This window comes from Subtercola sp. PAMC28395 (genome assembly GCF_018889995.1).
GTDB lineage: Bacteria > Actinomycetota > Actinomycetes > Actinomycetales > Microbacteriaceae > Subtercola.
Genome location: NZ_CP076547.1, coordinates 2,290,024 through 2,404,532, shown reverse-complemented (window position 1 = coordinate 2,404,532; position 114,509 = coordinate 2,290,024). Strand labels below are relative to the sequence as shown.

General features: G+C 64.0%; 110 protein-coding genes and 1 tRNA gene (2 of these 111 only partly in view). 56 read left to right on the top strand and 55 right to left on the bottom strand.

Annotated elements, in window-relative coordinates; translation table 11 throughout:
* The 3 genes in view from KPL76_RS11125 to tkt are tightly spaced (at most 54 nt apart) and all read right to left on the bottom strand, a layout consistent with a single transcriptional unit that may run on beyond the window.
* Positions 1-813 carry the 5' portion of a glucose-6-phosphate isomerase gene (locus KPL76_RS11125; RefSeq protein WP_216333410.1) on the bottom strand. Its footprint begins 798 nt before the window's first position, so 813 of the gene's 1,611 nt are visible here — the first part of the coding sequence; it begins with the start codon at positions 811-813; its stop codon lies beyond the left edge, outside the window.
* Entirely contained in the window at positions 810-1,946 is a 1,137-nt protein-coding gene (gene tal / locus KPL76_RS11120; RefSeq protein ID WP_216333408.1) for a transaldolase, read from the bottom strand. Before tal ends, KPL76_RS11125 begins: the two co-directional genes overlap by 4 nt.
* A gap of 54 nt (positions 1,947-2,000) precedes the next feature.
* Positions 2,001-4,100 (bottom strand): transketolase, encoded by a 2,100-nt coding sequence (gene tkt, locus KPL76_RS11115; protein WP_216333406.1) that lies wholly within the window; start codon positions 4,098-4,100, stop codon positions 2,001-2,003.
* Positions 4,101-4,290: 190 nt separating this feature from the next.
* Between tkt and KPL76_RS11110 the strand changes: the two genes are divergently transcribed.
* Positions 4,291-5,211 (top strand): heme o synthase, encoded by a 921-nt coding sequence (locus tag KPL76_RS11110; protein WP_216333404.1) that lies wholly within the window; start codon positions 4,291-4,293, stop codon positions 5,209-5,211.
* Between the two features lie 139 nt (positions 5,212-5,350).
* Entirely contained in the window at positions 5,351-6,283 is a 933-nt protein-coding gene (locus KPL76_RS11105; protein WP_216333402.1) for an endonuclease domain-containing protein, read from the top strand.
* 70 nt (positions 6,284-6,353) lie between these two features.
* On the opposite strand, the gene KPL76_RS11100 is transcribed toward KPL76_RS11105, so the two are convergent.
* Complete coding sequence (locus KPL76_RS11100; RefSeq protein ID WP_216333400.1) at positions 6,354-7,334, bottom strand: heme A synthase; 981 nt, start codon at positions 7,332-7,334, stop codon at positions 6,354-6,356.
* A gap of 348 nt (positions 7,335-7,682) precedes the next feature.
* Between KPL76_RS11100 and sufB the strand changes: the two genes are divergently transcribed.
* The 6 genes from sufB to KPL76_RS11070 all read left to right on the top strand — a co-directional run bounded on the left by sufB (position 7,683) and on the right by KPL76_RS11070 (position 13,711).
* Entirely contained in the window at positions 7,683-9,101 is a 1,419-nt protein-coding gene (gene sufB, locus KPL76_RS11095) for a Fe-S cluster assembly protein SufB (RefSeq protein ID WP_205108850.1), read from the top strand.
* Complete coding sequence (sufD, locus tag KPL76_RS11090) at positions 9,101-10,387, top strand: Fe-S cluster assembly protein SufD (RefSeq protein WP_216333399.1); 1,287 nt, start codon at positions 9,101-9,103, stop codon at positions 10,385-10,387. The genes sufB and sufD overlap by 1 nt, the downstream gene beginning before the upstream one ends.
* A complete protein-coding gene (locus KPL76_RS11085) occupies positions 10,387-10,764 on the top strand; it encodes a non-heme iron oxygenase ferredoxin subunit (RefSeq protein WP_216333396.1) in 378 nt (125 codons plus the stop codon). The genes sufD and KPL76_RS11085 overlap by 1 nt, the downstream gene beginning before the upstream one ends.
* A 2-nt stretch (positions 10,765-10,766) precedes the next feature.
* Entirely contained in the window at positions 10,767-11,585 is an 819-nt protein-coding gene (sufC, locus tag KPL76_RS11080; RefSeq protein ID WP_216333394.1) for a Fe-S cluster assembly ATPase SufC, read from the top strand.
* 26 nt (positions 11,586-11,611) lie between these two features.
* On the top strand, positions 11,612-11,941 hold the full coding sequence (locus KPL76_RS11075; protein ID WP_216333392.1) for a metal-sulfur cluster assembly factor: 330 nt from the start codon (positions 11,612-11,614) through the stop codon (positions 11,939-11,941).
* 171 nt (positions 11,942-12,112) lie between these two features.
* The gene (locus tag KPL76_RS11070) at positions 12,113-13,711 is read left to right on the top strand and encodes an ABC-F family ATP-binding cassette domain-containing protein (protein ID WP_216333390.1); all 1,599 of its coding nucleotides are present in this window, start codon (positions 12,113-12,115) and stop codon (positions 13,709-13,711) included.
* Between the two features lie 38 nt (positions 13,712-13,749).
* Here the strand turns inward: KPL76_RS11070 and KPL76_RS11065 are convergent, their stop codons facing one another.
* From KPL76_RS11065 to KPL76_RS11055, 3 genes are read right to left on the bottom strand one after another with little or no spacing between them, the layout of a single operon-like run.
* Complete coding sequence (locus KPL76_RS11065) at positions 13,750-14,925, bottom strand: SURF1 family protein (protein ID WP_216333388.1); 1,176 nt, start codon at positions 14,923-14,925, stop codon at positions 13,750-13,752.
* Positions 14,922-15,143 (bottom strand): hypothetical protein, encoded by a 222-nt coding sequence (locus KPL76_RS11060; RefSeq protein WP_371733896.1) that lies wholly within the window; start codon positions 15,141-15,143, stop codon positions 14,922-14,924. The genes KPL76_RS11065 and KPL76_RS11060 overlap by 4 nt, the downstream gene beginning before the upstream one ends.
* A gap of 5 nt (positions 15,144-15,148) precedes the next feature.
* Positions 15,149-15,463: a DUF3099 domain-containing protein gene (locus KPL76_RS11055; protein ID WP_216333384.1), complete on the bottom strand. Its 315-nt coding sequence runs from the start codon at positions 15,461-15,463 to the stop codon at positions 15,149-15,151.
* Positions 15,464-15,576: 113 nt separating this feature from the next.
* Here KPL76_RS11055 and fabG point away from each other — a divergent pair, with 113 nt between their 5' ends.
* Positions 15,577-16,299 (top strand): 3-oxoacyl-ACP reductase FabG, encoded by a 723-nt coding sequence (gene fabG, locus KPL76_RS11050; protein WP_216333382.1) that lies wholly within the window; start codon positions 15,577-15,579, stop codon positions 16,297-16,299.
* 16 nt (positions 16,300-16,315) lie between these two features.
* Here fabG and serB read toward each other — a convergent pair whose 3' ends face one another.
* Positions 16,316-17,050 carry a phosphoserine phosphatase SerB gene (gene serB, locus KPL76_RS11045; RefSeq protein WP_216333380.1) on the bottom strand — a complete coding sequence of 245 codons (735 nt, stop codon included), beginning with the start codon at positions 17,048-17,050 and terminating at the stop codon, positions 16,316-16,318.
* Positions 17,047-18,291: a glucose-1-phosphate adenylyltransferase gene (locus KPL76_RS11040; RefSeq protein ID WP_216333378.1), complete on the bottom strand. Its 1,245-nt coding sequence runs from the start codon at positions 18,289-18,291 to the stop codon at positions 17,047-17,049. Before KPL76_RS11040 ends, serB begins: the two co-directional genes overlap by 4 nt.
* Before the next feature lie 87 nt (positions 18,292-18,378).
* Between KPL76_RS11040 and glgA the strand changes: the two genes are divergently transcribed.
* The 4 genes from glgA (at position 18,379) to KPL76_RS11020 (ending at position 21,198) form a co-directional block, all read left to right on the top strand.
* On the top strand, positions 18,379-19,560 hold the full coding sequence (gene glgA, locus KPL76_RS11035) for a glycogen synthase (RefSeq protein WP_216336399.1): 1,182 nt from the start codon (positions 18,379-18,381) through the stop codon (positions 19,558-19,560).
* A 36-nt stretch (positions 19,561-19,596) separates the two neighbouring features.
* Positions 19,597-20,382 (top strand): ABC transporter ATP-binding protein, encoded by a 786-nt coding sequence (locus KPL76_RS11030; protein WP_216333375.1) that lies wholly within the window; start codon positions 19,597-19,599, stop codon positions 20,380-20,382.
* 97 nt (positions 20,383-20,479) lie between these two features.
* Positions 20,480-20,731 (top strand): type B 50S ribosomal protein L31, encoded by a 252-nt coding sequence (locus KPL76_RS11025; RefSeq protein ID WP_188679140.1) that lies wholly within the window; start codon positions 20,480-20,482, stop codon positions 20,729-20,731.
* A 125-nt stretch (positions 20,732-20,856) separates the two neighbouring features.
* Positions 20,857-21,198 carry a hypothetical protein gene (locus KPL76_RS11020; protein WP_216333373.1) on the top strand — a complete coding sequence of 114 codons (342 nt, stop codon included), beginning with the start codon at positions 20,857-20,859 and terminating at the stop codon, positions 21,196-21,198.
* On the opposite strand, the gene KPL76_RS11015 is transcribed toward KPL76_RS11020, so the two are convergent.
* Entirely contained in the window at positions 21,138-22,010 is an 873-nt protein-coding gene (locus KPL76_RS11015) for an exonuclease domain-containing protein (RefSeq protein WP_371733895.1), read from the bottom strand. The two genes, KPL76_RS11020 and KPL76_RS11015, sit on opposite strands and share 61 nt — an antisense overlap.
* A gap of 105 nt (positions 22,011-22,115) precedes the next feature.
* The gene (gene treS / locus KPL76_RS11010) at positions 22,116-23,837 is read right to left on the bottom strand and encodes a maltose alpha-D-glucosyltransferase (RefSeq protein WP_216333371.1); all 1,722 of its coding nucleotides are present in this window, start codon (positions 23,835-23,837) and stop codon (positions 22,116-22,118) included.
* A 183-nt stretch (positions 23,838-24,020) separates the two neighbouring features.
* On the opposite strand from treS, the gene KPL76_RS11005 reads away from it, so the two are divergent.
* Both KPL76_RS11005 and KPL76_RS11000 read left to right on the top strand, forming a co-directional pair.
* On the top strand, positions 24,021-25,004 hold the full coding sequence (locus KPL76_RS11005; protein WP_216333354.1) for an alpha/beta fold hydrolase: 984 nt from the start codon (positions 24,021-24,023) through the stop codon (positions 25,002-25,004).
* Positions 25,001-26,110 carry a glycosyltransferase family 1 protein gene (locus KPL76_RS11000; protein ID WP_216333352.1) on the top strand — a complete coding sequence of 370 codons (1,110 nt, stop codon included), beginning with the start codon at positions 25,001-25,003 and terminating at the stop codon, positions 26,108-26,110. Before KPL76_RS11005 ends, KPL76_RS11000 begins: the two co-directional genes overlap by 4 nt.
* Here the strand turns inward: KPL76_RS11000 and KPL76_RS10995 are convergent.
* Positions 26,037-26,660, bottom strand: coding sequence for a histidine phosphatase family protein (locus KPL76_RS10995; RefSeq protein ID WP_216333350.1), 624 nt, complete (start codon positions 26,658-26,660; stop codon positions 26,037-26,039). The genes KPL76_RS11000 and KPL76_RS10995 overlap by 74 nt on opposite strands.
* 166 nt (positions 26,661-26,826) lie before the next feature.
* A complete protein-coding gene (locus KPL76_RS10990; protein WP_216333348.1) occupies positions 26,827-27,741 on the bottom strand; it encodes a Sir2 family NAD-dependent protein deacetylase in 915 nt (304 codons plus the stop codon).
* 90 nt (positions 27,742-27,831) lie between these two features.
* Between KPL76_RS10990 and KPL76_RS10985 the strand changes: the two genes are divergently transcribed.
* Positions 27,832-28,629, top strand: coding sequence for an RNA methyltransferase (locus tag KPL76_RS10985; protein ID WP_216333339.1), 798 nt, complete (start codon positions 27,832-27,834; stop codon positions 28,627-28,629).
* Positions 28,630-28,757: 128 nt separating this feature from the next.
* Here KPL76_RS10985 and KPL76_RS10980 read toward each other — a convergent pair whose 3' ends face one another.
* Both KPL76_RS10980 and KPL76_RS10975 read right to left on the bottom strand, forming a co-directional pair.
* A complete protein-coding gene (locus KPL76_RS10980) occupies positions 28,758-29,585 on the bottom strand; it encodes an SGNH/GDSL hydrolase family protein (RefSeq protein WP_216333337.1) in 828 nt (275 codons plus the stop codon).
* 164 nt (positions 29,586-29,749) lie between these two features.
* Positions 29,750-31,426 carry a DNA-3-methyladenine glycosylase 2 gene (locus tag KPL76_RS10975; RefSeq protein ID WP_256438713.1) on the bottom strand — a complete coding sequence of 559 codons (1,677 nt, stop codon included), beginning with the start codon at positions 31,424-31,426 and terminating at the stop codon, positions 29,750-29,752.
* A gap of 96 nt (positions 31,427-31,522) precedes the next feature.
* On the opposite strand from KPL76_RS10975, the gene KPL76_RS10970 reads away from it, so the two are divergent.
* Both KPL76_RS10970 and KPL76_RS10965 read left to right on the top strand, forming a co-directional pair.
* Positions 31,523-33,346, top strand: coding sequence for a DEAD/DEAH box helicase (locus KPL76_RS10970; RefSeq protein ID WP_216333335.1), 1,824 nt, complete (start codon positions 31,523-31,525; stop codon positions 33,344-33,346).
* A gap of 82 nt (positions 33,347-33,428) precedes the next feature.
* Positions 33,429-34,406 (top strand): aldo/keto reductase, encoded by a 978-nt coding sequence (locus KPL76_RS10965; RefSeq protein WP_216333333.1) that lies wholly within the window; start codon positions 33,429-33,431, stop codon positions 34,404-34,406.
* Between the two features lie 20 nt (positions 34,407-34,426).
* Here the strand turns inward: KPL76_RS10965 and KPL76_RS10960 are convergent, their stop codons facing one another.
* From KPL76_RS10960 to KPL76_RS10950, 3 genes are all read right to left on the bottom strand, one after another.
* Positions 34,427-34,885, bottom strand: coding sequence for a nitroreductase family deazaflavin-dependent oxidoreductase (locus KPL76_RS10960; RefSeq protein WP_216333331.1), 459 nt, complete (start codon positions 34,883-34,885; stop codon positions 34,427-34,429).
* Between the two features lie 175 nt (positions 34,886-35,060).
* Entirely contained in the window at positions 35,061-35,264 is a 204-nt protein-coding gene (locus KPL76_RS10955) for a cold-shock protein (RefSeq protein ID WP_104243768.1), read from the bottom strand.
* 249 nt (positions 35,265-35,513) lie between these two features.
* Positions 35,514-35,598, bottom strand: a tRNA-Leu gene (locus tag KPL76_RS10950).
* 110 nt (positions 35,599-35,708) lie between these two features.
* Between KPL76_RS10950 and KPL76_RS10945 the strand changes: the two genes are divergently transcribed.
* From KPL76_RS10945 to mshC, 3 genes are all read left to right on the top strand, one after another.
* Positions 35,709-37,019, top strand: a complete 1,311-nt coding sequence (locus tag KPL76_RS10945; RefSeq protein WP_216333329.1) for a M20/M25/M40 family metallo-hydrolase — start codon at positions 35,709-35,711, stop codon at positions 37,017-37,019.
* A 144-nt stretch (positions 37,020-37,163) separates the two neighbouring features.
* Entirely contained in the window at positions 37,164-38,018 is an 855-nt protein-coding gene (locus KPL76_RS10940; protein ID WP_216333327.1) for an undecaprenyl-diphosphate phosphatase, read from the top strand.
* A 30-nt stretch (positions 38,019-38,048) separates the two neighbouring features.
* Positions 38,049-39,320 carry a cysteine--1-D-myo-inosityl 2-amino-2-deoxy-alpha-D-glucopyranoside ligase gene (gene mshC, locus KPL76_RS10935; protein WP_216333325.1) on the top strand — a complete coding sequence of 424 codons (1,272 nt, stop codon included), beginning with the start codon at positions 38,049-38,051 and terminating at the stop codon, positions 39,318-39,320.
* A 59-nt stretch (positions 39,321-39,379) separates the two neighbouring features.
* Here mshC and KPL76_RS10930 read toward each other — a convergent pair whose 3' ends face one another.
* The gene (locus KPL76_RS10930) at positions 39,380-40,336 is read right to left on the bottom strand and encodes a PAC2 family protein (protein WP_253202013.1); all 957 of its coding nucleotides are present in this window, start codon (positions 40,334-40,336) and stop codon (positions 39,380-39,382) included.
* A gap of 117 nt (positions 40,337-40,453) precedes the next feature.
* On the opposite strand from KPL76_RS10930, the gene KPL76_RS10925 reads away from it, so the two are divergent.
* The 10 genes from KPL76_RS10925 (at position 40,454) to lnt (ending at position 51,019) form a co-directional block, all read left to right on the top strand.
* Complete coding sequence (locus KPL76_RS10925) at positions 40,454-41,197, top strand: HAD family phosphatase (protein WP_216333323.1); 744 nt, start codon at positions 40,454-40,456, stop codon at positions 41,195-41,197.
* The gene (locus KPL76_RS10920) at positions 41,194-42,264 is read left to right on the top strand and encodes a tRNA (adenine-N1)-methyltransferase (RefSeq protein WP_216333321.1); all 1,071 of its coding nucleotides are present in this window, start codon (positions 41,194-41,196) and stop codon (positions 42,262-42,264) included. Before KPL76_RS10925 ends, KPL76_RS10920 begins: the two co-directional genes overlap by 4 nt.
* 36 nt (positions 42,265-42,300) lie before the next feature.
* A complete protein-coding gene (locus tag KPL76_RS10915; RefSeq protein WP_216333319.1) occupies positions 42,301-43,296 on the top strand; it encodes an FKBP-type peptidyl-prolyl cis-trans isomerase in 996 nt (331 codons plus the stop codon).
* A gap of 104 nt (positions 43,297-43,400) precedes the next feature.
* Positions 43,401-44,444 carry a YafY family protein gene (locus KPL76_RS10910; protein ID WP_216333317.1) on the top strand — a complete coding sequence of 348 codons (1,044 nt, stop codon included), beginning with the start codon at positions 43,401-43,403 and terminating at the stop codon, positions 44,442-44,444.
* The gene (locus KPL76_RS10905) at positions 44,425-45,426 is read left to right on the top strand and encodes a YafY family protein (protein ID WP_216333315.1); all 1,002 of its coding nucleotides are present in this window, start codon (positions 44,425-44,427) and stop codon (positions 45,424-45,426) included. The genes KPL76_RS10910 and KPL76_RS10905 overlap by 20 nt, the downstream gene beginning before the upstream one ends.
* 35 nt (positions 45,427-45,461) lie before the next feature.
* Positions 45,462-45,809: a hypothetical protein gene (locus KPL76_RS10900; RefSeq protein ID WP_216333313.1), complete on the top strand. Its 348-nt coding sequence runs from the start codon at positions 45,462-45,464 to the stop codon at positions 45,807-45,809.
* Positions 45,799-46,071 (top strand): Sec-independent protein translocase subunit TatA, encoded by a 273-nt coding sequence (gene tatA, locus KPL76_RS10895; protein ID WP_216333311.1) that lies wholly within the window; start codon positions 45,799-45,801, stop codon positions 46,069-46,071. Before KPL76_RS10900 ends, tatA begins: the two co-directional genes overlap by 11 nt.
* Before the next feature lie 20 nt (positions 46,072-46,091).
* Positions 46,092-46,904, top strand: coding sequence for a twin-arginine translocase subunit TatC (tatC, locus tag KPL76_RS10890; RefSeq protein WP_371733894.1), 813 nt, complete (start codon positions 46,092-46,094; stop codon positions 46,902-46,904).
* Complete coding sequence (locus KPL76_RS10885; protein ID WP_216333309.1) at positions 46,904-49,378, top strand: RNA helicase; 2,475 nt, start codon at positions 46,904-46,906, stop codon at positions 49,376-49,378. The genes tatC and KPL76_RS10885 overlap by 1 nt, the downstream gene beginning before the upstream one ends.
* A 9-nt stretch (positions 49,379-49,387) precedes the next feature.
* Positions 49,388-51,019 carry an apolipoprotein N-acyltransferase gene (gene lnt, locus KPL76_RS10880; protein WP_216333307.1) on the top strand — a complete coding sequence of 544 codons (1,632 nt, stop codon included), beginning with the start codon at positions 49,388-49,390 and terminating at the stop codon, positions 51,017-51,019.
* A 71-nt stretch (positions 51,020-51,090) separates the two neighbouring features.
* Here lnt and KPL76_RS10875 read toward each other — a convergent pair whose 3' ends face one another.
* The 4 genes from KPL76_RS10875 to KPL76_RS10860 form a co-directional block, all read right to left on the bottom strand.
* A complete protein-coding gene (locus tag KPL76_RS10875) occupies positions 51,091-51,456 on the bottom strand; it encodes an RNA polymerase-binding protein RbpA (protein ID WP_205108933.1) in 366 nt (121 codons plus the stop codon).
* A 122-nt stretch (positions 51,457-51,578) separates the two neighbouring features.
* Positions 51,579-52,367 carry a glycerophosphodiester phosphodiesterase family protein gene (locus tag KPL76_RS10870; protein ID WP_216336389.1) on the bottom strand — a complete coding sequence of 263 codons (789 nt, stop codon included), beginning with the start codon at positions 52,365-52,367 and terminating at the stop codon, positions 51,579-51,581.
* Positions 52,339-53,253, bottom strand: a complete 915-nt coding sequence (locus KPL76_RS10865) for an SPFH domain-containing protein (protein WP_216333305.1) — start codon at positions 53,251-53,253, stop codon at positions 52,339-52,341. Before KPL76_RS10865 ends, KPL76_RS10870 begins: the two co-directional genes overlap by 29 nt.
* Entirely contained in the window at positions 53,250-53,756 is a 507-nt protein-coding gene (locus tag KPL76_RS10860) for an NfeD family protein (RefSeq protein WP_216333302.1), read from the bottom strand. The genes KPL76_RS10865 and KPL76_RS10860 overlap by 4 nt, the downstream gene beginning before the upstream one ends.
* Before the next feature lie 120 nt (positions 53,757-53,876).
* Here KPL76_RS10860 and KPL76_RS10855 point away from each other — a divergent pair, with 120 nt between their 5' ends.
* Entirely contained in the window at positions 53,877-54,647 is a 771-nt protein-coding gene (locus KPL76_RS10855) for an SDR family oxidoreductase (RefSeq protein WP_216333300.1), read from the top strand.
* 75 nt (positions 54,648-54,722) lie between these two features.
* Positions 54,723-55,178 carry an NUDIX hydrolase gene (locus KPL76_RS10850; RefSeq protein WP_216333298.1) on the top strand — a complete coding sequence of 152 codons (456 nt, stop codon included), beginning with the start codon at positions 54,723-54,725 and terminating at the stop codon, positions 55,176-55,178.
* Positions 55,179-55,267: 89 nt separating this feature from the next.
* Here KPL76_RS10850 and KPL76_RS10845 read toward each other — a convergent pair whose 3' ends face one another.
* Both KPL76_RS10845 and KPL76_RS10840 read right to left on the bottom strand, forming a co-directional pair.
* Positions 55,268-55,855 carry an HdeD family acid-resistance protein gene (locus tag KPL76_RS10845; RefSeq protein ID WP_216333295.1) on the bottom strand — a complete coding sequence of 196 codons (588 nt, stop codon included), beginning with the start codon at positions 55,853-55,855 and terminating at the stop codon, positions 55,268-55,270.
* Positions 55,856-55,953: 98 nt separating this feature from the next.
* On the bottom strand, positions 55,954-56,232 hold the full coding sequence (locus tag KPL76_RS10840; protein ID WP_216333293.1) for a GlsB/YeaQ/YmgE family stress response membrane protein: 279 nt from the start codon (positions 56,230-56,232) through the stop codon (positions 55,954-55,956).
* Positions 56,233-56,378: 146 nt separating this feature from the next.
* Between KPL76_RS10840 and KPL76_RS10835 the strand changes: the two genes are divergently transcribed.
* Positions 56,379-57,050 (top strand): response regulator transcription factor, encoded by a 672-nt coding sequence (locus tag KPL76_RS10835; protein ID WP_216333291.1) that lies wholly within the window; start codon positions 56,379-56,381, stop codon positions 57,048-57,050.
* 49 nt (positions 57,051-57,099) lie between these two features.
* A complete protein-coding gene (locus KPL76_RS10830; RefSeq protein ID WP_216333289.1) occupies positions 57,100-57,978 on the top strand; it encodes an Fpg/Nei family DNA glycosylase in 879 nt (292 codons plus the stop codon).
* A gap of 120 nt (positions 57,979-58,098) precedes the next feature.
* Here KPL76_RS10830 and KPL76_RS10825 read toward each other — a convergent pair whose 3' ends face one another.
* A complete protein-coding gene (locus KPL76_RS10825; RefSeq protein WP_216333287.1) occupies positions 58,099-58,560 on the bottom strand; it encodes a hypothetical protein in 462 nt (153 codons plus the stop codon).
* A gap of 277 nt (positions 58,561-58,837) precedes the next feature.
* On the opposite strand from KPL76_RS10825, the gene KPL76_RS10820 reads away from it, so the two are divergent.
* From KPL76_RS10820 to KPL76_RS10810, 3 genes are all read left to right on the top strand, one after another.
* Positions 58,838-59,179, top strand: coding sequence for a putative quinol monooxygenase (locus tag KPL76_RS10820; RefSeq protein ID WP_216333285.1), 342 nt, complete (start codon positions 58,838-58,840; stop codon positions 59,177-59,179).
* A 170-nt stretch (positions 59,180-59,349) separates the two neighbouring features.
* Complete coding sequence (locus KPL76_RS10815) at positions 59,350-59,892, top strand: RNA polymerase sigma factor (RefSeq protein WP_216333283.1); 543 nt, start codon at positions 59,350-59,352, stop codon at positions 59,890-59,892.
* A gap of 40 nt (positions 59,893-59,932) precedes the next feature.
* Positions 59,933-60,685 carry a hypothetical protein gene (locus KPL76_RS10810; protein WP_216333281.1) on the top strand — a complete coding sequence of 251 codons (753 nt, stop codon included), beginning with the start codon at positions 59,933-59,935 and terminating at the stop codon, positions 60,683-60,685.
* 76 nt (positions 60,686-60,761) lie between these two features.
* Here the strand turns inward: KPL76_RS10810 and KPL76_RS10805 are convergent, their stop codons facing one another.
* From KPL76_RS10805 to KPL76_RS10795, 3 genes are read right to left on the bottom strand one after another with little or no spacing between them, the layout of a single operon-like run.
* Positions 60,762-61,103, bottom strand: coding sequence for a toxin-antitoxin system YwqK family antitoxin (locus KPL76_RS10805; protein ID WP_216333279.1), 342 nt, complete (start codon positions 61,101-61,103; stop codon positions 60,762-60,764).
* A 4-nt stretch (positions 61,104-61,107) separates the two neighbouring features.
* Positions 61,108-61,755 (bottom strand): dihydrofolate reductase family protein, encoded by a 648-nt coding sequence (locus KPL76_RS10800; RefSeq protein WP_216333276.1) that lies wholly within the window; start codon positions 61,753-61,755, stop codon positions 61,108-61,110.
* Between the two features lie 27 nt (positions 61,756-61,782).
* Positions 61,783-62,172, bottom strand: a complete 390-nt coding sequence (locus tag KPL76_RS10795; RefSeq protein ID WP_216333274.1) for a VOC family protein — start codon at positions 62,170-62,172, stop codon at positions 61,783-61,785.
* Between the two features lie 287 nt (positions 62,173-62,459).
* On the opposite strand from KPL76_RS10795, the gene KPL76_RS10790 reads away from it, so the two are divergent.
* Positions 62,460-62,762, top strand: a complete 303-nt coding sequence (locus KPL76_RS10790) for an ATP-dependent DNA ligase (protein WP_216333272.1) — start codon at positions 62,460-62,462, stop codon at positions 62,760-62,762.
* Positions 62,763-62,859: 97 nt separating this feature from the next.
* Here KPL76_RS10790 and KPL76_RS10785 read toward each other — a convergent pair whose 3' ends face one another.
* Positions 62,860-63,201 (bottom strand): hypothetical protein, encoded by a 342-nt coding sequence (locus tag KPL76_RS10785; RefSeq protein WP_216333270.1) that lies wholly within the window; start codon positions 63,199-63,201, stop codon positions 62,860-62,862.
* A 261-nt stretch (positions 63,202-63,462) separates the two neighbouring features.
* Here KPL76_RS10785 and KPL76_RS10780 point away from each other — a divergent pair, with 261 nt between their 5' ends.
* The 5 genes from KPL76_RS10780 (at position 63,463) to KPL76_RS10760 (ending at position 69,410) form a co-directional block, all read left to right on the top strand.
* Complete coding sequence (locus KPL76_RS10780) at positions 63,463-65,346, top strand: amylosucrase (RefSeq protein ID WP_253202011.1); 1,884 nt, start codon at positions 63,463-63,465, stop codon at positions 65,344-65,346.
* A 164-nt stretch (positions 65,347-65,510) separates the two neighbouring features.
* Positions 65,511-65,915, top strand: a complete 405-nt coding sequence (locus KPL76_RS10775; RefSeq protein ID WP_216333266.1) for a pyridoxamine 5'-phosphate oxidase family protein — start codon at positions 65,511-65,513, stop codon at positions 65,913-65,915.
* An 18-nt stretch (positions 65,916-65,933) separates the two neighbouring features.
* Entirely contained in the window at positions 65,934-67,838 is a 1,905-nt protein-coding gene (locus tag KPL76_RS10770; protein WP_216333264.1) for a heavy metal translocating P-type ATPase, read from the top strand.
* Between the two features lie 68 nt (positions 67,839-67,906).
* Complete coding sequence (locus tag KPL76_RS10765) at positions 67,907-68,455, top strand: universal stress protein (protein ID WP_216333262.1); 549 nt, start codon at positions 67,907-67,909, stop codon at positions 68,453-68,455.
* A gap of 85 nt (positions 68,456-68,540) precedes the next feature.
* On the top strand, positions 68,541-69,410 hold the full coding sequence (locus KPL76_RS10760) for a universal stress protein (RefSeq protein WP_216333260.1): 870 nt from the start codon (positions 68,541-68,543) through the stop codon (positions 69,408-69,410).
* On the opposite strand, the gene KPL76_RS10755 is transcribed toward KPL76_RS10760, so the two are convergent.
* The 7 genes from KPL76_RS10755 to KPL76_RS10725 all read right to left on the bottom strand — a co-directional run bounded on the left by KPL76_RS10755 (position 69,393) and on the right by KPL76_RS10725 (position 79,388).
* Entirely contained in the window at positions 69,393-70,250 is an 858-nt protein-coding gene (locus KPL76_RS10755) for a universal stress protein (protein ID WP_216333258.1), read from the bottom strand. The genes KPL76_RS10760 and KPL76_RS10755 overlap by 18 nt on opposite strands.
* 114 nt (positions 70,251-70,364) lie before the next feature.
* Positions 70,365-71,006: a response regulator transcription factor gene (locus KPL76_RS10750; protein ID WP_216333250.1), complete on the bottom strand. Its 642-nt coding sequence runs from the start codon at positions 71,004-71,006 to the stop codon at positions 70,365-70,367.
* Complete coding sequence (locus tag KPL76_RS10745) at positions 71,003-72,667, bottom strand: GAF domain-containing protein (RefSeq protein WP_216333248.1); 1,665 nt, start codon at positions 72,665-72,667, stop codon at positions 71,003-71,005. Before KPL76_RS10745 ends, KPL76_RS10750 begins: the two co-directional genes overlap by 4 nt.
* Positions 72,668-72,736: 69 nt before the next feature.
* Positions 72,737-76,180 carry a thiol reductant ABC exporter subunit CydC gene (gene cydC / locus KPL76_RS10740; RefSeq protein ID WP_216333246.1) on the bottom strand — a complete coding sequence of 1,148 codons (3,444 nt, stop codon included), beginning with the start codon at positions 76,178-76,180 and terminating at the stop codon, positions 72,737-72,739.
* Positions 76,177-77,205: a cytochrome d ubiquinol oxidase subunit II gene (gene cydB / locus KPL76_RS10735; protein ID WP_216333230.1), complete on the bottom strand. Its 1,029-nt coding sequence runs from the start codon at positions 77,203-77,205 to the stop codon at positions 76,177-76,179. Before cydB ends, cydC begins: the two co-directional genes overlap by 4 nt.
* Positions 77,206-77,223: 18 nt before the next feature.
* On the bottom strand, positions 77,224-78,813 hold the full coding sequence (locus KPL76_RS10730) for a cytochrome ubiquinol oxidase subunit I (RefSeq protein WP_216333228.1): 1,590 nt from the start codon (positions 78,811-78,813) through the stop codon (positions 77,224-77,226).
* 137 nt (positions 78,814-78,950) lie between these two features.
* On the bottom strand, positions 78,951-79,388 hold the full coding sequence (locus KPL76_RS10725; RefSeq protein ID WP_216333226.1) for a pyridoxamine 5'-phosphate oxidase family protein: 438 nt from the start codon (positions 79,386-79,388) through the stop codon (positions 78,951-78,953).
* Between the two features lie 209 nt (positions 79,389-79,597).
* On the opposite strand from KPL76_RS10725, the gene KPL76_RS10720 reads away from it, so the two are divergent.
* Positions 79,598-79,990 (top strand): hypothetical protein, encoded by a 393-nt coding sequence (locus KPL76_RS10720; RefSeq protein ID WP_216333224.1) that lies wholly within the window; start codon positions 79,598-79,600, stop codon positions 79,988-79,990.
* Here the strand turns inward: KPL76_RS10720 and KPL76_RS10715 are convergent.
* Complete coding sequence (locus KPL76_RS10715; protein ID WP_216333223.1) at positions 79,962-81,590, bottom strand: MFS transporter; 1,629 nt, start codon at positions 81,588-81,590, stop codon at positions 79,962-79,964. The genes KPL76_RS10720 and KPL76_RS10715 overlap by 29 nt on opposite strands.
* A gap of 103 nt (positions 81,591-81,693) precedes the next feature.
* Positions 81,694-82,986, bottom strand: a complete 1,293-nt coding sequence (locus KPL76_RS10710) for a dienelactone hydrolase family protein (RefSeq protein WP_216333221.1) — start codon at positions 82,984-82,986, stop codon at positions 81,694-81,696.
* Positions 82,987-83,100: 114 nt separating this feature from the next.
* On the opposite strand from KPL76_RS10710, the gene cls reads away from it, so the two are divergent.
* Complete coding sequence (cls, locus tag KPL76_RS10705) at positions 83,101-84,573, top strand: cardiolipin synthase (RefSeq protein WP_216333219.1); 1,473 nt, start codon at positions 83,101-83,103, stop codon at positions 84,571-84,573.
* A gap of 44 nt (positions 84,574-84,617) precedes the next feature.
* On the opposite strand, the gene glgX is transcribed toward cls, so the two are convergent.
* A complete protein-coding gene (gene glgX / locus KPL76_RS10700) occupies positions 84,618-86,672 on the bottom strand; it encodes a glycogen debranching protein GlgX (protein ID WP_216333217.1) in 2,055 nt (684 codons plus the stop codon).
* A 226-nt stretch (positions 86,673-86,898) separates the two neighbouring features.
* On the opposite strand from glgX, the gene KPL76_RS10695 reads away from it, so the two are divergent.
* From KPL76_RS10695 to KPL76_RS10675, 5 genes are all read left to right on the top strand, one after another.
* A complete protein-coding gene (locus KPL76_RS10695) occupies positions 86,899-87,930 on the top strand; it encodes an acyl-CoA dehydrogenase (protein WP_216333215.1) in 1,032 nt (343 codons plus the stop codon).
* The gene (locus KPL76_RS10690; protein ID WP_216333212.1) at positions 87,924-89,306 is read left to right on the top strand and encodes a PIG-L family deacetylase; all 1,383 of its coding nucleotides are present in this window, start codon (positions 87,924-87,926) and stop codon (positions 89,304-89,306) included. Before KPL76_RS10695 ends, KPL76_RS10690 begins: the two co-directional genes overlap by 7 nt.
* Positions 89,303-90,046 (top strand): glycosyltransferase, encoded by a 744-nt coding sequence (locus KPL76_RS10685; RefSeq protein WP_216333209.1) that lies wholly within the window; start codon positions 89,303-89,305, stop codon positions 90,044-90,046. Before KPL76_RS10690 ends, KPL76_RS10685 begins: the two co-directional genes overlap by 4 nt.
* 86 nt (positions 90,047-90,132) lie before the next feature.
* Positions 90,133-91,938, top strand: coding sequence for a glycoside hydrolase family 15 protein (locus KPL76_RS10680; protein WP_216336387.1), 1,806 nt, complete (start codon positions 90,133-90,135; stop codon positions 91,936-91,938).
* 137 nt (positions 91,939-92,075) lie between these two features.
* Complete coding sequence (locus tag KPL76_RS10675) at positions 92,076-92,621, top strand: Dps family protein (RefSeq protein WP_216333208.1); 546 nt, start codon at positions 92,076-92,078, stop codon at positions 92,619-92,621.
* Between the two features lie 384 nt (positions 92,622-93,005).
* Here the strand turns inward: KPL76_RS10675 and dhaM are convergent, their stop codons facing one another.
* From dhaM to trpD, 4 genes are all read right to left on the bottom strand, one after another.
* A complete protein-coding gene (gene dhaM, locus KPL76_RS14895; RefSeq protein WP_305803664.1) occupies positions 93,006-93,737 on the bottom strand; it encodes a dihydroxyacetone kinase phosphoryl donor subunit DhaM in 732 nt (243 codons plus the stop codon).
* A gap of 1 nt (position 93,738) precedes the next feature.
* Positions 93,739-94,404: a dihydroxyacetone kinase subunit DhaL gene (gene dhaL, locus KPL76_RS10665; protein ID WP_216333207.1), complete on the bottom strand. Its 666-nt coding sequence runs from the start codon at positions 94,402-94,404 to the stop codon at positions 93,739-93,741.
* Positions 94,405-94,411: 7 nt separating this feature from the next.
* Entirely contained in the window at positions 94,412-95,413 is a 1,002-nt protein-coding gene (gene dhaK / locus KPL76_RS10660; RefSeq protein ID WP_216333206.1) for a dihydroxyacetone kinase subunit DhaK, read from the bottom strand.
* 166 nt (positions 95,414-95,579) lie between these two features.
* The gene (gene trpD, locus KPL76_RS10655) at positions 95,580-96,632 is read right to left on the bottom strand and encodes an anthranilate phosphoribosyltransferase (protein ID WP_216333204.1); all 1,053 of its coding nucleotides are present in this window, start codon (positions 96,630-96,632) and stop codon (positions 95,580-95,582) included.
* A 103-nt stretch (positions 96,633-96,735) separates the two neighbouring features.
* Between trpD and KPL76_RS10650 the strand changes: the two genes are divergently transcribed.
* The 4 genes from KPL76_RS10650 to KPL76_RS10635 all read left to right on the top strand — a co-directional run bounded on the left by KPL76_RS10650 (position 96,736) and on the right by KPL76_RS10635 (position 101,026).
* Positions 96,736-97,365 (top strand): heme-copper oxidase subunit III, encoded by a 630-nt coding sequence (locus KPL76_RS10650; protein WP_256438712.1) that lies wholly within the window; start codon positions 96,736-96,738, stop codon positions 97,363-97,365.
* 69 nt (positions 97,366-97,434) lie between these two features.
* Positions 97,435-98,229: a c-type cytochrome gene (locus KPL76_RS10645; protein WP_216333202.1), complete on the top strand. Its 795-nt coding sequence runs from the start codon at positions 97,435-97,437 to the stop codon at positions 98,227-98,229.
* Positions 98,230-98,297: 68 nt separating this feature from the next.
* Entirely contained in the window at positions 98,298-99,392 is a 1,095-nt protein-coding gene (locus KPL76_RS10640; RefSeq protein WP_216333200.1) for a ubiquinol-cytochrome c reductase iron-sulfur subunit, read from the top strand.
* On the top strand, positions 99,389-101,026 hold the full coding sequence (locus KPL76_RS10635) for a ubiquinol-cytochrome c reductase cytochrome b subunit (protein ID WP_205109050.1): 1,638 nt from the start codon (positions 99,389-99,391) through the stop codon (positions 101,024-101,026). The genes KPL76_RS10640 and KPL76_RS10635 overlap by 4 nt, the downstream gene beginning before the upstream one ends.
* A gap of 275 nt (positions 101,027-101,301) precedes the next feature.
* Here the strand turns inward: KPL76_RS10635 and istB are convergent, their stop codons facing one another.
* The 7 genes from istB to KPL76_RS10600 form a co-directional block, all read right to left on the bottom strand.
* On the bottom strand, positions 101,302-102,084 hold the full coding sequence (istB, locus tag KPL76_RS10630; protein WP_216333198.1) for an IS21-like element helper ATPase IstB: 783 nt from the start codon (positions 102,082-102,084) through the stop codon (positions 101,302-101,304).
* Positions 102,084-103,307 (bottom strand): IS21 family transposase, encoded by a 1,224-nt coding sequence (gene istA, locus KPL76_RS10625; RefSeq protein ID WP_216333196.1) that lies wholly within the window; start codon positions 103,305-103,307, stop codon positions 102,084-102,086. The genes istB and istA overlap by 1 nt, the downstream gene beginning before the upstream one ends.
* Positions 103,308-103,793: 486 nt before the next feature.
* Positions 103,794-104,210, bottom strand: a complete 417-nt coding sequence (locus tag KPL76_RS10620) for a cytochrome c oxidase subunit 4 (protein ID WP_205109053.1) — start codon at positions 104,208-104,210, stop codon at positions 103,794-103,796.
* 1 nt (position 104,211) lies between these two features.
* Positions 104,212-105,921 (bottom strand): cytochrome c oxidase subunit I, encoded by a 1,710-nt coding sequence (ctaD, locus tag KPL76_RS10615; RefSeq protein WP_216333193.1) that lies wholly within the window; start codon positions 105,919-105,921, stop codon positions 104,212-104,214.
* 9 nt (positions 105,922-105,930) lie between these two features.
* Entirely contained in the window at positions 105,931-106,794 is an 864-nt protein-coding gene (gene coxB / locus KPL76_RS10610) for a cytochrome c oxidase subunit II (protein ID WP_253202009.1), read from the bottom strand.
* Positions 106,795-107,045: 251 nt separating this feature from the next.
* Positions 107,046-107,420 carry an iron-sulfur cluster assembly accessory protein gene (locus KPL76_RS10605; RefSeq protein ID WP_205109059.1) on the bottom strand — a complete coding sequence of 125 codons (375 nt, stop codon included), beginning with the start codon at positions 107,418-107,420 and terminating at the stop codon, positions 107,046-107,048.
* A 168-nt stretch (positions 107,421-107,588) separates the two neighbouring features.
* Positions 107,589-108,983, bottom strand: a complete 1,395-nt coding sequence (locus KPL76_RS10600; protein ID WP_253202242.1) for a dipeptidase — start codon at positions 108,981-108,983, stop codon at positions 107,589-107,591.
* A gap of 101 nt (positions 108,984-109,084) precedes the next feature.
* Between KPL76_RS10600 and KPL76_RS10595 the strand changes: the two genes are divergently transcribed.
* Positions 109,085-109,651, top strand: coding sequence for a DUF3043 domain-containing protein (locus tag KPL76_RS10595; RefSeq protein WP_216333187.1), 567 nt, complete (start codon positions 109,085-109,087; stop codon positions 109,649-109,651).
* Positions 109,652-109,799: 148 nt separating this feature from the next.
* Here the strand turns inward: KPL76_RS10595 and KPL76_RS10590 are convergent, their stop codons facing one another.
* From KPL76_RS10590 to dnaE, 4 genes are all read right to left on the bottom strand, one after another.
* Positions 109,800-110,852: a quinone-dependent dihydroorotate dehydrogenase gene (locus KPL76_RS10590; RefSeq protein ID WP_216336384.1), complete on the bottom strand. Its 1,053-nt coding sequence runs from the start codon at positions 110,850-110,852 to the stop codon at positions 109,800-109,802.
* Between the two features lie 12 nt (positions 110,853-110,864).
* Positions 110,865-111,338 carry a transcriptional regulator NrdR gene (nrdR, locus tag KPL76_RS10585; protein WP_205109065.1) on the bottom strand — a complete coding sequence of 158 codons (474 nt, stop codon included), beginning with the start codon at positions 111,336-111,338 and terminating at the stop codon, positions 110,865-110,867.
* 12 nt (positions 111,339-111,350) lie between these two features.
* A complete protein-coding gene (gene hisD / locus KPL76_RS10580) occupies positions 111,351-112,658 on the bottom strand; it encodes a histidinol dehydrogenase (protein WP_216333185.1) in 1,308 nt (435 codons plus the stop codon).
* A gap of 69 nt (positions 112,659-112,727) precedes the next feature.
* Positions 112,728-114,509, bottom strand: the 3' portion of a protein-coding gene (gene dnaE / locus KPL76_RS10575; RefSeq protein WP_216333176.1) for a DNA polymerase III subunit alpha. 1,686 nt of this gene lie beyond the right edge of the window; 1,782 of the gene's 3,468 nt are visible here — the last part of the coding sequence; its start codon lies off the right edge, out of view; its stop codon occupies positions 112,728-112,730.

Sequence of the window (114,509 nt, the reverse complement as noted above, 5' to 3'; positions counted from 1 at the left end):
TTGTTCGGCCCAGTCGGCGAACCCCACGATGTGTGTTCCGTCGGCGACGATACCCAATTTGTTCTTCAGCGGAACCGTACCGGCGATCGCCGCGCCCAGAATGAGCCCGGGGTTGTCGGAGTCATCGTTGGCGAGGTACAACTCGATCGCCTCGGCTTCGTCGAGGAGCTCACCGATATCGGCACCGGCAAGACCGGAGGGCACCAGACCGAACGCCGTCAGCGCAGAGTACCGGCCACCCACATTCGGGTCCGCGGTGAAGAACCGGTAGCCGGCCTCTTTCGCAGCGGCCTCGAGCGGCGAGCCCGGGTCGGTGACGATGATGATGCGGTCTTTGGGGTCGATCCCGATTTCCCGGAAGGCCTTCTCGTACGTGCGACGTTGGCTGTCGGTCTCGACAGTGGAACCGGACTTCGATGAGACCACCAGGGCACTCGTCGCCAGCCTGTCGGCAAGGGCCGAGGCGACCTGGCCCGGAGCGGTGGAGTCGAGCACCGTGAGCTCGACTCCGGCCGTACGGGTGATGACCTCAGGTGCGAGGGATGATCCACCCATGCCCGCGAGCACGACGTGGTCGACTCCCTGAGCCCGAAGGTCGTCGCGAAGTTGCGCGATCTCGGCCACGAGCGGGCGTGAGATCGAAACCGCCTCTGTCCAGCCGAGCCGCTTACTCGCCTCAGCCTCGGCTTCAGCACCCCAGAGCGCAGGGTCCTGGCTCGTGATGCTCGACGCGACGAGATCGCCGACGAGAATCGGCACCTGGGTCTCGACGGCCTCCTTCACGAGGCCGCTGACGTGGATCCGAACGCTCACTTCGAGGTCTCGGAGGTGGCCGCATCCAGAGCCGTCTGAACGGTCTCGAGCAGTTCGTTCCACGAGACGATGAACTTCTCGACGCCCTCTTTCTCAAGCAGCTCAGTGACCTCTGCGTACGAGATGCCCTGGGCCGCAACAGCGTCGAGAACCTTGTTCGCGGCGGCGTAGCTGCCTGAGATGGTGTCGCCGGCGATGACCCCGTGATCGAAGGTCGCGTCGAGCGTCTTCTCTGGCATGGTGTTCACAACCTCAGGAGCGGCGAGCTCGACGACATACGTCGTGTCGAGAACGGCAGGGTCCTTGACACCCGTCGAGGCCCACAGTGGACGCTGCTTGTTGGCGCCGGCAGCGAGGAGCACCTTCGCGCGCTCGGTGGTGAAGGCCTGCTCGTACACTTCATAGGCGAGCTGGGCGTTCGCGACGCCGGCCTTGCTCTTCAGCGCGAGGGCTTCGTCGGTTCCGATGGCAACGAGTCGCTTGTCGATCTCGAGGTCGACGCGCGAGACGAAGAACGACGCCACGGAGTGGATCTTCGACAGGTCGATGCCCGCAGCCTGGGCCTTCTCGAGGCCGGACAGGTACGCGTTGATGACGTCGCGGTAGCGCTCGAGGCTGAAGATCAGCGTGACATTGACGCTGATGCCCGCCGCGATGGTCGCCGTGATGGCTTCGAGGCCTTCGATGGTCGCGGGGATCTTGATCAGCACGTTCTCTTTGTCGACCTTGTCGAACAGCTCTTTTGCCTGCTTGATGCTGGCGGCAGCATCATTGGCGAAGCCGGGCTCCACCTCGATCGAGACGCGGCCGTCGAAGCCGGCCGTCGCGTCGTAGATCGGGCGGAAGATGTCGCAGCCCTGTGCCACATCGGCCGTGGTGATCTCGAACACCGCGTCGGTGACGTTGAATCCCTTGGCAGCGAGCTCGCGGACCTGCTCGTCGTAGGCCTCACCCTTGGCGAGTGCTGAAGCGAAGATCGAGGGGTTCGTCGTCACTCCGACGACGTTCTTCTCTGCGATCAGCTTCTGCAGGTTGTCGGTGCGCAGTCGCTCACGCGAGAGGTCGTCGAGCCAGATGCTCACGCCGACGGCGGAGAGCTGGGCGGTGGGTGAAGCGGTCTGTGTGTCAGTCATGTCTTGTCTCCTTGAATGAAAGAAATCAGTGAAAAGGTGCCCGGATGACCGGAGCTAGGCCTGGAGCGAAGCGAGTGAGGTCTTGGCCGCTTCGATCGCTGCGCCAGTCGTCATGCCGAACTCACGGAACAGCGTCTTGTAGTCGGCTGACGCACCGAAGTGCTCGATCGACACGCTCTTGCCGTGGTCACCGACGTAACCGCGCCAGGTGAGCGACAGCCCCGCTTCGATGGAGACGCGCGCCTTGACAGCAGAGGGAAGAACCGACTCGCGGTACTCGGCGGTCTGCTCTTCGAACCACTCCAGGCACGGGGCAGAGACGACGCGGGCGTTGATTCCGTCGGCCTTCAACAGTTCCCGGGCCTCGACAGCGATCTGCACCTCGGAGCCCGTGGCAATGAAGATGACGTCGGGCGTGCCATTCGGAGCCTCAGCGAGCACGTAGGCGCCCTTCGCCACGTTCTTCGCCGACGCGAAGACCTCGCCGCTGGCGTCGCCCTCACCCCGCTCGAACGTGGGAATGTTCTGGCGGGTCAGCGCGATGCCTGCCGGGCCATTACGACGCGAGAGGATCGTCTTCCACGCCCAGGAGACCTCGTTGGGGTCGCCGGGGCGCACAACGTCGAGCCCGGGGATCGCACGCAGGGTCGAGAGCTGCTCGATCGGCTGGTGGGTCGGCCCGTCTTCGCCGAGGGCGACAGAGTCATGCGTCCACACGAAGATCGACGGCGACTTCATCAGCGCGGCCAGTCGAACGGCCGGGCGCATGTAGTCGGAGAAGATGAGGAACGTGCCACCGAAGGGGCGCGTGTTGCCGTGCAGCACGATCCCGTTCAGAATCGCACCCATCGCGTGCTCACGGATTCCGAAGTGCAGCACCCGGCCGTAGGGGTTTCCCGTCCACTCGTGGGTCGAGTGCTCGGCAGGTACGAATGACCCGCCACCGTCGATCGTCGTGTTGTTCGACTCGGCCAGGTCGGCAGAGCCGCCCCAGAACTCCGGCATGACGCCAGCGATCGCGTTGATGACCTTGCCGGAGGCGGCACGGGTCGAGACCTCTTTGCCTGCTTCGAAGACCGGCAGGACTTCGTCGAAGCCCTCGGGCAGATCGCCCAGGAGAACCCGGTCGAGCAGAGTCTTCTTCTCGGGGTTCGCTGTGGCCCAGGCGTCAAAGCCCACGCGCCATTCGTCGTGAGCGTCTTTTCCGCGTGTGAGAGCCTCGCGTGTGTGCTCGATGACCTCGTCAGAAACGGCGAAGGTCTCTTCGGGGTCGAAACCCAGAACCTCTTTGAGGCCCTTCAGTTCATCGGCACCGAGTGCCGAACCGTGGATCTTGCCCGTGTTCTGCTTCTTCGGGCTCGGCCAGCCGATGATGGTCTTCAAGATGATGAGGCTGGGCTTGCTCGTTTCGGCCTTTGCAGCCTCGATCGCGTCGTGCAGTGCCGCAACGTCTTCGACGTACAGGCCCGTCTTCTTCCAGTCGACGACCTGCACGTGCCAGTGCAGTGCCTCGAAGCGGGCCTTGACGTCTTCGGTGAAGGCGATGTTCGTGTCGTCTTCGATCGAGATCTGGTTGCTGTCGTAGAAGGCGATCAGGTTTCCGAGCTGCTGGTGACCGGCGAGGGACGATGCCTCGTTGGTGATGCCCTCTTCCATGTCACCGTCGCCAGCGATGGTGTAGATGAAGTGGTCGAAGGGGCTGGCGCCGGCCGCAGCATCCGGGTCGAACAGGCCACGCTCGAAACGCGAGGCGTACGCGAAGCCGACGGCAGAGGCGAGACCCTGGCCAAGCGGACCTGTGGTGATCTCGACGCCGTCGGTGTGGCCGTACTCGGGGTGACCCGGTGTGAGCGAACCCCAGGTGCGCAGCTTCTTCAGGTCGTCGAGCTCGAGGCCGTAGCCACCGAGGTAGAGCTGAATGTAGAGGGTCAGCGAGCTGTGACCGACCGAGAGGATGAAACGGTCGCGGCCGATCCACTCGTTGTCACTCGGGTCGCGGCGCATCTCCTTCTGAAACAGCAGGTAGGCCAGCGGTGCGAGGCTGATAGCGGTACCAGGATGACCGTTGCCGACTTTTTCTACTGCATCTGCAGCGAGTACTTTCGCTGTGCTTACAGCTTTGTCGTCAAGAGAATCCCATTGAAGTGTCGCCACGAGGTATATAGCCCTTCTTAAGTTGCCTGTGCGGTGGGGGAAAAGACTCCCGGGCAACATTGGGCCGCAGGTGATTCCCACCTCGCATACAAGTATAGAGATCGGCGGGGTGCCCGAACCCGCCGATGACCGACTTCTACAGGCCGTAAAGTAGAGTGGAGTGCGTATGTCGCAAGCAGTAAGAGGAGCAATGGACGTAGCTGTAGAGGGGCGGATCTCGCATCCGCGAATCAGCGCAGGCCAGAAGGCCAGAGCCTACGTCTCATTGACGAAACCTCGTGTCATGGAGCTCCTGCTCGTGACCACAGCGCCGGCGATGATCCTGGCTGCGGGTGGCATCCCGAATCTCTGGCTCGTTGTCGCCACCCTGATCGGCGGGGCCCTGTCTGCGGGCAGTGCCGGAGCCTTCAACTGCTACGTCGACCGCGACATCGACCGCGTGATGGAGCGCACCAAGGGTCGGCCGTTGGTGACAGGGGAGTTGTCCGACCGCGAGGCGCTCGTGTTCGCGTGGGTTCTGGCCATCGGTTCGACGCTCTGGTTCGGTCTTCTCGTCAACTGGCTGGCGGCGCTGCTTTCGGTGATAGCGATCGTGCTGTACGCGGTGGTCTACACGATCATCCTGAAGCGCAACACCTCGCAGAACATCATCTGGGGCGGTACTGCAGGCTGCATGCCCGTGCTCATCGGCTGGGCGGCCGTGACGAACTCGCTCGACTGGCCGGCCTGGATTCTCTTCGGCGTCATCTTCTTGTGGACGCCTCCCCACTACTGGCCCCTTTCGATGCGCTACAGCGAGGACTACAAGGCAGTAGGTGTGCCGATGCTCGGGGTCACGCGCGGCCGGGCCGTCGTGGGCCTGCAGACCATCCTCTACGCGTGGGCGACCGTGGCGTGCTCGCTGCTGCTGATCCCGGTTGCGCCGATGGGCATCGTCTACTCGGTGGCCGCCGTCGCGTCGGGCGGCTGGTTCATCTACGAGACCCACCGCCTCTACGGTGCCGCGATCCGTCACCAGACAGTGCAGCCGATGCGCGTCTTCCACGCCTCCATCACGTACCTCACCATCCTCTTCCTGGCCGTCGCCGTAGACCCCCTTCTCCCCTTCTGACCCACCCCCACCCGCACCTCGTCGACTTTCCCCTTCGCGCAAGAATTTCCGTGATTTCCTGCACGAAGAGGCAAATGGATGCCCGGCCTGCCTGTGGATAACGTGAGCAGGCAGCGGAGGTAGTGGGCAGTGTGTGCGGATGACCCATCTTCCTGCGCCACTCAGCTCCCGCCCATTCAGCGTCGCCGAGGCCGAATCACTCGGACTCAGCCGCCACACCCTCCGTCGACGGAGTCTGGCTGCGCCGTACCGCGGCATTCGCGTTCCCATCGCGCCTCCCGACGAAGAAGCGACTGAACTCGACGCGGTTCACAATGCCTGCGCCGCATACGTCCCCCGCCTGCGTGCGGGGGAGCGGTTTTGGGGCCCGACGAGCGCAATCCTCTGGGGATGCCCTCTCCCTCACAGGCTCGTCGATGAAAAGATCCACACGGCGATCCGTCCTCCACTCAATTCCACACGTGAAAGTCATGTGGTTGGGCACCAATCAAGGCTCGGAGCACACCTGCCGCCGAGCTTTCGCCATGGACTCCCTGTCGCCGATCCGTTGACGACCTGGCTCACCCTGGCAGCCCGGTTGTGGGTGCACGATCTCGTTGCCGTCGCCGACTACCTCGCCTACGAGCCGCCACCGTCACACCCCGTGCCTGGTCGACCGTTCGTCACACGGGAGGATTTTGCATCGGGCGTTTCACGGTTTCACGGGCGCGGCAAGATCCGTGCATCCGAAGCCCTTCCATTCATAAGCACCCGTGCCGAGTCGAGGCCGGAGACGCTCCTGCGCCTGTTGCTCGTTGACGCCGGGATGCCATCGCCGGAGGTCAACCCCGAAATAGAGGATGCTCGGGGGGAGGTGATCGGCCGTGCAGATCTGGTATTCCGCCAGCAACGGGTGATCGTCGAATACGACGGTGATCAGCATCGCACTGATACGAAGCAGTACGAGAAGGACATGACCAGACTGCAACGCTTTCATCTGGCGCAGTGGTCGGTTCTCCGCGTGCGCCAGAACGGCTTGTTCATCGACCCGGCCTCAACGGTGCGGAGCGTCGCCTCAGCTCTCGCGCGCTAAACCCCTCTCGACTTTCCCGTTCGTGCAGGAAATCCCGAAAATCCTTGCACGTTCGGGAAAGTCGATGGGGTCAGACGCGGCGGCGCTGGGCGAGGAGGGTTGCGGTCATGGCGGCAACGAGACACGCGGCGAGGATCATGTGGATCACGACGAGCGCGGGAGGGAGGCCGAGACGGGACTGGGTCAGGCCGACAGCGATCTGGGCCACCTCGATGAGCAACAGGGTCAGCTGCCAACGACGGGGGAGACGCAACACGAGCGCGGCGATCACGAGAACGAGAGTCAGAGCGAAGGTGATGTACGCCGGGTAGCTGTGGATGTGCTCCATCACGTCTGTGTTCAGTCCGTTGCGCGGGGTCGCTGCGTCGCCGGCGTGTGGGCCCGATCCGGTGGTCAGGATGCCCACTACCACCGTGACTCCCACGAACACTGCCGTGATCTTCGACACCAGGAGGTACCACGGTGGAACGACAAGAACCAGCGCAGACCCTGCGCCTGCTGGAGCCAGCGACCCGACTAACGCACTGGAACGCGCGTCGAATGCACCCGCATCGGCGATCGCGATCGCGGCCGCGCTGCGCGGACCGTAGTAGACCCGGTACACGAGCATCGTCGTCACAACGACGAGGCCGATCGAGATCACGAAGTGGATGCCCACGATGTACGGGTTGAGCCCGGTCAGCACGGTGATTCCGCCGACCACCGCCTGGAGCGGGATCGACAGCCCCTGCAGCAGAGTGAGCACGAACAGGTCGCGACGGGAGTGCCGGATTCTCAGTACAGCGACGAACACCAGTATCGATATCACAACGATCACGAAAGTGAGAAGCCGGTTCGTGAACTCGATGATGCCGTGCACGCCCATCTCTGGCGTCGACACGAACGACCCGTCGGTGCACTGCGGCCAGGTGGGGCAGCCGAGGCCGGACCCGGTGAGTCGAACGGCACCGCCAGTGCCGACGAGGATGATCTGCACGGCGAGAGATGCCCAGGCGAGCACCCGCACACGTCGGTCGACGGAGGTGGGAAGCCACTGGTACAGACGTTTCACGGGAGAGGGAGTTCCTTAGCTTCTGGGTGGTGCGCTCGAGCGTCACATCATCACGCCCGGCACATCGATTGGTCTGTGAATAGCTGCGAATGCCCCGCCGGTCTCGTCACTGCATCCTCACAGGCAGATACACTTGAAGAGTCAAGAATCCGCACCAGCTGACGCTTGAGGCCAATCACACGAGGCGGCAACGATGCTGCGACTACTCGGATTCATTCTAGGTACAGAGCCTGCGAGTTCTACGCTTCGTGTAATCAGCTTCAGGGCCGTTCAGGTCTCCCGGGAATTCCTCGCGGAATGGTGAAGGATCGTGACATGTTGTAAGTGCAGTAAGGAAGGGAGAAAGTCATGACAGACGTACTCATCGACCGGCCAGAACTTCAGAACCTGGGGGTGTACGAGTTCGGGTGGTCCGACTCTGACGCCGCCGGAGCGATCGCAAAGCGCGGTATCTCTCCTGAGGTCGTCACGGGCATCTCGACGCTGAAGAGCGAACCGGAATGGATGCTCAAGACCCGCCTCAAGGCGCTCTCGATCTTCGAACGCAAACCGATGCCGACGTGGGGAGCAGACCTTTCCGGCATCGACTTCGACAACATCAAGTACTTCGTGCGCTCCACGGAGAAGCAGGCCCAGACCTGGGAAGACCTGCCAGACGACATCAAGAACACCTACGAGAAGCTCGGGATTCCTGAGGCGGAGCGCCAGCGCCTCGTCTCCGGTGTCGCCGCGCAGTACGAGTCCGAGGTGGTGTACCACACCATCCGCGAAGACCTCGAGGCTCAGGGCGTCATCTTCATGGATACCGACACCGCCCTGCGCGAGCACCCGGAGTTCTTCGACGAGTACTTCGGCACGGTCATCCCGAGCGGTGACAACAAGTTCGCGGCCCTCAACACAGCAGTGTGGTCAGGCGGCTCGTTCGTCTACGTGCCGAAGAACGTGCACGTCGAGATTCCGCTGCAGGCCTACTTCCGCATCAACACCGAGAACATGGGCCAGTTCGAGCGCACGCTGATCATCGCCGACGAGGGCTCGTACGTTCACTACATCGAGGGCTGCACGGCCCCGATCTACAAGAGCGACTCGCTGCACTCGGCCGTCGTCGAGATCATCGTGAAGAAGAACGCTCGCGTTCGCTACACGACGATCCAGAACTGGTCGAACAACGTCTACAACCTGGTGACCAAGCGCGCCATTGCGCACGAAGGCGCGACCATGGAGTGGATCGACGGCAACATCGGCTCGAAGGTAACCATGAAGTACCCGTCGATCTACCTGGTCGGCGAGCACGCCAAGGGTGAGACGCTGTCTGTCGCCTTCGCCGGCCCCGGCCAGCACCAGGACGCCGGCGCGAAGATGATCCACATGGCGCCGTACACGCAGTCGTCGATCGTTTCGAAGTCAATCGCCCGTGGCGGCGGTCGTGCGGGCTACCGGGGCGAGGTCCGGGTCGCTGAGAACGCACACCACTCGGCCAACACCGTGCGCTGCGATGCACTGCTCGTCGACACCCAGTCGCGCTCAGACACATACCCGGCGATCGATATCCGGGTGGATGATGTACAGCTCGGTCACGAAGCAACCGTTTCGCGGGTCAGCGAAGAGCAGCTCTTCTACCTGATGAGCCGCGGGCTGCCCGAAGACGAGGCCATGGCGATGATCGTTCGAGGATTCATCGAACCCATCGCGCGTGAACTGCCGATGGAGTACGCCCTCGAACTCAACAAGCTCATCGAAATGGGCATGGAAGGGTCAGTAGGTTAATGACCACCGCAGCACCAGCTGATACAACTGCGCCCGAAAGCGCTGCCGTGAACGAAGTGGTCCGCACTCCGGGTGGCCACCGCGGCGAGCCGATCGGGTCGAGGTCGCACACCGACGGCGCCTGGCAGGAACGGCCCGTTCAGACCCGCTCCGAGCGCTATGCCTCCGCGAACGTCACCGACTTCGGCAACCCCACCGGTCACGAGGTCGACTGGAAGCTCACGCCGATCAAGCTCGTGACCGACCTGATCTCCGGCGCTCTCGACGGCGCAACCGACGGCACTTCGGAGACGAAAGATGTCGACGGTTTCACCGTTTCGTGGATTGACCGCACTGACAGCCGCATCGGCAGTGCAGGGCTCCCTGAAGACAAGGCCAGCGCAAACGCCTGGTCTGCCTTCGGCCAGGCCCTCGCGATCGACGTGACGGGTGTAGAGCCAGGAGCCGAACTCGTCGTCACCCGGGATTCCCTCGGAGCGACGCCGCGCGCTGCTCACACGGTCATCACCGCTGCCCCGAACAGCCGCGGTCACGTCATCCTCGAGAACTCGGGCGATGCCCGCCTCAGCGAGAACGTCGAGATTGTGGTCGGCGAAGGTGCCCACCTCACCGTGGTCAGCGTGCAGCGCTGGAACGACTCCGCAGCCCACCTCGCCAGCCATTTCGCGCAGGTTGGCCGCGATGCGAGCCTCCGCCACATCGTGGTCTCGCTCGGGGGTTCGATCGTCCGGGTGAACCCGAGCATCCACCTCTCCGGCCAGGGCAGCGCGACAGAGGCATACGGGCTTTACTTCGCCGACGCCGGCCAGCACCTCGAACAGCGTGTCTACATCGACCATGAGGCCGAGAACTCGCGTAGCCGGGTCAAGTACAAAGGCGCACTGCAGGGTGAAGGCGCGCACTCGGTCTGGGTCGGCGACGTGCTGATCCGCCAGAGCGCGAACGGCACCGACAGCTACGAGGAGAACCGCAACCTCGTGCTGAGCGAGGGTACACGCGCCGACTCGATTCCTAACCTCGAAATCGAGACCGGCAATATCCTCGGCGCAGGGCACGCAAGCTCGACCGGGCGATTCGACGATGAGCAGCTGTTCTACCTGCAGTCACGGGGAATCACCGAAGAAGAGGCGAGGCGACTCGTGGTGCGCGGCTTCCTGGCTGAGATCATCCAGCAGATCGGTTCTCCGGCCCTCGAGGAACAGCTCACCCAGGCTGTCGAAGCCGAACTCACGGGAGTTGCCGGTTCGATACCCGCTTCACCGAACGAAATCGATGGTGCCCTCTGATGGCCGCAGTGAAGATCTGTTCGCTCGACGAACTCAATGCGAACGAGGCTCTGCGCGTCGAGATCGACGGCGTCGCCATCGCACTGGTGAAGGATTCGGCGGGGGAGTGCTTCGCCATCGGCGACACCTGCACCCACGGCGACATCTCGCTGGCAGAGGGTTTCGTCGAGGACGCTCCCTCGGCCGAAGCGTCCGCTGTGGGGCCCACTCTCGAGTGCTGGGCCCACGGTTCGAAGTTCTCGTTGAAGACCGGTCGCCCGCTCACCCTGCCGGCCTACGAGCCGGTTCCCGTCTATGAGCTCAGCATCATCGACGGAGACATCTACATAGACCCCACGTCGGTCATCGACCCGACGACGACAAAAGAAAACGCCTAGACATGTCTGTACTTGAAATCCGCGACCTGCACGTGAGTGTCGAGACCGAACAGGGCTCGAAAGAGATCCTGCGCGGCGTCAACCTCACCATCAACCAGGGCGAGACGCACGCGATCATGGGGCCGAACGGCTCGGGCAAGTCGACGCTCGCGTATGCGATCGCCGGTCATCCCAAATACCAGATCACGAGTGGTTCGATCACACTTGACGGCGAGGAGATGACAGAACTCACTGTCGACGCCCGCGCCCGCGCCGGCCTCTTTCTCGCGATGCAGTACCCGGTCGAGATCCCCGGCGTGACCGTCACGAACTTCCTGCGTACTGCCAAGACAGCGATCGACGGCTCTGCGCCGCCCATCCGCACCTGGGTCAAAGACGTGCGCAGCTCGATGGAGGCCCTGCGAATGGACAAGACGTTCGCCGAGCGCAACGTCAACGAAGGCTTTTCGGGCGGGGAGAAGAAGCGCAACGAGATCCTGCAGCTCGAGCTGCTGAAGCCGAAGTTCGCCGTTCTCGACGAGACAGACTCCGGACTCGACGTCGACGCACTCAAGATCGTGTCTGAGGGTGTGAACCGCGCCAAGCAGAACACCGACCTCGGTGTGCTGCTGATCACGCACTACAACCGCATCCTCAAGTACATCACTCCTGATTTCGTGCACGTCTTCGTCGCCGGACGTGTCGTCGAGTCGGGCGGACCCGAGCTCGCCGTGCAGCTCGAGAACGAGGGTTACGACGTCTATGTCGCCGCCAACGCCGAGGCCATCGCGGCCGACGCGGCAGCTGCTGACGCCGCCTCCGTCTCCGCACCGGCCCGCTAACAGTTCAGAGAGCGTAGACTTTTTCTATGGTCACCACACTCGAGCCTGCCAAATTCGACCAGGTCGAAGAGGCACTCAAAGACGTCATGGACCCGGAGCTCGGCATCAATGTCGTCGACCTCGGGCTCATCTACGACCTCGGCTGGGATGACGAGAACGACGCTCTCATCATCAGCATGACCCTGACGAGCGCCGGATGCCCGTTGACCGACGTGCTCGAAGAGCAGACCGCCGAGGCGCTCGACGGCGTGGTCGAGGCCTTTCGCATCAACTGGGTCTGGATGCCGCCGTGGGGCCCCGACAAGATCACCGATGACGGTCGCGACATGATGAGGGCCCTCGGCTTCTCGATCTGAATTCATCGCCCAAGCTCGAACAGGATTCCGGTACCAGCGCTTCGTCGCGTTCAACCCCCTCACCAGTGCTCCAGAGCGCCCCAGAATAATCACTGGCGTTCCCGATTTATACTGGAAGGATCCCCTCCCACCCGTGTCGCACCCGCGCGACAAAAGAATTGGACTACTCCTGTGCTCAGTGTGCATGATCTTGAGCTCCGAGTTGGCGCCCGCGTTCTGATGTCCGACGTGAATTTTCGCGTCTCCGCCGGTGACAAGATCGGGCTGGTGGGCCGAAACGGCGCCGGCAAGACCACGCTCACGAAGACCCTGGCAGGTGAGCTGAAGCCCGATGGTGGCCGCATCGACATGTCGGGCCAGATCGGCTACCTGCCGCAGGACCCGCGCTCGGGCAACCCTGAGGACCTGGCGCGCACGCGCATCCTCGATGCCCGCGACCTCGGCCAGATCGTTCTGCAGATGCAGCAGGCCCAACTCGACATGTCATCATCAGACCCCAAGGTCGTCGACAAGGCCATGAAGCGCTACGGCAATCTGGATGACCGTTTCAACTCCCTCGGCGGGTACTCTGCTGAGGCAGAAGCGGCCTCGATCGCGTCGAACCTCAGCCTGCCCGACCACATCCTCGACCAGCCGCTGTCGACCCTCTCGGGCGGGCAGCGTCGTCGTATCGAACTCGCCCGCATCCTGTTCTCGGGCGCAGACACCATGCTGCTCGACGAACCGACCAACCACCTCGATGCCGACTCCGTGGTGTGGCTGCGCGAGTTCCTCAAGAACTTCCAGGGCGGCCTGATCGTGATCAGCCACGACGTGGCGCTCGTCGAAGAAACCGTGAACCGTGTCTTCTACCTTGACGCGAACCGCACGGTCATCGACATCTACAACATGGGCTGGAAGAACTACCTGCGCCAGCGCGCGAGCGACGAAGAACGCCGCAAGAAGGAGCGCGTCAACGTCGAGAAGAAGGCCGGCGTGCTGCAGATGCAGGCCGCCCGGTTCGGAGCAAAGGCCTCGAAGGCTGCCGCCGCGCACCAGATGGTGCGTCGCGCCGAGAAGATGCTCTCGGGCCTCGACGAGACCCGCGTGGTCGACCGCGTGGCGAAGCTGCGTTTCCCCGACCCGGTTGCCTGCGGCCGCACGCCACTGATGGCAAGCGACCTTTCCAAGAGCTACGGATCGCTAGAGATCTTCACCGCCGTCGACCTCGCGATCGACCGCGGCTCGAAGGTCGTCATTCTCGGCTTCAACGGTGCCGGCAAGACCACGCTGCTGCGCATTCTCGCCGGCATCGACAAGCCAGACACGGGTCAGGTCGAACCGGGCTTCGGCCTGCGCATCGGCTACTACGCACAGGAGCACGAGACCATCGACGTCAAACGCTCGGTGCTGCAGAACATGGTCTCATCATCGCCCAACCTCACCGAGACCGAGGCCAGGCGCGTTCTCGGCTCGTTCCTGTTCACCGGTGATGACTCCCACAAGCTGGCGGGCGTTCTCTCCGGTGGAGAGAAGACGCGCCTCGCCCTGGCGATGATCGTCGTGTCGGGCGCCAACGTGCTTCTGCTCGATGAGCCCACGAACAACCTCGACCCGGCTTCCCGTGAAGAGATTCTGGATGCCCTGGCCAACTACGCCGGCGCAGTGGTGTTGGTCAGCCACGACGAGGGCGCCGTCATGGCGCTGAACCCTGAGCGCGTGCTGATCCTCCCCGACGGTGTCGAAGATCATTGGAACAAGGACTACCAGGACCTCATCGAACTCGCGTAGCAGCCTGCCGCTGCTGCGCGTCCTGGCGCTTGCCCTGCTCAGTTCTTCGTGTCGACCTCGTCGTCGATCTCGGTGGACTTCGCTTCGATGACGTAGATCTCCGGCGATGCGGAGACTGTTGGTGCCTGGGCTCCCGTTTCGCCCTCGGGATCGAGGCTCGCCTGTGTGCGCGTCAGTGCACCACGTGGCGCCCCTGTCGATGCTCTGCCGCCCGTGATGCCCCAGCGCGTGAGGGGAAGGTACCCGTCGATCGCCTCGTCCTCGAGTTCCTCGTCGGTGAACGCCTTGCGGGCACGCTTGTGCAGCCGCTCGGTAGCGCGCGCCCGCTCGTCGGGATCGTCGGAGTTGAGCCGTCGGTACTCCTTGCGTATCGCGAATCCGAGAACCACGAAGCCAAGCACGGCGAATGACAGCCACTGAACCAGGTAGGAGTAGTGGAGACCCACGTCTTCGGTGGGCATGGTCTTCTGGATCGGAGCAAGCCCCGTATTTGCGGCCGCGGACTTACTGTCGAGCACTCCGTATGCCCCGACGTAGACGTTCCCGCCGATGGCCTGCTGAACGCGCGGCAATGTGATCGACCCGATCTGGTTCGCCGTCGGAGTGGCGCTTCCGAGGGGCGCCTCGCTCGGCCTCAGCTGCACGACAAGATCCACCGCGCCCGACGCCGGGTTCGGTATCGTGCCTGGAGCCAGGGAGTCATCGGGTGAGGGTGCCACCCAGCCCCGATCGACCACGAGCACCGAGCCGTCGCTGAGCTCCAGGGGGGTGATCACCTCGAAGCCGTTCGCACCGTCGTTCGAGCGGTTGCGTACGACGAGTTCTTCATCTGCGCGGTAGACGCCCGTGACGGAGACCCGCTGCCAGTTCTGACTGGCGTCGTACGAAACGAGTGTCGGCAACGCCGTGTCGATCGGCACGGGGTCGGCGGCGAAATTGGCCGAGACGACGTCGTTGTCAGCGGAGGCCTGTCGTCCACGATCCCATTGCCAGTTGGCGAGAAACAGGCAGATGATCGCGAAGAGAATCGTGGCGGCGATGAACCCGCACCACCGAGCGGTGCGCAGGAACTGCCACCCGCCCATCCCCTCGGTGACGGTGTCGTAGACGGCGACCGGGCTCCCTTGGTGCGCAGCCGGGTGAGCAAGCGCGCCGCCTCGCCTTTGCGCGACGTCGGTTCGACGCTCAGCGACGGTCGCACGCTCCTCGATCATGCCTGGGCTGCCTGAAGTGCTGTCACCGTGACGGGAAAGTCACGCGCACGAAGGAACTCACTCAGGTATTCGACGTGCTCGGCGCACGCCACCCAGACCTTCACGCGGTCTTCGGAGTGGATGCGAGGGTTGCGCCACCCGATCGAGTACGTCGCCTCAGACCGGCAGCCCGCACGCGAGCACTCACGCACACCGGGCGGGGCACCCAGGCCAAGCATCGACATCACTCGGGCCGACCACCGGTTTCCCGGCCGCCGCGCTGCAGGGGAGGCTGGCCGAACGGCACCATCGTGCCTCCGGGGGGCTGCATGGTGCCGGGCGTGTTCGAACCCGTGTTGGCGATCACGACGGCGAACCACGGCAGAACGACGGCCGCCACACCGAGCACCAGCAACCACCAGCCCTGCACGAAGAGCAGGCCTGCGAGGCACAGCAGACGGATGCCCATGGCAACCGAGTACCGGATCATGCGGCTGTGCCGCTCCTCCGCCGGGGACTGGGGGAGTGACGTGATCGACTGCTGCTGCTCATGCTTCATTGTGGCTGCCACTTCGAGAGGAGGATCATCCGATTCTACGCTCCGTAGGACTCTCGTATGCTGGGATGCGGCTCAGGAACACGACTGGGTTGACAGCGAAGAGAAGAGCACGCATGAGCACCACGACTTCCGCCCCCCGCACCGTTCTCATCACGGGGGGCAACCGCGGCATCGGCTACGCGATCGCTTCGGAATTCGTCGCCCAGGGGCACAGGGTCGCCGTGACCGCGCGCTCCGGCGAAGGGCCTGCCGGGTCTCTCACCGTGCGCGCCGACGTCACCGACTCCGCCTCGATCGACGCCGCATTCACCGAGGTCGAAGCAGCCCTCGGCCCGGTCGAAGTCGTCGTCGCGAATGCCGGAATCACCAGGGACACGCTGCTCATGCGCATGAGCGAATCAGATTTCACCGACGTCATCGATGCGAACCTCACGGGGGCGTTCCGCGTCGTGAAGAGGTCGTCGAAGGGCATGCTCAAGGCACGCTTCGGCCGGATCATCCTGATCTCCAGCGTGGTCGGGCTCTATGGTTCTGCGGGTCAGGTCAACTATTCGTCGTCGAAAGCCGGCCTCGTGGGCCTCGCCCGCTCGGTCACCCGCGAACTCGGGGCCCGCGGCATCACCGCGAACGTCGTCGCGCCCGGGTTCATCGAGACCGAGATGACGGCTGAGCTGTCGGATGCCCTGCAGACCGAATACAAGAAGAGCATCCCCGCCGGCCGCTTCGCTACGCCGGGCGAGGTTGCCCGTGTGGTCACCTGGCTCGCCTCAGACGACGCCTCGTACATCTCGGGTGCGGTCATCCCCGTCGACGGCGGGCTCGGCATGGGTCACTGACCCAGCCGCCGGAGTGTCAGCCGCGGAGACCCAGCAGGGGGAGGAGCTGCGAGAGATCGCGGGTGTCGATGGCGAGGTTCGCCGATGCCCGCACGACCGGCCGGGCGCAGAACGCCACGCTCAGCCCCGCAACATCCATCATCAGAAGGTCGTTCGCGCCGTCGCCGACGGCCACGGTCTGGCTCAGCGGGATTCCGGATGCTCGGGCCCACGTTTCGAGCGAATCGGCCTTGGCCTGTGCATCGATCACCGGGCCGATCACCTGACCGGTCAGAACGCCGTCGACCGCCTCGAGCCGATTGGCGCTCCAGAAGTCGAGGCCGAGAGACTCGGCGACCCCATCGACGAGTTCGTGGAATCCTCCGGAGACGACCCCGACCAGCCCGCCGGCCGCGTGCAGGGCCGAGATGAGCCCAGTGACACCGTCGGTGACGCGGATGTCTGCTGCCACGTCGGCGAAACACGAGGTCGAGAGCCCGGCGAGTGTCGCCACCCGAGCGCGCAGGCTCGCTTCGAAGTCGAGTTCACCCGACATCGCACGCTCCGTCACCTCGGCGACCTCGGCGAGCCTCCCCGCGCACGCCGCCAGCAGCTCGATGACCTCGTTCTCGATCAGCGTGGAGTCCACGTCGAGTACCACGAGGAACCGGGCCCGACCACCCCCCTGGGTGGAGTCGGGGTGTGAGGGTGAGAGTGAGGGTGCCTGCTGAAGGGGGGTGCGAGCATCCGGAATCAGCAGGTTCTCATTCATGGTTCTACGCGAACTCCCTTGCCGACCACGGTGATGCCGGTTTCTGTCACGGTGAAGCCACGTTCGCGGTCGCGAGCATGGTCGATTCCGATCATGGCCCCGGCAGCGACAACCACATTCTTGTCCAGAATAGCGCGGCGCACCACGGCGTCAGGCTCGATGTGCACGCGGTCGAAGAGCACCGCGTCTTGAACGAGGGCGCTCGACTCGATGGTGACCCACGGGCCGAGAACGCTGCGCTCGATGCGGGCGCCCGAGATGAGGCAGCCGAGCGAGACGATCGACTCGATCGTGGTTCCGCTGTTGCCCTTCGCGTCGCGCACGAACTTCGCAGGCGGTGAGTTGAGCTGCTGGGTGTAGATAGGCCATTCGCTGTTGTAGAGGTTGAAGACCGGCAGCGCCGAGATGAGGTCCTGGTGCGCATCGTAGAACGACTCGATGGTACCGACGTCGCGCCAGTAGTACCGGTCTCGGTCGGTCGCGCCGGGAACCTCGTTGTCAGAGAGGTCATAGACGACGGCCTCACCTCTCGAAACGAAGTCCGGGATGATGTCCCCACCCATGTCGTGGTTCGAGTTGGGCTTCTCGCCGTCTCTGATGACGGCTTCGATGAGGGCATCAGTGTTGAAGACGTAGTTGCCCATCGAAGCGAGCACTTCACCAGGTGAGTCGGCGATGCCGACGGCGACCTTGGGCTTCTCGAGGAACTCGGAGATGAAACCGGGCTTCTCGGGGTCGGTCTGAATGATGCCGAACTGGTCGGAGAGCTCCATGGGCTGGCGGATCGCGGCAACGGAGGCACTGGCGCCCGACGCGACGTGTGCCTGGATCATCTGCGCGAAGTCCATGCGATAGACGTGGTCTGCACCGACGACGACCACGATGTCGGGCATCTCGTCACGAATCAGGTTGAGGCTCTGCAGGATGGCGTCGGCCGAACCGCTGAACCACCGCTTGCCGAGGCGCTGCTGGGCGGGCACAGAGGCTACATAGGAGTCGAGCAGGCCGGAGAGCCGCCACGTCTGCGAGACGTGGCGGTCGAGACTGTGCGACTTGTACTGGGTCAGCACAACGATCTTCGTCAGCCCCGAATTGATGAGGTTCGAGAGTGCGAAGTCGATCAGGCGATAACCGCCACCGAACGGGACACCGGGCTTCGCTCGGTCTGCGGTCAGGGGCATGAGCCTCTTACCTTCGCCACCAGCGAGCACGATGCCGAAGATCTTCTTTGATGCAGCCATAGCTCAACAATAGGACACCCGCGACACGGCAAAAGAGCATGAACACGGACCTGTACTCCGTGGATGTTCCGTACTAGGTTCGTGGCTGTGCGCGTCGATGTGATTTCCAGAGAATATCCACCAGAGGTCTATGGCGGGGCGGGGGTACACGTCGCCGAACTTGTCAAAGCCCTCCGGGTGAACATCGACGTCATCGTTCGCGCTTTCGGCGCGCCGCGCAGCGAAGACGGCGTGTTCTCGTACCAGACACCGACGGAGTTGGTCGGTGCGAACCCCACGCTCTCCACTCTGGGCGTCGACCTGCAGATCGCCAATGACCTCGCGGGTGCCGATGTCGTGCACTCCCACACCTGGTATGCCAACGCGGCCGGGCAACTGGGTTCGATGCTGCACGGCATCCCGCACGTCGTCACTGCCCATTCACTCGAGCCACTTCGTCCCTGGAAGGCCGAACAGCTCGGCGGCGGCTACCGCGTCTCGAGCTGGATCGAGAAGAACGCCTTCGAGAGTGCGGATTCTGTGATCGCCGTGAGTGGCGGCATGCGGAACGACATCCTTCGCTCATACCCAGGCATTCCTGAAGACCGGGTGAGCGTCGTCTACAACGGCATCGACCTCGAGAAGTGGAAGCCCGTACACGACCCCGAGGTGCTCCAGCGGTGGGGAATCGACGTGTCCCGGCCATCCGTTGTCTTCGTGGGCCGAATCACTCGCCAGAAGGGCCTGCCGTACCTTCTTCGCGCGGCCAAGCAACTGCCGGCGGATGTCCAGCTCATCCTCTGCGCGGGCGCGCCTGACACGCCGGAGATCATGGCCGAGGTCACAGCGGGCGTGCGGGCACTGCAGGAAGAGCGCTCCGGCGTGGTCTGGATTCCGGAGCTGCTGAGCCAGCACGATCTCTCAGCGGTGCTGTCGAGCGCGACAGTATTCGTGTGCCCCTCGGTCTACGAGCCGCTCGGGATCGTCAACCTCGAGGCGATGGCGTGCGCGCTGCCCGTCGTCGGCACAGCCACTGGCGGCATTCCGGAGGTCGTCGATGACGGCGTCACCGGCCGCCTCGTGCCCATCGAGCAGCTGACCGACGGAACCGGTACGCCGGTCGACCCCGAGCGCTTTGTACACGACCTCGCTGGCACCCTGCGTGAGGTTCTGGCCGACCCCGATTCGGCACGGATGATGGGTGCCGCCGGTCGTCTTCGTGCTGAGAGCATCTTCAGCTGGAAACAGATCGCCGAAGAGACCGAACGCATCTACCGCAGCCTGTTGTGAGCTGTTGCCGCAGCTGTGCCCGATAGGCTTGTCGCTATGCCCACAGTTCTTGACCTCAAAGACGTGTCGGTCGTCCGCAACGGCAATCGCATCCTCGACGACATCAACTGGAGGGTCGAAGCAGACCAGCGGTGGGTGATCCTCGGGCCCAACGGTGCCGGCAAGACGACACTGTTGCAGCTCGCCTCCGCGATGGTTCACCCGAGTTCCGGCACGGCGCAGATCCTGGATTCGCGCATGGGCCGCGTCGATGTGTTCGAGTTGCGTCCCCGAGTCGGTTTCGCGTCTTCTGCCATGGCGAAGCGGTTTCCGGCCGACGAGACCGTGCTGAACGTCGTGTTGACCGCCGCATACTCCGTCACCGGTCGCTGGAACGAGCAGTACGACGAGATCGACCTCCGGCGCGCCCAACGGGTGCTCGCGGAGTGGCGTCTCGGCCATCTTGAAGAGCGTCGCTTTGGTTCGCTGAGCGATGGTGAGCAGAAACGGGTGCAGATCGCCCGCTCGGTCATGACCGACCCTGAACTGCTGCTTCTCGATGAGCCCGCCGCGAGCCTAGACCTCGGCGCCCGCGAAGAGCTCCTGCAGCTGCTCGGCGGCTATGCCAGTGCCCCTTCGGCGCCGGCCATCGTGATGGTCACGCACCACGTCGAGGAGATCCCTCGCGGGTTCACCCACGTGCTCCTCATCTCGAAGGCGTCGATCGTCGCTGCCGGCACCCTGGCAGACGCCCTCACGGCCGAGAACCTCGAGGCCACGTTCGGGCTGCCGATCGTTCTGACCGAGTCGGACGGGCGATACTCCGCCCGGGCTGCGGGTTGAGTCCAGCGCTACATCTGGTAAGCTTTACAGCTGGCCCTCGAGCCATGACTTTTTGTTCAATTCACCCCTCACCCCACGCAGTATCCAAGGAATCACTATGAAGACCGACACCCACCCCGACTACCTGCCCGTCGTCTTTCGCGACCTGGCTTCGGGAGCAACGTTCCTCACTCGTTCGACGGTGACGAGCCAGAAGACGATCGAGTGGGAAGACGGCAACACCTACCCGGTGATCGACGTCGAAATCTCCAGCGAGTCGCACCCGTTCTACACGGGCAAGCAGCGCATCCTCGACTCGGCCGGCCGTGTTGAGAAGTTCAACAGCCGCTACAAGGGCTTCGGCAAGTAGCCCACCAGTTCTCTTCACAGAAGGCGATCGGCTTCGGCTGGTCGCCTTCTGTGCGTGAAGGACACCTGCAATCGTCCGTCTTGTCGCGACTGCCCAGCTTCACACGTCAATTCGCTGGGGCGCCAGTGGCCTTCGTTGTCGGGGCAGGGACGTTCGTCGATGGCTGTGCTGGCGACGGCAGAGGAGTCGCCGTCAGCAACGGACCCTCCATTGTGCCCGGGCTTGCTGGCGTCGACGTCGCTGTCGCCGGGAAGGGCACGGTGGATGCGGTGGGCGTCGGAGTCTGGTCAGGAACGAGACCGCAACCCGCACAGAGCGTGACGACGGCAATGACCAGCCCCGCCCGGCAGAATCTGCCGGAGCTGGTTCTCAGGGATGCGAGCCGCGGAATGGGGGAGCCCTGCACTCAGCCGAGCGGCCAGGCCGTGCGGGCCGTGAAGGTCGGGTCTTTGGTGCGACGCATGTAGTCCTGGAAGCTGGTCGCCTGCTCGCTGAACCACCGCGCCTGCGAGCGATGCAGTTCGGCCTGGGTCACGTCGAGTTCAACCCCGTAGCGAAGGGCCAGGGCCTGTGCCACACGCCCCGCCGCGATGGCGTCAGCGCCTGCGTCGTGCGCGTCGAGTAGCTCGACTCCGTAGAAGAGTGCAGCTGCTTCGAGGGTGCGCTTGCCTTTTCGGTAACGGTCGAGTGCCTTGTCGATCACGAGGGGATCGACGACGGCGGCCGGCTCGCCCAACGGCTGGATGCCGTAGCGTTTCGCCTCGCGGTCGAGGAGGGTCAGGTCATAGGGGGCGTTGTAGATGACGATCGACAGGCCTTCGTCCAGAGCGTTGGCGAGGGCAGAGACGACTTCGGTGATGACCTCGGCTGCTGGGCGACCCTCAGCCACCGCGCGCTCGGTGCTCACCCCGTGCACGGCCGAGGCCTGTGCGGGAATCGGGATGCCCGGGTCAGCCATCCAGTCGAGGCGCGAGAGACACACGCCGTCGTGGTCGATGATGCTGACGTTGGCCGTGACGATCCGGCTGGTCTCGACGTCGATTCCGGTGGTCTCGAGGTCGAAGACGGCGAGTCGGTGCGACCACGCCGGCCCCGGAGGAAGCATGGTGCCAGCACTGGCGGCCCTGTCGCTGCCAGCTGTCGATGCTCCCGCTCGCGAGACGAGGGGCACTGACGGTGCTTCTGGCCGATCGACGAGCACGTGCCGACCGTGGGGCAGGATCTCCGCAGGCTCCAGGTCGAACAGGGTCACGGTGAGAGGCTGCGTTGATGTGGGCACGATCTGACTTTACGTCGACCCACCGACGGTAGGTCGTCATGCCCTCCCGCGCGCCACAGATTCGCTGGCAGCGCGTGTCTCCCGAATGGTTTCGCCACGGGGCTCCTAGAACACCTGCTCTGTGGCCGGCTGGCCGATGTGCAGCCAGTAGAAGCTCTGCGTGGCCAGGGTGAGCGTCACAGTGCCCTCGGCACTGATGGTGGGGAATTCCCCTCCACCGAAGAGGTCGGAAAGGCCTCGGCCGGCGAAGTCGGCGAGGTCGATCGTCACAGACACAGGATTGTGGGCGAAACTGAAGACGCAGAGGATGCGCTCGGGTGCGTCACCCCATTGGGTGTTTGCTCCGGCGTAGGAGCGCACGAACGCCATGACTGACTCGTGGTTCGTCGGCGCGATCTTCAGGTCGCCGAGCCCGAATGCCGGATGCGCCTTGCGCACGTGGATGACGTTGCGAACCCAGTGCAGCATAGAGCGCGACTGCGCGAGCTGGGATTCGACGTTGACGAGCGAGTAGTTGTAGACCAGCGACTGCACAACAGGCAGGAACAGCTTGCCCGGATCTGCAGTGGAGAACCCTGCATTCCGGTCGGGAGTCCACTGCATGGGCGTGCGAGAAGAATCACGGTCGGGCAGCCAGATGTTGTCGCCCATGCCGATCTCATCCCCGTAGTACAGGAAGGGGCTGCCCGCGAGGGAGAAGAGCAGTGCGTGCGCCAGTTCGAGTTCCGCACGCGAGTTGTCGAGCAGCGGCGCCAGTCGGCGCCTGATGCCGATGTTGGCACGCATACGCGGATCGTAGGCGTACCAGCCGTACATCGCCTGCCGGTATTCCTCTGACACCATCTCGAGCGTGAGCTCGTCGTGGTTGCGCAGGAAGACCCCCCAGCCGGCCCCTTCGGGGATCTCGGGAACCTCGGACAGCACTCTGATCAGCTCGCCCGCGGTCTGCGAGCGTAGGGAATAGAAGATTCGCGGCATCACAGGGAAGTCGAACGCCATGTGGCATTCGGGGTCTTCTTCCGTTCCGAAGAACGCGGCGACCTCGCGCGGCCACTGGTTGGCCTCGGCGATCATGATGCGGCCGGGGTATTCGCGGTCGACCATCTTGCGGAGCTTCGCGACGAACTCGTGCGTCTTCGGCTCGCCCTCACCGTTGCCCTCTTCAGACTCATACAGGTAGGGGATGGCGTCGAGGCGGAACCCGTCGACACCGAGGTCGAGCCAGAAGCGCACGGTGTCGAACATCGCCTCATGCACCGCGGGGTTCTCGAAGTTGAGGTCAGGCTGGTGGGAGAAGAAGCGGTGCCAGAAGAACTGGCGGCGCACGGGATCGAACGTCCAGTTCGATTCTTCAGTGTCGACAAAGATGATGCGGATGTCTTCGTACTTCTTGTCGGTGTCGCTCCACACATAGAAGTCTCCATACGGCCCCTCTGGGTCAGAGCGTGACTGCTGGAACCACTCGTGCGCATCGGAGGTGTGGTTCAGCGGCAGGTCGATCACGATTCGCATGTTGCGCTCGTGCGCCTTCGTCACCAGGTCGCGGAATTCGTCGATGGAGCCGAACTCGGGCAGGATCTTCCGGTAGTCCGAGATGTCGTACCCACCGTCGCGGAGAGGCGAGTCGAAGAACGGTGGCAGCCACAGGCCGTCGATGCCGAGCCACTGCAGGTAATCGAGCTTCGAGACCAATCCCGCGAGGTCGCCCGCCCCGTCGCCGTTGCTGTCGACGAACGACCGCACCATTACTTCGTAGAACACTGAGCGCCTGAACCACTGCGGGTCGAGCGTCAGGCCGGGCAGTTGAATGGGTGCAGTAAAGCTCACAGCAGACCTTCCCTGATAACAGTCGGGGGGCCAACAGCGCCCACGTTTCACGATACCCCGGGCACAACGCTTCGTCGAAGTCGGAATGTCGACCCTTGTGCAAACTCCACCTTCACGCAACCCTGTGCACAGACATGCGAGCCACGGCCGGAGCAACCGAAGCAGCGGATAAACTGGCCCACGATGATTCCGCCCTCGCCCTACGCCACCCAGCTCGCCGCCCTCGCACTCGCACGCCGCTCGATCGAAGTCGCCGGCGGCACGACAGAGCTCTGGATCTACGGGCCAGAGTCAGCCGAGACGACCATCGTGATGGTGCACGGCTTCCGCGGCGACCACCACGGCCTCGAGCCGATCGCCGCGCAGCTCCCTGACCACAGGGTGGTGCTCGCCGACCTCCCGGGATTCGGAATCTCCACGCCCCTGGGGCGCGCCCACGACATCCACGGCTACTCAGCGTGGCTGCGCGAGCTCGTGCCGGCACTCGGACTCACCGGGCACGTCGTGATCCTCGGCCACTCCTTCGGCTCGATCATCGTCGCCGCAGCACTCGCAGACGGATTGGCCGCAGACGACGTCGTACTGGTGAACCCGATCGCCGCGCCGGCCCTCTCGGGGCCCCGTGGCATCCTGACCCGGCTTGCCGTCTTCTACTACAAGGTCGGCGCCTGGTTGCCCGAGAGACCCGGCTTCTGGTGGCTGCGGCTCGGGGCCGTGACGCGCATCATGAGCGTCACGATGGCCAAGACCCGCAACCCCACGCTTCGCCAGTGGATTCACAGCCAGCACGACCAGTTCTTCGGGGCCTTCTCGAATCGCGATGTCGTACTGCAGGCCTTTGAGGCATCGGTCAGCAACGACGTCTCCGAGTTCGCAGCCCAGATCGCCCCACCCACCCTCCTCATCGCTGCGGCCGACGATGACATCACGCCTGTTGCCGCACAGCGCCGGCTCGTCGAGCTGATTCCGGATGCCCGGCTCGTCGTGCTCCCCGGTGTCGGTCACCTCGTGCACTACGAGATGCCGGCAGAGGCCGCCGAGGCGATCGAGTCTTTTCTGGGTGCGGCCGACAGCACCACGAAGGTCAACGCCGTGCGCGAAGAATCTGAGATCGGCGGCTCCGAAGAGCGCGAGCCCGAAAACGCCTCAGGAGACACCGCCTCGTGAAGGTCGTCTTCGACTGCCGGTATACCCGCATCGGCCGGCACGACGGCATCAGCCGGTATACGGCGGGCCTCGTGACGGCGTTGGCCGAGCTGCACCCGGTCACGATGCTCATCAGCGACGAACGCCAGCTCGACATGCTTCCCGACCTGCCCTGGGAGAAGATCAGCGCACCGACGAGCCCCCGGGAACCGCTGGTTGCCCTGCAGGTGAATGCCCTGCACCCCGACGTCGTCTTCACTCCGATGCAGACGATGGGCACCTTCGGTCGCGCCTACCCGCTGGCGCTCACCGTGCACGACCTGATCTACTATTCGAACCCCACGCCACCCCGGGAGTTCGGATGGCCACTGCGGGCGCTCTGGCGCCTGTATCACCTCTCGTGGTGGCCCCAGCGCTGGCTTCTCAACCGGGCCGATGCAGTGGTGACGGTGTCGGAGACGACGAAACAGCTGGTGGAGGAGCATCGGCTCACGACGAGACCGATCGTGGTGGTCAGGAACGCTGCCGACGCGCTGGACGAGACCGACGAGGGCGTGGGGGTTTCGACAGACTCCGCCGGCGATGCCGCCCAGCCCCGAGCGAAGTCGCTCGTGTACATGGGCTCGTTCATGCCGTACAAGAACGTCGAGACGCTCGTGAAGGGCATGACGCTGCTCCCCGACTACGAGCTGCATCTGATGAGCTCGGTGCGTGACGCCGACCGGCAACGCCTCATCGCGCTGGCACCCTCAGCCAATCTCGTCTTTCACAACGGAGCCAGCGACAGCGAGTACGCAGCGGAGATCGATCGCGCAACCGCGCTGGTGAGTGCATCGCTCGAAGAGGGCTTCGGTATTCCGCTCGTGGAGTCGATGAGCCGGGGAACACCGGTCGTCGTCAGTGACATTCCGGTCTTTCGCGAGATCGGGGGAGAGGCGACACTCTACTTCGCACCGCGTGATGCCATCGCCTTCGCCCGGGCAGTGGTTCGGCTCGAAGACCCCGCCGAATGGACGTCCCGCTCCGACGCCTCCCGGAGCCAGGCGAAGCGATTCAGCTGGGGTTCGTCAGCTGAGGCGCTGCTTGTTCTGCTTCAAGGGCTAGCTCATTCACCGGTTCGCCGTTGAACTCATCGAGGCGCAGCACGCCTCCCAGGTAGCTGAAGTAGTGGATCGACCCGTTGGGGATACGCTCATCAGGCCTGGGGCGCCCGCCACCCGTTGCGAATCGAACGAGCGCACTGATGACGCCGCCGTGGCAGACGACTATCACCGACTGCCCTGGCCGTGCTTCGGCGATCTCGATCAATGCAGCGTGCACACGTGTACGAACCTCGGCGTGGGTCTCACGGCCCGGCACGAACGTCAGGCCGGGGAACCGCTCGTGCAACTCGACGGAATCCAGCCCCTCCGCCTCGCCGTAGTGGCGTTCGACCAGGCCAGGAACAATCTGCGGCTCACCGAGGTCCAGGGAGTCCGCGATGATCTGCGCTGTCTCGACCGCCCGCCCCAGCGGGCTGGTGAGGATCGCGTCCCACGAATCGCGACCCAGCACGAGTGCCGTCCTGGCCGCTTCAGCCCGGCCCGTGGCGTTCAGAGGGATGTCGGTGCTGCCCTGGATCCGCTTGGCGAGATTCCAGTCCGTCTGACCGTGACGCACGAGTGCAAGATGGGTCATGAAGCGTTTCGGGTGAGCAAGCGGTGAACCTCCGAGCAGTTCGGCAACAGACAAGACCAGCATAGGTCGGAGTCGTCGCAACCGGAACACTCCGGGAGCGAGAAGGCCCAGAAAGTCAGCGAAGCGTCGGTAGCAGTCGGCAGCGAAAAGCACTCGCCGATGACGACTACGGCAGCAGTCGTTCGGCCAGCGCCGTCAACGTCTCTGTCGTGCCCGCATCGAGTTTGATCGTGGCGCGCGAGTCTCCCTTGGTCACCCCGCGATTGATGATGACCACCGGCAGCTTCTTGCGCCGGGCCTGCTCAAGCAGGCGAATTCCCGAATTGACGACCAGCGACGACCCGGCGATGACGAGGGCTTCGGATGATCGCAGCAGGTCACTCGCTTCGCCGAAGCGCTCCTTCGGAATGAACTCGCCGAAGAACACCACGTCGGGCTTGAGCGTACCCCTGCACACCGTGCACGCCGGCACGATGAACTCGGCCCAGTTGTGCACGTCGGCGTCGCCATCGGGGTTCACCGTGACAGCATCGGGCTCGGTGATCCACGGGTTCGCCGAATCGATCTGCTCCGCGACGCTCGCCCTTGCGTACATCTGCCCGCAACGCAGGCAACGTACGCGATCCATCGAGCCGTGCAGGTCGACGACCCGGTTCGACCCGGCCCTCACGTGCAGACCGTCGACGTTCTGGGTGATCACCCCGGAGACGATGCCCGCATTCTCCATGTCGGCGAGAATGGCGTGGCCGGCGTTCGGCCGTGCCGCGTCGAACAGCTTCCAGCCGAGGTGGCTGCCGGCCCAGTACCGCTTTCGGTAGTCACCGTTCGAGAGGAACTGGTCGAACGTCATGGGGTTGCGCTTGGGGGCACCCTGGCCGCGATAGTCGGGGATGCCCGAATCGGTGCTCACCCCGGCCCCGGTGAGCACGACCAGGCGCCGGCCGCGCAGAAGGGTGGCAACATCATCCAGTTGCCCACCGTCTGCCGCAACGCCGCTGTCGTTCGACACGGCGGTGTCGCTCGCACCAGGGGTGGCCTCGATCACCGCCGAGGGGCCGCGTTCTGACTCCACGAGTGCCATGAACGCACCTCCCTAGGCTTCGAACTCTGTCTTGAGTCTAGACAGCCCAGTTTTCGTAAATGTTTCGCGCGACTGGCAGAGTGATGTTCTGTGCCCGTAATTCAGATCGACGACCTCAGCGACCCCGCCCTCTCGGACTACTCCGGCCTCACCGATGTCGCCCTGCGGCGCATCAGCGAACCAGAGGGCGGCCTCTACATCGCCGAGTCCGCCAAGGTGATCGAACGGGCACTCTCGGCCGGCCATGTGCCGAGATCGGTGTTGTGCGAGGCGAAGTGGGTCGACAGCATCCGCCCTCTGGTCGCCGATCACGTACCGATCTTTGTGGGGGAGTCGGCCCTGCTCGAAAGCCTCACCGGATTCAACCTTCACAGGGGCGCCCTCGCCTCGATGCATCGGCCGGTCTTGCCCAGCGTGGCTTCACTGCTGCAGGATGCCCGGCGGGTCGTGATCCTCGAAGACATCGTCGACCACACCAACGTCGGGGCGATCTTCCGTTCGGTGGCCGGGCTCGGGGCCGACGCGGTCCTCATCACGCCCCGGTGCGCAGACCCGCTCTACCGCAGAAGCGTGCGCGTCTCGATGGGAACGGTGCTGCAGGTGCCGTGGACCCGGCTGCCGGAGTGGGAGCTCGCCGCGCCGATGCTGCACGACGCCGGGTTCACGATCGCGGCGCTGGCACTGAGTGACGACGCCGTGACGCTCGACGAGTTCGCCGTGGAGCCGCCCGAACGCGTGGCGATCGTGTTCGGCACCGAGGGTGACGGGCTCAGCCGCGCCGCGCTGAGCGTTGCGGACACCGTTGTGACGATTCCGATGCTGCACGGCGTCGACTCGCTCAACGTGGCCTCGGCGAGCGCGGTCGCCCTCTGGGCCCTGCGCGTCTGACCACAGCCGCAGCGCCGTGCGCGCGGATGGACGAAACTCAGGCGGGCAGACTCGGCCAATCGCTTCGGTTCAGGTCGGTTCAGTTCAGTTCGGATCAGGTTCGACCGCCTTCGACGAGTAGTGAATCGCTAGTCGGCCACCACCGGCACTGCAGCCTCGGCGAGAGGGGTCGGCAGTTCGTAGAGCACCGGCACGGCATCCGGGCGCTTGGGGGAGAGGCCGTCACCCGAGGACTGGTGCCGTACCCGCCGCAGAACCCAGGGCATGAAGAACTCACGAGCCCACACGAGGTCGCCCGCCCTGGCCTGTCGCCAGCTGGCCGCCGGCAGCGGTTCGGGAGAGTGCGGCTTGAGGTCGTTGGGCACATTGAGCGTCGCGAGCACCATACGCGCGATCTCGTGGTGGCCGAAGGAGTTGGGGTGGAGCCGGTCGGGCGCCCACATCGTCGAATCCTGCACCGATGCAAGGCCCCACATGTCGGCCACGAGCAGGTCGTACCGCGCCGCGATCGAGCGGATGTTCTCGTTGTAGATCGCGACCTTGCCGCGGATTCCGCGGAAGACCGACTGGAACCCCACATCCATGCCGGTGAACACGACGATGGTCGCGCCGCTCTGCTTGAGTTCGGCGATGCCGGCGTCGAGCTGGGCCGCCACCACGTCGGGATCGGTGCCGGGGCGGATGATGTCGTTGCCACCGGCCGAGATGGTGATGAGGTCGGGCTTCAGTTCAAGGGCCGGCTCGACCTGTTCGTCGAGGATCTGGCGGATGAGACGCCCACGAATCGCGAGGTTCGCGTACGAGAGCTCACCGTTCGCCTGATCATTCAGAACCTCTGCGACCCGGTCGGCCCAGCCGCGATGCCCGCCGAGGCTCTTCGGTTCAGGGTCACCGATGCCTTCGGTGAACGAGTCTCCGAGGGCGACGTAACGACGCCACGGGTGAGGTTCGGTCATGGTCAACTCCTCTGGTGCAATTCGGTACTCCTTCAGACTACGACCCTGCCACGGGCATCCGGCATCCGGCAGCCACCCGACATCGGGATGAGCTCAGCCACAGCGCGCCCCCGACGTGCACACATGTGCAATTCTCCGCCCGTTCTCGCACACGCTCGCGCCCGTCACCCGGCCGCGGCTCGCCAGAGGTGCATGCCGAGGTAACTCCTCCAGGGTGAGACCCGCTCCGCCCATGCCCGCAGTTCACGCCTGCCAGAGGGTAGCCCGAGCTTCGCCGCACCCGCCCGCGCAGCCAGGTCACCGTCGAGCAGCACGTCGGGTGCCCCGAGTACGCGCATCGCGACGTACCCCGCGGTCCACTCACCGATCCCCGGCACGGCCGTCAATTGCTCGAGCAGTTGTGCGTGCGAGGTGCCGACGTCGAGCGAGATCTCGCCGCTCGCGAGCGCTTCGGCGGTGTGGATGATCGTGTCGACGCGCCGCGCAGGCCCCCGCAGCACTTCCCGGCCGTGCTCGGCGATCTGGGCCGCGGTCGGGAACAACCGGGTGATCGCCGCGTCGGAGCCGACCGTCACCGTGTCTCCCAGCTCAGTCGCGAGTCGCCCCAGCACGGTTCGTGCCGCCTTCACAGAGATCTGCTGGCCCACCAGGGCGCGAAAGACGACTTCGTGCGGGTCGGTGCTGCCGGGCATCCGGATGCCCGGCAGGGCTTTCACCCGGGCCCGGAGCTCTGGCACCTGGGACAGCACCTCGTCGATCGCCTGGGAGTCAGCGTCGAGGTCTAACAGTCGGCGGACCCGTGACGCGAGGGTCGACACATCGGCAAGGTTCTCGAGCTGGGCGGTGCAGACGACTCCGCCGCTGGAGTCGGTCACCGCGATGACGACCTGGCCGTGGGGGAGCAGCAGGCTGCGGCGGTAGGTGCCGTCACTGACGTCTTCGACTCCGGAGACCGCGCGGGCAGCGAGGAAGTCGATCACACCGGTGCCGTCGAACGGAGGCCGCGCAGGGAGGGTCAGCCTCACGCGCCCCGACGTGCAGTGCGCCGAGATGGCGTCGGAGGCAGGGGCGGCACGGGGCGCAGTGGTGGAGCTCTGCGCAGGGCCGGAACTGAGCGGGTGGGTGGGCCGAGGCACGGCGGCACAGGTGCCAGCAGAGGAAGGGTCAATGGTGGGAGCGGCAGTGTCGATGCTGGGAGCCGTGGCAGAGTCGACGCCGTGGCCGACGGGGGTGTCGGCTGCGGCCGCGACGGAGTGGCGTCGGCCTGCTCGGCCCTGCTCGCGCAACCGGCTGGGAGATGTCTCGTAGACCGCCAGAATTGTCTCGTTGAAGGCGCGAACGCTCGAGAAGCCGCTCGCGAACACCACCTGGGCGAGCGGCAGCTCGGTGCTCTGTAGAAGCACTCGCGCACTCTGGGCCCGGTGGGCTCTGGCCAGCGCCTGCGGGCCGGCGCCGAGCTCCGCGGTGAGTACTCTCGTCAGGTGCCGAGGGGTGTAGCCCACGCGCCTGGCAAGACCGTCGACCCCCTCGCGATCGACGACGCCATCGTCGATCAGGCGCATGACCCTGGCTGCGAGATCGTCGCGCAGGTTCCACTCGGGTGAACCAGGAACGGCGTCGGGGAGGCAGCGTTTGCAGGCCCGCAACCCCGCCTGGTGTGCGGCCGCTGCGGTCACGAAGAACGACACGTTCTGCGGGTGCGGAGTGCGGGCCGGGCAGCTGGGGCGACAGTAGATTCCGGTCGTGTGCACGCCCGTGATGAACTGCCCGTCGAACCGGCTGTCTTTCGCTTTCATTGCCCGGTATCGCTGATCGAAGAGGGCCGACGCTGCTGTGTTCACCTCACCATTCTGCGCGAGCCCGACACGCTTCACCAGCGGAAATCGGACATCGCTGGGCTGGGCGTGTCTGTCGTCGAGCGGGTAAGGTTCTGGCCAGTGACTACTCTGCCTCTCTCCTCCGGACACCCTGTCGGAACCAGCGCGGCCCAGCACCTCTCGCCGTCGTTCCCCGAGCGCGCCGCCTGGGGAACGGTCTCCAAACTCCGGGCCTGGCAGACAGAAGCACTCGACGCCTACTTCGTTCACGAACCGCGTGATTTTCTCGCGGCGGCGACCCCGGGAGCAGGCAAGACGACATTCGCACTGCGCCTCGCGGCCGAGCTCCTGGCGCGCAAGACCATTGATCGCGTGACCGTGGTCGCCCCGACCGAGCACCTGAAGAAACAGTGGGCAGACGCGGCCGATCGGGTGGGCATCCGACTCGACCCGACCTTCAAGAACGCCCACGGCCGCCACGGCAGGCACTATCACGGTGTCGCCGTCACCTACGCACAGGTGGCCGTGCGCGCCGAGCTGCATCGCGACCTGACGCTCTCTGGCCGAACCCTCGTCATTCTCGACGAGGTGCACCACGGCGGCGATGCTCTCAGCTGGGGTGACGCCATCCGTGAGGCGTTCGAGCCCGCGACCCGACGGCTCTCGCTCACCGGCACACCGTTCCGCTCCGACACGGCTCCCATCCCGTTCGTGAGCTACCTGCCCGACGAGCACGGCATCCGGGTATCGCAGACCGACTACAACTACGGTTACGGGCGGGCACTGCTCGACGGCGTGGTTCGCCCGGTGCTCTTCATGGTCTACGCCGGCCACATGCGCTGGCGCTCGAGTGTGGGCGATGAGATGGAGGCCCGGCTCGGCGAGGGCAACACGAAAGACATCACCTCCCAGGCGTGGCGCACGGCACTCGACCCGAAGGGTGACTGGATCCCGTCGGTGCTCAGGGCCGCCGACCGCCGGCTCACCGAGGTGCGACAGTCGATTCCGGATGCCGGGGGCCTCGTCATTGCGACAGACCACTATGCCGCCCGGGCCTACGCCGAGTTGCTCGAGGGCCTGTCTGGCCAGCCCGTGACGATCGTGCTCTCGGATGAGAAGGAGGCCAGCGACCGCATCGACGAGTTCTCGAACTCGACCAGGCGCTGGATGGTCGCGGTGCGCATGGTGTCGGAGGGCGTCGACATTCCCCGACTCGCGGTGGGGGTGTACGCGACCTCTGCGGCGACCCCGCTCTACTTCGCCCAGGCCATCGGTCGTTTCGTGCGTGCGCGTCGCCGGGGTGAGTTGGCGTCGATCTTCCTGCCGAACGTGCCGTCGCTGATGGCACTGGCCGGCGCGATGGAGCTGGAGCGCGACCACGCCCTCGACCGGCGCGAGACCGGCGACCCGGCGATCGACCTCTTCCGGGTCGAAGAAGACATGATGGATGCCGCGAACCGGCAGGAGAAGGCCTCTGAGGCCCTCCAGCAGGAGTTCAGCTTCGAAGCGATCTCCTCGCACGCGACGTTCGACCGGGTGATGTACGAGAACACCGAGTTCGGGGCAGAAGCCATTGTCGGCAGTGACGAAGAACTCGATTTCATCGGAATCCCAGGTCTGCTCGAGCCCGACCAGGTGCGCGAACTGCTTCAACACCGTCAGCACCGACAGGCCAGGCGCAAGACAGAGCCCGGCTACGTCGCCCCGGTGGTGGAGAACCCCGATGCCGCACCGGCAGCACCCCTGTATCGCACGCTGAAGGAACAGCGGTCGCTGCTGAACAGCGTCGTCGGCATCTGGTCGAAGACCTCTGGCGAACCGCACGGACTCATCCACGCTGAGCTCCGGCGGGTCTGCGGTGGGCCGGCTGTGGCGCAGGCGAGTGTGACGCAATTACAGTCCCGAATAGCTCTAGTTCGCAAATGGATGAGGGGAACCTTGTGACGCAGCGCGGTGCCTGACCAGTAGGCCTTGCACTGCTGAACATTTCATCTTTCTTACTTAAGTATTCTCGAAGGGAATGAGTATGAAATATCTCAAACTGGGTAACAGCGGCCTCGAGGTGTCGGCGATCACGCTCGGCTGCATGAGTTACGGCGAGGCGCAGCGCGGCAACCACGAGTGGACTCTCGACGAAGAGACCAGCCGCCCCTTCATCAAGCAGGCCCTCGAAGCGGGTATCACCACCTTCGACACGGCCAACGTCTATTCCGACGGCACCAGCGAGGAGATCGTCGGCCGAGCCCTCGCCGACTTCGCCACACGCGAAGACGTCGTCATCGCGACGAAGGTCCACGGCCCGATGCGCCCGGGGCCCAACGGTCGCGGGTTGTCCCGCGTGCACATCATGAACCAGATCGACGCGAGCCTGCGCCGGCTCGGAACGGACTACGTCGACCTCTACCAGATCCACCGCTGGGACCCGGGCGTGCCCATCGAGGAGACGATGGAGGCGCTGCACGACGTGGTGAAGGCCGGCAAGGCGCGCTACATCGGTGCATCATCCATGTTCGCCTGGCAGTTCGCCAACGCGCAGTACACGGCCGACCTCGGCGGATGGACGCGCTTCGTCTCGATGCAGGATCACTACAACCTGATCCAGCGTGAAGAAGAACGCGAGATGCACCCGTTCTGCCTAGACCAGGGTGTCGGCGTGCTGCCGTGGAGCCCCCTGGCGCGCGGCCGCTTGACCCGACCGTGGGGAGAGTCGACGTTCCGCGACGACACCGACAACGTGAGCGCGCGAGTCTATGAAGGCACCGAAGACAACGACCGTCAGGTCTCGGATGCTGTCGGTGAGGTAGCGGCGAACCTCGGGGTCTCCCGCGCACAGGTCGCCCTCGCCTGGGTGCGCCAGCAGCCAGCCGTGACCTCACCCATCGTCGGAGCCACGAAGCCGCATCACCTGGCCGACGCCGTCGCGTCCGTCGACCTGACGCTGTCGGCCGCCGAGCTCGAGACGCTGGCGGTGCCGTACGCCCCGCACACCCCCACCGGGTTCTGAGGAACCCACCCGGCTGAAGCTCAGGCGCGGTCGATGATGACGATCGGGATCTCGCGGTCGGTCTTCTCCTGGTAGTCGGCGTAGTCGGGGTAGATCTCCACCATCTTCTCCCAGAGCGCGGGCTTCTCATCTGCTGTGGCGGTGCGCGCGATGCCGGGGAAGGACTCGCCCTTGACCTGCAGGTGTACCTCGGGATGTGCTTCCAGGTTGAGATACCACACCGGATGCTTGGGCGCGCCGCCCAGCGACGCCACGATGATCTGCCGACCATCGTCTTCACCGAAGATGAGGCAGGTGCGTCGCCATTCACCGCTCTTGCGCCCCTTGGTGGTCAGCAGCAGCAACGGGGAGCCGTGCGCGAACGTCGGCTTCTCACCGTCGGTCGCCAGGTACTCGTCGATCTGGGCCTTCACCCACGGCTCACTGTTGTCAATGGGGCTCTCCGGGCTCGATCCCGGCTTCTCGCTCACGTCTACCATCCCCCCAGCGTAATCCCGATCCCCGACCTCACTCCCGAGTACGTCTCCGCCAAACGAAGAAAGCCCCGGCACAAGTGCCGGGGCTTTCTCTGGAGATATCTCCGAATTCAGAAGCGCGTGACGCTTCTAAATTCGAGCGAAGTTTGATTCGCTTCGCGAATCAAACCAGCCAATATTACAGGCTGCGGATGTTCTCAGCCTGGGGGCCCTTCGGGCCCTGGGTTACGTCGAACTCAACACGCTGGTTCTCGTCGAGCGACTTGTAGCCGTTCGAGGCGATTGCCGAGTAGTGAGCGAAAACGTCGGGGCTGCCATCTTCGGGGGCGATGAAGCCGAAGCCTTTTTCAGCGTTAAACCATTTGACGGTACCAATTGCCATGTTAAAACTCCTCCAGGAGCGTTCTATTCGGACCCGACTGCCGGATCCTGATAGCGCGGTGCCTGTCATCCATCTTTCAAGCGCAATGGGCAACGGGGCTTGGCCGCGAGCATTCAGAACTGCGAGGCACAGCAACTTCAGGTTTAACCCTACCCCAGCTTGACCAAAAAACAGAACGGGACCGCAGCATTACGCCACAATCCCGTTCTGTTCGCTCACTTTCGCGAGCTTTCACTGTCTCAACCAGTGTGTCCGAAAGGGGACTTGAACCCCTACGCCCATAACAGGCACTAGCACCTCAAGCTAGCGCGTCTACCATTTCCGCCACCCGGACAGGTGTGTGTTTCACCGCTGCAACACTCGCAGCGACAAGGTAAGACGATAGCACGAACGCAAGCGTCAGAAAACGCGAGCAGAGCCGACCACTGCCGGTAGCGTGAAGTCATGACGTCTTCGAGTGAAACCCGCATAGACCGAACGGCCCACCTCACCCGCGATCTGATCCGCTTCGACACCAGCAATTACGGTGATGGCAAGTCGAACGGAGAGACTGAGGCTGCCCACTATGTCGAGGCCGAACTCGAAGCTCTCGGGCTGAAACCTCAACTGTTCGACGCCGCTCCCGGCCGCACGAGCGTCGTCACCCGCATCGAGGGTGCGAACCCGGATGCTCCCGCCCTCGTCGTCCACGGCCACCTCGACGTTGTTCCCGCCATCGCTGAAGACTGGAGTGTCGACCCGTTCGGCGGCGAGATCCGCGACGGAATGATCTGGGGTCGCGGCGCCGTAGACATGAAGAACATGGATGCGATGATCCTCACGGCTCTCGGTGAGATCGTCGGAACCGGCCGGCAACCCGGCCGCGATCTGGTCGTGGCGTTCTTCGCGGACGAGGAGGCCGGGGGAGTGTATGGGTCGCACTATCTGGTGCGCGAGCATCCGGAGCTCTTCGAAGGCGCGACAGAGGCCATCAGTGAAGTGGGTGGGTACTCGATCGACCTCGACGGCCAGCGCGCCTACCTGGTGCAGACGGGCGAGAAGGCACTGATCTGGATCAGGCTCGTCGCCAGGGGCCGGGCCGGTCACGGATCGCAGATCAACTCGGAGAACGCGATCACCCGACTCGCCGGGGCCGTGGCACGCATCGGCAGCCAGGAGTGGCCTGTGCGGCTCACGAAGACGACGCGGCAGTTGCTCGACAGCGTCGCGCGCATACTCGGCAAGGACCCCCAGCGTGTCTCTGCCGAAGAACTCGCGATCGCAACCGGCACGGCCTCGCGGTTCATCTCGGCGACCCTGCGCGCGACGACGAACCCCACACTGCTGGACGGCGGGTACAAGGCGAACGTGATCCCCGACCGTGCGGAGGCGCTGATCGATGTGCGCGTGCTGCCGGGCGACGAGGTCGAAGTCATGGCCCGCATCCGCGAGCTCGCCGGCGAGCACGTCGACATCGAGATCGTTCACCAGGACGTCGGTCTCGAAACCGATTTCACGGGCCCGCTCGTCGACGAGATGGTCTCGAGCCTTCAGCGATTCGACCCGGGGGCGGAGGTTCTGCCGTACCTTCTGTCGGCCGGAACCGACAACAAGGCCCTCAGCCTGCTCGGCATCCGCGGGTTCGGATTCGCACCCCTGCAGTTGCCGGCCGACCTCGATTTTCCGGCGCTCTTCCATGGCGTTGACGAGCGCGTGCCGCTTGACGCACTAGTCTTTGGCTCAGATGTTCTGACGGATCTGTTGCTGCGGTACTGAGCCACAGCTCCGTTGACGTAGGCGCGAACGCGGCGGAATTCATCGCTCGCATGCCGCCCGAACACCTGTCTGATTCGGTGCCCATGGAGGCCACCACACCGTCGCAGCCGTGCCCATGGGGGTGCCACGACCGAAAGTGAAACCATGCAACTGCTTCAAGCGATCATCCTGGGCCTCGTCCAGGGGCTGACAGAGTTCCTGCCCATCTCCTCGAGCGCCCACATCAAGATCGTGGGCGAACTGATCGGCGTGGGCGGCGACCCTGGAGCTGCATTCACCGCGATCATCCAGCTCGGCACCGAGGCTGCGGTTCTCGTGTTCTTCTGGCGCGATGTGGTGCGCATCGTCTCGAAATGGTTCCAGGCCCTCATCGGCCGCATTCCGCGGAACGACCCTGACGCACGGATGGGCTGGCTGATCATCATCGGCAGTCTTCCGATCGTGATTCTCGGGGTGCTCTTCCAGAGCCAGATCGAAACCGTGCTCCGGTCGCTCTGGATCGTGGCATTCACACTGATCTTCTTCGGCATCCTCCTGGGTGTCGCCGACGCGGTGGGCGCAAAGAAGCGCCGGCTCAAAGACCTCACGTATCCGCACGGCGTGATCTACGGGTTCGCCCAGGCCCTCGCTCTGATCCCCGGCGTGTCACGCTCCGGTGGCACGATCACGGCCGGTCTGTTCATGGGCTACGAGCGTAAAGCGGCAGCGCGGTACTCGTTCCTCCTCGCCATGCCCGCGGTGTTCGGCAGCGGCTTCTTCCAGCTCTACAAGACGATCAAGGACCCCTGTGTGGCCGCAGCGTCCGGATGCACGCCCGAGATCTTCGGCGGAGTCGAAACCGGTGTTGCGACCATCGTCTCGTTCGTCGTCGGCCTCGTCGTCATCGCGTTCTTCATGAACTACATCTCGCGCCGGAGCTTCCTGCCTTTCGTGATCTACCGTCTCGCGCTCGGTGTTGTGCTGATTGTGCTGCTGGCCACGAACACGATCGCGGCGTAGGCGGCTCCACTGCAGAGCTAGGCTGGAGAGGTGCATTCCTGGCCTCGCCCTGACGTCCCTTCGCTTCGGGGCACGGGCCCCGTTCCTCACATCTTCAACCAGGCGAGCGGTACGGTCGACGAGGCGCGCGCGACTGACGGCGTCGCCGGGCTCTACGTCTGCGGCATCACTCCGTACGACGCGACCCACCTCGGCCACGCCTCGACCTACCTCGCGTTCGACACGCTGAACCGGCTCTGGCTCGACGCGGGGTACACCGTGAACTACGCGCAGAACGTCACCGACATCGACGACCCTCTGCTCGAACGGGCGACCGCGACCGGCGTCGACTGGCGTGAGCTCGCCGAGTCGCAGACAGACCTCTTTCGCGCCGATATGACGGCCCTGCGCGTCATTCCGCCGCAGAACTACGTCGCGGTGACCGACGTCATCGACGACATCGCCGCTGCGGCGGCAGAGCTGCTCGGTCTCGGTTTTGCCTACCAGGTCGAGACCCCGGATGCCCTGCACCCCGGTGCACGTGACCTGTACTTCGACTCGGAGCAGACCGCGCACGCGACGAGCTGGTTCCTGGGGCTCGAGAGCCGCTACGACCACTCCACCATGCTCGAACTCTTCGCCCAGCGCGGGGGAGACCCTGACCGGCCGGGCAAGCGGCACGTTCTCGACCCGCTGGTGTGGAGAGTCGCCCGAGCGGATGAACCGCAGTGGCCTGCGCCCGAGTCGATCGGCGCGGGTCGGCCCGGCTGGCACATCGAGTGTTCGGTCATCGCGGTGAAGCACCTCGGCCCAGACTTCGCCGTTCAGGGCGGTGGCAGCGACCTCATCTTTCCGCACCACGAATACAGTGCGGCTCATGCGACGGCGTTGACCGGGCAACCGTTTGCGAGCATCCATGCCCACAGTGGAATGGTCGCCTACCAGGGCGAGAAGATGAGCAAGTCGCTCGGTAACCTCGTGCTGGTGTCGAAGCTTCGGGAGTCGGGGGTCGACACCAGGGTCATCCGCCTGGCCCTGCTCGCGCACCACTACCGCAGTGACTGGGAATACACAGACGCCGACCTCGACCAGGCCGGGGCGCGCCTGGCCGCATACTCGGTGCCTACGGCCGCCGGCGAACCAGATCGCCCGAAAGACGAGAGGGCAGACGCTTTGGTCGCCGCCCTGCGCTCAGCCCTCAGAGACGATCTGGGAACCCCGGGCGCCCTCGCCCTGCTTGACGAGTACTTCGGCTCGGTCGACGAGACATCCGCGCTCGTCTTCGAGGCGATGGATGCCCTGCTGGGCATCCGCGTGCACTGAGGCACGGCTGCAGCGGGTTTCGATACGGCCTCGCGAAGCCTGGTCAACGAGGGATGACGTCAGTCGCGCGAGCGCCAGGGCTCGCCCGGCCCGCTGGCCGTCGGCCCGTCGCCGCCACGCTTGCGGAGGTAACGCTCGAATTCCTGAGCGATTGCCTCACCGCTCGCCTCCGGAGAGTCGACGGTGTCACGTGCCTGTTCGAGCTGCTGGATGTACGTGGCCATCTCCTCGTCTTCGCCGGCAAGCGCGTCGATGCCGGTCTGCCAGGCCACTGCCTCATCGACGAGGTCACCGCGCGGAATGGTCACGTCGATCAGTTCTTCGAGTTTTTCAATGAGAGCGAGCGTTGCTTTGGGTGACGGTGCATTGTGCACGTAGTGCGGCACAGATGCCCACATACTCACGGTCGGAATGCCGAGCTTCTCTGCCGCGTCGGCGATGACGCTCAGGATTCCCACCGGGCCCTCGTAAGCGCTTCGCTCGAGATCGAGCTCGGTCCTGACGGCCGCGTTCTCTGAGGTCGAATAGACGCTGATGGGGCGGGTGTGAGGCACATCGGCCAGCATCGCACCGAGGAAGACGATTCCGGTGACGTCTGCGGCGACCGCAACGTCGAGGACCATGGTGGTGAACTGCTTCCAGTTGCGCGAGGGTTCGGTGCCGATCAGAAGATAGACGTTGTCAGCACCAGCTTCTGTTTCGCTTTCGGCGTCTGGTTCACTATCGCCATTGGAACCGGATTCGGCGTCGGAATGGGTCTCGTCGGTACTGCCGGGGCCGAAGATCGAAGCGGAGGGCCAGACGAGAACGCGTTGGCCGTCGTCGTCGAACGTCGTGGTCGGCCTGTTGAACTGATAGTCGAAGTATTCTTCGGAGTCGATCTCGGCCAGGGACACGAGGTCGAGCTGGTCTTTCAGCATCTGAACAGCACCGGTCGCCGCCTCACCTGCATCGTTCCAGCCCTCGAATGCGACGACCATCAGCCGCCCGGTCAGGAATTCTTTGCTTTCTGCCACCGTGTGGAAAACCTCTACATCGTTGCCGCGCCTCAGGTGTGGGCGAGGGTTGCATCAAGGATAGGCCGCGAACCACCCTTCAGGGCCAGAACGCCGGGCACGGTAGGCTGGCATCCCGTGACTGCACAGAATCCCGCCGCCGTTCTCTGGGACATGGATGGCACCATCGTCGACACAGAACCCTATTGGATGAGCGCGCAGGCCGCCCTCATCGAAGCACACGGCGGTAGCTGGACGCACGAGGAGGCGCTGGACCTCGTCGGCTCAGGGCTGTGGCGCACGGCGCAGGCGATGCAGGCGCACGGCGTGAACATGTCAGAAGATGCAATCGTGTCGCTGCTGAGTGAGCGTGTCATGGAGCAGATCAGCGCCAGTGTGCCCTGGCGCCCCGGTGCGATGGAGCTTCTGAAGGCGCTGCGGGAGCAGGGCATCCGCACCGCGTTGGTGACGATGTCGATCGGCCGCATGGCCGAACACGTGCGCGCGTTCATCCCGTTCGATGCCTTCGATGTCGTGATCTCTGGCGACAGCGTGACGAATGCCAAACCCCACCCCGAGGCCTATCTGGCGGCCGCAGCCGCCCTCGGCGTCGCAGCCGAGGACTGCGTTGCCATCGAAGACTCCACGACCGGGGTGACTTCGGCTGCCGCCGCAGGCGTCGTGACCATCGGCGTTCCCCACTTTCTTCCGCTCGACGGCAGCCCTGCCCACGTTCTGTGGCCGACGCTCCTCGGCCGCGGACCCGGCGACATCGCCGAGGCCTTCGCCCAGCACCGCGAAACCGGTGCCCCAGCCCCTGAACTGAATCACCCCGCGCACCACAGAGAGACCCCTCCCATGACCCCTCGGTTCACCTCATGACCGCACAGTTCAGCGGCGAGTTCCGCGCCGGCGACCGCGTGCAGATCACCGGCCCGAAAGGCCGTTTGAACAGCATCACCCTCGAGCCAGGCGGAGTTTTCCACACCCACCGTGGATTCATCGACCACGACGCCCTCATCGGGCTGCCCGACGGTTCTGTCGTCGAGAATTCCGTCGGAGTCGAACACCTGGCCCTCCGTCCCCTGCTCACCGACTTCGTCATGGCCATGCCCCGCGGTGCAGCCATCATCTACCCCAAAGACGCAGCCCAGATCCTGGCACAGGCAGACGTCTTCCCCGGTGCGACCGTGGTCGAGGCAGGTGTCGGTTCCGGCGCACTGTCGCTGTGGCTGCTCAGAGCACTCGGGCCGACCGGGCGCCTTTCATCCTTCGAACGCCGCGAGGAATTCGCCACCATCGCCCGCGAGAACGTCGCTGGTTTCACCGGCTCGGACCCCGCCAACTGGAGCATCACCGTCGGCGACCTCACCGACGCGTTGCCCGAGATCCACGAAGACCACACCGTCGATCGCGTGATTCTCGACATGCTCGCTCCGTGGGAGTGCATCGAGGCCGTCGCTGCCGCCCTGAAGCCGGGGGGAGTCGTTCTCTGTTACGTCGCCACCGTCACCCAGCTCTCGCGCGTCACCGAGACCATCCGCAGCACCGGCCTCTTCACGAACCCCGATCCCAGCGAGACCATGGTGCGCACCTGGCACGTCGAAGGCCTCTCTGTCAGGCCGGACCACCGGATGATCGGCCACACCGGCTTCCTGGTCACTGCCCGGCGTCTCGCCCCCGGCTCCGTCCTACCCGAACTCAAGCGCCGCGCCTCGAAGTCCGACTTCTCCGACGACGATCTCGAAGCGTGGACACCGGGGGCTCTCGGCGAACGCGGCATCAGCCCCAAGTCACTGCGCAAACGGGTACGCCAGGCGAGCGCGAGCGGTGCCGCCGGGCGATTGCGTGCAGCGGCAGTCTCCGATGCCGATACAGCTCCCGATGCAGATGTTGCGGCCGCTGCCGGTGAAGCTGCAGGTTCAGCTTCAGGCGATCATTTAGACTGAGGCCGCTGAAGTTCGCCACAGCACACAGTCTTCGAAGTGAAAAGAGAATCCGTGCGTAAGTCCGTCGCGCTCATCGTGGCCGCAGGCCTGCTCGTCGCCGTTGCCGGTTGCAGCTCGTCTGGCAGTTCAGCTGCTTCCTGCACCCCACTGGCCAGCGCAGGGTCTGCATCGAATCTCGTCACGGCTACCGGCGAGTTCGACAAGGCACCGACGGTCACTTTCGGTACGCCTCTCGAGGCCGGTGCTGAGACCCAGCGCACGATCCTCACACAGGGAACCGGCGCAGTGCTGCAGAGTGACGGCGTCGTTTCAGGCGACTACACGCTGCTCAACGGCACCACCGGCGCCACGATCTCCAAGACGAAATACGACGGTTCGACCTTCTCCTCCTTCCCGATCGCATCCAGCGGGCTGGCAGGAATCCAGAAGGGCCTCGCCTGCGCCACCGTCGGCTCCCGCGTTGCGATCACCATGCCGCCGGCTGATGGATTCGGAGCCAACGGCAACGCCCAGGCTTCGGTCGGGCCGACCGACTCTCTCGTGATGGTGGTCGACATCACCAACGCCTACCCGGGCCGCGCCAATGGTGCCGTGCAGCCGGCCCAGGCAGGGTTCCCGAGCGTCGCACTCGGCCCAGACGGCCGCCCCGGGATCACGATTCCCTCCGGCCCGAAGCCGACGGAGTTGAAGACAGCAGTGCTCAAGAAGGGTGACGGTGCCGCCGTCGCAGACGGAGACCAGGTCATCGTGCAGTACACGGCTGTGATCTGGGCCGACACGAAGACCGTTGCGAAGTCGACCTGGCAAGACGGTGCCCCGACGGCTGTCAAGGCTTCTGCCACCGCCGATCTCGCGACGACCATCGTGCCCTCGCTGGTCGGCCAGACTGTCGGTTCGCAGTACATCACCCTCGTACCTCCCAGCGCCGGATACGGTGCGACCGGCTCGACAGACGGAACAATCCCGGCTGACTCGACCCTCGTCTACGTGGTCGACGTACTGGGCGTTCTGGCCGTCCCCGCCGCAAAGTAGCCGTCGCGACTTCTCCGCCGAACGCAGCCTGCACGCGCGCCACGCGGGCTGCGCTCAGGGCGCAATCGGCTGGCCCCGTGCATTCGCCCCTCTAAAATCAAGGTGTGGTCACAGAAAACGCAGGGGCGTCGCCCGTGCCCGTCGAAGAACGGCTCTTCAGCCTCGTTCTCGCGTTGCTGGCGTCTGAAGCCGGGCTGACCAAGAACGAGATCCTGTCGAGCGTGCAGGGGTACCGGCAGAAGTACGCCTTTGCTGGCGACAATTCCAGTCTCGAACGGCAGTTCGAACGCGACAAGGACGACATCCGGGAACTCGGTGTGCCCCTGGAGACGATCGAACCGCTGGATGAGCCCGGCAGCAACCACAACCTGCGGTACCGGATCCCCAAGGGCGACTACGACCTGCCGCCCGACATCTCGTTCTCCCCAGAAGAGATCACGCTGCTCAATCTGGCCGCGCTGGCCTGGCGTGAGGGCTCACTCTCTCGCGAATCACGGCACGCCCTGCTCAAATTGCGCTCGCTCGGCGTGGACTCCATCGAACCGGTTCTCGGCTACGCGCCACGGATCAGGACGCGTGAGGCCGCATTCGATCCGCTGACCGATGCGCTCGGCCGACGGGTGTTGGTGCGTTTCGCCTACCTCAAGCCTGGCGACCTCGCACCTCGTGAACGAACCGTGGCGCCGCTGGCACTCGTTCAGCACCAGGGCCGGTGGCACGTGCAGGGAATCGACCAGGACGTCGTGGAACCGCGAACCTTTCTGCTCTCGCGAATTGTGGGGCCGGTCACGCGCACCCGAATTCCGTTCCAGAGCGACGAGACTCACGCAGCCGAAACGGCCCTCGAACAACTGGATGCGATCTGGGAGGCCAACGTGGCAGTGGTGCGGGCTCGGGCCGATTCCGATGCTGAGACTCGACTGATGAAGCGGCGGGGGAGCACCCGGGTCTCACCGACAGAGTTGAGTCTGCACTTCACAGACCTGCACCTGCTCGCCGACGAACTCGCCGGATTCGGACCAGAGGTCCTTGTCGTTTCGCCGCCCGAGCTCCGACTTGCCGTGCGAAAGAGGCTGCAGCTCACCGTCGCGACCCACACGAATCGTCTACGAGAGGGAGGTGGCGATCGTGCAGAAGAAGTCGTCTGACCCGACGTCGTTCGTCCACGCCCAGGACAAGCTCGCCTTCCTCCTCGCTCTGGTGCCGTTCCTGCTGGATCACGAGCACGTCTCCGTCACCGACGTCGCGTCCCATTTCCAGGTCACTGAGGCCCAGGTACGCGAATCCGTTCGCCTGATCGCCGTGTCCGGAGTGCCGGGTGAGACCAGCCAGTACCAGCACGGAGACCTGTTCGACATCGCCTGGGACGACTTCGAGCTCCACGACGAGATCCGCATCACCCACCGGGTTGCTCTCGACGATTCGCCGCGGTTCTCCGCGAGGGAGGCTGCCGCCCTGATCGCGGGACTGCAATACCTGCAGGCGCTTCCGGAGACCCTCGACAGCACCGTGCACTCGTCGTTGATGGCGAAACTCTCACGGGGCGCCTCCGAAGCGCCGAGCCAGGTGGCAGTCGCCCGGTCGGAGGCCAATGAGACCCTGGGCGTCATCCAGTCAGCCGTCTCGGCACGTCGCCAGATCGAATTCGACTACGTGAACTCGCGAGGCGAACACGAACGTCGCCTCGTCGATCCGCTGCGCATCGACTCGAACAATGAGGACTGGTACCTGCGTGGCTGGTGCCACACCAGGCAGGGTGTGCGCACCTTCCGTCTTGACCGGATGCTCGGCCTCACCCAGACCGAGATCCCGAACACCTATCGCCCGGGCGACCTGGCCTTGCCAGACACACTCTTCGACGGGTCGGGGGAGACCCTCGGAGTGACCGTCGAGATCCACCCTGCCGCAGTCAGTCTGCTCGGTGAATACCTCGCCGATGGCGAACCCCAGGTCGAACAGGGCGCTCTGGTCAGGGCCACGGTGCGGGTCGCCCATGTGCACGGGCTCAAGCGTCTGGTGACCAGCTTGCCGGGCATCGTGAGGATCGTGGATCCCCCGGAGGCCAGGCAGGCGGTTCACGACTGGGCAGAAGAGGCGTTGCATGCCTATGGCGACGAGTTCATCGCCTGAGACGACAGTGCGGGCGCTACCTCTAAACTGAAGTCATGCCGTGGTACGCGTGGGTGATCATCTGGGTGCTTCTCGTGCTCGGGCTCCTCGGCATGCTCGCCTTCTTCGCCTTCCGGCTCTTCCGTAAAGCGATGACCGCCCTGGGCGAACTCGAGAAGCTCGGCGAACAGATCGCCCGCGTGCAGGACAACGTCGAACAGCTCTCGGTGTCCCCGAGCCAGAACGCTATTCTGGTGGGATACCCGGTCGTCTCCCGACAGCGGGACGCTCACAACCAGCTCAGGGACGACAAGAGGCAACTTCGGAGGCTGAATGCCCTCGAGAGGGGTAAACTCCTCATACGAACCGATTACAGGAATAGGACGTGGCCCCATGCTCGCTAATCTCCAGGGATGGCACCTGATCGTCATTCTCGCAATCGTGCTCCTTCTCTTCGGTGCACCGAAGCTTCCGGGCCTGGCACGCAGCGTCGGCCAGTCCATGCGAATCTTCAAGAGTGAAGTCAAGACGATGAAGAGTGACGATCCCGCAGCTGCCGCCGACCCGGCAACCGCCGCTTCGACCATCGCCGACCCGGCCCCTGTTGCAACCCCTGTCGACGTCACGGCTACGCCCGTTTCGACAGACGCAAAGCCCAACTCCTAGAAGACATCCTTCCCAGAGACGTGGCAATCGAGCCCAAGACTCGACAGAAGAAGGCCCCGAAAGACCGCGACGGCAGAATGTCGCTCGGCGCCCACCTCGTCGAGTTTCGCAAGCGCATGTTCCGGGCGCTGCTGGCCATCGCGGTCGGTGCCGTTCTCGGCTGGCTGATCTCCGACCAGATACTGGTTGCCCTGAGCACACCCGTCAGTGCCATCACCGACTCCCAGGGCCGGGCGGCTTCGCTCAACTTCACCGACGTCTCCCAGGCATTCGATCTCCGACTGCAGATCGCCATCACCGTCGGCATCGTCGTGTCGTCACCGATCTGGCTCTACCAGCTGTGGGCTTTCCTGGTACCCGGGCTCACCCGCAGAGAGAAGCAGTACGCCGTGGGGTTCGTACTCACCTCCGTTCCGCTCTTCCTCGCGGGGTGTGCGGCCGGGTGGTACGTCCTGCCCCACATGGTCTCGCTCCTTACCGGCTTCGCGCCGCAGGGCACGACAAGCCTGATCAGTGCCGGGGACTACTACTCCTTCGTTCTGAAACTCGTGGTCGCCATCGGAGTCGCGTTCGTGCTGCCCGTTCTGCTCGTGCTGCTGAACTTCGCAGGCATCCTGAGTTCGAAATCCATCCTGAAATCCTGGCGCATCGCCATCCTGGTGATCATTCTGTTCTGTGCGATCGCAACACCCTCCGCAGACGTGTTCTCGATGTTCCTGCTCGCCCTTCCGATGATCTTCCTGTTCTACAGCGCAGCCCTCATCGCCTGGATCCATGACCGCAGGGTGGCGAAACGCCAGCAGAAGTTCGACTCCGAACTGGTCGTGCCGTAGTGCCGGGAGCGCCGGTCGCCGGTGCTTCCGGGCCGCAGACACTCTCGCCAGCCGAACGGTACGCTCTCAGCAAGGCAAAGGTCGCTGGCCCCCTCGTCGATGATTTCCGGCAGGGACTGGGCTTCGACCTCGATCCCTTCCAGATCGAATCGTGCCGGTTGCTGGAGGCCGGGAACAGCGTGCTCGTCGCCGCGCCGACAGGCGCAGGCAAGACCATCGTGGCGGAGTTCGCCGTCTTCATGGCGATGAAACAGCGATCAGCGAAGGTCTTCTACACCGCGCCGATCAAGGCGCTCAGCAACCAGAAGTTCCAGGAATTCGTCACAGAATACGGTCCGGATGAAGTCGGGCTCCTGACGGGCGACACGAACATCAATCCACAGGCACGCATCGTGGTCATGACCACCGAGGTCCTGCGCAACATGCTCTACGCCGAATCAGATCTGCTCACGAACCTCGCCTTCGTCGTCATGGACGAGGTGCACTACCTCGCCGACCGGTTTCGGGGCGCCGTCTGGGAAGAGGTGATCATCCACCTGCCTGCCTCCGTGCGGCTCGTCTCGCTGAGTGCGACCGTGTCGAATGCCGAGGAGTTCGGAGACTGGCTCCAGGCGGTTCGCGGTGACACCGAGGTGATCGTGTCTGAGGAACGGCCGGTACCGCTCGATCAGCACATGCTCGTGCGCCACAAGCTGCTCGACCTGTTCGACGGCACCGGCGAAGCCACCTCGAGCAGGGTCAACCCCGAGCTGATGCGTATCGCCCGGTCGACCGGCGCACCGCAGTCTCGCAATAGGAATGACCGTCGGGGTCGCAGCGGCAATTCCGCACATCGCCCGCAGCACACCCAGGCACCCCGCATGGATCGCGCCGAACTGACCGATCTGCTCGACGAACACAACCTCCTGCCAGCGATCTTCTTCATCTTCAGCCGCGTCGGATGCGACCAGGCCGTGAAGCAGGTTCTCCGCGCGGGAGTCAGGCTCACGACGAATGAAGAGCGCGAGGAGATCCGCCACATCGTCGATGAACGGTGCCGCACTCTTCTCGACGAAGATCTTGCAGTGCTCGGCTACTGGGAGTGGCTCGAGGGCCTCGAGCGTGGAGTGGCCGCACATCACGCCGGCCTGCTTCCGGCGTTCAAGGAGGTCGTCGAGGAGCTCTTCCAGAAGAAGCTCGTGCGGGTCGTATTCGCCACAGAGACGCTGGCGCTCGGCATCAACATGCCGGCGCGCACCGTGGTGCTCGAGAGCCTCGAGAAGTACAACGGTGAGGCGCGCGTGCCCATCACTCCGGGGGAGTACACCCAGCTCACCGGGCGGGCTGGGCGAAGAGGCATCGACGTCGAAGGCCATTCGGTCATCCAGTGGCGTGATGGCGTCGACCCCCAGGCCGTAGCCTCGCTCGCCTCCCGGCGCACGTACCCGCTCAATTCGAGCTTTCGACCCACCTACAACATGGCCGTGAACCTCATCGACCAGTTCGGTCGGGCCCGCACGCGCGATTCGCTCGAGCTGTCGTTCGCGCAGTTCCAGGCCGACCGAGCGGTGGTCGACCTTGCACACAAGGTCAGGCAACACGAGGAGTCGCTCGCCGGCTACGAGAAGTCGATGACCTGCCATCTGGGTGACTTCGCCGGGTACGCCGCACTTCGGCGGGAGCTCAGCGACGTCGAGCGCTCGGGCGCGGGCAGGGCCGACACGCAGTCGAGGGCTGAACGCGACAGCCGCCAGAAGAAGATCACCGAGCTTCGCCGACGAATGAAGTCGCACCCGGTCTCGCACTGCCCCGACAGGGAGGGCCATGCCCGCTGGGCTGAGCGCTGGTACCGCCTGAAACGCGAGACCGACCAGCTCGTCGCCCAGATCAACAATCGAACGGGGGCCATTGCCAAGGTCTTCGACCGCATCTGCGAGGTGTTGCTGCAGCTGGAATACGTGCAGTCAGACCCGCAGGGCGAACTCACTCTCACGCCGACGGGCAAGACGCTGAAACGCATCTACGGCGAACGTGACCTTCTGGTGGCCGAGTGCATCCGCCGGGGGGTCTGGGCGAACCTCGACCCTGCAGGGCTCGCGGCGCTGGCGTGCTCGCTGATCTACGAACCCCGTCGCGATGAGAGCGACATGCCGGAGCGGTTTCTGCCACGCGGGCCCTTCCGGGGCGCGCTCGAGAAGACCCAGGAGTTGTGGGCCGATCTGCAGGAGCTCGAAGCCCACCATCGCCTTCCCGGCACGTCACCGATCTCCGTCGGGCTGGCCAAGCCCATGCACGAGTGGGCTCGCGGGGCCAGCCTCGATACCGTGCTCTTCGACGCCGACCTGGCCGCAGGAGACTTTGTACGATGGACCAAGCAGACCATCGATCTGCTCGATCAACTGCAGAATCTGTCAGACGCCAAGGTTGCGACCACGGCGAGACTGGCACTCGATCTGGTGAAGCGCGGCATCGTCGCGTACTCATCGGTAGCGTGAGGCGAATGGATGACCGCACCACCCCATGACCGCGCGGTTCAGCCGGGCATCCGTTCCTCTGCGTCGTTGCGGCAGCGCAGGTCGCCGTCGCCTGAGCGAACAAGCGCCGTCGCCGAGCCGCTTCTCCCACTCTGGCTCGCGTGCCTGACTGCCGTTGCCGGCGGAATCGCCCTGATGACCGGGTTCCCGAGCTCAGACGTATGGCCACTCACCCTGCTGGGTGCCGGCCTCATCCTGCTGAGCCTGGTCGGCCGTCGCTGGAACAGCGCCCTGCTGGTGGGGCTGATCGGCGGTCTGACGTTCTGGTGTACCCACATCTCGTGGCTGACGCTGTACCTGGGGCCGGTGCCCTGGCTCGCGCTGGCGATCCTCGAGTCGATCTTCTTCGCATTCGGCGCAGTGCTCATCGCGCTGGTCTACCGATACGCAGGCATGGTGTGGCCGACACGGCTCGGCCGGCTCGGCATGGTTCCCGTCGTCATCTCCGGCCTCTGGACGGCCCGTGAGGCCATCACCGCCGTCGCACCCGAAGGCGGCTTCAGCTGGGGGAGAGTCGCGTTCTCACAGTCGACCGGGCCATTCGCGCACCTGGTCGCCTACGTCGGGGTCTCTGGCCTCAGTTTCCTCCTGGTGTGGTTCGTGGCGTTCGTCATCCAGCTCGGTCGGGAGAGCGGCGTTCGGCCGCTTGCACGCATCACGCTCGCGGTTGCGGCCGCTGCTGCACTTCTGGTCATTCCGGCATGGCCTGCGCCGACCCAGGGCACGACCCGCATTGCCGCCGTTCAGGGAAACACGAAATCCGGTCTGCTCGACCGGGTGCAGGCTGGCGACAACCTCAACGCCCACATCACCGAGACGCTGACGCTCGAGAGGCAGTTGCGCGACAACCCTGTCGACATGGTGGTCTGGCCGGAGAATGCTTCTGACGTCGACCCGGAAGCCTCGCCCGTGGCCGCACAGGACCTGGACTTCATCAGCAACTTCGTCAACGCCCCACTCGTCGTGGGCACAATTGCCGAACGGGATGGCAAGTACTACAACACCTCGCTGCTGTGGGAGAACGGAGGGGTCGCCGATTTCTACGACAAGCGACACCCTGTTCCGTTTGCCGAGTACATGCCGGCCAGACCCCTCTTCCACGCCCTGGCGCCCGACCTCGTGGACATGGTGACGCGGGACTACCAAGTGGGTACGACCGACACCGTCATGAACGTGGGCGGCGTGATCGCCGGCATCTCGATCTGCTTCGACATCACCGACGACTCGGCTGTGCGAGCGATGGTGGGTGATGGCGCGCAGGTGATTCTGGCCCAGACGAACAATGCGGACTTCGGCCAGACCGACGAGAACCTCCAGCAACTCGCGATCGCGCGCCTCCGTGCGATCGAAACGGGCCGCAGCGTGGTGAACATCTCCACCGTCGGTCACAGCGCGATCATCGCACCCGACGGTTCGACGATTGCGGCGCTGGCACCCTATACGCCCGGAGCCATGATCGAGGATGTGCCGCTGTCGAACACCCTGACGCCGGCAAGCCTGTTCGGCAGGGGCATCGAACTGCTCGTGGGAGGTCTGGGGCTCGCCGGCCTCGCCCTGGCGATCGTCGCGGCCGCCCGAAACCGCCGGCAGACAAAGCGTTAACGACAGACGCGCCCAGCCGGTTCGAAGAACCGCGCAGGGCGCGTGAGTCGTAGTGAGTGGCTGAGCTGTGCTCAGGCACCGATCTTCTGCTGGCCACGACGTGCCCTAAGGTAGTCGAGGCGCTCCTGCAGGAGCTCTTCGAGTTCGTCACGTGTGCGACGCTCGAGCAACATGTCCCAGTGGGACCGAGGAACTTTGGCCTCGGCGCGGTCGAGAACGACCGGCTCAGAACCGACCATCAAGATGGCCTCATTGCTGCAGAATTTGCATTCCCAGGTCTCAGGCGCTTCGGCATCTGCCGAGAACACCATCTCCGTGTCTTTACCGCACGTGCTGCAAAGATATGTGTGTGTCTGGCGCGGAGAGAAAACGACTCCCTCTTCACTCTGGAGGCTTTGGCCCCCGAGTCTCATTCCGCGCAAGCTGCGATCTGCCATTGTGTGGTTTCCTCCCGCTTCGCTTACCCCTGTATAAACCCCTCAGCTGAAAGATTCATTCGCGAAACTAACTATTGCCAGAACACTCCCAGAATGGGGGGTACCCGCGCCAGAGGGTTGACTTATTGTGCCAGACCTGCAGCGACATCGAGCCCGAGGTCGGCCCGGTCTGTGACGAGGCCGTCGACGCCGAGCTGGAGGAGCTCACGCATGACCCGCGGGTCGTTGATCGTCCACACGTGCATCTCGACACCGGCGGCGTGGATGCTCGCCAGCACTCGTGGCGTCGTCACCCGCAAGCCGAGAGCGCGTTCTGGCACCTGAACGGCGTCGACGTCACGCAGTACGTACCGCACCACGCCTGTCAGCCCCACCTTGCTGGCGAGCAGCGCCAGCACGAAGCCTCGGGCCGATGCCGAGGTCGCCACGCCCGGGAGCTGCCTCACAACAGCGCGCCGCCGCTTCTCAGAGAACGACGTGATCAGCACTCTGTCGGCTGCGCCCGCCGCCCGCACTGCGAGCACGGTGGGACCGACTGCCGCCACAGCCTTGATGTCGATGTTGAATCGCGTCTGGGGTAGCGCTTCGAGCACGTCGCCGAGGGTCTGGAAGCCGGCACCGTCGCCAAGGTCGAGCGACCGGAGGTACGCAACGCTCAAACCTGCGATGTGGTCGCCACGGCCCAGCAGGCGTGTCAGGGTCGGATCGTGGGCGACGATGGCCTCGCCGTCCCGGGAAGCGTGCACGTCGAGTTCGACATAGGTGGCACCAGCATCCACCGCCGCGCGGAAGGCCGACAGGGTGTTCTCCGGTTGATCGAGAGCGAGGCCACGGTGAGCCAGGACACGCGGGAGCGGGGGAGCGAAGTACGCTCCCTGCTGCCTATTCCGCCGGCTTCTTCGGGGCGCCACGGTCACCGAATGCCGTTCCGATTCCCTTGAGCGCCTCTGTCAACTCGCTCGGAATGACCCAGAGCTTGTTCGCACTACCCTCAGCAATCTTCGGGAGCGTCTGCAGGTACTGGTAGGCGAGGAGCTTGGGGTCGGGGTCGCCGCGGTGGATGGCCTCGAAGACAGTCGTGATCGCCTCAGCTTCGCCCTGTGCGCGCAGGACCTGGGCCTTGGCGTCACCCTCCGCAGACAGGATGGCCGACTGGCGGTGACCCTCAGCCTGCAGAATGGCTGATTGCTTCGTGCCCTCGGCGGTGAGGATGACGGCGCGACGCTCACGTTCTGCGCGCATCTGCTTCTCCATCGAATCCTGGATCGATGCGGGAGGGTCGATCGCCTTGAGCTCGACCCTGCCGACGCGGATTCCCCACTTACCGGTGGCTTCATCGAGCACGATGCGCAGCTTGCTGTTGATCTCATCGCGGCTGGTGAGAGCCTGTTCGAGATTGAGCCCGCCGACGACATTTCGAAGCGTCGTGGTGGCAAGCTGTTCGACCGCCCCGAGGTAGTTTGCGATCTCGTAGGTGGCTGCCCGGGCATCCGTCACCTGGAAGAACACGACCGTGTCGATCGAGACGACCAGGTTGTCTTCGGTGATGACGGGCTGCGGGGGGAATGAGACGACCTGTTCGCGCAGGTCGAGGAGCGGGCGCAGCCTGTCGATGAAGGGCACGAGGAGATTCAGCCCGGGCATCAGCGTCTTGTGGTACTTGCCGAGCCTCTCGACGACCCCGGCGCTCGCCTGGGGAATGATGCGGATGGCCTTTGCCAGGATCACGATCACGAAGATCACGATCACCAGCACGATCACCAGGGCGACGATCTGGCCTATGGCGGTGTCGGTCATGATGTGTGCCTTTCTGACGGAAGAGAGCCTGCGGCGGGTGGAGCCGGTTCTGGTTCGACCAGCGCAGTGGCCCCTTCGATTGCCTTCACGAAGATGGGCTCGCCCGGCAGCAGTTTCTGCTCCAGTGCGCTGGGGAACACCCGAGCTGTCCACGTCTCACCGTTACTGAGTTTGACGCTGCCGGTGGTGGTGGTGACGGGGGAGACGACGCGGCCCTCGAGCCCGAGCAGCGCCTCGACGTTGCTCTTTGTCGGGTCACTGCCGCGCCGGAGCCGTATCAGCAGGGGAGGCCGGAGAGTGAAGATCAACAGCAGTGCGATTGCGCCGACGATCGGAATCTGTACGAGGAACGGCACACCGGCGAAGTGAGCGATCACCCCGCCCAGGCTGCCGATCGCCAGCATGAGAAAGATGAGGTCGAGACTGAGGGTCTCGATGACGAGAAAGACCAGAATGAGCGCGAGCCAGATGAGCCACGCATACGACGCAAGGAATTCAGTCATGAGGTACTCCTTCACCGGTGTTCCTTCTACGAAACTATCAGGAGTATCCAGAGCCCGACGAAAGTCACAGCCGATGCCTTGGTAGTCTCTTTGCGGTACAGACCCAGAAGGAGAACACCCGTGTCAAACCCCCTCGCCCCCGGCTCACTCGCCGGAAGACGTGTTCTGGTCACTGGCTCGTCGCGAGGCGTCGGCGCCGACACGGTCGCCTACTTCGCCGAAGCGGGTGCGAGCGTTGTGATCAACTTCCGTAACAAGGAGGCGCGCGCGGTGAAACTCGCCGACAAGCTCACGGCGGGTGGAGCGACGGCGATCACCATCGGTGCCGACCTGACCGATGCAGGCTCGGTCGCGAAGATGTTCGAAGCCGTACGGGAAGCGTTCGGCGGCCTCGACATTCTCGTTCTCAATGCTTCGGGAGGCATGGAGAGCGGTATGGCTGCCGACTACGCGCTCACACTGAACCGCGACGCGCAGGTCGATCTGCTCACTGCCGCCCTTCCGCTGATGCAGCCGGGCGCACGCGTCGTTTTCGTCACCAGCCACCAGGCACACTTCATCCGAACGACCGAGACCATGCCGGAGTATGAGCCGGTCGCTCTCAGCAAGCGAGCAGGCGAAGACGCTCTTCGCGCGATGATTCCGCAGCTCGACGAAGCAGGAGTCACCTTCGTCACCGTTTCAGGCGACATGATCGAGGGCACCATCACGGCAACACTGCTCGAGAGGGCGAACCCGGGTGCGATCAGCGCCCGCAAGGAGTCGGCGGGCAGGCTCTACAACGTCGCCGAATTCGCCGCCGAGGTTGCCGCGGCCGCCGTCGAGCCGATCCCGGCCGATCACACGCGCTACGTCGGCGACGTGAGCGGTTTCACCCCCGAAACGGCCTGACACCGTGGGGGAGTCGTTGCTCGAGCTCAGGCTTCAGGTTCTCTGCCATTCGGCGATCCCGCTTGGAGAGCTTCGATGACGTACGACTTCACCAAGTCCCGGGTCCTCCTGTTCGACCAGGATGACCGGGTGCTGCTCTTTCTGACGAAAGCTCCTGTCTCCACCAACCCCACCCGCTGGGTGACACCCGGTGGCCACGTGGAGCCGGGGGAGTCGCACCTCGAAGCAGCCGTACGCGAGCTCTTCGAGGAGACCGGGCTCCAAGTCGCGGTGCACGACCTTGGCTCACCCATCCTCGCTCGCGAATTCAGCGACGAGCGTGCGCCCGGCGTCTTCAAGACCAACTACGAAGAGTGGTTCACGCTTCGAACGGAACGATTCACCGTGTCCGATGCGAACTGGACGCCGGAGGAGAACGTCGACATGGAGGCGAGCCGGTGGTGGGGCGTGGGGGAGATCGAGGAGTCGGGCGAACTGTTCGAACCCGACAACCTCGTCTCGATCATCCATGCCCAGCTCGGCGACCGCTGAACTGGGTGCGCGCAAACGGCCCTGAACTAGCCATTTCAGGGCCGTTTGCGCGCACTAGATGAGGTTCTGAGTAGGAAGAACCGACCCTGCTAGATGCCCTTGGCGGCCTTGCCCAGGGTGATGGCCGAAATCGCCTGGAAGACTCCCAGCACGATGAGCGTCCACGCCGCGAAGACAGTGAGCACCGCGAGCGACCAGATCGGCACGAAGATGAAGATGATGCCGGCGACGATCGACAGGATGCCCAGCACGATGCCGAACGCCTTGGAGCGGTCGTTCGCGACCTGCGTCAGGGCGATGATGCCCTCGGTGATCCACGAGATGCCGATCAGCAGCGCGAGAACGACCAGCGAGGCGAGTGGGTTCTTCAGGGCGAAGACACCGGCCACCAGCAGGAACACCCCGAGAATGATGCTGAGCACCCGGATGCCCGTGGACAGGTCTTTGTTGACGATACCGACGACCACCCGAACCAGGCCCACGATGAAGAAGTAGAGCCCGAAGAAGAACGCCACGACCTCGAGGGTGGACTGCGGCCAGATCAGCACGACGATGCCGATGACGACCGAGAGTACCGCGCCGATCCAGAGAGCGATCTTGTAGAACGTCACAGCCTGCGCGGTGAGGTCTTCGGTGTGGAAGGAATAGGTGGTGGTGCTACCTGATGGCGTTGACACGGGGTCCCCTTACGACGAGCGAATGCTCACGAGCGATTATGTGCCTCACAATCTAGCGGACCCCGTACCTCGGCTGCAGGACATTACGCCCGCGAAGTTCAGCGGCGCACGGCACTACGGCCGGCGAATCGCGTCCAGATGAAGAGCACGATGATGGCGCCGATGATCGATCCGATGATTCCGGCTGGCTGGAAGAAGCCATCCATCGGGTCGTGCTGGAAGATCAGAAAGCCGAGGAACCCGCCGACAAACGATCCGAGGATGCCAAGGAGGATGGTCATCGGAATCGAGATGTTCTGTCGCCCAGGGATGACGAGCCGCGCGATGGCGCCAGCGATGAGCCCGATGACGATGAGGCTGATGATGAGACCGATCATGAAGAGTGTCCTTTGATGGTGCACGAAGCTGTGCGGTGATGCCGCATCGAATGGTGCGGTATGTCTAGAAAAACAGTTGGAGGGGGAGGGGCGAACCACCCCTAGGGGTGGAATTGCGGCCCCACCGATGGTGTAATTTCGGCATCATGGCAGATTCGGCAGCGGTACGACCTCTCACAGTGGCCCTCGTCGACGACTACGACATCGTGCTCACCGGATTGGCTCACATGTTCGACCACTATCGCGATCGCGTCGTCGTCGCGGAGATCGATGCCAATGCCCGCCTTTCCGACAACGTGGACATCGTGTTGTACGACTCGTTCGCCCAGCCAGAGTCCGATCACCACGAAATCGGCGAACTCGTGAAGAACGTGAAGGCACGGAAGGTGGTTGTCTACACCTGGAACTTCCACCCTGACTTCGTCGAGAGCGCCCAGAAGCAGGGGGTGCACGGGTATCTCTCCAAAGCGCTCCCGGCGCGCGAGCTTGTGGCGGCGCTCGAAGCGGTCCATGGCGGTGCGACTGTGGTGAGCCCGGTCTCGGGGCGTTCGACGAGTTCGCCCGGTCTCGACTGGCCCGGCCGGCACGAGGGGTTCACCGACAGGGAATCGGAGATTCTCGCCCTCATTACACAGGGGAAGAACAACGCCGAGGTTGCCACGCTGACGTATCTCAGCCCGAACACAGTGAAGTCGTACATTCGGAGCATCTATCGCAAGATCGGTGCCGCGAGTCGTACGCAGGCCGTGTTGTGGGGGGTAGCCAACGGGTTCACGCCGGATCATCACCGGATCGACCACTGGCTGGGTGGGCCATGACCCACGCAGCCACGGGACAAGGCGCTACCTCCAGGAGCACAATAGGGGAGTGCCCGAATTGCCTGAAGTCACGGCCCTCGTCACCGACCTCGGTTCGAAGGTGATCGGTCGTGTCATCGACAGGGTCGACATTGTTTCGTTCGCCGCACTCAAGACGTTCGATCCGCCCGTTTCGGCCTTGGCTCGGGGCACCATAACGGGAGTCTCACGGCACGGAAAGTTTCTCGACTTCTGGGTGACGCCGGTAGGGGAGCAGAGCAGTCTGCATCTTGTGATGCACCTTGCCCGCGCCGGTTGGATCAGATGGCGTGACACCGAACCGGTTCTCAGCGGCCGACCAGGCAGGACTGCCCTGGCCGCCCGCCTGGTGCTCGACGACGGGTCGGGCCTCGACATCACCGAGGCCGGTACGAAGAAGAGCCTCGCGATCTACGTCGTACGAGACGCCAGTGAGGTGCCGGGCATCCATCGACTGGGGCCCGACCCGCTCGACGCGGGCTTCACCGAGGAGGTGTTTGCGCAGGTACTGAGCACTCAGGGTCGGTCTCAGATCAAGGGGGTGCTTCGCAACCAGTCCATCATCGCTGGCATCGGCAATGCCTACTCTGACGAGATTCTGCATTCGGCCCGAATGTCGCCGTTCAAGCCCGCGAATATGCCCACGGCCGACGTCGCCGCCCTCTATGCGGCGATGCAGTCGACTCTGCGCACGGCGATCGAGCGTGCAGACGGCCTCGCGGCCTCCGAGCTGAAACGCGAGAAGAAGTCAGGGCTGCAGGTTCACGGGCGGGCCGGCTTGGCCTGCCCGGTCTGCGGTGACATTGTGCGACAAGTGATATTTGCCGATTCGACGCTCGAGTACTGCCCGAGCTGCCAGACCGGCGGCAGGCTGCTTGCCGACCGTGTGCTGTCACGTCTACTCAAGTAGGTGCGCATCTCAGCCACGCTCGGCGAGTCGCACATAGCGCTGATAATGCACATTATGTCAAGTAATATACTCTTCTCTCCCAGAACGGCTGCGTCTCGCGGGCAAACGGAGAAGACTCGCTCATCGAGACCGAGTCATGACCCCATCCAGGATGACCTCCACTCCAGCGATGAACTGGTCGCGGTCGTCATGGTCGGCGAGTCGCGTCACTTGGCGCACGAATGGGTGATCCGACGATTCGCGTCGGTCCAGCCAGTCTTCGACAGCAGCGCTCAAGAAAGCAGCCCGATCGGTATGCCGCGAGAGACTCACGCCGGCGGCATATTGGCTGGCAACGCCCAAAAGGTAACTCAGCAGTGTCGATGCCGCATCGAAGAGTTCGCCCTCTGCAACACCGAGGACCTGCAGCCTGCTGCAGATCTCGAAGAATATCTCCAGTAGAGCAGTCTGCCAGGGCTCGCGGGCCAATTGCGCACCGACCCAGGGATGTGCCTGGATCGCGTCGAAGATCCCCATCATCAACAACCGCACGGACTCTTCAGGAGTCGTCTCGCTGGCAACGCCGGCGGCCACATCGGCCACGACGAAGTTCACCGCGGTTCGAAGGAGCTCATCTCTGTTGCCGACGTGATGGAAGATCGCTCCTGATCCCGTGGTGAGTGACGCAGCGAGACTGCGGGTGGTGAGACCGCTCTCCCCCGACGCGTCGAGAATCTCAATCGCAGCTCGGACGATCCGATTCTTCGACAGCGCTTCCGCGCGACGTACCTTAACTCGTGCTTCCGCCATACACCTATCTTGACATGAGTGGATCAATGATCCAAACTCATTGGATCAGTGATCCATAAAGCTGACCCGAATGACCAGCAGCAAGGAGAATTCCATGAAGACAAATCAGCCAGGTGTGGTTCTACGCTTCCAGGCAAAGCCCGGCAAGGGCGACGAGCTGTTCCAGCTCTGTAATGACCTTCACTTCACAGGTGACCCGGATGGCCCTGTGGACTGGTCGCTCAACCGCGACGACAGCAACCCCGACGTGATGTGGGCATTCGAGTTCTACCGGGACCAGGAATCCTTCGATCGTCACTACTCGAACCAGCAACTGGACGAACCCCACCAGCGGGTGTTCGATCTGCTTGCTGACGAAGAAGGGCTGGACCCGTCGATGCGGGTCGACGTCCATGTCGCCTTCACGAGCTGATCGCGAAGCCGGCCGAAAACGCATACATGGTCGCTGGGAACGCTCGAACAGCGGGCGTTCCCAGCGACTCGCTCTTCACAGCGACACAGGCGAGCAGATCTTCCGAGAAACGCCTGTCTCGCTGTCACCTTTCAACGTCTCCTGACACTTCTATAGTGAGGGGGATGTTCATGGGTAGTGATGACAACACTGATAGCGAGTTACTGGCGCTGCTGGTCATCGGTGACTCCAGCGCCCTGTCGACATTGTTCGACCGATATGCACCAACAGTCACCCGCTACGCCTGGGCCATAGTGGACACCCGCGCAGACGTCGAGGAAGTCGTCCAGGAGACCTTCGTCACGGTCTGGCTGAAGAGCAGCACGATCATCCTGCCCACCACCTCGCTGCTCCCCTGGCTTCTCGTGACCTGCCGGAACCACGCACAAAACCTTCGACGTCGGAACGACAAACACCTCTCTGACGAACTGCCGGACGCCCTCGACGCCGACCCCTACGCAAACGACGAGGCTCGCGAAGAGCTCCGATGGGTACTCGACGAAATACAACGACTCGACCCCATCGACCGGCGCATCTGCGAACTCTGCCTCATCGACGGCCAAACATACGCCGAAGCCGCGCTACAGCTCGGCATCAGCGTCGATGCCGTGAAGAAACGAGTCTCCCGCACCCGCGCACGACTCCGAAAGGCGGTGACCGACAATGAGGACTGACCCCCCAACCGGCGACGAACTCACTCGCATGCTCACCACAATGAAAACCAACGTTCTGCGACAGGCCGACGAGACCATGAAACAGCCAGCCCCCACACGGCGAACACGAACACGCGTCATCGGAATCACCATCGCCATCGTCAGCCTGCTCATCGTCGGCTCAGCAGGTACCGCGCTCGCCACCGGGCTAATCCCCAGCCCCTTCTCCGCACCCAAAAACCCCGTCACCACGTCGACGCCGTCACTGGTCTTCACGCCAACCACCACACCGACCGCGCCCACGACGTCATCGCCAACCACGCCGACGAAGAAGACGGACGACCCGTCCGATCCTTCGACATGGGTGATCGGCTTTGACCATGTCGGGCCGGTTCATCTCGGAATGACCCCAGCAGAAGTGAGCGCTCTCATTCCGTCCCTGGCATCGCCAGCCCCAGAACTCTCCTGCGTATGGCGAAACTTCGAAATTCCTCAACAAGTCATCATTTGGGCCGGCCTACAAGGAAGTGAAGCTGACCCGGTGTCGTTCCTCATGGTGTCGCCCGAGCCTTCCAACCCCACTTACACTCTGCTGACCGATCGTGGAATCGGTGCAGGCTCGACTCCAGCCGAAGTAGCTGCTGCCTATCCGCAAGCAACCACACCAGAGAATTCCAGAGGAGACGACATCATCGTCGCTACGGACAGCCGCGGAAACATGTTGCAGTTCTACATCGACCCCAATACCAGCACCGTCTCCGAAATCTATGTCGCCGCTGCCGGTTTCAACTCGGCGAACTTCGCTTGCGATTAGGAAACATATGGGTATCCAGCTTCCCCACCAACACTGCGGGAGCGCCTGAGCGCGCTCGCGGCGACTTCGCCTGCGATCAGCGACGCTTCTTACCGTGGACCCACTCCGTCGTATCGAGTGGCGTGCCATCGGCCTTCCATCGTTCCCAACGCCCGTGTTTCTCGTCTTCGAAAAAGCCACCACGCTGGAGCAGACCGCCGTTCGCGCGATACCAGGTCCATGCACCGTGAAGCATTCCGTGGTCGTACTCCCCTTCGGATCGCAGAGACCCGTCGACAAATTCGTGCCTCCACGTGCCCTGACGTTCACCGTCGACATACACACCGGAGATCATTCCGCCGTGCGAGTCGACCTCCGACCAGGGACCCGTCTTTCGGCCGTGATCGTCCGCACTGTTGAGAGCTTGGTCGTCGGTCATCGAGTCATGTCTGGCGGGCGAAGGTGATATGGATGACGCCGCTTTCGGCGACCTCTGAGGTGACGGTGTAGTCGCGGTCGAGCTCCCGTAGATCATCCCAGAGCCGCACGCCTTGCCCGAGAATTACCGGAGAGACTGCGACGTGGAGGCGATCGACCAGGCCCGCGGCCAGGAAGGCGCGGGCGACGCCCGCTCCCCCGCCGACCCGGATGTCTCCGTCGACGGCATGTTCACGGGCACGAGCGAGAGCTTCCTCGGGCGTCGCAGAGAGGAATTCGAAGCGCGTTCCGTTCGCGAAGTCGACAGGCGGGTGTTCCCGATGGGTCAGCACGATCACCGGCACCCGGAACGGTGGTTCGTCACCCCACCAGCCCCGCCAGTCAGGGTCGTCAGGAAAGGAGTGGAACCCGAACATCCCGGCACCCATGATCTCCGCGCCGACCGCCTCGAAGTACGCGGCGGCGTAGCGATCGTCGACGCCGGTGGTCCCCTCCCCCGTCGTGTCGTGCAGCACGCGCTCGCGGAACGTACGTGTGGCGCTGTAGGCCGCTACGATCTTGCCCCAGTCCTCACCCATCGGGTTCTCGGGCGACGGGTTGCTGGGGGCGACGACGCCGTCGAGCGAGATGTTGAGGTCGATGCGAACTGCCATGGAATTCCTTTCGCAGAGTTGACCGGGTCAGGCGGGGCTGGTGAGCTGGATCAGGTTGCCGCAGGTGTCGTCGAGCACGGCAGCAACCACCGGCCCCATAGCGGTCGGGGCCATGGTGAACGTGACTCCGCGCTCCTGAAGCTCCGCGTATTCAGCCCGCACATCGTCGACGGTGAAAGACGTGTACGGGATTCCGTCTGCCACAAGAGCCTGTTTGAAGACCTTCGCGGCTGGATGAGCATCCGGTTCCAGCAGCAGTTCGACACCGTCGGGCTCGCCCGCTCCGACAACCGTCAGCCAGCGGTACTCCCCCAGCGAGACGTCGGTCTTCGGCACGAAACCGAGCTTCTCGGTGTAGAAGGCGAGCGCTTTCGCCTGGTCGTCGACCATCACGCTGGTGACGGAGATTGTGGGCATGGATGCTCTCCTTGAGGTTCTGCGAAGCGGTCACGAGGTCGCCCTCATGACCCCACCCGGAGTGAAAAGTCTCATAGATGTTCACGCTGTCCACATTGTCAGGTCATCCGCAGTGCGTCAAGGAAGGCAATGCAAGACCAGCGCCGGTTCAGCACTGAAGGCTCAGATCGAGTTGTGGCGTCATTCTGCGCGACGAGGGTCCCGTAAGCTGAGCCGCAACATCACCGAATCCCACAGTGCCGAATCCGACGCGCACAGGGTCGGCAGAGATCAGCGTGGAGCAGACTATGGGAACTCTCATCTATGGGCCGGCCGCAAAATCGATCTCCATCGACGACCGCGACCTCGCGCACCTGCAGGCCGTCATTCTGGCGAAACTGCGACGCGGCGAGAGCTTCTCGTTCAGCTGGGAGAAGTCTGCCGACTTCGGCAGCGGACACAACACGGTGTGGGTGCACCCGCAGATGTACTTCGAATTCAACTACTACGGATCGAAGCGGATTCCACTCAACCGCGAGTGGATCGAACGCCTGATGGTCAGGGCCAACAGTGCTGGCGGCCTCGAACTCATTCCAGAGAAGACCTCGTAAGGTCGTAGCCTGCCTCTGGCTGAATTCTCCCGGGTTCGAGCGCGCTGTCCGTCAGCAGCGGGCCGAATTCTCGCTCCCCGCGTCACTGCACCGTGGCCTAGTCGAGCCCCCCGCTGTCGCGGTCGATCGAAGCGCTCGACGCTGAAAGCATGCCGCCCTGCGACAGCAGGTTCGTCTTCTGTCGCAACAGCTCCACGAGCTTCGCATCGTCGAGATCAACAGCGCCTGTGGTGTCTTCGTCGATCGTCGCCGTGCAGTACAACTGGGTCGCCGGGCCGAGCAGCAGGTTGGAGAAGCCGCGCGCACCGCCCGCCATCACGGGCACCGTGATGCGGTCCGACTTGCCGGCGTTGGCGAGCGCGACGGTGTAGTCGAAGACCGCAGAGCAGACGTCAAAACTCACGGTGATGACCCCGGTACCGTAATGCAGTTCTCTCATTCCCACAGTGAAGCAGATCGCCGCAGTTTCCCCAATTTGAGCCAACACAGTTGGCTAAAGTGCCGTGCCAGGCGTATAACCCTGCCGGAGATCTGCCCCACACTGTGACCGTGAGCGAACACTTCGGTGAAGCTACGACGGATGCCAGCTTCGACCACTGACGAGACTCCGTTCGAGGCGCTAGTGTCAAGGAGCACCCTCACCGTCGAGAGAGCGGGCGGTACGTGCATCCACCAGTCTCAGTCGGACGGAAGGACCAGCGTGACCGACCATCTCACTCTTCACCAGGAGAACGACGAGAGTGCTCTCCCGCCATTGCGCGACGACACCGACTATCAGCGCCGCCTGGGCGAGCAGCTGCCGAGACTCACGCACCTCTTCGGCACCCTGTACGGGCACGGCGACGAAGCCAACGCAGAGTTCGAACGTCTTCTCGACGATGCCGCCGGTTCGTGGCAGCGTCGAAGCCCCGACCTCAAGGCGCACGATGCCAGACGCGAGGCCGACCCCGGCTGGTTCCTGTCGAACCGGATGCTCGGGGGTGTGTGTTACGTCGACCTCTACGCCACCGACCTCAGCGGCCTCGCACGCAGACTCGACTATTTCGAGGAGTTGGGGCTCTCGTACCTGCACCTCATGCCGCTGTTCCTGGCGCCGGAGGGTAACTCTGACGGAGGGTACGCCGTCTCGAGCTACCGCGAGGTCAACCCGAACCTCGGCACGATGGCAGACCTCGGCGCCGTGGCGTCAGAACTGCGGGGCCGGGACATCTCACTTGTGGTCGACTTCATCTTCAACCACACCTCCAACGAACACGAGTGGGCTGAGAAGGCACTCGCCGGCGACCCCGAGTTCGAGAAGTACTACCACATCTACCCCGACCGCATGATGCCCGACCGGTTCGAACAGACCACGAGGGAGATCTTTCCCGATGACCACCCGGGGTCGTTCATCCGGCTCGATGACGGGCGCTGGGTGTGGGCGACCTTCTATTCCTTCCAGTGGGACCTCAACTACGCGAACCCCGCAGTTTTCAGGGCGATGGCCGGCGAGATGCTCTTTCTCGCCAACCAAGGCGTCGAGATCCTGCGCATGGACGCCGTGGCGTTCATCTGGAAGCAGCTCGGAACGGTGTGCGAGAACCTCCCCGAAGCACACCTGCTCCTGCAGGCGTTCAACGCGGTGTGCCGCATCGCTGCCCCGAGCCTGCTCTTCAAGTCCGAAGCGATCGTGCACCCCGACGACGTGAGCAAGTACATCAGCCGCGACGAGTGCCAGCTCAGCTACAACCCCCTGCAGATGGCGCTGATCTGGAGCACGCTCGCGACCCGCGACGTATCGCTGTTGTCACAGGCGCTCGAACGCCGCCACACGATCGACGACCAGACGGCGTGGGTGAACTACGTTCGCAGCCACGATGACATCGGATGGACGTTCGCCGACGAAGATGCCCGCGAACTCGGCATCGACCCGGCAGAACACCGACGCTTTCTGAATTCGTTCTACGTGAATCGCTTCGAGGGCAGCTTCGCCCGTGGGGTGCCCTTTCAGGACAACCCGAAGACGGGTGACTGTCGCATCTCGGGCACAACGGCTTCCCTGGCAGGCCTGGAACAGGGTGATGACGGGGCTATCGGCCGCATCGTGCTGGCCCATTCGATCGTGCTGAGCACCGGCGGAATCCCGCTCGTCTACCTCGGCGACGAAGTCGGGCAACTGAATTACTACGACTACCTCGATGTGCCGGAGCATTCAGGTGACAGCCGCTGGGTCGGCAGACCCCCCTACCCCGAAGCACTCTATGCCGAGCGAGGTGATGAATCGACGGCTGCTGGCACCCTCTATGCCGCGTTCCGACACCTGATCACTGTACGCGCGGCGACCCCGGCGTTCGCGGGCGGGCGCCTCACCATCTTCGACACGAAGAACAGCCACGTTCTCGGGTTCCAACGATTCGGCATCGCAGGTGGTGGCACTGCACCCGTCACGGTGTTCGCGAACTTCGCTGACACACCCCAGGCGATCGACGAACTGACGCTGTCTGGCCTCGAATCCTCAGTCACCGATCTGGTGTCGGGCAGCACCATCGACACGACGAATGCGCTGACGCTGCCGGCACACGGGTTCGTCTGGCTGGCGGGCTGAGATTCGTCGAAGCGGCGAACGCGACCACCGCAGACGCGGGACCAACGACCCTGCTCCGGCTCGCCGGGGAGCGTAGGCTCGGCATCAGACGGCAGCGCGCATCAGTCGCCGCCCGGTGACGGATGCGCAGACCTCTCCCACACCCTGACGAAAGCGAGTACACCGTGTTCGACACCGTCGGTACCAGTTCGATTCTCGACCCCCTCGACGCCTGGGGTCGGTTGCGCAGCCGCGGTGTGGGCCGCCTCGCCGTCAGCGACAACGGCAACCCCGATATCTTTCCCATCAACTACCTTGCATCGGCCGACCAGATCCTGATTCGCACGGCTCCCGGTACGAAACTCACGAAATTGATGCTGAACGAGAGTGTCGCTCTCGAAACAGATCACTACGACGCAGAGACGGCCTGGAGCGTCGTGGTGAAAGGGACAGCACGGCACCTGACCGACGAAGACAGCATCCGAGCGGCCCGCGACAGCCCCCTGTGGTCGTGGATGCCTCGCTCGACAGATGCGTTCGTCGTGATCACTCCCACTGAGGTCACCGGGCGGGCCTTTGCCGGTCACTGAAAGCCCGTAGGTAAACCGATGACGACCACCACGCCCCACCAACGAACGCTCGTGCTTCGCTACCCTGTCGTTTCGGCGACGGTGCTTGTCGGTCTGGCAGGTGTGGCCCTCTGGATGATCGGCTTCAGCCATGCCGTGCCCTGGCTGTTCAGCGTGTTCGCCATAGCGGTCGCTGCCGTGGAGTCCTGGGCAATGGTGAACCAGCTGCGCAAGGGGATCTTCGGCATCGATGTGCTCGCTGTGATCGCTATCGTGGCGACAGTCGCCGTCGGTGAATACATCGCGAGCCTGATCATCGTGCTCATGGTGGCGGGCGGCAAGGCACTCGAGGACTTCGCACAGGGGCGTGCCCAGCGTGAACTCTCGGCACTTCTCAGCCGCGAACCACAGATTGCCCACCGCCAGACCCCCGGCTCCGATCGCATCGACGACATTGCCGCATCTGCTGTCGTGATCGGCGATCTGATCCTCGTGCGCTCTGGTGAGGTGGTCCCCGTCGACGGTGAACTGGTTTCGGCCAGCGCAGCATTCGATGAGTCATCGCTCACGGGTGAGAGCCTGCCGGTTACGCGGGTTACGGGAGACCCCGTGCTCAGCGGTTCGGTCAACGGCAATACGGCGGCGACGATCGCAGCGACGTCGCTCGCCGCTGACAGCCAGTTCCAGAGCATCATCGCGCTCGTCAAGGAAGCATCTGTCAATCGAGCTCCCGTGGTTCGGCTGGCCGACAGGTACGCCATTCCGTTCACCGTCGTATCACTCATCATCGGGATCACGGCCTGGGTCGTGTCTGGTGACCCCGTGCGGTTTGCCGAAGTACTCGTTCTCGCAACGCCGTGCCCGCTCGTGCTCGCCGCGCCCGTCGCGTTCATGGGGGGAATGAGCCGCGCTGCTCGAAACGGAATCATCGTCAAAGGTGGGGGTGTACTCGAGCGACTCGCCCGAACCAGAACAGTGGTCTTCGACAAGACAGGCACACTGACGCACGGCAAGCCGGCCATAGCCCGAATCGATGTGATACCTCCGTTCAGCGAGACCCAGGCCCTGACGCTGGCCGCATCGGCCGAGCAGTTCTCCTCCCACGTGCTTGCATCATCGATCGTCGAGGCGGCCAAAGACAGGGGCCTGACGCTTCGGGACGTCACCAGCTCGACAGAATCGGCGGCCCAGGGAGTGAGTGCGGTCGTTGGCACCAATACGGTCGACGTCGGCACTCTCGCCTTCATCGAAGCGGCGTCCCCCCAGGTGCAGCAGGCAACCATCGTCGGCGGCGAGCTCGCGATCTACCTCGCGATCGACGGGAGCTTCGCCGGCAGCATCATCGCCACCGATCCCGTCAGGGAGTCGGCGCGCGACACGATCGATCGGCTCAGGCAACTGGGAGTCACGGAGGTCGTGATGCTCACCGGCGATGCGCAGGCCACGGCCGACTTTGTCGCGGGCGAGGTCGGAATCACGCAGGTGCAGGCCAACTGCCTTCCCGCCGACAAGGTCAGGGCTGTGAAGGCGCTTCCCCAGAGACCCGTGCTCATGGTCGGAGACGGCGTCAACGACTCTCCCGTTCTCGCCTCGGCAGACATCGGTATCGCGATGGGTGCGCGGGGTGCCACAGCGGCGAGCGAGTCAGCTGATGCGGTCATCCTGGTCGACGACATCGCCGTGGTGGTGCGCGCGGTGCAGATCGGCCGCGACACGGTTCGCATCGCTCTCCAGAGCATCTGGCTCGGAATCAGCCTCAGTGTTGTGCTCATGGTCATCGCCTCGTTCGGGTTCATTCCCGCAACGGTCGGAGCCGGCATTCAGGAGGTGGTCGATCTCGCGACGATTCTGAACGCGCTGCGGGCGATCAGGCCGAAGGAGCGGGCCGTCACTCTGGCGCCGTCACGCCGGCCGTCTCCGGCAGTCCCTGCAGTCTCGAAGTAGAACAGGCACGCACATCGAGGGACTTTCGACCCTTACTGCAGGAGCGTCGCGGTGACAGGCTGGGGGCCATGGACCAGACAACGATTCCCATCGATGAAGCCGGGATCACGCCTTCTGCCTCAGAGGCGAATCTCCGTGACCTGCAACCCGTGCCAGAGGGAACCATTGTGGTCGGCCACGACGGTTCGGCCGAGTCAGACGGCGCCCTGACGGTAGCCCTGGATCTGGCGCATCGCCTCGCTGCGCCCCTCGTCATCGTGCGCTGCTGGACGATCGACGACAAGCTGGCCGTCTTCCGCAACGCCGACGGAACGATTCTCTCGTTCACCGAGGTCACCGGCATCGTGCGTGCACGCCTCACAGCGGAATTGGCAGAACGAGTCGCCGAACATCCGGAGCTCGTCGTGCACTACCGGTCAGCACTTGCGCAACCGGGTGAACTCCTCGAATCCCTCTCTGCCGATGCCCTGATGCTCGTCGTCGGCTCACGTGGCCGGGGAAAGATCACGGGATTCATGCTCGGCTCGGTGAGCAACCACTGCGTCCATCACGCCCCGTGCCCCGTACTGGTGGTGCCGCCCCGAGATAGACGCCATCTTCCCCACCATGACCTCTGACCCGCATGAGCTGCGTCACCAACGAGCTGTGCCACCAACGAGCTGTGCCACCAATGAGCTGTGACGAGCTGACCCCGGAGACGACATGACGAAGCACGAGACAATCGTGGGATGGGACGGCACCGAGCCGGCGCGGCTCGCCCTGGACTGGGCCGCCGCTCGCGAGAGTGGGCGGTCGGGCAACATCCGTGTCGTCGGTGTCGTCGATGACACGAGGGCCTCCGTCGACTATCTGCCAACGAAATCGGATGCCACGGCATTCGAAGCTCGCCTGAACGCCGACGTCTCGATGACCCGTGCCGAGCATCCACACGTGCACATCGAATCAGAACTCCTGCGTGGGGATCCGCTCCGAACCCTTCTGCCCTTCACTTCCCCCGACCATCTCGTCGTTGTCGGCACCCACCGACGAGACAAGCCCTTCTTCACTTTCGGGTGGTCACTCGGTGCCCGGCTCGCAGCAGAGGCGCATGGGCCGATCGCCGTCATCCCGGAGCAATCGACTCCCGATGTCAAGCGACACGGGGTGGTCGTTGCTGTCGACGGCAGCAGCTCGTCGCGAGATGCCGCATTCTTCGCCGGTCGAGAGGCGACCAGAACAGGGCAGAACCTGACTATCCTGCACGCCTGGCAGCTGCTGCCCCTCTGGCAGGATGCTCTGCCCCCGACCGAAGCGTCTCTCGGTTCAGTGGCCTCAGAACACCAGGCGATCCTCGATGCTGCGGAGGCGGAGGTCAGGGCCCATCTGCCCGGGCTCATCACGTCGACCCTGCTGGTGCAGGGAGCCGCAGCGGCATCGATTCTCGCCGGGGCGGCCACCGCGGCACTACTCGTTGTCGGAAATCACCGGCCAGAGCATCCGCACCCGTTTCGGATGGGCTCAGTGAGTCAGGCCGTGATCGTGCACCTGTCTGTTCCGACCGTGGTGTACGTGCCCTCAGTCGGCGAGCTCTGAGACCAGCACGATGGTGGGAGTCTGGATGTTCAGGACCAGGGCGTGCGATACAGAACCCAGCAGAATCGCACTCCAGCCGCGACGTCGAACGTGACCGACCACCAGCAATGATGCCGATCGACTGAGCGAAGCCAGGGCCCACTGCGCCGGCTCGTGCACCAGGTGCGCTCGAACCGCCAGGCCCGGATGCTCCCTGATGATCTGCGCCACCGCCTGGTCGAGCATGCTCTGGTGCTCAGCCGAGAGCGAGTCCAGGAATTCGTCGGTCGGAGCCAGCGAATCGTTCCAGAGCGACGGCTCAGACCACGCGTGCACGACGTGCAGCACATCGCCGCGGGTCTCTGCCTCCGATGCCGCGAAGCGTGCGGCGACTTCGCCAGCCCTGTTGCCGTCGATGCCGACCACGACACCTGACGTTTCGTTCTTCGACCCGCTGGGAATGACGGCCACCGGGCCGTCTGCCGAACCGGCCAGCCGTGCTCCGAGTGACCACGCGTAGCGAAAGCGATTGACTGTGCGTTGATGAGTGCCGACCACGACGAGGCTGGAAGGCCCGGAGAAACGACCCAATTCCCTCACCGGGTCGCCACGAACGACACGACCCTCGATACTCAACCCGGGGTTCTGGGCGCGCAGCTTCAGCACCTCGCCCTCGAGCTCGATCGTTGCCTGGTCGATGTACTGGTCGGAGACGTAGTAGTCGTCGGTGACAGTCGAGTCATCGATGACCCTCACGAGCAACAGCTCTCCGCCACGACCGGATGCCCGGCACAGCGCCCATTCGGCGGCCTCTGCCGCGGGCAGTGAGGAATCCCAGCCAACCACGGTCTGTTCAGGCATCGACGCGGCCCTTCGAGTTCTGTCGAGCACCGCGACATCGCGTTGGGGTGCACTCCTACCCTGCCCTCTGCCTCCGCTGCACTACAGGGTCCAAAGTCCCGGGATGGCTGAATCTCAGGGCTGAGCTGGAGAGTTCGACTCGAGGTGGAAGATGGCGGCCTGCGTTCGCCGCTGGAGCCCGAGTTTGCTGAGCAGGCTCGACACGTAGTTCTTGACCGTCTTCTCAGCGAGCGACAACTCGATGCCGATCTGCCGGTTCGTCAATCCGTCGGCAATCAGAGCGAGTATCTGGCTCTCCCGCAGACTCAATGAGCTGACGCGAGGATCTGACGAGGTCTCGGGGCGCATCTCGCGTGTGACTCGCCGGGTAAGAGCAGGTTCGAGAAGCGTGCGGCCAGCCGCAACCTTCCTGATCGAGTCGATGAGTCCGGCTCCCCGGATGTCTTTGAGAACGTATCCCGAGGCTCCGGCCATCACCGCCGAGAAGAGCGCGTCATCGTCGTCGTAGGCGGTGAGCATGATGCACTTCACGTCAGGGTGATGTGAACGTACGTCCCTGCACACATCGATACCGTTTCCGTCGGGAAGATGCACGTCGAGAATGGCGACGTCAGGCTGCGTCGCAGCAATACGCGTGCGTGTCTGCGCAGCTGTCCCTGCCTCCCCGATCACTTCGATATCAGGTTCGGCCTGCAGCAATTCGGCAATACCCCGCCTGACCAGTTCGTGGTCATCGAGCAAGAAGACACGGATCACGTTGGCACTTCCTCTTCGTTCTGCTCATCGGTGAACGGAACCGACCAGAGCATGCGTGTTCCGTCCGTACCCGAGCTCACTGAGAATGTACCGCCTCGCAGCGTTGCGCGCTGTTCGAGGTTGGCGATGCCGCTGCGCCGGCCCGAATCGAGGAACCCCACACCGTCGTCAACCACCTCCACCACGAGCGAACCCTGCCAGACACTCACAGCCACCGAGGCCTGCTCGGCCTGCGAGTGCTTGGCGACATTCGCCAGGGATTCCCGGATGACCGCCAGAACGTCATCGGCGAGGGACCCGACCGCCACGAGGTCGACAGGACCTGCGAAGCTCACACTCGGAGGACGCATGAGCCCGGGCGCAAACTCGGTGGCGAGATCGATGATCTGGTGGCGCACAGTGAGCTGGAGGTCTGAACGCGGCGGCGCGAGAGCGAAGATCACGGTGCGAATCTGGGAGATCGCCGCATCCAGACTCGAGATCACTGTGTTGACACGTTCACTCGCACGGCCGGCCGGAAGAGTTCCTGCGACATTCTGCAATTCGAGCCCGGTCGCAAACAACTGCTGGATGACGTGGTCATGCAGGTCGCGAGCGATCCTGCCGCGGTCTTCGAGCACCATCATTCTTTGCTGGTCTGCTCTCGCCGCCGAGAGTTCGAGGGTGATGCTGGCCTGGCCGGCAAAATCCGCGGCCATCTCCAGGTCTGCCGGCGTGAACGACGGGTCACCGATCGAGCGAGCGACGAGGATCACACCGAGGCTGCGCCCGCCCGCGATGAGGGGAACCGCCATCACGGGGCCCAGCAGGTGCACGACGGGGGCCCAGGCTGGCGCAGTCGACACCTTGCGCTCGGTTGCCATGGGAATTCTGCCGTGCAGCACGGCCGCAGAAAGAGAGTTCTCGGCGGGGAAAGTGGAGTGAAGCATGGACTCGGCAAACTCTCCCGTCGCATCTGTGACGATGAGCTGCGACGGTTCTGAATGCTCAGTGATCAGACAGGCCAATGCGGCGGAAGCCAATTGCTGCACCCGATCCAGCAAGGCGGAGATCGCCACTGCATGGTCAGCCGACAGGAGGACTGCCGTAATCTCAGCTGAGGCTGCGGCCCACGCCTGGCGACGCTTCGTTTCGGAGAAGAGTCGTGCATTCTCAATGGCGAAGCCGGCTGAGGCCGCGAGAGAAAGCACGAGTTCCTCATCGTCGGCCGTGAATTCACCTGATTCCTGATTGGTGAGGTACAGGTTGCCGTAGACGGCCTCACGCACCCGTATCGGTACCCCGAGAAAGCTGTGCATCTCGGGGTGGTGAGCCGGGAATCCGGCTGACCTCGGGTCGTCGGAGAGCTGGGACAACCGGATGGGCCGGGGGTCGTCGATCAGGGCCCCGAGCAGCCCGTGCCCCTCCGGCAGGTGCCCGATGACCTGAACGGCGCTGGGTGACATGCCGACATGGATGAACTGCTCGAGTCCGCCGTGAGGGGCGATCACTCCCACCGCTCCGTACTGGGCGCCCACCAGGTTCACTGCGGCATCGACGATCCGTTGCAACACCACAGGGAGGTCGAGTTCTTCGACAACGGACTGGGTCGCTTCCGCCAGTGCACGGAGTTTGTCTGTCGCGTTGGGCCCGCGGTCGGCCGACTGGTCTTCCTGTTGCAACCGTCACCCCTTTTTCGCCGCCGGTGATCCGTGCTGGTGCCGCATCACTCTGCGGTGTACTTCCCCACTCTAAACCGCAACAGGCTGTTCGAACATCCGGGCGGGGTGCCGATCGGTTGCGGTGGACGCAGCCAAGCGCACTCGCACGTCTCCGGTTTTCGCTTCGACGGAGTGGTGGGTGACCAGAATCACGATCGTGTCGCTGAGGGCGATGCGGAGGTCGGTCATGAGCGACTCCGCCGCATCCGCATCCAGGTGAGCCGTCGGTTCGTCAAGAAGAACGATGTCTCCGCCTGCCAGAAGAGCACGAGCGACGGCGACCCGCTGGCGCTGGCCACCAGAGAGTTGCTCGCCCTCCGACCCCACCCGCGTGTCGAGGCCATTCTGAAGCGAGGCGACGAAAGAACCGAGCCCTACCCGCTCGAGCGCCGCGATCATCTCGGGCTCAGACGGGGCATCGCCCCGGGCGCGGGAGATCAACAGGTTTCCGCGAAGCGTCGAGTCGAAGAGGTGACCCTCCTGGGGGCACCACGTCACGTGGCGTCGGAGTTCGCTGCCACTGTAGTTCGACGACGCACGACCGTCCACGAGAAGGCGGCCGTCTCTCGGTTGGAGAAAACCCAGAGCAACGGCAAGGAGGGTGGATTTTCCGGATCCGGAGGGCCCCTCGACCATGACCCACTCCCCCGCCACCGCGCGAAAACTGACATCGGAGAAAGTCGGTGCAACGACGCCAGGCCATCCCGCCGTCACACCCGAGAATTCCAGGGTGCGAACGGGCGAGGAGATAGTCTCACGGCCGATGGTCTCGAGGTCAGCGGCCTGTCCCTCCATCGACTCGGGGATCTCGTCACCCACGAATCCGGCGACTTTGGCGAGCGCTGCAGCGAGAGAGGGCCACAGCTGCACGGCGTCGACCACCGCAGCCATGCTCTCGATGAGGGCGAGTGGCAGCAGAACGAAGACCGCGGCGAGCTCCACCGCAAGACCGCCCGACAGAACGAACGGCGCACAGACCACGAGCATCCCCATCGCGGCAAGGCAACAGCCGAGCACAGTGAGCGCGTGCCCCAGGCCCAGCGCCCAGGCACCGCGGCGCGCAGCGGCGCCGAGTTCGGCGTCGACTTCCGCGATCGACCTTCTCACTCGCCCATCGATGGCGTTCGTACGCAGGTCCCTGCTTGCGCCGAGCATGGCGACGAACCTCGTGAGCAGGGCGGACTGCAGAGTGTGCTGCCGCTGGCTGAAGGATCGGTCGACCAGCACCGTCACCACAGGAACGACACCCAGGCACACTGCGAAGAGAACGAGAAGTACCCAGAGAACCGGTGCGTAGAGAAGCGCTACGGCAATGATGGAAGCAATGCCCACACACGCCGCGACCAGCGGGGGCATCACGGCCCGGTAACTCAGATCGCGCACATCGTCGGTCGCCCCGACCAGATAGTCGACGGCAGTCGATCCACGGAACAGGCCCCGTGAGGTGATGCCATTGCGACCGAGAGCCCGCCAGAGGCGGACGCGTAGTTCCGTTGCCGCCTGGAAGATCGAGTTGTGCGCACAGAGGCGCTCAGCGTACCGAAGGCTCGAACGACCGATGCCGAAGAAGCGCACCCCGATGATGGCCACGAGAAGGTACATGATCGCCGGTTCCTGGCTCGCCCGCACAATGAGCCAGCCTGAGACCGCCGTCAGCGAGACAGCGAACAGGGCCGACAGGGTGCCGAGCAGTACAGCGAAGACGAAGGTGGCACGCGACGGGCTGAGGAACTCCCAGAGCGCGCGTACGGTGCCCCACGTCTGCGCCTTCACGGGGTCGGCCGATTCACGGTCGGGTTCGGGCTCGATCTCCCCCCTCCTCACGCGGTCGAGGGGCCCGGTTGCCTGTTCCACCTCCCGGAGCCGCGACGTTTCGCCCAGCGTGATGACCGAGGACGCCAGCTCGGCAAGCCCGTGTTCGTGCGTCGCGATGACAATCGTCACGGTGCCGCAAAGTCGTTCGATCATCCGTTCGACGATCAGTGCGCTTTCGGCATCGAGGTGGGCAGTCGGCTCGTCGAGGAGCATCAGCGTCGCCCCATCGTCGACCCGCAGAACAGCACGACCCAGAGCGAGCCGGCGGAGCTCGCCCGGGCTCAGCCTGGCCGGGTCGGCATCAGCCAGCCCCGCCAATCCCAGTTCGGCGAGAACAGCATCGACGCGCACAGCGAGCTCCGGCGAAGTGTTCCCCCCGTAGAGCGCGAGTTCCTCACGAACCGAGGCAGAGACGGTCTGTGGATGCTGCGAGACCCACGCAATTCGGCGAAGGTCGACACCACTCACCGATCCGGCGAGTTCATATCCATCTGTATTGCTGGCCAGCTGGCCACCGAGGAGGGCGAGCACAGAGGACTTGCCACTGCCCGTCTGGCCCGCGACCAGAGTGGTTCGATTGTGAGCGAAGGTTGCAGAGAAGTCGTTCAGAGTCGGTTCTGATCTTCCCGCGAAGTGAAGCGTGACGTGATCGACCCTCACCTCGGCGCCAATCACCTCGGCGCCCGTGACCTCCGTGCCCGTCACGAGGATGGTCGCTGGCGTTGGCCTCGCGACGAACTCGCGCGCCCGAGCCAGAGCGGCCCGGCCATCCTGTGCCGCGTGGAATGCAGCGCCGACCTCACGGAACGGAGCAAAGCACTCGGGAGCGAGAATCAGCACCAGCAAGCCGATCTCCAACGTGAGGCTGCCGCCGATCAGGCGAATTCCGATGGTCACTGCGACGAGCGCCACAGAGATCGTCGAAATCAGTTCGAGAGCCAGCGATGACATGAAAGCCGTTCGCAGCGTCTGCATGGTGGTGGCACGGTAGTCGTCGGAGATTGTGCGCAGCGTCTTTGTCTGCTCCTCGACCCTGCCGAGCCCGATGAGCACCGGCAAGCCCCTGGCGAGCTCGACCAGATTGTCGCTGAGACGACCCAGCGCAGTCGATGCGGCGTCGACCTTGTCACGGGTGTGCATGCCGATGAGCGCCATGAAGACGGGCACCAAAGGAATCGTCACGACGATGATCAGGGCGCTCAGCCAGTCTGCGAACAGGATCCGGGCGCCGAGCAGCAGAGGAATGACAGCGACGTTCGTCATCGCTGGCAGAACCGAGCGGTAGTACTCGTCAAGCTGGTCGAGGCCCCTGGTCGCCAGCACCGCCGTCGATCCGCTCACTCCCGAAGAATCGCTGAGAGCTGTGACGGCCAGCCTCTGGCGCAGGTCTTCCTTCACCCCGACAGCAGCACGTGAGCTGACAACAGTGGATGCCCAGCTCGACCCTGCACGCAGCAGCGCCCCGCCGACACCCCACAGCACGGCGTCACGAAGGGTCTCACCCCCTGCCGGCAGAGCCGAGATTCCACGGGCAATCGCCTCGGCGATGACGATCAGCGACAGCCCTTTGACTGCGCTGACCGCCCCGAGAAGGTACACCGTGCGAAGGTCGGCCCGTTCCAGTCGCGGGCGCCGCCTGCGTTCGGTGGAGCGCGTCATTTGGCGACAGCGGCGACAACCGAGTGCACGACGGGAATCTGTGTTCCGCTGATGCGCTTGCGGAACACCCAGTAGGTCCAGCCCTGGTAGACCAGCACGAGCGGCAAGCCGAACGCGGTGACGACGGTCATCACCCCGAGGGTGTACGAGCCGCTCGAAGCATTGCTGATCGTCAGGTTGTAGGCCGAATCGATTGTCGACGGCAGAACCACGGGGAACACCGACGCAAAGATCGATGCCGCGCCGAGCACCAGGAACAGCGACAGCCCGAGGAAGGCGCGGCCTTCACGGCCAGCCCTGGCGCTCAGCCAGGCCCAGACCACGGCGACCACGGCGCCCGCGATCAGGACGAGCGTGAAGAGTTTGCCGTTACTGAACTGCACGATGAGCACCCACGCGACAATCGGAAGAAGAGCGAGTGGAGCCCACTTCACGACGAACGAGTTCGCTTTCTCACGCACCGAACCGTCGGTTTTCAGCGCAAGGAAGACGGCTCCATGTACGAGGCAGAACCCGACGACGGCCAGTCCGCCGATCACTGCATACCCGTTGAGCCAGACGAAAGCGCCGCCGACCCTGTTGCCGTTGGCATCCAGCGGCAGCCCAGTGGTCGTCAGGGCGAGAGCGGCTCCAACACCGAAGGCAACGATGAACGAACCGATGCTGATCGCGAGGTCCCACGCATGGGTCCAGCGAACGGTCGCCCCCTTGCCGCGATATTCAATCGCGACCGCACGGAAGATCAGGCCGACGAGCACGAGTGTCAGCGGAAGATACAGTGCCGAGAAGAGCGACGCGTACCAGAAGGGGAACGCGGCGAACGTGGCTGCACCCGCGGTGATCAGCCACACCTCGTTGCCGTCCCACACTGGGCCGATGGAGTTGAGCATGACGCGGCGCTCCGTGTCGGAGCGACCGGTGAGCAGCATGTGCATTCCCACACCGAGGTCGAATCCCTCGAGCAGAAGGTATCCGATCCAGAGCGCAGAGATGGCGATGAACCAGAAGATGGTCAATCCGTCCATGATGATTCGTTTTCCGTTCTAGTAAGCGAAGGCGAGCACGTCGCCACTCGAGCCGGTGCCGGATGACCCGGAGGTTTCGTCAGTGTCGTCATCGTCGGAGTGGGCGAGCTCGGGCATCACACCGGCAACTCCCGCCCTGGCGTACTTGAAGAGCAGTCGAACCTCGACCACGAGCAGAGCGCCGTACACCAGCGTGAGCGTGATGATCGAGAACAGCAGTTCGCCCACCGATACCCCGGGTGAAACCGCTGCCTGGGTGAACATGAACACGCCGTCGACGCCCGTCGGGTTCGGTGCCACGACGAAGGGCTGCCTGCCCATCTCGGTGAACACCCACCCTGCAGCATTCGCCCCGAACGGAGCGAGAATTCCGAAGACGGCCAGTCTCATCAGGCCCCGCGACGCAGGGACTGTCCCCCGCCGTGTCAACCACAACGCGACCACCGCGGCCAGCGCAGCGAGAGCACCGAAGCCGATCATCAGGCGGAATCCCCAGTAGGTGACCTGCATGACAGGAACGTACTGGATGGCCTGGCCCGCCTGGGCGCCGTAGGCAGCAGTGTCAGGGATGTTCGTACCGAATTTGGCCTGGTACTCGGGAAGCAAGTCCTTCACACCTTTGACATCAGTGGTGAAGTTTCCTGTCGCAAGGAACGAGAGCAGACCGGGGATCTGGATCACGGGGATGACGTCGTCGCAGTTGTGGGTGGCACCCACATCGCCGATGGCGAGCACAGAGAAGCTCGTTCCCGTCTCACAGGCGGCTTCGGCTGCGGCCATCTTCATCGGCTGCTGCTGGAACATCAGCTTGCCCTGAAGGTCACCGGTGAAGGCCACGCCGGCGAATCCGATGATCGCGACGACTGCGCCGATGCGAAGCGAACGGATCCAGACGGAATGGTCGGTCTTGTCGCGACCCGGGATCGAACGCGATTCGCCGACGACGACGCGCTTCTCGGCGTCGACGGTGTCGATCCCGTCTTTGCGGCGCTGCCAGAGGTGATACCAGGCGATTCCGATGAGGAAGCCTCCCCCGACACCGAGCGAGCCGAAGATCGTGTGTGTGTAGGCGAGGATGGCCGTGTTGTTCGTCAGCACGGCGAAGATGTCATTCATCACGGGGCGACCGTCGACGAGTTCGACGCCCACGGGGTGCTGCATCCACGAGTTGGCGACGATGATGAAGAACGCCGAGATCCAGGAGCCCGCAATGGCGATCCAGAGCGTGGCAAGGTGAACACGCTTCGGCAGGCGATTCCAGCCGAAGATCCAGAGCCCGAGAAAGGTCGACTCGAAGAAGAAGGCGAGAAGACCCTCCATGGCGAGGGGAGCACCGAAGACGTCTCCTACGAATCGGGAGTACTGGCTCCACGCCATGCCGAACTGGAACTCCTGCACCAGGCCGGTGGCGACACCCAGAATGAAGTTGATGAGAAAGAGCTTGCCCCAGAACTTGGTCATGCGCAGGTAGCGCTCGTTGCCCGTACGCACCCACAGGGTCTGCATGATGGCAACAGCCGGGCCGAGGCCGAGCGTGAGAGGGACGAGCAGAAAATGGTAGACGGTCGTTATTCCGAATTGCCAGCGGGCAATATCGAGAGCATCCATCGGGAGCGACTCTTTCTGTCAGGGAAAGCCGGCCTGTGTGACCGGCTGGGAAAGTGATGTACTTCTTCTGGAATCAGCTTTCCCTGACAAAAGGCTGGGCATCAGGACCTAAGTCCTGTGAATCCGGGCCTGGGGAATCACAGCTCGGCGAAACCGACAGGAGCTTCTCCCCCGAAGGCAAAACGCCGACCGGCGATCTCCGCTGGTTCAATACGGAGATAGACCTGCTTCGACGTCGGCAGCCATGATTCCAGCGGAAGCCGAGCGGCAGCGAGTTCTTCTCTCTCGGTGTCGAGCACACGCGCGGTACCTTTCACGACCACACTCCAGCCGTGAAAACGATCGACGTTGTCAGCCTCGAAGGCGACCAGAGGATTGATGGTGGCTTCGAGCAGTTTGCTCCCCTCGCCCGTGCGCATGAGGATCGAGCGATCATCGACAACAAAATTGATGGGAAACACGTCGGGCTGTCCTGCGACGCTCACGGCAAGCCGGCCGACCGTCGTTCTGCGGAGCACCGCCCAGCACTCCTCGGCGCTCAGTACAGTGATCGGTTCATCGGTGAATGACGACATGCCACCATCGTTGTCGTCGCGGGCCGCACACCCTAGGGTCAAAGGTCCCTAACACCGACTACTCCCGCAGTGCCGCACGACAGGTCGACCACTTCGTCTTCTGCCCATGCCCGCGCGAGCCTGCTGGTGGCACAGTCACCCGCTAGAGTGTGCTCGTCAACGTTCTCGCGGGTGCCACAGGCCCCGCTCACCGGGAAGCACAGCCACAGATGCCGAAAAGCCGCCCTTCGCAGCGATCCTCCACCAACGCCCAGCGTTCCACCGAGTCGAGGCATCCCGCTGTCGCCGAGAAGAACCGCGGCCGGTGGGGCGCATTCGCCGGCCTCATCACACTGGCGCTGATCGCCTTCCCGCTCTCTGCAACCATCGCCTTCGCGACCAACCCTGCGTCGCAGAAACTCTTCGGCGGCAGGCTGGAAGACGCCAGCCGGGGTGGCTACATCACGTTCTGGTGGCTCATGTCGCTGCTCATCGTGTCACTGCCGTTCCTCGTGGGTTTCGGCATCACCAAGCTGAGCAGTCGCGGACTCGCTATCGTCGGCGGTGTCGTGGCTCTCTTCGTCATCGCGATCGTCATTCTCGGCCAGCTCTTCGTCTACTAGCCACTTTCGGCTTACCCGCGACGATCTGCGTCGGAATGTTCTTCGAGAACAGCAGAGACACGATCGCCAGTACGATGACGGCGACGAGCGATGCCCGAAGAGCCGATACCTGAGAGTCCCCGTAGATCGAAGCGAGTTGGTCACCTTCGCTGCTCGAGAGTCCTGCCTTTTCGGCAATTCCGGCGACCTGCGACACCGGGATGATCTCCACACCGGACTGGCTGAGTGTGTTCACCTGCGTCTTCACCGACGAGGGCAGGTCACTCGACTGGACACCGCCCAGAAAACCTGAGGCGAGGGAGGCGATCAGCACCGACCCGATCAGCGCCGTCCCGAGCGACGAACCGAGATTCTGAAGCACTCCCTGGAGGCCGCCGACCTCACTCGTCTTGTCTTCTGACACGCTCGACATGTTCACGTTTCCCAGCTGGGAGGCAAGAAGCCCGAGGGCGGAACCGGCGAAGAACATTCCTGCGGCGAACAACCATCCCTTGAGCTCCAGTGAGACGGAACCGAGGAGCAGGATGGCGCTGGCGACGAGGATGAATTGGCCGAGCCGCACGATCCGCCGCGGAGACCAGACGGCAGAGAGCCTGGTCCCCACGATCGAGAACAGAATCAGCGAGATCGAGAGCGGAAAGATCTTGAGCCCGGTCGAGAGGGCATCGAGGCCGAGTGTCATCTGCAGGTAGACAGGGATCATGAAGAAGATCGCCGCAGTGATCGCATACTGGGCAGCGAGCACCGAGAGTCCTGCACGTAGCTGGGCGATGCGGAACATCGAGACCTGCAGCAGAGGCGGCCGACCGACGGCGATCAGGTGTCGTTGCCTCACGAAGAACGCCCAGAGCAGTACGCCGCCGGCCACGATGAAATAGGGCACGAGCGACAGGCCCAGCGGCTCGATCGGTACGCCATTGACCTGCGGCGGATGAAGCGGCAGAACCCATCCCCAGACCTTGCTCTGCAGCATGCCGAAGACGATGGCCACAAGCCCCGCCGCAGAGAGAAGAACGCTCAGCACATCAACGCGGATCTTCTGGGGAGCGCTGTTGTCGGTGACCAGCCTCGAGAGCATGAGGACCACGATCATGATGAGCACCTCGCCGAAGAAGACGTACCGCCAGCTGAAGTACGTGGTGACGAAACCACCGATGAGGGGCCCGGCAGCCACGGCTCCACCCGAGACTGCACCGATGATCGCGTAGGCCGTGACACGGTCGCGGTCGTGGTAGTTGTCGGCGATGAGTGCCGCGATGGCGGGGATCACCAGCACAGCGCCCAGGCCTTCGATCACCGACCAGCCGAGAAAGAGCACCACGATGTTCGGTGCAAGTCCGGTGAGCAGCGATCCACAACCGTAGACGATGCACCCCACGACGAATGCCCGTCGGCGCCCCCAGATGTCACCGAACTTGGCTCCCAGGAGCATGACTGCTGCCATAGTGAGGGTATAGAACGTGATGGCGCTCTGCATCGCGGCGACCGTGGTGTCGAGGTCGGTGACGACCTTCGAGATCGAGACGTTCATCACGGTGCTGTCGAGCACCATCACGAACTGGGCGAGCCCGAGAATGATGACGATGTTCCACTTCTTCATGTGCTGCACCTCTGCGATCGCAATCCGGCATCACTGCCCAGAGATCGCCCTGCGTGGCGATACTGATGCAAAGATAGTGCCTTCCCGGTGAGAGGAAATCAGGTCACGCGAAAATCTCGTCGAAGAACACCTGCATGGCAATCCACGACCGGTAGTCCGCCAGAGCGTCGAACTGCGCGCCGAACTCCGGCGAGTTGGCATCGGGCATGGTGAACGCGTGCATCGCCCCGCTGTAGGTCACGAGTTGCCAGTCGGGAGCTTTGGCCGAGCGCAGTTCGTTCTCGAACCGCACAACAGAGTCATCGGGTACGACGGGGTCGTTCCCGCCCGTCAGCACGAGCAGGCGGGTACGGATGTCATCTTCATCAGCAGGGTGACGAGTGTCGAGTCGACCATGGAACGAGACGACCCCCGAAACAGCACTACCCGAGCGCGCCAGCTCGAGCGCCGCCGAGCCGCCGAAGCAATAGCCCATGACGGCCACGCGCGACGTGTCCACGCCGGGTTCGGCCCAGAGGCGCTTGAGGTTCACCTTCATCCGTGCACGAAACAGCTCGGGGTCGTCGTAGAACTTCGCCGCTTCGACCGGAGCCTTCTGCGAGCTGAGGTGGGCGCCACCGCCGTAGACGTCACCCGCGAGCGCCACGTAGCCCAATCGTGCGAGCATCTGTGCGCGCACCCTGACGTGGTCGTTGAGGCCTGTCCAGTCGGAGATGATCAGAATTCCGGGAAGTGGCCCCTCCGCGTCAGCGGGCTTCGCGACGAATCCACCGAACTCGATTCCGTCGGCCCGATACCGAAGCTCTGCCGTAGTGATCGCGAACGACTCTTCGACGGAATCGAGCAACGCCGCCAAGCCTTCAGAGAGAGGTTGATCGTAACTCACCGGCATCGAGGAGCCGGCCTCCGTCCTGATCACGTCCCTGCTGCGCGCGGGCCCCTCGTCCGCAGGCGCGTGGCCGGCCGCAGGGCTGGGGCTCTTCGGCGGCACAGCTGCCACCGCTTCGCCCGAGTCGGCCCTCACCCAGCGGGTGATCAGCCGGAGGAACGACTCGAGCCGGTCATCCACCTCGGCCTGGTCGTGAAAGCTCACAGTGCCTCGTTCGCCGGTCACCCAGCTGACCAGACCGCTCTCATCGACGAACGAGAAGCCGTCTTCAGCCTTCACCTTCGAACCGCGGTGCAGGATGATCTGCACACGATCGCGCGTGCGGAGGTTGAACGTGACCCGGTCTTCGCCGGCGAAGATGAAGCTCGGGGCGTTCCACTTCATGTGTTCGGAGATCGAATCGTCCGACTGCAGCACTGCAAGTCGGAGCTGGGCGACCTGGGCTTTGAAAGGGTGATCGAGCCCCCGCAGGAACGCGTCGATCTCACTGGTCTGGTTTGACGACATGACTCAACTGTGGCCTGCCGAACCGCGCCGATCAACTGTCGGCGATCATCCACAGCGAAATCGTAGTGAAATTGCCACTCACCGAGGCACTGCACTCACCGACATAATGAAGGAGTGACCGGGGAACAGATAACCATTCTTGTGCTGGTGCTGTCGCTTCTTCTCGATCTTGCCGTTCGGTTCGCCGCGATCATCATCGTGCCACGCAACCGTCGGCCTTCGGCGGCGATGGCCTGGTTGCTCGCGATCTTTCTGATCCCCTATCTCGGAGTCGCCTTCTTTCTCCTCATCGGCAGTTACAAGCTGCCGAAGAAGAGGCGCGAGAAACAGGCCGCGATCAACAGTTTCATCATCGAGACGACCAAGGGAATCGAACTGGTCAGCGATGACAAGCCCTGGCCCCAGTGGCTGCGGTCTGTCGTACACCTGAATCGCGAGCTCGGTGCGATGCCATTGGTGGGTGGAAATACCGCCACGCTGATAGGTGACTATGCCGGGTCGATCGCAGCCATGACGGCCGCAGTGAACCAGGCAAAGACCTTCGTGCACTGCGAGTTCTACATCATTGCGCTCGATCCGGTGACGGCCGATTTCTTCTCAGCCCTCGAAGCAGCCGTGAAACGCGGAGTGACGGTGCGGGTGCTTCTGGACCATGTCGCTTCGGTCCGAACGTCCACCCACCGGGAGACCTTCACGAAGCTCACCGAGATCGGCGTTCTCTGGCACTTCATGCTGCCCGTGCAACCCCTGAAGGGCAAATGGCAGCGCCCCGACCTTCGCAACCACCGCAAGCTGCTCGTCATCGACGGCACGCTGGGCTTCATGGGCTCGCAGAACCTGATCGACCGCAGCTACAACAAGAAGAGCAACATCCGGCGCGGCCTGAAGTGGCAGGATCTGATGACCCGCGTTCACGGCCCGATAGTGAGCGGTATCAACGCCATCTTCATCACCGACTGGTACAGCGAGACGAACGAGCTGCTCGATCGCGAGACCGTACAGATCGCCGACGAGATCATCGACACCTCCCCCTCAGCGCTCGACTGCCAACTGGTGCCGAGCGGGCCCGGTTTCGAAGGCGAGAACAACCTGCGCCTGTTCCTGGCGCTGATGTACTACGCACAACAGAAGGTCATCATCACGAGCCCCTACTTCGTGCCGGACGACTCCATGCTCTATGCGATCACGACGGCGTGCCAGCGCGGCATCGAGGTCCAGCTGTTCGTTTCGGAGATCGGCGACCAGGCCGGTGTCTACCACGCGCAGCGTTCGTACTATGAGGAGCTGCTGCGCTCGGGGGTCACGATCTGGCTTTACCAGGCACCCTACATCTTGCACGCCAAGCACTTCACGATCGACGACGACATCGCTGTCATCGGTTCGAGCAACATGGATATCAGGTCGTTCAGCCTGGACTTCGAGATCTCACTGATGGTTCGCGGTGCGACGTTCGTTCAGGAGATGCGCGCAGTCGAAGACGGTTATCGCACGGTGAGCCGTGAACTCACTCTCGAGGAGTGGATGAAGCAGCCCCTCCGCTCGACGATCCTCGACAACCTCGCACGGCTGACCTCATCGCTGCAGTGACGTCACGCGGGTTCGGTAACACGACGTAGCGGCTGCGCCGCTACTCAACCAGCACGACTGCGCAGCAGGGTGAACGAGCACCCACGAACGATGAGAGTCGTCACCTCACCCTCGACCGACTGATCGGGGTCACTCGAGATCGCGAGTTCCCATTTCTCCTGCGGCGCGGCCGGAACGGTGAATTCGACTCCGTTCTCTGCGGAGTTGAGCAACAGTGCGAAAGCATCGGCGCCGGAGTGTTCGAGCACGAAACTGATCGAACGGGCATCCGGATTCTGCCAGTCGTCGTCGGTGAAGCCTTCAGCGTCTGAACGGTCGACGGCAACAGTGTCACTGCCACCCACCTCGGGTGCCTGCCGGAACCAGGCCGGCCGTAGCGCGGGGTTCTCGGCGCGTAATGCGATCAGCGCCCTGGTGAACTCGAGCAGTTCCCGATCGGCGTTCGTCCAGTCGAACCACGAGATCTCGTCGTCCTGGCAATAGGCGTTGTTGTTACCGCCCTGGGTGCGGGCGATCTCGTCTCCCCCGAGAATCATCGGAACTCCGGCCGAGAGCAGGAGCGTTGCGAGAAAGTTGCGGCGCAGGATGTCGCGGCGCGTGTTGACCGCCTGGTCGTCGGTCGGTCCCTCTGCGCCACCGTTCGACGAGCGGTTGTCGCTCTCGCCGTCGTTGTTGTCTTCACCGTTGGCGGCGTTGTGCTTCTGGTTGTACGAGGTGAGGTCGGCCAGAGTGAAACCATCATGGGCGGTCACGAAGTTCACGCTCGACAGCGGTGAGCGCCGGTCGGCTTCGTAGACATCGGGGCTGCCGAGAACCCGCTGCGAGAGGGTTCCGAGAACACCGTCGCTGCCGTTCCAGAAATCCCGCACGTCGTCGCGGAACTTGCCGTTCCACTCCGACCAGTCGGCCGGAAAGCCGCCCACCTGGTAGCCCGCGGTGTCCCAGGGCTCAGCGATCATCTTGACCGGCGCGAGCACGGGGTCCTGGGCGATCAGCGTCAGGAACGCGGAATGCAGTTCCGCGTCACCGCCCTGCCGGGTGAGAGTCGTTGCCAGGTCGAAGCGAAAGCCATCGACGTGCATCTCGGTGACCCAGTAGCGCAACGAGTCCATGATGAGTCCGAGGGCGGTGGGATGGCCGACATTGAGGGAGTTTCCGGTGCCTGTCGTGTCGAAATATGATGACCGGTCGTCTTCGACGAGGCGATAGTACGCCGCGTTGTCGATGCCCTTGAACGACAGCGTCGGGCCCAGGTGATTGCCTTCTGCGGTGTGGTTGTAGACCACATCGAGGATGACCTCGAGGCCAGCCTGGTGCAGAGCCTTCACCATGGCCTTGAACTCCGGCACCTGGGCGCCACCGTCTCCACCTGACGAGTAGTCGCCGTGAGGAGCGAAGAAGCCGATGGAGTTGTAACCCCAGTAGTTGCGAAGTCCCTTCTCGAGCAGGTGGCTGTCCTGCACGAACTGGTGCACAGGCATGAGTTCGACGGCGGTGACACCGAGGTCGGTGAGGTGCTTGATCGCTGCGGGATGAGCCAGTCCGGCGTACGTTCCGCGAATCTCCTGGGGAACGTCGGGGTGGAGTTTCGTGAACCCCTTCACATGCGTCTCGTAGATGATCGTCTCTGCGAGCGGGGTTCGAGGTGCGCGATCCTCACCGTCGGCGTTCCAGTCGAATGCAGGGTCGGTGATGATGCAGCGCGGAGTCGACGGCGCAGAGTCGCTGTCGTCGCGGTTCTCCGGTTCGCCCATGTCGTGCCCGAAGACGTCTTGTCCCCACGTGTATTCACCCTCGATCGCGGTGGCGTGCGGGTCGAGGAGGAGCTTGTGGGGGTTGTGCCGCAACCCATTCGCTGGGTCCCACGGCCCGTCGACCCGGATTCCGTACCGCGTGCCGACGCCGACACCGGGAACGAATCCGTGAAAGACGTGCCCCGTGCGCTCGGTGAGCCGTGTCGGCGTCTCAAGCCCGTCTGCGTCGAAGCTGCAGAAGTCGACGGAGTCCGCCGTTTCGGAGTAGACAGCGAAGGAGATGCCGTCACTGTGCAGTGTGACACCGAGGGGGTACGGGAGGGAACGAGGAGAATCTGAAGACATGACAACATCTTGGTCGACACTCGGTCTGCTTCCACAACTGCCGCCGGAGGCTTGACACTGAACCAAATCTCGGGTCGGCGCAAGGGGTGCAGGCCCGTTTCGATCCGAATCGCTCCTCGTTCTACAGTGGTGACCCATGCGGACGAATCAGCCCAATCAGGCAGACGCGACCGTTGGCACACAGTTCCCACGGTTTCGCCGCTTTCGCAGGATCGGAGTTCGAAGCGTGCCCAGTTCGCCCAGTGCAGTGACCCTGTCGGCACCTTCCCGACAACATTCGGCGGCGTCGCTCGTGCGCGTTGCTCTCGTCGAACCCGCGTCGACCGTCGACGAAGCTCTCGCACTCGCGCAGTTGCTCGGATCGCACGGCGTGTTTCCGGGTGAGGGCCGCACGGCGGAACTCTGGGAGACACTCGCCACAATCTCCGCGCGGGATCTCGGAGTTGCGCGTGCGATCGAACCCCATCTGGATGCCCTGGCCATCCTCCACCAGGCGGGCGCAGACGACCGCGTGGGTACGGGCACGTGGGGAGTCTTCGCGGCCGAGGGCGGCGGCGATCCCCTGACGGAACGCAACGGACACCTCACCGGCACCAAGGCCTGGTGCTCCCTCGCCGATCGATTGGACAATGCACTCGTCTCGGCGCACGTCGGCGACAGTGAAGAAAGACAGTTGTACTCCGTAGCCCTCCGGGATGAAGGAATCACAGTCCCCTCAGACCACTGGCACGCGCGGGGGCTCGTCGAGATACCGAGTGGACCCGTCAGGTTCTCTGCAGTGGCAGCCACCGGAGTGGGCGAGCGAGGCTGGTACCTGGACAGGCCTGGATTCGCCTGGGGCGGCATCGGAGTGGCCGCCTGCTGGTACGGGGGCGCAGTGGGTCTCGCACGAACGCTCTTCACCGCCACGCAAGCATCAGCCGGGCCATTCAGCCTCGCGCATCTCGGTGCGGTGGATGCCCGGCTGAGCGATGCCCGTCGCGCCCTCGCCGAGGCGGCCTCACTCGTCGACGGGGGCTATGCGACCGGCCACGACGGCAGCCTTCTCGCCCTCCGGGTTCGCGACACCGTCGCTGGCGCTTGTGACCAGGTCATTCGGCGTGTTGGGCGCGCGCTCGGGCCAGGTCCGCTGGCCGTGGACGAAGCACACGCGAAACGTGTGGCCGATCTCACGCTCTACCTCCGCCAGCATCACGCGGAGAAGGACGAAGCGGCGCTCGGCTCCCAGCTACTGGAAGGCTCGGCCGAGCCGTGGTGACCTTCGACGCCCGTGATGCCGGTACCTCCCAGGCGGTCTGGCGATCAGATCCGCGCCTCGATTCGCTTGGGGATCTTCATCTCGACCGGTTCGATCGAGTGGTTGTCGTCTCCGCTCACCCCGACGACGAGACTCTGGGAGCCGGCGGACTGATCGCCGAGTGCGCGCTGCGATCGATTGAGGTCAGCGTTATCGTCGTCACAGATGGCTGCGCCTCCCACCCCGAATCACCGACGTTCGACCGTGAGACTCTTGCGCGCTGGCGTGAGGCGGAGGTGCGCGAGGCAGTCGCGATTCTCGCCCCGCATGCACCCGTCAGGACTCTCGCATTCGAAGACGGAAACCTTGACGCTTCCGTTCCCGCGACACGCGATGCCGTGGCTCTCGCCGTGGGCACCGGTTCGGGCGACGCGGTGTTGCTCGTCGCACCGTGGCGCGGAGACGGCCACCACGACCACGAGATCGTCGGGCGCATTGCTGCCGAGGTAGCGAGTTCGTCAGGGTGCAGCCTTGCGGAATATCCGATCTGGATGTGGCACTGGGCGAACCCGAACGACCCCACCGTGCCCTGGAATGATCTCGCATCTCTGCACCTGAGTCCCCTCTCCCTCGAGGCGAAGACAACGGCCGTTGCTGCGCATCGCTCGCAGGTGGAGCCCCTGTCTGAGCAGCCCGATGACGAGGCCGTGCTGCGCTCCGATTTTCTCGAACACTTCACTCGCTCAGCCGAAATCTTCGTGGTCAGCTCGCCTGTGGCTCACCGTGAGCCACCACTCACGACCCTTCCGGCGGCGTACTTCGAGAAGACCTACGACCTGCATGCCGACCCGTGGGGTTTCACTGACCGCTGGTACGAAGAACGCAAACGCGCGCTCACCGTTGCCTCACTCCCCCGGCCTCGTTATGGCTACGGACTGGAGATCGGGTGCTCGATCGGTGTGCTCACCCAGGAGCTCGCAGCCCGGTGCGATCGGCTTCTCGCAGTCGACATCTCTGAGGCCGCCATCGCACGGGCCCGCGAGCGACTCGTCGAAACACCGAACGTCGAGTTGCAGGTGCAGGATGTCGGGAAGGATTTCCCGCCAGGTTCGTTCGACCTCGTTGTGCTCTCTGAAGTCGGATACTATTTCAGCCCCGAGCGACTCGACGCTGTGCTTCACGATATCGAAGGGTCTCTGACCCCCGAGGGAACCCTTGTCGCCTGCCACTGGCGATACCCTGTCGGCGACTATCTCCAGAGCGGAGACGGGGTGCACGGGAGGATCGCGGCGAACCGCAGCTGGCACAGGATTTCGAAGCACGAAGAGAAGGACTTCGTGCTCGAAGTCTTCACTCTCGACGGGCGGTCCGTCGCTGAAGAGACAGGCCTGCGGTGACACAGACGAGGGGGTTGGCGATTGTCATCCCGGCGCGAAACGAGGAGCAACTGATAGGCCCGTGTCTCGAATCGTTGCGCGCGTCAGCGCTCTTTGCACGCCGAACTCTGGGTGAGAGAACGCCCCGGCTCCTGGTCGTGGTGGTCATCGACGGTTCAGACGACCGGACCAGCGCGATTGCGCGGGCCTTCTCCGACGTGGTCGTTGTCGATGGCGTGCAGTCTGCCGAGGGCAATGTTGGTCGCGCCCGCGCTGCCGGCGTCGCTGTGGCACTCGACAATTTCGGGGACGAGTCTGCCACGGCACTCTGGATCGCCAATACTGATGCGGACTCTCAGGTCCCACTGAACTGGGTCGCCCGACACATCGAGTTGGCCGATGCTGGCGCTGACGTCGTACTCGGCACGGTGCGGCCGAACTTCGACGACCTGTCTGAAGAGCAGGTCCACGCCTGGACCCAGGCCCATTCCGACAGCCAGCCGGCCGGTCGCATCTACGGTGCCAATCTGGGAATACGAGCGGACGTCTACCTGGCAGCAGGGGGCTTCGTCCCTGTTGTCGAACACGAAGATGTCGATCTGGTGAACCGTGCCCGGGCACGCGGGGTAACGGTCATCGAGACCCGGGACCACGAAGTGCTCACATCCGGTCGCCGGATCGGCCGGACTCCCGGTGGCTTCGCAGGATACCTCCGCTCACAGCTGAGCACGCCCGCACGTTCGACGTACGCTGAAGCGTGAGCACTTCGACCCGCAAACAAGCCGGCGCGGCAACTGCTGCCGGGCATCCCGGTGCCAGAGGCGACAGCCCTCGCTCCTCGACCTCGATTCGGCGTGAGGGTTACGCTGACCTCCGATCGTACGGAGCCATCGGCGACGGCCGCACAGTTGCACTCATCGCCCTCGACGGTAGCGTCGACTGGTTTCCGATCCCCAACCTCGATGCCGCCCCCGTGTTCGCGAGGCTTCTCGATGAGGCAGACGGTGGATCAGTCGAATTGACACCCACTCGGGCGTTCACTTCCACGCGGCGTTACCTCGAGGGTACGAACGTACTGGAGACGACCTTCACAACGGAGACGGGTGTCGCCCGCGTGACCGACGCGCTCGTCACGGGCATCGCCGGGCGGCTTCCGTGGGCCGAGCTCGCCCGGCGCATTGAGGGGATTTCGGGCACCGTGCGCTTCCGATGGAAGGTGGCACCCGGCACCTGCCTGTCAACCGCGTCACCCTGGGTCCAGAAGACGGCCCACGGGTCGGTCATCAGGGTCGATTCTGTGATGATCGCGGTGCGCGGAATCGACCACGGGCCACGCGGGGGCGGCGACCGTGCCGTGGTCGGCCGATTCACGACGTCGGCTGGCTCGAGGCATGTCCTCACTGTCGTCGGAACCTCGAACGAACCACTCCATCTGCCCGATGCCGAGGCCGTCGACGCAGGCATCGACCGCACGATCGCCAATTGGCAGAACTGGTCTCGTGAGTTCAGCTACGACGGCCCGTGGGCGGAGTCGGTGAGCCGCAGCGCGCTGGCCCTCAAGCTGCTCATCTACAGCCCGACGGGCGCAATCGCGGCAGCGGCGACGACATCACTGCCCGAGAACGCCGCTGGTGGCAAGAACTGGGACTATCGATTCGCCTGGGTCCGAGACACTGCCTACATGCTGCACGCGCTGATCCGTTTCGGCCTCCGCGAAGAGACCCACGCAGCGGTCTCCTGGCTGCTGAAGACCATTCGCGCGCACGGGCCACAGCTGCACGTCTTCTACACGCTGCAGGGCGAACTGCCGGTCAGCGAAGTGGAGCGCAGTGCGACCGGCTGGCGAGGCGGCGGCCCGGTGGTCGTCGGCAACCCTGCCCGCAACCAACTGCAGCTCGGTGTGTTCGGTGACCTCTTCGACGTCGTCCGCCTGTATGCCCGAGGCGGGAACGTGCTCGATGCCGAAACCGGGCGGATGCTCGCCGACATTGCCGATCGCACCTGCGACGCCTGGCGCCAACCCGACGCAGGCATCTGGGAGCTCGGCGAAGCGCAGCACTACACGTCGTCGAAGATGGGGTGCTGGCAGGCGCTCGATGCTGCAGTCGAACTCTGCGAACTCGGCCAGATCCCCGGCGACCCGAGCCGTTGGAGCGCCGAGCGCGGCCTGATCGCGGAATGGATCAGGGAACACTGCTGGTCTGAAGACCGCCAGAGCTACGTCTCGTTTCCGGGAACAGATGAACTCGACGCCTCCGTGCTTCTGCACGCGCCCAGCGGGTTCGACAGAGGAGCCCGCATGTCGTCCACCATCGACGCGATCCGGGGCGAACTCGGGCGTGGGCCACTCGTCTACCGCTATTCGGGAGTCCAGGGCGAAGAAGCAGCCTTCGTCGCGTGTTCGTTCTGGGTCGCATCGGCACTCGCCTGCGTCGGGCGCACCGGTGAGGCGATCGCGCTCATGAACGAGCTCGTGGAGCTGGGCAACGATGTCGGCCTCTACTCCGAGATGATCGACCCCGACGATCTGTCGTTCTTGGGCAACCTTCCCCAGGGCCTGAGCCACCTGGCACTCATCAATGCGGCGATCACGATCGAAGAACTCACGCGCACACAGCAACCGAAGTCGGGGCGCCGAACCCACGCCACGTGAACGCCGCGGGTTGTGACAGACCCTTCACAGAACCTGACTCTGGCCCCGTGTCAACCACCCCAGGTGTTCCGGCGGAGCCCCTGCCGACCGGCGTAGCCTCGAGGAGCCACAGCTCACCATCGAAAGGACAACAACCGATGTCTACAGCCACAATCAAGCGAGATGTGCAGGTTCCCGTTGACGGCGGTGCGAAGAGCACCCGTCGTCAGAACGCAGAACGCGGCTTCAAAGCTCCCAAGGAATTGACCGATTCTCTCCAGCAGGTACTCGTCGACCTCGTCGAGTTGCACGTGCAGGGCAAGCAGGCGCATTGGAACGTCGTAGGCAAGAACTTCAGGGACCTCCACCTTCAGCTCGACGAGATCATCGACTCGGCCCGGGAATTCAGTGACACCGTTGCCGAGCGCATGCGTGCCCTGCACGCTGTTCCGGATGGCCGGAGCGACACCGTCGCCGCAACCACGACGTTGCCTGAGTACCCCAACGGCGAAATCGACACGGCGGAGACCGTCGACCTCGTGACAGCGCGTATCGAAGCGGTCGTCGGCACCATGCGTGACGTGCACGACACCGTCGACGATGCGGACCCGACAAGCGCCGACATCCTCCACGCCGTCATCGAGAAGCTCGAACAGTACGCGTGGATGGTCTCAGCGGAGAACCGGACCACGACGAGAAAGTAAGTGAGCGCGGCGGGCGCCCTAGACAGGCGCTCGCTTAAAGCGCGGCACGGTGAGCGCGGCGGGCGCCTTGAACAGGCGCTCGCTTAAAGCGCGGCACGCTGAGCGCGGCGGGCGCCCTGAACAGGCGCTCGCTTACAGCGCGGCACGGTGAGCGCGGCGGGCGCCCTGAACAGGCGCTCGCTTACAGCGCGGCACGGTGAGCGCGGCGGGCGCCCTGAACAGGCGCTCGCTTACAGCGCGGCACGCTGAGCGCGGCGGGCGCCTAGACAGGCGCTCGCCCCAAGCGCGGCACGGTGAGCGCGGCGGGCGACCTGAACAGGCGCTCGCCCCAAGCGCGGCACGCTGGCTCCGCGCCGGGTGATCGACTGTCACCCGGCGCAGGATTCAGGCTTCTCCGAAACCGCTCTCGATGAGAGCAGCCAGCGCGTCGAGGGCACCCTTGCCACTTGGGTCGCCTGTCTCGAGGGTGGCAGTGGTGCCCCGCACGAGGCCCAGCGACATGATCCCCAGCAGGCTCTTGGAGTCCTTCCCGTTGATGGTGACCTTCGCCGGGAAGGTATTGGCCAGCTTGACGAACTCGGCGGCGGGTCTCGCGTGCAGGCCGTCCTTGTTGACGACCTCGACCGTTCTCGTCAGGGAGTCCGTCGCCGGGAGGGCACCCTGCTGGGCGGCGCCAACGGGATCGTCGGCCGCCGCAGTGACCGGTTCTGCCCGGCCCTGTGCCCCCCGCGCAGTCTCGGCAGCCGCCACGACGTCGTCGAGCGAGCCGCCGGTCTCGGCCGTGACCGATGCCGCCACCGCCCCTTCGACGAGCGGTGCATCCACGATCCTGACCTGGCCACGCACTTCGTCGTCGAGAAAGTCGAGCGCGGTCTCGGCGGTGAGGATCGCTGAGCCCAGATCGCACAGCACGACGACACCTGCACCGGAGTCGACCTGCGCGATCGCCGACAGGACCTTGTCGAAACTGGTCCCGATGCCGCCCTCGTCGGTGCCGCCTGCCGGAGCCAGCGCCGTGTTCGGTGCCATCTGCGAGGCCAGGTCGATCAGGCCCTCAGCGATCTTGCCACTGTGCGAGACGAACACCAGACCGACCTTGCCTGCGACTGCCGACACCTCAGTCCTCCGCGCCGGAGACGGGCGCGGAGTCTGCCGCAGCGGTCTCCGCAGCAGCACGGATGAGCAGCGCTGACGACTGTGCACCCGGGTCCCGGTGCCCGATGGCCCGTTCACCGAGATAGCTTGCACGGCCCTTGTGGGCAACAAGAGGCTCAGTCGATTCGGCACCGGCGGCCGCGGCGTCGGCCGCTGCCTGGAGGATCTCGACCTCGTTCCTGCCCTCCGCCAGTGCCGTGGCCGCAGCGTCGACCGCAGGAGTCCACGCGTCGATCATCGTCTTGTCGCCCACCTCGGCCTTGCCGCGGAGCACGGCTCCGTCGCGGGCAGCAGTGAGCATCGCCACCAGTGCGGCGCCATCGAGCTCCGGCTCCTTGCCGACGGCCACGGCCGCCTTGAGGTAGGCCGTACCGAGCAACGGGCCAGAAGCGCCTCCGACGGTGGAGATGAGCGTCGTCGCAACGAGTTTGAGGGCATCACCCGGCACGGCATCCGGAGGCAGGTCGACGAGCTTCACCATCACTGCGGAGAACCCCCTGTCGAGGTTCTCGCCGTGGTCGCCGTCGCCGATCTCGCGGTCGAGGGTGATCAGTTCGACCCTGTGTTCCGAGACGACGCGCGCGCTCTCTGTGATCCAGTCCTTCACCCAGGTGATGCCCAAACTCATGCTTCGTCTACCTTCCCCACCGGAGAGCAGCAGTCTGCACTGGTGCATCCCACAGTCCGGTCAGTTCGTCGTCCAGTTTCAATACCGTAATCGACGCGCCTTGCATTTCGAGGGAGGTCACGAAATTGCCGACGAGTGTTCTCGTGACCGTGATGCCCTGGGCGGCCAGCGCCTCGGCGGCACGTCGGAACATGATGTAGAGCTCCACGAGGGGTGTTCCACCCATTCCGTTGACGAACAGCAGCACCGAGTCGCCGGATGCGAAGGGAAGGTCTTCGAGGATGGGTTCGAGCATGCGGTCGACGATGGCATCGGCCGGTTCGAGCTTGATTCGTTCGCGCCCCGGTTCGCCGTGGATTCCGATCCCGATCTCGATCTCGTCTTCGTCGAGCGTGAAGCTGGGCTCGCCCGCGTGGGGAACCGTCGGGGCCGTGAGGGCGATTCCCAGCGTGCGCGTCTGGGCGTTGACCTTCGTGGCGACGGCGGCCACAGCATCCAGATCGTCACCTCGTTCGGCGGCGGCCCCGGCGATCTTCTCGACCAGCACCGTGCCCGCAACGCCACGGCGACCAGCCGTCCATGTCGAGTCCTTGACGGCGACGTCGTCATCGACGATGACCGTGCGCACGTCGATACCCTCGGCAGCGGCGAGGTCAGCGGCGGTTTCGAAGTTGAGAACATCGCCGGTGTAGTTCTTGACGATGTGGAGGACTCCTGCTCCCCCGTCGACGGCAATCGTCGCAGCGAGAATCGGGTCGGGCGTCGGTGAGGTGAAGATCGGTCCGGGGACGGCCGCGTCGAGCATGCCGAAGCCCACGAAGCCGCCGTGGAGGGGCTCGTGGCCGCCGCCGCCGCCGCTGACCAGCGCGACCTTTCCCTTGACCGGCACACCGACGCGCAGGATGTAGACGGGGTCGAGTGAAACGGTGACGAGGTCAGGATGGGCCGCGCCGAAACCGGCGACAGACTCGGTGACGACGTCTTTCGGGTCATTGATGATTTTCTTCATTGAAAGTCCTCTCTCTGGAGCGATCTCTCGAGGCCACCACCACGTTCGGGGGCCTCGTTCGAACTAAACCTACGCCCAATGCAATGCTGGGGAACAGGGGTCTGCGGTGTTCGAACATCTGTGCACGAAGCGCTGGTTCCGTCGGCCCACCGCGGCCGGTGACACCTCAGGACTGTGTTGCAGAAATCCAGGTGTCGAGCTTCTCGGTGGCGGCACCGGAGTCGATCGCAGAAGCTGCGGTGATCATCCGTGCAGCGAGGCGTTCGACGATGCCGCGTTGCACCTGCGCCGGGTCACGCGCAAGGTCGAACGCGACGAGCCCGGCTGCTGCATTCAACAGGACGATGTCGCGCACTGGGCCCGTCTCACCGGCCATGACTCGACGCACCGTTGCTGCGTTCTCCATCGGGCTGCCGCCACGGAGGTCGTCGATCGACGAGCGCTTGAGCCCGAATTCGCGGGGGTCGACATCGTGCTCGGTCACAGCGCCGCGAGAAATCTCCCAGACGTGACTGTGGCCGGTGGTGGTGAGTTCATCGAGCCCGTCATCACCGCGGATGACGAGCGCCGTCGCGCCTCGGGTGCGGAACACGCCCACAAAGAGAGGAACGCGATCGATCTGCGCAACACCCACGACAGACGCCTCTGGCCGCGCGGGATTCACCAGCGGCCCGAGGTAGTTGAACACGGTCGGAATGCCGAGCTCGCCGCGAACAGTGGCGGCGTGGCGGAACCCCGGGTGAAACTTCGCCGCGAACGCGAAGGTGATGCCTGCATCGATGAGCACCCGCGCCACGTCGTGGCTCTCGAGTGCCAGGTTGAGGCCGAGCGCGGAGAGCACATCGGACGACCCGGAGAGCGAACTCGCCGCCTTGTTGCCATGTTTCACGACCGGCACGCCGGAAGCGGCACAGACGATCGAGGCCATTGTCGAGACATTCACCGTGCCGAAACGGTCCCCGCCGGTGCCGACAATGTCCAGCGCGAACGGGTCCACGGCGAGAGGCACAGCATGGTCGAGGATCGCATCGCGAAAGCCGACGATCTCGTCGACCGTCTCACCCTTTGCCCGCAGAGCGACGAGGAATCCCGCCAGTTGAGCCGATGTGGCCGAACCCTGCATGACCTCGTTCATCGCCCACGTGGCGTCGGACACAGACAGGTCGTGCTGCTCCAGCAGCGACGAAATGATGCTGGGCCAACTCTGTTCAGGTGCCATATCTGCGATCATAAACGGTCCCTCAACCCGGACACGCCGTGCTCGACTTCTACAGAGTGTGGAAATGCCAAACACGGGGTGAGAAATCGGACATAATGGAACCGTGACGAGCAACTCGCTGACCCAAACATCCTCCGCGCCGCTGGTGCAGCGGCCCAATGTCGTGGCCGTTGGCACGATCGTCTGGCTCGGCAGCGAGGTGATGTTCTTCGCCGGCCTCTTCGCGATCTACTTCACCCTGCGGTCGACGTCTCCCGAGTTGTGGAGCGTCGAGACCACGCACCTGAACGTACCGTTCGCAACCGTGAACACGCTGATCCTGGTGTCCTCCTCATTCACGTGCCAGTTCGGAGTGTTCGCAGCCGAACGACTGCAGTCGCGCGCAACAGGCTGGAAGCCCACGCAATGGGGAATGGTCGAGTGGTTCTACCTCACCTTCATTCTCGGGGCACTGTTCGTCTCCGGCCAGGCCTGGGAGTACGCAAACCTCGTCCAGGACGGCATCACCATCAGCTCCTCGGCCTATGGCTCGGCGTTCTACCTCACAACGGGGTTCCACGCACTGCACGTCACGGCGGGGCTCTTCACGTTCCTTCTCATGATCGGCCGGGCATTCGCGGTCAAGAACTTCGGTCACCGCGAAGCCACCAGCGCCATCGTTGTCTCCTACTACTGGCACTTCGTCGACGTGGTCTGGATCGGCCTCTTCCTCGTGATCTACGTGCTCAAGTAGCTCACCCGCACGATCCTTCGCGCACGCATGCTCCTTTCGAAACACCCGCACCAAAAGAGAGTTGAGAGAATGGCCCGCAATTCCAAGAAAGCGAACAGACGACACCCCCTCGCTACCGTCGTTCTGATCGCAATCGGGCTTGCCTTCACCGGCGGCGGTTACGCGCTGTTCACCAGCACGGCCACGGCCCAGTCCGCCACGGCAGCCACCTCGCAGTCCTCCGTCGACGAGGGCAAGAAGCTGTTCGCCGCCAACTGCGCCACGTGCCACGGTATGAACCTCGAGGGGTCCTCAGCAGGGCCGAGCCTGCTCGGCGTCGGTGCAGCGTCCGTCGACTTCCAGGTCGGTACCGGCCGTATGCCCTTGGCGATGTCGGGCCCCCAGGCCATGCAGAAGCCTCCGCAGTTCACTTCGGAGCAGACGCAGGCACTCGCGGACTATGTGGCATCCCTGTCACCGGGCCCCGCCATCCCCACCGACGAGCAACTGACGGCGAACGGCAACGCGACCAACGGTGGCGAGCTGTTCCGCATCAACTGCGCCATGTGCCACAACGTCGCAGGTGCCGGCGGTGCGCTCACGGAGGGCAAGTTCGCCCCCCAGCTCACCGGCGTCGACTCGAAGTACATCTACGAAGCCATGCTCACCGGCCCGCAGAACATGCCCGTCTTCAACGATCACAACATCACTCCTGAAGACAAGCGCGACATCATCACGTACCTCAAGTACCTGCAGAGCAACCCGTCTCCGGGTGGCTTCGAACTCGGCAATCTCGGCCCGGTGGCCGAAGGGCTCTTCATCTGGATCTTCGGAATCGGCGCAGTCGTCGCTCTGACGGTCTGGCTGACCGCCAAGTCCAACTAGCCCAGCACCAACCCAGCTCAGCAGCACCAGCAGTCCCACATTTCTTGACAGGCTCGAAAGGGAACACCATGGCACACGACGACAGCAGCGGCTCAGAGCTCGCCGCTCCCTCGTCTGGAGCAGCGGCGGGCACGGCAGTTGAACGTGCTGGCACTGCGGAGTCGAACGGTGGCCTCGCCGTCATCACGACCGACACCTTTCTCGACCCAGGCATGCCGCCGCACCGGCCGAGAGTCACAGACCTCGACCCGAAGAAGGCGCGAACAGCCCAGCGAGCGGTCTACACGCTCTTCTACCTCTCGGTCGCGGGCAGCATCTTCGCCCTCGCCGCCTACATGGCGTTTCCGATCGAAGACGGCGACCCAGGCGCACTCCGCCTGAACACGGTCTTCCTCGGGCTCGGCATCACGCTCGCACTCATGGGTATCGGCCTCGGCGCGGTCCACTGGGCCAAGACGCTGATGGCCGATCACGAGGGCATCGACGTTCGTCACCCCGTTCGCGGAACGCCGGAGACCCGTACCCGTGCCGTCGAGATCTTCGACGACGCGAACAAGGAGTCCGGCTTCGGTCGGCGCACGCTGATCCGCAACAGCCTCATCGGCGCTCTCGTGGCGTTCCCGCTCCCGGCGGTCATCCTGTTCCGCGGTCTCGGCCCCCAGTTCGACAACCCCGCTTCACTGCTCGAGACAACGATGTGGAAGGCCGGCGCACGGCTCACCCTCGACCCTTCCGGTCTTCCGATCAAGGCGTCAGACGTCACCCTGGGCTCCGCGTTCCACATCATCCCAGAGGGCCTCAACGAGATGCCCGACAGACTTGAGCAGAAGGCGAAGGCCGCAGTCCTGCTCATGCGCGTCAACCCGGCCGACCTCAACGTCAGCCCCGGCCGCGAGACGTGGAACTACGACGGCATCGTCGCGTACTCCAAAATCTGCACACATGTCGGATGCCCGGTGGCACTCTTCGAGCAGCAGACGCACCATCTGCTCTGCCCGTGCCACCAGTCCACGTTCGACGTGAACAACGAGTGCAAGGTCATCTTCGGCCCGGCGAAACGCGCCCTGCCCCAGCTGCCCATCACCGTTGACGGTGAGGGTTACCTCATCGCACAGAGTGATTTTCTCGAACCAGTTGGTCCTAGTTTCTGGGAGCGTTCATGAGCACCATCGAAAGAACTCCGGCACCCCAGGTGCCAGAGAACACCGGCCCCGAACTGGCCGACACCAAGCAGGCCGGCTTCACGGCCTGGACGGCGAACTACATCGACGAGCGCACGAGCATCTCCGCGGTCGTCAAGGAGTTCGGGCGAAAGATCTTCCCCGACCACTGGTCGTTCATGCTCGGCGAAGTCGCTCTCTACAGCTTCGTCGTCATCATCCTCACCGGCACCTTCCTGACCTTCTTCTTCCAGGCATCCATGGTGCCGGTGGTCTATGACGGCAGCTTCGTGCCGCTCAAGGGCGTCGAGATGTCTGCGGCGATGAACTCGACGCTGAACATCTCGTTCGACCTCCGTGGTGGCCTGCTCATCCGCCAGATCCACCACTGGGCCGCACTCATGTTCATCGCCTCCATCGGCCTTCACATGCTGCGCATCTACTTCACCGGCGCATTCCGCAAGCCGCGCGAGCTCAACTGGGTGATCGGTTTCGTACTGTTCATCCTGGCGCTCGGCGAGGGCTTCACGGGGTACTCCCTTCCTGACGACCTGCTGTCGGGCAACGGCCTGCGCATCATCGACGGAATGGTGAAGGGTTTCCCGTTCGTCGGAACGTGGATCTCTTACCTCATCTTCGGTGGCGAGTTCCCCGGTGGCGACATTGTCGGCCGTCTGTACACCGTGCACATACTCCTCCTGCCCGCGATCATCGTCGCAATGATCGCACTGCACCTGGTGTTCGTCGTCGTGCACAAGCACACGCAGTACGCAGGCCCAGGCAAGACCAACCAGAACGTCGTTGGTTATCCGGTGCTGCCGGTCTACGCTGCCAAGGCAGGCGGATTCTTCTTCCTGGTCTTCGGTGTCATCGCGCTGATCGCCTCGTTCTTCACGATCAACCCGATCTGGAACTACGGCCCCTACGACCCCTCCCCCGTTTCTGCCGGTACCCAGCCTGACTGGTACATCGGCTTCGCAGACGGCGCACTTCGGCTGGTTCCGACGGGTCTCGAATCGGTGATCTGGGGCCACACCTACTCGTGGAACATCCTGATCCCGGTCGCGGTGCTCGGCTTGTTCATCCTCACGGTCCTGATCTATCCGTTCATCGAGTCCTGGGTCACCGGCGACAAGCGGGAACATCACATCCTCGACCGCCCACGCAATGCGCCGACGCGCACCGCGATCGGTGCCGCGGGTGTCACGTTCTACGCCGCGCTGTGGGCTGCCGCAAGTTCCGACCTCATCGCAACGCACTTCCAGCTTTCGATCGAGTCCGTGATCCATGCCATCCAGGCCACGCTGATCATCGGACCGATCATCGCGTACCACATCGCGAAGCGAGTGTGCCTGGCCCTTCAGAAGAAGGACCGCGAGATCGCGCTCCACGGCTTCGAGTCGGGTCGTATCGTCAGGCTCCCCGGCGGTGAGTACATCGAGGTGCACCAGCCCGTCGACGAGTACGAGCGCTGGCGCCTGGTGGGCTACAACGAGTACAAGCCCCTCATGATCCGCCCGAACGCCCAGGGCAAGATCACCGGAGCCCAGCGCCTGCGTGCCGGCATGTCGAAGTGGTTCTTCGAGGATCGCATCGCCCCCGTCGCCAAGTCTGAAGTCGAGCGCCAGCACCACTGATCGACCCGCACGTCTGAATCTGGAGAAGCCCCTCACCCGTAACGGTGAGGGGCTTCTCCCGTTGTACCCGGATTCGGCCGGTTGTAGCGAAGGGTGATCGCAGGCCCGGCACAACAGAAGTTGCCACCATCAATGCCCACAACGCAAGGACTGCATGTGCGTTGTGCACGACCACGACCAACGACGAACGACCCTGGCCGTTGAGGACGAGATGTCAGCGACGGTCTAAGAGTGGGCCATTTTCGACGGTGTAAAAGTCGGCCACGTGTGTGTTGTTATTCTGCCGTGTTCTCGGGTCTGGTGGATGGGAGGGTTTTGATGCCGGTGTCTTTCAGCCGGTAACTGGCGCCTTTGAGGGTGATGACTTCGGCGTGGTGCACGATCCGGTCGATCATTGCCGCGGCGACGACGTGGTCGCCGAAGGTGTCGCCCCAGCCAGCGAAGGGCAGGTTGCTGGTGAGGATCAGAGAGGCGTGTTCGTAGCGGGATGACACGAGTTGGAAGAACAGGTTCGCGGCGTCTTTGTCGAACGGGATGTAGCCGACCTCGTCGACGATGATCAGTCCGTACCGGCGGAGTTTGCCGAGTTCTTGCGGGAGCCGCCCGAGTGTGTGCGCGGTTTGCAGTCTTGTGATCCAGTCCGTCGCAGTGGCGAACAGCACCCGGTAGCCGGCGTGTGACGCTTTGATGCCCAGGCCGATCGCGAGGTGCGTTTTCCCGGTACCGGGCGGGCCGAGGAGGACGACGTTCTGGGCGTCGGCGAGCCAGCTGTTGGTGCCGAGGTGCGCGATGGTGTCGCGCTTCAGAGCGGGTTGGTGATCGAACGCGAAGTCCTCGATCGATTTACGTCCCGGAAACCCCGCAGCGCGAATCCGGAGCTCGGCGCCGGACGCTTCGCGGGCAGATACTTCACGAGAGAGCACCGCGGCGAGGTACTCCTCGTGCGTCCAGGAGGCGTCACGGGCTTGTATGGCGAGCCGGGCCGCGGCCTCCCGAATGCGTGGCGCTTTCAATGCTCGGGCGTAGTACTCGATTTGGCTGACGGTCTCGTTGCTCATCAGGCGACCTCACCGGCCGGGTCGAAGCTGACCCCGAACGCCTGGTCGTAGTCGGCGAGGTCACGGTCATACCGTTCCGGTACCGCAGGAGTTCGGGTTTGAAACAAAGTCCGTAACGTCTTGGCTGAGCCAACATGGGTTGGGTCGGCGATCGACTGACCCCTGGCCCATACCCGGTCGTGCTGCGCGAGCAACTTCCCGTCGAGGGTGACGGTCACGGTACGCAAGTTCGCGCGCACGTCAACCATCCGGCCGATACCAGCAGGGTCGACGGAATAGTCGTTACCGAGCACGGTGACGTAGTAATCCCTCGGCAGCCTGACCTTCGAGCTGAAGCCAACGTTCGGCGCGATCGGCGGCAGCGGCACCATCGCAGCACGGTCCACGCCGATCAGCTCGGAAGGTTTCGCGGCGAGGCGGCGAACCTGCCGGTTATTGGCCCGCCGCAACCACACGACCAGCTGGTCGTTGAAATCGGCGGGTGAGGTGAACGTACGGCCAGGTAGGAACGAGGTTTCTAAGTATTGGTTCGCTCGTTCAACGATGCCCTTGGATTCCGGGTCGAACGGTTTCAGCTGCACGATCCGGGTCGCGAGGGTACCGGTGAACGAGGCAACACCTTCGGCGAACGAGTTCCGCCGGCCGATCCCGGCCTCGTTATCCCAAATCAGCCGATGCGGCACGGCCCCGAGCTGACCCTGCAGCAGCTCCCACATCCCAGCGAGCAGATCGGGTGTCGTGCGGGTGGGCAGCATCATCGCGGTGATGAACCGTGAATTCGAGGGCACGATCACAAGTACCGGCGGTGACCCTGTTTGACCGTGACCGAGCGGGATCTTCACCGGCGGGAACCACAGATCACATTGCGCCTGATCACCCGGCCGGTAGCTGAGCCGGTCAGCCGGGTCAGCGGGTGCGTACTCCGGGCGGAGCCGGGCCACATTCTGACGAAACCAGGTGATCGAGCCCTGCCAACCCAACCGCTCCGCGATCACCGTCGCAGGCATCCGCGGATACGCCTTCAGCAATTCCCTGATCGCCGGCTCGAGATCGCGCACCTCCGACGGCCTCGGCGGCCGGACGTACTTCGGTGGCCCATCAGTACTAATCGCTTTCGCGACCGTGTCCCTGGCCAGCCCGAGCCGTTTAGCGATCTCTCGCTGCGACAGCCCCTCACCCTTATGAAGGCGACGAATCAACGCCCAATCTTCCACTGTGATCACCCAATCAATCGTTCCTCGGGTGGCCTAGTTTTCGACCGTCGATCCTGGCCTACATTTCAACCGTCGCTGACACGAGATTCCAACCGGGACCATCTTGCGCCTGCAGCAGCCATGACATACGAGCGATGGGCGAGCTTGGCCGAGCTTCACAGTCTTGTGTGTTGCCTGCCCGCAGGCCGCGGCCCATACACCGGCTCGTGTCTGCCCGCAGGCCAGCCCACATCGGCTTGTGTTCCTGCCCGCAGGCCGACCAACACCGGCGTGTGCGTACCTACAGGCCGGCTCACACCGGCTTGTGCATGCCCACAGGCCGGCTCACACCGACTTGTGGCCGGCCCGCAGGCCGAACCAACACCGACTTGTGTCTGCCCGCGCCCGCAGAAGCCAACACCCTCCGCGAAGAAACGAGAAAACCCCTGCTTGCTTCCCTTTACCTCCAAAGGGAGGGAGAGGAGGGCAGGGGTTCTCTGAAGGTTGTGACGCGGCCTAGCGGGCGAAGTAGCCGCGGTAGTACTCGTAGGTCCAACCAACGATTGCAATCAACACGATGGCCACTCCGATGAAGCTGATCCACGTGCCCACAGCGAGTCCAGTGAGGAAGATCGCCAACGCTGCAGCCATGATGATCGGCCACCAGCTCCAGGGGCTGTAGAAGCCCATCTCGGGGTCGCCGTCGTCGATGTTCGAGTCGGTCAAGTCTTCAGGCAACTCGCCGCCCTGCGCCGCGTGAACGCGAGCAAGGTAGAAGGCCAGGAATGCCGCAAGGATCGCACTCAAAGCGATCGCTAGAGTACCGACCCACTCGACCTTGCCGTACGAGATGAGCGACCAGAACGTGTAGATCGCATCGGCGAGAATGAAGAACCCGCCGAGAATCCAGAAGATGTTGATATTGGCGCGCATGTCACTTCACCTTGTCTGACGCAATGTCACGAACGGGCGCGTCAGGAGCGTCTTTCGCCGGCCCGACGCCGACGGGAACACCGGCTTCGGGGTGATTCAGGTCGAAGGCCGGGGACTCGCTGCGGATGCGGGGAATGGAGGTGAAGTTGTGGCGCGGCGGTGGGCAGGACGTCGCCCATTCGAGCGAGCGGCCGTAGCCCCACGGGTCGTTCACTGTCACCCTGGGCGACTTGCGTGCGGTGATGTAGACGTTCAGGAAGAACGGGATCATCGACGAGGCGAGCAGGAAGGCTCCGACGGTCGAGATCTGGTTCATCCAGGTGAAACCGTCGTCGGGCGCGTACGTCGCGTAGCGACGTGGCATACCGACCACACCGAGCCAGTGCTGGATCAGGAAGGTGGTGTGGAAGCCGATGAACAACAGCCAGAAGTGCCACTGGCCGAGCTTCTCGTTCAGCATCTTCCCGGTCCACTTCGGCCACCAGAAGTAGAAGCCACTGAACATGGCGAACACGACGGTACCGAACACCACGTAGTGGAAGTGGGCGACCACGAAATAGCTGTCTGAGACGTGGAAGTCGAGTGGCGGCGATGCCAGGATCACACCGGTCAGACCACCGAACGTGAACGTGATCAGGAACCCGATTGCCCACATCATGGGCGTCTCGAACGTGACCGAGCCGCGCCACATGGTGCCGACCCAGTTGAAGATCTTCACACCGGTCGGCACCGCGATGAGCATCGTCATCAGCGAGAAGAACGGCAGCAGAACCGAACCTGTGACATACATGTGGTGCGCCCACACGGTGACAGACAGCGCAGCAATCGAGATCGTCGCGTAGACGAGAGTCTTGTACCCGAAGATCGGTTTGCGACTGAAGACAGGCAGCACTTCGGAGATGATGCCGAAGAACGGCAGGGCGATGATGTACACCTCAGGATGCCCGAAGAACCAGAAGAGGTGCTGCCAGAGCAGCACACCGCCGTTGGCCGCATCGAAGATGTGCCCGTCGAACACGCGGTCCACGCCGAGCCCGGAGAGCGCGGCAGCCAGGGGCGGGAATGCCATCAGCACGAGGATCGACGTCACCAGGGTGTTCCACGTGAAGATCGGCATGCGGAACATGGTCATGCCGGGTGCACGCATCGTGATGATCGTGGTGATGAAGTTCACGGCTCCGAGAATGGTACCGAACCCGCTCAGCACAAGGCCGAACACCCAGAGATTACCTCCGGCGCCGGGAGTGAATGTCGTATTAGACAATGGCGCATAGGCGAACCAGCCGAACGATGCAGCACCCTGCGGGGTGAGGAACCCGGCGACCACGATGGCAGAGCCGAAGGAATAGAACCAGAAGGCGAGTGCGTTCAGACGCGGGAACGCCACGTCGGGTGCACCGATCTGCAGCGGCATCAGCACGTTTGCAAAGCCGGCGAAGAGCGGTGTTGCGAACATGAGCAGCATGATCGTGCCGTGCATGGTAAAGAGCTGGTTGTACTGGTCTTTGGTGGCCAGCAACTGCTCACCCGGCTCGAAGAGCTGGGCGCGGATGACGAGAGCCATCACGCCGCCGAGGCAGAAGTAGATGAACGACTCGATCAGGTACATGTACCCGATCGTCTTGTGGTCGGTCGAGGTGATCCACTTGACGAGGATGTTGCCTTTTCGCTGTGCTCCGACAGTCATTCTCGGGGCGGTTAGTGTGCTCATCGTCGCCTTCTACTTCGAACTCGTTGTTGGTGATGGTGCGCTTGCCCCTGCGGGCTCGATCGGCGACACGACGCCGGGAATGTTGGAGTTGCGGTTGTAGTCGTCGCCGAGTTGACCGACATTGCCCTGTGCGGCGAGTGAAGCCGTGTAGGCGTCGTAGTCGGACTGCGAGACGACCTTGACGTTGAAGAGCATGTTCGAGTGGTACTCACCGCACAACTCGGCACACTTACCGGCGAAGGTGCCGATTCGCTCGGGAGTGACGTACATGTAGTTGACCTTGCCTGGAATCATGTCTTTCTTGTAGAGAAAGTCGATGACCCAGAAGGAGTGGATGACGTCGCGGGAGTGCAGCTCGATGGTGATCTTCTTGTTGACAGGAAGAACGAGCGTCGGGATCTTGGCTTCGACGAGAGCGCTGTTCGCATCGGTCGTCTCGGTATTCGCCTGGACGCCTGCACTGAAGACGTTCTGGTTGACGTAGTTGAAGTCCCATGCCCACTGCTTGCCGTAGACCGAGATGACCTGGTCGGGGCTGGCGTACGGCTGCTCGATGTCTGCCTGGTCCTTCGCGGTGAAGGCGAAGAAGCCGAGCACCAGAATGAGCGGCACGATCGTGTAGAAGATCTCGATCGGCATGTTGTAGCGCAGCTGGATCGGAAGACCCGTCTGGCCCTTACGGCGACGGAACACCACGACAGCCCAGATCGTGAGACCCCAGGTGACGATACCCACCGCGAGCAGCACGATCCACGAGGTCACCCACAGGCCGGTCACCGCGCTCGTGTTGTTGGTGGTGCCCGGGTCTCCAGGGAGAAAGCCGTTCAGCTGCTGCTGGGAGCACCCGGCAAGCGCCAGACCCATGGTCACCATGACGGGGATGGCAACCCATCTAAGACGTCGTTTCGAGCGCACCTGTAACCCTTCGGATGTACTGCTGGCAAATCTTGTGTCAAGTGTATTTGACGTTGCCCAGCCTACTGCGTCGAACGCCCCATCGATGTGTCACGACGCGAGTGCCACGCCGGGCTCCCCTGAACCGCAACTACCCTTAAATGCTGATGAGGCCGCCTTTTGGCGGCCTCATCAGCAAAGATAGAGGGTTTCTACCCTCGGTAGAATTTTTAGTGGAACGAGTCACCACAGGCGCAACTGCCGCCTGCGTTGGGGTTGTCGATCGTGAAGCCCTGCTTCTGGATGGTGTCTTCGAAGTCGATGGTTGCGCCATCGAGGTACGGAACGCTCATCTTGTCGACGATGACCTCGACGCCGTCGTAGTCGACGACACCGTCGCCGTCGAGCTGGCGCTCATCGAAGTAGAGCTGGTAGATCAGCCCCGAGCATCCGCCGGGCTGGACAGCCACACGCAGGCGCAGGTCGTCGCGACCCTCCTGGCCGAGCAGGCTCTTGACCTTGGCAGCAGCCTGGTCGGTCAGACCCACTTTGTGCGCGGGGGCGGCGATGACCTCAGCCGGGGCGAGAACAGTTGTGTCGCTCATTGCAACTCCTTAAGGCTAGACGAACCGCAAACAGAAAACCTACGTCAGATTCTAAACCGAGAACCTGAGTGAAGCCGCTTTCATTCCCGCATTGGCCACACTGCGTGTGATGACTTCACCTATCGCAGCGAAGTGGTTCCCTTCACACGATGACGGGTGCCCGGCAGATCACCCGCGTTCGCTGAGCGGCGACTCCGCAAGTCGCGCCAGCAACAGCGCCTCGGTGAGGATCGCCCGCCGGAAGACCCCCAGGTGAAGGGATTCGTTGGGACTGTGTGCCCGGGTGTCAGGGTCTTCGACGCCCGTCACCAGGATCTGCGCGTCGGGAAAGACGCGGACCAGATCGGCGATGAACGGGATCGATCCACCGACACCGGTCTCGACGGCTGGCACTCCCCAGGCATCGGCCATCGCCTGTTTCGCCTCGGCGACGGCCCACCCCGTGGTGTCGACCAGAAAGGGCTGGCCGGTATCCACATCGCTGATGTCGACGTGGGCACCGAAGGGCACGTGGGTGCGGAGGTGTGTTTCGAGCGCGCTCAGTGCGGAACGGGCATCCTGACCGGGAGCGATGCGGGCACTCAGCCGAACGGAGACCTTGGGCAGAAGGGTGTTCGAGGCGTTGGCCACGCTGGGAGCATCGATTCCCGTCACAGTGATGGCGGGCTTGGCCCAGAGCCGGGCGAGAATCGGACCGGTCCCGATGGGGGTCACACCATCGAGCAGGCCCGCATCGAGAGCGAAACCGGCTTCGGAGCTGTCAGGCGTCGGCTGCCCCGATGAGGTGAGCCCGTCGACCGCGACACTGCCGTCTGCATCGTGGAGAGTGGCGAGCAGGCGCACCATCGCGAGCATGGCATCGGGGGCCGCGCCACCGAACATGCCGGAGTGCGAGGCGTGCGCGAGCGTGGAGACCGTGAGCTTGAAGGTGACGTTGCCGCGAAGGCTCACGGTGAGGGCCGGGGTGTCGACGTTCCAGTTGTCGGAGTCGGCGACGATGATGACGTCGGCAGCGAGTGCCTCACGGTTGGCCTCGAGAAAATTGGCGAACGAGCGCGAACCGAACTCCTCCTCCCCCTCGATGAAGGCCACCAGGCCGAGTTCGAGTTCCTCGCCGTAGACGTCCGCCAGCGCGCGCACCGCTGCGACGTGGGAGAGCACACCGGCTTTGTCGTCGGCGGAACCGCGCCCGTACAGTCGATCCCCGCGAACGGTCGGCTCGAATGGCGGCGAGTCCCAATCGGCGTCGTCACCGGGCGGCTGAACGTCGTGGTGGGCGTAGAGCAGAACCGTCGGTCTGCCGTTGCGGGCCGCGCGGGTTGCGAGAACGGCCGGCTGCCCGCTCTCACCAGACTCCGTCACCGCAGTCGAAACCGTCACCCGCTCGAACATGCCTGTGCCGTCGAACAGGGCGGCGACGGCTTCAGCACTCGCGCGCACCTGGGATGGGTCGAACGCCTCCCATGAGACAGAAGGTATGCGTATGAGGTCGGTGAGGTCGGCGACTGTCGTCGGCAACGCCGCCGCGACAGCCGAACGGATGCCCGCCTCGCGTCGCTCCATCGCCTGAGAATTCCGGTCTGACGTGCTCTGTTGCTCGCTCATACGGGTAATCTTAAGGGGCAGGTTGTCTCTTTCAGCCCGCGGAGCTCAAGGACTGAACTGTGGCCAAGCGAGAAACACCAGCCGACGTGATCGAAGTCGCAGACGAGTCTGCGGCGAACACCAAGGGTCACGCGACCCCCACGCGCAAGGAGCAGGAGGCGGCACGCAAGCGTCCGCTCGTTCCGAGCGACCGCAAGGAGGCGGCACGCTCAGCGAAGACCCAGACCCAGGCAGCTCGCGAACGGGCCCGCATCGGCATGGCAGCCGGCGAGGAGAAATACCTCCTGGCCCGCGACAAGGGCCCCCAGCGCCGCTACGTACGCGAGTATGTCGATGCGCGATTCAGCATCGGCGAGGTCATCATCCCCGTCATGTTCGGCGTCATTCTGCTCACGCTTGTGCCGAACCAGAGCATCCAGACCTACCTCATGCTCGTTCTCTACGGCTTCGTGCTCATTGTCATCGTCGACCTCTACATCATGGGCACCAAGATCAACAATCGGCTCAAAGCCAAGTACGGAACCCTCGAGCGCGGCCTTCGCTGGTACGGTGCGATGCGCGCCCTGCAGCTTCGCCCCATGCGCCTGCCGAAGCCCCAGGGCAAGCGCGGCCACTTCCCCAGCTGAATTCGCTGAGCGGCTGCAGTTGGCGCAGTTCTCCTGTGCCCGCCTTTACCGCGCCCTGCTCCGCTCTGCCTTGTTGTTCTGCCTGGTTCTGCTGTGCCCAGTTCTGCTATCCCGAGCTATCTGGGCCCCAGATCTGCTGTGCCCGGCCCTAGTGTGAGCGCTGGGCGTCCTGGCGCCGGCCGATTCGCGCGAGCCCACGGTTGACCTCACGAGCCCAGAACGGGCCGCGATACAGGAACGCGGTGTAACCCTGCACGAGCGTGGCTCCGGCGGTGAGACGCTCCGCGACGTCGGCCGCGGTCTCCACCCCGCCCACCGAGATCACGCACATCTCCGCAGGAACCACTGCACGCACGAGTCGCAGGACTTCGAGCGAACGCGCTGCAACAGGCGGGCCGGAAAGCCCTCCGGCACCTGCCGCATCGACGACCGACGGGTCGGTCCTCAGCCCGTCTCTCGAGATGGTCGTATTTGTTGCGATGATCCCATCGAGCCCCAGCGAAACAGCGAGCTCTGAGATGCGGCGCACCTCGTCGTCACTCAGGTCGGGAGCGATCTTCACCAGCAGCGGCACCGGGCCGGCCTCTTCACGCACGGCGGTAAGCAGGGGTGCGAGCTTGTCGAGCTCCTGCAGCCCTCTGAGCCCCGGCGTGTTGGGTGAACTCACGTTGACGACGAGATAGTCGGCTACGGGCGCGAGGGCCCTGGCGCTCGACCGGTAGTCGTCGATCGCGTCGGCGACGTCGACCACCCGGCTCTTGCCGATATTGATCCCGACGATCGGTCGCCATGAAGCGCTGGTCGTCTGGGCGATGCGAAGGGCGGCGGATGCTGCTCCCCCGTTGTTGAAACCCATGCGGTTGATCACGGCACGGTCGGGCACCAGCCTGAACAGTCGGGGTTTCTCATTGCCCGGCTGGGCTTTCGCCGTCAGAGTGCCGACCTCGACGTGGCCGAAGCCCAGGAGGCCCAGGCCCACGATCGCCCTGCCGTCTTTGTCGAAACCGGCGGCAACACCGAAGGGAGATTCGAATTCGAGCCCGAGCGCGCGAACAGCGAGCGAGGCATCCGGAGCTGTGTAACGACGAACCAGCGACGCGAAACCCGAACGGGGAATCGCCCTGATGACGTCGAACGCCAGGTGGTGGGCGCGTTCAGGGTCGAGCCGCGACAAGACGTGGCGAAAGAAGAAGGCGTACACCAAACGGCAGCTCTACTCGGCCGGCGCGGCAGGAGCCGACGAGTGTTCGACGCGCAGCAGCGTGATCGCGGCTTCGAAGTCCTCGAGCGAATCGAATGCCTGGTAGACGCTCGCGAACCGCAGGTAGGCGACCTCGTCGAGCTCACGGAGCGGTTGCAGAATGGCGAGGCCGATGTCGTTCGCCTCGACCTGGGCTGCACCCGTGGAACGCACGGCCTCTTCGACCCGTTGCGCCAGCACGGCCAGGTCGGAGTCTGTGACGGGCCGACCCTGGCAGGCCTTGCGCACACCGTTCATGATCTTCTCGCGGCTGAACGGCACGACGACACCGCTGCGCTTGATCACGCTGAGACTCGCCGTCTCTGTCGTGCTGAAGCGCCGCCCGCAGTCGGGGCACTGCCGTCGCCGCCTGATCGCCACACCGTCGTCGGTGGTACGCGAATCGACGACGCGCGAATCGGGGTACCGGCAATACGGGCAATACATGGTGGGCCCAGTTTAGCGGGGAAAGCGGGCAGCGACAGCCTCGGCGTGTGCCGGCAGGTTCTCTGAGGTCGCCAGGGCGTGGATGTTCTGGCTCACAGCCTCGAGCGCATCCCGGTCGTACCGGATGACCTGCTGGGGCTTCAGGAACGTGTAGGCCCCGAGTCCTGACGAGAAACGAGATTGCCCGCCCGTCGGCAGCACGTGGTTCGACCCTGCGAGGTAATCCCCGAGGCTCACTGGCGCGTAGGCACCGATGAAAATGGCACCGGCCGAGTGGATGCCCGCCAGCACGGCATCGGAATCCGCAACCTGGATCTCCAGGTGTTCGGGCCCGTAGGCGTCGCTGAAGCGGGCGGCCGCAGCCAGGTCGTCCACCAGCACGATCGCCGACTGCTGCCCACGCAGGGCGATCAGTACTCGCTCCGAGTGCAGCGTCGAGTTCGCGCAACCTTCAAGTTCAAGTCGAACCTCATCGGCGAACGCCGGCGAATTCGTCACCAGCACCGCGGCGGCCAGTTCGTCGTGCTCGGCCTGGCTGACCAGGTCTGCTGCAACGTATCTCGCGTTCGCCGTCTCGTCGGCAATGATGAGAATCTCGGTCGGTCCGGCTTCGGAGTCGATCCCTGTGCGCCCGCGAACCAGTCTCTTGGCTGCGGCAACGTAGACGTTTCCCGGCCCCGTGATGATCTGCACAGGTTCGAGCCCGATGTCGGAGACACCGTAGGCCAGTGCGCCGATTGCGCCTGCCCCACCCATCGCGTAGACCTCCGTGATGCCCAGCAGCCCGGCAGCGCCGAGAATCGTGGGGTGTACACGACCGCCGAACTCCACCTGGGGCGGGGAGGCGAGCGCAATCGATTCCACGCCCGCGGCCTGCGCAGGTACGACGTTCATGACCACGCTCGACGGGTAGACGGCCTTGCCGCCCGGCACGTACAGTCCGACCCGGTCGACCGGCTGCCAGCGCTGCTCGACCACAGCGCCGTCGCCCAGGACAGTACTCTGGGCTGGCGGGATCTGAGCTGCGGTCGCAGAACGAACACGATCAATCGCTTCTTCGAGGGCAACCCGAACGTCGGCATCGAGAGTGGCAACGGCATCGTCGATATCGCTCTGCGGCACCCGGATGCTCGCGGCCTCTGCCCCGTCGAACCGCACAGCCTGCGCACGCAGGGCCTCGGCTCCACGCTCGCGCACATCGTCGATGAGCGCCTCCGCGGCCCCCTGGGCGACGGAGACATCTGTCACCGCCCGCGGAACGAGGTCGAGGAATTCGGCACGGCTCGGGGTCAGTCCCCGCAAGTCAATCGTCTGGATCATGGCGTCCCAATTCTACGCTCGCCGGTTGAGTCGCCCCACGCAGTGGTGCGTATCGAAACCCCCCGGTGCTCAGGTGAGGCAGGAGGGGCCGAGCAGGGACTTCAGTTCGCCATAGAGATCGGCCGTCACACGCACCCGGAACGGGATCTCGAACACGCGTGCCGTCTGGCCCTTGATGAGCTTGAGACGAACTTCGTTGTCGCCGGAGTGGCGGATCAGCACGTCGTTGAGCGCCTGCACCGTCTCAGTGGTGGCCCGGGCCTCGGCCATCGAAATCTCTATCGGCCCGCCGCCGTCTGCCTGCCCGAGGTCGGGGCTGAAGACGTTGAACGCGTGCAGGTTCATGCCGTCGTCGCGCATGCTCACGCGGCCCCGCACGACCACGATGGCGTCGTTCGTGAGGGCGGGGGCGAACTCCTGGTACGCCTTGCCCATGAACATGGCGGTGATCTCCCCGCCGAAGTCCTCGATCACGACAGAGCCGTACTGGTTGCCGGAGTTGCGCGCGACCCGGTGCTGCACGTTCGTGATCAGGCCAGCCACGGTGACAGTGTCGCCGTCTGTCACCTGCTCGCTCATCAGGAGCTCACTGATCGTCACAGAGGCGTGCTTGGCGAGCGGAATCTCGAGGCCGGCGAGGGGATGATCGGAGACATAGAGCCCGAGCATGTCGCGCTCGAACGCGAGTTTGTCTCTCTTCGACCACTCCGGCCTGTCGGGAACCTGCCGGTTGTCCTGCGGGGCATCCCACAGCGAGTCGAAGTCGAAACCGACCTGGCCGTTCGCCTCAGCGCGCTTTTCGCTCACGGCCGCTTCGACTGCACCCTCATGGATCTCGACGAGCGCCCTGCGGGTGTCACCGAGGGAGTCGAACGCTCCGGCTTTGATGAGCGACTCGATGGTGCGCTTGTTCGCGGCGGAAAGCGGGATCTTCTGGAGGAAGTCGTGGAACGAGGTGAACCGCCCCTTGGACTCCCTGGCCTGCTTGACGCCTTCGACGACGTTCGCGCCGACATTTCGCACGGCACCCATGCCGAAACGGATGTCTTCGCCGACGGCCGCGAAGAAGCCGATCGACTCATTGACGTCGGGCGGCAGCACCGTGATGTTCATGCGACGGCATTCGTTGAGGTAGATCGCCGACTTGTCTTTCGAGTCGCCGACACTGGTGAGCAGCGCTGCCATGTACTCGGCCGGATAGTGGGCCTTGAGGTACGCCGTCCAGTACGAGATGACCCCGTACGCGGCCGAGTGCGCCTTGTTGAAGGCGTAGTCGGAGAACGGCAACAGGATGTCCCAGAGCGTCTTGACGGCGGCTTCGGAATAGCCGTTGGCGTGCATGCCGGCGGAGAAACCCTCGTACTGCTTGTCGAGCTCTGATTTCTTCTTCTTGCCCATGGCCCGGCGCAGGAGGTCGGCCTGGGCAAGGGTGAACCCTCCGAGCTTCTGTGCGATCGACATCACCTGCTCCTGGTACACGATCAGGCCGTAGGTTGTGCCGAGCACTTCGAGCAGGGGTTCCTCGAGCTCCGGATGGATCGGGGTGACCTGCTGCAGTCCGTTCTTGCGCAGCGCGTAGTTCGTGTGCGAGTCGGCACCCATCGGCCCGGGGCGGTAGAGCGCCAGAATGGCGGAGATGTCTTCGAAGTTGTCGGGCTTCATGAGGCGCAGCAACGACCGCATCGGCCCACCGTCGAGCTGGAAGACACCGAGGGTGTCTCCCCTGGCCAGCAGCTCGTATGCCGCCACGTCGTCGAGCTCGAGCTCTTCGAGCACGGGCCGGAACCCGCGGTTCGACTCGATGTTGTCGAGCGCGTCGTCGATGATCGTGAGGTTTCGAAGCCCGAGGAA

What these genes read in the sequence shown, in the direction of transcription:
- KPL76_RS11075 (WP_216333392.1), top strand. Translation starts at nt 11,612, where the DNA reads ATGGTCACCACACTCGAGCCTGCCAAATTCGACCAGGTCGAAGAGGCA.
- KPL76_RS10805 (WP_216333279.1), bottom strand. Translation starts at nt 61,103, where the DNA reads ATGACCGACGACCAAGCTCTCAACAGTGCGGACGATCACGGCCGAAAG.
- KPL76_RS10840 (WP_216333293.1), bottom strand. Translation starts at nt 56,232, where the DNA reads ATGATCGGTCTCATCATCAGCCTCATCGTCATCGGGCTCATCGCTGGC.
- KPL76_RS10605 (WP_205109059.1), bottom strand. Translation starts at nt 107,420, where the DNA reads ATGAGCGACACAACTGTTCTCGCCCCGGCTGAGGTCATCGCCGCCCCC.
- tatA (WP_216333311.1), top strand. Translation starts at nt 45,799, where the DNA reads ATGCTCGCTAATCTCCAGGGATGGCACCTGATCGTCATTCTCGCAATC.
- serB (WP_216333380.1), bottom strand. Translation starts at nt 17,050, where the DNA reads ATGAATGAGAACCTGCTGATTCCGGATGCTCGCACCCCCCTTCAGCAG.
- KPL76_RS11065 (WP_216333388.1), bottom strand. Translation starts at nt 14,925, where the DNA reads ATGATCGAGGAGCGTGCGACCGTCGCTGAGCGTCGAACCGACGTCGCG.
- KPL76_RS10710 (WP_216333221.1), bottom strand. Translation starts at nt 82,986, where the DNA reads ATGTCGTCAAACCAGACCAGTGAGATCGACGCGTTCCTGCGGGGGCTC.
- KPL76_RS11055 (WP_216333384.1), bottom strand. Translation starts at nt 15,463, where the DNA reads ATGAAGCATGAGCAGCAGCAGTCGATCACGTCACTCCCCCAGTCCCCG.
- KPL76_RS10675 (WP_216333208.1), top strand. Translation starts at nt 92,076, where the DNA reads ATGTCTACAGCCACAATCAAGCGAGATGTGCAGGTTCCCGTTGACGGC.
- KPL76_RS10755 (WP_216333258.1), bottom strand. Translation starts at nt 70,250, where the DNA reads ATGCCTGAACAGACCGTGGTTGGCTGGGATTCCTCACTGCCCGCGGCA.
- sufC (WP_216333394.1), top strand. Translation starts at nt 10,767, where the DNA reads ATGTCTGTACTTGAAATCCGCGACCTGCACGTGAGTGTCGAGACCGAA.
- KPL76_RS10725 (WP_216333226.1), bottom strand. Translation starts at nt 79,388, where the DNA reads ATGTCGTCATTCACCGATGAACCGATCACTGTACTGAGCGCCGAGGAG.
- KPL76_RS10720 (WP_216333224.1), top strand. Translation starts at nt 79,598, where the DNA reads ATGCCGAAAAGCCGCCCTTCGCAGCGATCCTCCACCAACGCCCAGCGT.
- sufD (WP_216333399.1), top strand. Translation starts at nt 9,101, where the DNA reads ATGACCACCGCAGCACCAGCTGATACAACTGCGCCCGAAAGCGCTGCC.
- ctaD (WP_216333193.1), bottom strand. Translation starts at nt 105,921, where the DNA reads ATGAGCACACTAACCGCCCCGAGAATGACTGTCGGAGCACAGCGAAAA.
- KPL76_RS10765 (WP_216333262.1), top strand. Translation starts at nt 67,907, where the DNA reads ATGGACCAGACAACGATTCCCATCGATGAAGCCGGGATCACGCCTTCT.
- KPL76_RS10730 (WP_216333228.1), bottom strand. Translation starts at nt 78,813, where the DNA reads ATGGATGCTCTCGATATTGCCCGCTGGCAATTCGGAATAACGACCGTC.
- nrdR (WP_205109065.1), bottom strand. Translation starts at nt 111,338, where the DNA reads ATGTATTGCCCGTATTGCCGGTACCCCGATTCGCGCGTCGTCGATTCG.
- trpD (WP_216333204.1), bottom strand. Translation starts at nt 96,632, where the DNA reads ATGGCACCTGAACAGAGTTGGCCCAGCATCATTTCGTCGCTGCTGGAG.
- KPL76_RS10795 (WP_216333274.1), bottom strand. Translation starts at nt 62,172, where the DNA reads ATGCCCACAATCTCCGTCACCAGCGTGATGGTCGACGACCAGGCGAAA.
- KPL76_RS10790 (WP_216333272.1), top strand. Translation starts at nt 62,460, where the DNA reads ATGGGAACTCTCATCTATGGGCCGGCCGCAAAATCGATCTCCATCGAC.
- dhaL (WP_216333207.1), bottom strand. Translation starts at nt 94,404, where the DNA reads ATGAGTTTGGGCATCACCTGGGTGAAGGACTGGATCACAGAGAGCGCG.
- KPL76_RS10835 (WP_216333291.1), top strand. Translation starts at nt 56,379, where the DNA reads ATGGCAGATTCGGCAGCGGTACGACCTCTCACAGTGGCCCTCGTCGAC.
- KPL76_RS10810 (WP_216333281.1), top strand. Translation starts at nt 59,933, where the DNA reads ATGAAAACCAACGTTCTGCGACAGGCCGACGAGACCATGAAACAGCCA.
- KPL76_RS10920 (WP_216333321.1), top strand. Translation starts at nt 41,194, where the DNA reads ATGACCGCACAGTTCAGCGGCGAGTTCCGCGCCGGCGACCGCGTGCAG.
- KPL76_RS10640 (WP_216333200.1), top strand. Translation starts at nt 98,298, where the DNA reads ATGGCACACGACGACAGCAGCGGCTCAGAGCTCGCCGCTCCCTCGTCT.
- KPL76_RS10865 (WP_216333305.1), bottom strand. Translation starts at nt 53,253, where the DNA reads ATGACCGACACCGCCATAGGCCAGATCGTCGCCCTGGTGATCGTGCTG.
- KPL76_RS10995 (WP_216333350.1), bottom strand. Translation starts at nt 26,660, where the DNA reads ATGACCCATCTTGCACTCGTGCGTCACGGTCAGACGGACTGGAATCTC.
- KPL76_RS10820 (WP_216333285.1), top strand. Translation starts at nt 58,838, where the DNA reads ATGACCAGCAGCAAGGAGAATTCCATGAAGACAAATCAGCCAGGTGTG.
- KPL76_RS10785 (WP_216333270.1), bottom strand. Translation starts at nt 63,201, where the DNA reads ATGAGAGAACTGCATTACGGTACCGGGGTCATCACCGTGAGTTTTGAC.
- KPL76_RS11005 (WP_216333354.1), top strand. Translation starts at nt 24,021, where the DNA reads ATGATTCCGCCCTCGCCCTACGCCACCCAGCTCGCCGCCCTCGCACTC.
- KPL76_RS10715 (WP_216333223.1), bottom strand. Translation starts at nt 81,590, where the DNA reads ATGAAGAAGTGGAACATCGTCATCATTCTCGGGCTCGCCCAGTTCGTG.
- KPL76_RS10800 (WP_216333276.1), bottom strand. Translation starts at nt 61,755, where the DNA reads ATGGCAGTTCGCATCGACCTCAACATCTCGCTCGACGGCGTCGTCGCC.
- KPL76_RS10815 (WP_216333283.1), top strand. Translation starts at nt 59,350, where the DNA reads ATGGGTAGTGATGACAACACTGATAGCGAGTTACTGGCGCTGCTGGTC.
- KPL76_RS11110 (WP_216333404.1), top strand. Translation starts at nt 4,291, where the DNA reads ATGGACGTAGCTGTAGAGGGGCGGATCTCGCATCCGCGAATCAGCGCA.
- KPL76_RS10770 (WP_216333264.1), top strand. Translation starts at nt 65,934, where the DNA reads ATGACGACCACCACGCCCCACCAACGAACGCTCGTGCTTCGCTACCCT.
- cydB (WP_216333230.1), bottom strand. Translation starts at nt 77,205, where the DNA reads ATGGACGGATTGACCATCTTCTGGTTCATCGCCATCTCTGCGCTCTGG.
- KPL76_RS10945 (WP_216333329.1), top strand. Translation starts at nt 35,709, where the DNA reads ATGACGTCTTCGAGTGAAACCCGCATAGACCGAACGGCCCACCTCACC.
- KPL76_RS10990 (WP_216333348.1), bottom strand. Translation starts at nt 27,741, where the DNA reads ATGGCACTCGTGGAGTCAGAACGCGGCCCCTCGGCGGTGATCGAGGCC.
- KPL76_RS10600 (WP_253202242.1), bottom strand. Translation starts at nt 108,983, where the DNA reads ATGGAGCGACGCGAGGCGGGCATCCGTTCGGCTGTCGCGGCGGCGTTG.
- KPL76_RS10850 (WP_216333298.1), top strand. Translation starts at nt 54,723, where the DNA reads ATGACGTACGACTTCACCAAGTCCCGGGTCCTCCTGTTCGACCAGGAT.
- KPL76_RS10960 (WP_216333331.1), bottom strand. Translation starts at nt 34,885, where the DNA reads ATGGTAGACGTGAGCGAGAAGCCGGGATCGAGCCCGGAGAGCCCCATT.
- cydC (WP_216333246.1), bottom strand. Translation starts at nt 76,180, where the DNA reads ATGACGCGCTCCACCGAACGCAGGCGGCGCCCGCGACTGGAACGGGCC.
- coxB (WP_253202009.1), bottom strand. Translation starts at nt 106,794, where the DNA reads ATGGTGACCATGGGTCTGGCGCTTGCCGGGTGCTCCCAGCAGCAGCTG.
- KPL76_RS10635 (WP_205109050.1), top strand. Translation starts at nt 99,389, where the DNA reads ATGAGCACCATCGAAAGAACTCCGGCACCCCAGGTGCCAGAGAACACC.
- KPL76_RS11040 (WP_216333378.1), bottom strand. Translation starts at nt 18,291, where the DNA reads ATGGCTGCATCAAAGAAGATCTTCGGCATCGTGCTCGCTGGTGGCGAA.
- KPL76_RS10620 (WP_205109053.1), bottom strand. Translation starts at nt 104,210, where the DNA reads ATGCGCGCCAATATCAACATCTTCTGGATTCTCGGCGGGTTCTTCATT.
- KPL76_RS11025 (WP_188679140.1), top strand. Translation starts at nt 20,480, where the DNA reads ATGAAGACCGACACCCACCCCGACTACCTGCCCGTCGTCTTTCGCGAC.
- hisD (WP_216333185.1), bottom strand. Translation starts at nt 112,658, where the DNA reads ATGATCCAGACGATTGACTTGCGGGGACTGACCCCGAGCCGTGCCGAA.
- KPL76_RS11030 (WP_216333375.1), top strand. Translation starts at nt 19,597, where the DNA reads ATGCCCACAGTTCTTGACCTCAAAGACGTGTCGGTCGTCCGCAACGGC.
- KPL76_RS10860 (WP_216333302.1), bottom strand. Translation starts at nt 53,756, where the DNA reads ATGACTGAATTCCTTGCGTCGTATGCGTGGCTCATCTGGCTCGCGCTC.
- KPL76_RS10980 (WP_216333337.1), bottom strand. Translation starts at nt 29,585, where the DNA reads ATGACCGAACCTCACCCGTGGCGTCGTTACGTCGCCCTCGGAGACTCG.
- fabG (WP_216333382.1), top strand. Translation starts at nt 15,577, where the DNA reads ATGAGCACCACGACTTCCGCCCCCCGCACCGTTCTCATCACGGGGGGC.
- KPL76_RS10900 (WP_216333313.1), top strand. Translation starts at nt 45,462, where the DNA reads ATGCCGTGGTACGCGTGGGTGATCATCTGGGTGCTTCTCGTGCTCGGG.
- KPL76_RS10955 (WP_104243768.1), bottom strand. Translation starts at nt 35,264, where the DNA reads ATGGCAATTGGTACCGTCAAATGGTTTAACGCTGAAAAAGGCTTCGGC.
- KPL76_RS10940 (WP_216333327.1), top strand. Translation starts at nt 37,164, where the DNA reads ATGCAACTGCTTCAAGCGATCATCCTGGGCCTCGTCCAGGGGCTGACA.
- KPL76_RS11085 (WP_216333396.1), top strand. Translation starts at nt 10,387, where the DNA reads ATGGCCGCAGTGAAGATCTGTTCGCTCGACGAACTCAATGCGAACGAG.
- dhaK (WP_216333206.1), bottom strand. Translation starts at nt 95,413, where the DNA reads ATGAAGAAAATCATCAATGACCCGAAAGACGTCGTCACCGAGTCTGTC.
- glgX (WP_216333217.1), bottom strand. Translation starts at nt 86,672, where the DNA reads ATGTCTTCAGATTCTCCTCGTTCCCTCCCGTACCCCCTCGGTGTCACA.
- lnt (WP_216333307.1), top strand. Translation starts at nt 49,388, where the DNA reads ATGACCGCACCACCCCATGACCGCGCGGTTCAGCCGGGCATCCGTTCC.
- KPL76_RS10760 (WP_216333260.1), top strand. Translation starts at nt 68,541, where the DNA reads ATGACGAAGCACGAGACAATCGTGGGATGGGACGGCACCGAGCCGGCG.
- sufB (WP_205108850.1), top strand. Translation starts at nt 7,683, where the DNA reads ATGACAGACGTACTCATCGACCGGCCAGAACTTCAGAACCTGGGGGTG.
- KPL76_RS10965 (WP_216333333.1), top strand. Translation starts at nt 33,429, where the DNA reads ATGAAATATCTCAAACTGGGTAACAGCGGCCTCGAGGTGTCGGCGATC.
- istB (WP_216333198.1), bottom strand. Translation starts at nt 102,084, where the DNA reads ATGAGCAACGAGACCGTCAGCCAAATCGAGTACTACGCCCGAGCATTG.
- tal (WP_216333408.1), bottom strand. Translation starts at nt 1,946, where the DNA reads ATGACTGACACACAGACCGCTTCACCCACCGCCCAGCTCTCCGCCGTC.
- KPL76_RS10645 (WP_216333202.1), top strand. Translation starts at nt 97,435, where the DNA reads ATGGCCCGCAATTCCAAGAAAGCGAACAGACGACACCCCCTCGCTACC.
- KPL76_RS10875 (WP_205108933.1), bottom strand. Translation starts at nt 51,456, where the DNA reads ATGGCAGATCGCAGCTTGCGCGGAATGAGACTCGGGGGCCAAAGCCTC.
- KPL76_RS11105 (WP_216333402.1), top strand. Translation starts at nt 5,351, where the DNA reads ATGACCCATCTTCCTGCGCCACTCAGCTCCCGCCCATTCAGCGTCGCC.
- KPL76_RS11060 (WP_371733896.1), bottom strand. Translation starts at nt 15,143, where the DNA reads ATGCTTGGCCTGGGTGCCCCGCCCGGTGTGCGTGAGTGCTCGCGTGCG.